Origin of the sequence: Pseudomonas sp. MIL19, assembly GCF_028680365.1 — a bacterium.
In the GTDB taxonomy this organism is placed as follows: domain Bacteria; phylum Pseudomonadota; class Gammaproteobacteria; order Pseudomonadales; family Pseudomonadaceae; genus Aquipseudomonas; species Aquipseudomonas spirodelae.
Genome location: NZ_JAPPVG010000002.1, coordinates 173,014 through 288,034, shown reverse-complemented (window position 1 = coordinate 288,034; position 115,021 = coordinate 173,014). Strand labels below are relative to the sequence as shown.

The window sequence follows — 115,021 nt, the reverse complement described above, 5'->3', positions numbered from 1 at the left end:
TGCTGACACAATACTTGACTTCAATCCAGGCGAAGGGGACAAGCTTGATCTTACCCAACTTTTGGTTGGCGAGTCCTACAACTCCGGTTCATTGGATGATTTTCTTAGCTTCTCGGTCGTTGATAACAGCACAATTATTGCGGTTAGCCCTACAGCTGGCGGCGCTGCAACCACAACCATTGAGTTGACTGGCTTTAATGTGGCTATCGAGTACGGAGTGACTCCTGATGGTGGTGGCATCATTTCTGGAGGTGCTGATACAGCTAGTGTCATCAATGGGTTGTTGGGAGATAACGCCTTGCAGTTAGTGTGACGTTAGATTGTTAGTCAGACTGAAGCCCGCAGGTCTAATCAGATTGCGGGCTTTTTATTGCTTGGTTATTGGGGTATTTGGATGGCAGATATGTCGTGATTACAGCTGTTGCAGATATGCCACCACATCGGGCGCACCCGCCAGGCGTAGACCTTCCCCTAGGGCGGTGGCTTCATTGGAATGCTTGGGTAGCAGCAGAAACTCCGGTGAGCCAGGGGCGCCTAGCAAAGATAGGCGCGCATAAGGCAGACCATTATCCAGCAGCAGCGCCATAAACGTAGGGTCGCTCCAGGATGCACTCGGCATGGCCAGTACATGGTAGTGCTGCTGCAGGTTGGCCAGGCCTTGTTTGCTCAACCGGTATTGGGTCAGTGCAGCAGGCAAGTTAACGTCCAGTTCGCGCCTGCGCGCATAGGCAATGGCGCAAGCAAACGCTTCATTGTGGTGATCACCAAACCAGAATATACGCTCACCGCGCCAGCTGGCTTGACGCAGGATGATGCGTTCGCCGGCAAGAAAGCGCGGCAGCGCCAGGCTGATGGTTTTGACGAAGTCCTTGTAGCTGATGATGCGTACCTGGCGGCACAACTCGCTGGCAGCGAAGGCCTCAAAGCTAACGTGGCTCGCTTGCTGAGAATCGCAGTTGGATACGCCATCGATCATGCGTAGGTCGAATGCTGTCAGCTGTTGTTCTTGTGCCTCAATTACCCCAACCAGCATGGCATGCGCTTGGGCTTTGTCTTCCTGGACCGGGCCAGAGAGTGCGCTGCGCGGCAGGTCTAGCAGACGCTGCAGGGGTGGGCCGTCTTGCCAGCAGATTGTTTCACGCAGCGGCGGCAGTGGGGTAAAGGGCAGTTGTAATCGACTGGCGCGCTCAAGTATTTGGCGTTGCCCACGACCAATAAAACCCAGTCGTTGCGCCAGGGCACCGAGGCGTGAGCTAAGGGTGGAGGGTTGCTCAGGCAGACTCATGACCGGGTAATAACTCCAAAATCGCCATAGCAAGTGTGGCAGAGCCCGCTGGCCGCTGCACAGGCTTTATCGGGCGTATAGACAGGTTTTTCACCTAACATGCGCGCCGTGTATGGCAAGATTACTGCGTTGAGTTGCAAAGGTGCCTCCATGCCCAGTCTGGTGTTTGATATTGCGTTATCGGCCGAACGCTTGCGGGCCGTCTATCAGGGGCGTGCCAATCGGGTATTGGTGAAAAGCCGCGATGGCCGCAGCGTCAGTGTGCCGGCCCACCATTTTCGGCCGTTTCTAGCCCACGAAGGTGTCTATGGTTCCTTCGAGCTTGAGTTCAGCGCGGCTGGTGAGTTAATCAGTTTGCGTCGTTTGGGCTGATGCTGCCGAGGCGCCTCGCCTATCGGGCGTGCGGCCAGCTATAATCGCGGCCTTTGTTACTTTATCGAGCTAAGCCTGCCCATGTATACCCTGGCCCGCGAGCTGCTGTTTAAACTCTCCCCTGAAGCCTCCCACGAACTTTCCATCGACCTGATCGGTGCCGGCGGTCGCTTGGGGCTTAACGGTTTACTGACCAAAAGACCCGCGGTTCTGCCGGTTAAGGTAATGGGGCTGGAATTCCCTAACCCGGTCGGGTTGGCTGCTGGGCTGGACAAAAATGGCGACGCCATCGACGGCTTTGCTCAGCTGGGCTTTGGCTTTGTTGAAATTGGTACGGTGACGCCGCGTCCGCAGCCAGGTAACCCCAAACCGCGTTTGTTCCGTTTGCCTGAAGCCGAAGCGATCATTAACCGCATGGGCTTTAACAATCACGGTGTTGATCACTTGCTGGCTCGCGTGCAAGCGGCCAAATACAAAGGCGTGCTGGGCATCAATATTGGCAAGAACTTCGACACCCCAGTCGAGAACGCAGTGGATGACTACCTGCTGTGCCTGGACAAGGTCTATCAACACGCCAGCTACGTCACCGTTAACGTCAGCTCGCCGAACACCCCAGGGCTGCGCAGCCTGCAGTTTGGTGACTCGCTCAAGCAATTGCTCGAAGCCTTGCGTCAGCGTCAGGAAGACCTGGCGGCGCAACATGGCAAGCGTGTGCCGCTGGCGATCAAGATCGCCCCGGACATGAGTGATGAAGAAACCATCGAAGTGGCCAATGCGCTGGTTGAGGCTGGTATGGATGCTGTGATTGCCACCAATACTACCTTGAGCCGTGAAGGGGTGCATGGGCTGGAGTGTGCCGATGAAGCCGGCGGTCTGTCCGGTGCACCGGTGCGTGATCAGAGCACTCACATTGTTCAAGTGCTGGCCAGCGAGCTGAAAGGGCGTTTGCCGATCATTGCGGTGGGCGGTATTACCGAAGGTAAGCATGCGGCTGAGAAGATCGCCGCCGGTGCTAGTCTGGTGCAAATTTATTCCGGGTTTATCTACAAAGGGCCGGCGTTGATCCGCGAAGCGGTCGATGCAATAGCCGCACTACCGCACAAACCCCTTAGCTAAAGTTGGCAGATGAAAAAAGGGCTCCCTGAGGGAGCCCCTGGGCTCGCGCCCGCCGCTCGGATGGAGCGTGCTTGGTGAGTCGGTAGGTTCCTTTATCAGCCGACAGCGTGAAGTTCGTTGAGTCGATGGATGCCGGCCGTGCCGGTCATGCCGTCCCAGTTGTCACCGCGGCCTTCGCGCCAGCCGTTTATCCAAGCTTGGCGCACAGAGGGGAGGGTGAAGGGGCAGAGTTCGCGGGATTTACCACTGATGCCGTATTGGTAGCCGCGCAAAAAAGCTCTTTCTAACGGATCACGCTTAAGTCTTCTCATAGGGTGAAGCCCTCAATGTTGACTGTTATGTCCCTTAGACCTTGTCGCAAGGTCAAGCAGAAATGATCTGCCGACGGAGTTCGCTGCCGGCGTCGCGAGCCTCCTTGCCAAGTACCGTTGCGGTATTGGCCTGAGGTGATTTCTAACCAATGCGCGGATGCCTGTGAATGACCGTTTCGTCATAAGGCCGTAACCTTTTTGAGGGTCAAGCCATAAGGGCGGTGCCAGGCGTCCTGTTTTAATGCTGTAACGCCTATGCTGTGGGCATAGGCGCTGTATGTACTGGTATTTTGCTATCGCGAATTAAGTGCGATTGAGACTGTTGTTTATTCCGACGAAGGGTCGCGTTGCGACGCTTTGTCACTTATTTTGGCTGTGCTGACTTTTCTGTACACCGTTGATTGCCTTAGGCACTGGAACCCCCCATGTCGGATCGTTACGAACTCTTCCTCACCTGCCCCAAGGGCCTTGAAGGCTTGCTGCTCGAAGAAGCCAGCAGCCTCGGCCTTGAAGAGGCGCGTGAGCACACGTCGGCCATTCGTGGCATGGCTGACATGGAAACGGCCTATCGCCTGTGCCTGTGGTCGCGCCTGGCCAACCGCGTGTTGTTGGTGCTCAAGCGCTACAGCGTGCAGGACGCCCAGAGCCTTTACGAGGGCGTACTGGAGGTCGACTGGTTCGAGCACCTGGAGTCCACCGGCAGCCTGGCCGTGGAATTCAGCGGCAATGGTTCGGGCATCGACAACACGCATTTCGGTGCGTTGAAGGTCAAGGACGCCATCGTCGACAAACTACGCCTGAAAGACGGCACACGGCCATCGGTCGATAAGATCAACCCGGATCTGCGCGTGCATCTGCGTTTGGATCGCGGCGAGGCCATTCTATCCCTCGACCTCTCAGGCCACAGCCTGCACCAGCGCGGTTATCGCCTGCAGCAGGGCGCTGCGCCACTGAAGGAAAACCTCGCGGCCGCTGTGCTGATTCGTGCCGGCTGGCCGCGCATTGCCGCTGAAGGCGGCGCGCTGGCTGACCCGATGTGCGGTGTTGGCACCTTCTTGGTAGAAGCGGCGATGATTGCCGCCGATATCGCGCCGAACATGACCCGCGAGCAATGGGGCTTCAGCAAGTGGCTGGGCCACGTGCCAGCCTTGTGGAAGAAAGTGCATGCCGAAGCCGAAGAGCGCGCCGCAGCTGGCATGGCCAAACCGCCATTGTGGATTCGCGGTTACGAAGCCGACCCACGCCTGATTCAACCGGCACGCAATAACATCGAGCGCGCTGGCATGAGCGACTGGATCAAGGTCTATCAAGGCGAAGTGGCGACTTTTGAGCCACGTCCTGATCAGAACCAAAAAGGTCTGGTGATCTGTAACCCACCCTACGGCGAGCGCCTGGGTGATGAGGCGAGCCTGCTCTACCTCTACCAGAATCTCGGTGAACGCCTGCGTCAGGCCTGCATGGGCTGGGAAGCGGCGGTGTTCACCGGCGCGCCGGACTTGGGCAAGCGCATGGGCATTCGCAGCCACAAGCAATATGCCTTCTGGAACGGCGCATTGCCGTGCAAGTTACTACTCATCAAGGTCCAGCCCGAGCAGTTCGTCACGGGCGAGCGTCGTACCCCTGAGCAGCGTGAGCGCGAGCGGGAACAGGCTGAGGCTGATAAAGCACCGCTTGAGCCGGTGGAGCGCCAGTACAACAAGAACGGCAACCCGATCAAACCGACCCCGGCACCTGCTCCGGTGGTCGAGCAGGCGCGCCTAAGCGAAGGCGGGCAGATGTTTGCCAACCGTTTGCAGAAGAACCTCAAGCAGCTGGGCAAGTGGGCGCGCAAGGAAGGCGTTGAGTGCTACCGCCTGTATGACGCCGATATGCCAGAATATTCCATGGCGGTGGATTTGTATGGTGATTGGGTGCATGTGCAGGAATATGCGGCGCCCAAGTCCATTGATCCGGAGAAAGCCAAGGCGCGCATGTTTGATGCCATCGCCGCAATTCCGCAGGCCTTGGGCGTCGACAAGAGCAAGGTGGTGGTCAAGCGTCGCGAGCGCCAGAGCGGCACCAAGCAGTACCAGCGTCAGGCCACCCAAGGGCAGTTTTTGGAGGTCAACGAAGGCGGCGTAAAACTGCTGGTTAACCTCACCGACTACCTGGATACCGGTCTGTTCCTCGATCACCGTCCGCTGCGTCTGCGCATCCAGAAAGAGGCCGCCGGTAAGCGCTTCCTCAACCTGTTCTGCTACACCGCCACCGCCACCGTGCATGCGGCCAAGGGCGGCGCGCGCACCACCACCAGCGTCGACTTGTCGAAAACCTATCTGGACTGGGCGCGCCGCAACCTCTCGCTCAATGGCTATTCGGATAAGAACAAGCTCGAACAGGGTGACGTGATGGCCTGGTTGGCCGAGGATCGTGGCGAGTACGAACTGATCTTTATTGATCCGCCGACCTTCTCCAACTCCAAGCGCATGGAAGGCATCTTCGACATCCAGCGTGACCATGTGCAGATGCTCGATCTGGCCATGGCGCGCTTGGCCAAAGATGGGGTGCTGTATTTCTCCAATAACTTCCGCAAGTTCGAGCTCGATGCGAGCCTGGCTGCGCGTTATCAGGTGGAAGACATCAGCGAATCGACCCTCGACCCTGACTTTGCCCGCAACCCGAAAATCCACCGCGCCTGGCGCTTTACCCTGCGCGGTTGATGAGCTTTGCGCCTGCTCGCAGGCGCACAAGCGTTATGGCTTGTTGCGGATTAGCGTACGTAAGGCGAAGCGGTTGGGATGGCAGGCCTGCGCCACATCGGCAGGCACTGGCAGTGGCTCGTCATTCAGCCAGGCGGCAATCAGCTCGCCTGACAGCGGTGCGGTGATCAACCCGCGCGAGCCATGCCCGCTGTTGATATACAGGCCGTCGAGCCAGGGGCAGGGTGTATCCGGCATTTGGCGCGCATCTTTGCTCAGCACCGCATAGGCCTCGCTAAAGGCCGCTGTATCGGCGAGCGGGCCGACAATCGGCAGGTAGTCGGGGCTGGTACAGCGAAACGCGGCGCGGCCTTGTAGGTGCTCAGGCGCTAATTCAGCGGCATTAAGCTGCTTGGCCAGTTCTGGCGAAATTTCTTCCAATAACTGCAGGTTGCTCGCGTTATCAGCGCTGTTTAGCTTCAGGTCGTCACTGTTGAAGTCAAAGCTTGCGCCTAGGGTGTGCTCGCCCTGGCGTTCGGGGGCGACATAGCCTTCCGCACACACCACGGTGCTTAGCGCGCGACTGGCTGCTGTGGCGGGTAGGCGGTTGATCTGCCCGCGGATGCGTTTCAGGGGCAAGTGCGCGGCTTGACTGAAGCGCTTGATCTCGGCGGCGCTGGCCAGCACCACCACGCTGGCATTGGCCAGCAGCTGTTCGCCATTCCAGGCTTGCCAACGTTCACCTTCACGGCGCAGCTCCAGTGCTTCCTGATGCAGTTGCAGCTGGATATTTGGCTGCTGGCTGAGCAGCTCACACAGTGCTGGTGGGTGTACCCAGCCCGCCTCGGGGTAGAACAGGCCACCGGCAGGCAGGGCAATACCGGCTTTGGCTTCGGCGGCACTTTTGCCCAGATTAACCAGCAAGTCGGCGGGAAACGCTGTGGCAAGCTGGCTCTGGCGCTGCGCTTCCTTGTCATCGAAAGCCAGTTGCAGCACGCCGCAATTATCCCAGTGCTGCTTTTTTTGCAGGCCCGCCAGCAGCCGGCGGGTGTGGCCATAACCGCTTACAATCAGGCGCGAGAGCGTGGTGTGATGGGCCGAGAGCTTGAGGTAAAGCACGCCTTGCGGGTTACCGGAGGCTTCCTGGGCGATGGCGTTATGGCGTTCTAGTAGGGTGACCTGCCAGCCGCGCTGGGCCAGGCTGGCAGCAGTGGCGCAGCCCGCCAGGCCTGCGCCAATGACTAAAGCGCTGCGTTCCCCGGTTGGTGGTGCGGGACGGGCAAACCAGGGTTTGTGCTGCACGGCTGCGCTACCGACATACGTTCCCTTGAGCACTTCCCATTTCTTCCCCAGGCCTGGTACGCGCTTCATCTTGAAGCCAGCCTCGTTCAGGCGGCGGCGCACATAGCCGGTGCTGGTAAAGGTGCCCAGCGTGGTACTGGCGTGCGACAACCGCGCCAGCTGAGTAAACAGTTCCGGCGTCCACATGTCCGGGTTCTTCGCTGGGGCGAAGCCGTCGAGAAACCAGGCGTCGACCTTGGCGTACAACTGGCCCAGCAGCTCCAGCGCATCACCAATCAGCAGGGTGAGCACGACGCGCCCGCCGGCAAACACCAGGCGCTGAAAGCCTGGGTGCAGCGCCACGTATTGCGCCAGCAACTGTTCGGCGTAGGGCGCTAGTTCAGGCCACAGGGCCAGTGCACGCTGCAGGTCGGTTTTGTTTAGCGGGTATTTTTCCACGCTGACAAAATGCAGGCGGGCCCCTGCTACAGCCTGTTGCTCGAACAGCTGCCAAGCGCAGAGGAAATTCAGCCCGGTGCCAAAGCCGGTTTCGCCAATGACCAGGTGCTCGTGCGCCTGCAGCGCCGCGAAGCGTTCAGGCAGCTGGTTATTGGCAAGGAATACGTAGCGGGTTTCGGCCAGGCCATTCTCATTGGAGAAGTACACGTCAGCGAAATGGCTGGACAGCGGTTGGCCCTGCTCATCCCATTCAAGGCAAGCTTGCTGGGTGGGGGTATCAGCGGTGGAGGGCATGCTTGGCTCGCTCACGGGTAGTCGATGGCGACGATGTACCAGGTCTTTTCGCCGGTCGGGGTGTGTACCCGCACTTCGGCGTCCAGGCTTTTGCCGATCAGGGCGCGGGCCAAGGGCGAGTCGATGCTGATCAGGTTGTTTTTCAGGTCCAGCTCGTCGGGGCCGATGATGCGGTAGCGCGCCTCGCTGTCTTCTTCATCTTCCAGGGTGACCCAGGCGCCGAAGTAGACCTTATCCGGATCGCTGGGCCGGGTGCTGACGACCTTGAGGTTTTCCAGGCGTTTGGTCAAAAAACGTACGCGGCTGTCGATCTCGCGCAGCATTTTCTTGCCGTAGGTGTACTCGGCGTTTTCCGACCTGTCGCCTTGCGCAGCGGCTTCGCTGACCGATTGGGTGACCTGCGGGCGCCGCACATGCCACAGCTCATGCAGCTCGGCACGCATGCGCGCCTCGCCTTCGGGGGTAATCAACGGTGTGCCAGCGGAGCGGGGTGGGCGGTAGCGACTCATAAGAACCTGTTTAACGTCTGCTGTGCGTCGGCCTGCTGCGTTAAAAGCAGGCTCGCAGACGGCAGAGAAAAGTGAGGCGCGAGTCTATCAGCCCTCGCGCAGCACCGTCAGCGGGCTGATATTTAACGCCCGGCGCGTGCCGAGAATACCTGCGCCGCCCACCAGCAAGGCGCCAATCAACGGCAGCAACAGCAACCAGGGGTGGGGTTGCCAGCTGAGGTCAAAGGCAAAGCGGTAGAGCAAGAAACTGATCAGCTCACAGCCAAATGCCGCCAGCAGCCCGCTCGAAGCACCTAACAGGCCGAATTCGGCGCGCCGCGCTTTGATCAGCAGTTTGCGCTCGGCACCCAGGGCCCGAAGCAGAGCGCCTTGGCGAATGCGCTCATCCAGCGTGGACTGCAGGCCGGCGAACAGCACGGCAAGCCCGGCCGCCAGGACGAACAGCAGGACGAACTCGATGGCCAGGGTGACCTGCGCGAGGATGCTGCGCAGCTGCGCCAACAGGGCTTCGACCTGCAGCAAGGTCACAGCCGGGAAGGCGCGTGACAGCGCCACCAGTTGCTGCTCCTGCTGCGGCGGCAGGTAGAAGCTGGTCAGGTAGGTGACGGGCAGATCCTGCAGAGTGCCGGGCTGGAAGATCATGTAGAAGTTGGGCTGGAAATTGTTCCAGTCGACTTCGCGCAGGCTGCTGACCACGGCATCACGGTTGAGGCCGCCGACGCTGAAACTCAGGCGGTCGCCGAGTTTCAGTTGCAGACTTTCGGCCAGTTCGGACTCCACCGATACGCCGGGTAATTCGCCGCTGTCGGCCTCGCGCCACCAGCTCCCTGCGACGAGGGAGTTGTCCGCGGGTAGGTCCGCTGCCCAGGTCAGGCTCAGGTCACGGCGAATTGCACGTTCACCTTGGGATTCCTTACTGACGATCTGCCGTACCGGTTCGCCATTGATCATCACAAGGCGGCCGGGCACCACCGGGAAGAGTGGCGCGGGGTGGGGGGACAGTTCGCTCAGGCGAGCGCTGAAGGCGTCTTTGTCCGCCGGCAGGATATTCAGGGCGAAGTGGTTGGGCGCTTGCTCGGGCAGTTGATCTTGCCAAGTGTCGAGTAGCTCGCCGCGTAGCAGGGCAATCAGTGCCATGGACAGAATGATCAGGCCGAACGCCAGCGACTGGCCCGCGGCCGCGAGTGGGTTACGCAGCAGTTGGCCCAGCCCCAGTCGCCAGGGCAGCGAGGCACCGGCCAGCAGGCGACGCAGGCTTTGTAGGCTGAGCAGGATTAAACCGCCGAGCACCGCCGCGGTCACCAGGCCGCCGCCGAGCAGGGCAAAGGTCAATTGCAGGTCGAGGCTCAAGCGCCACATGATCAGGCCCAGGGCCAGCAAGGCAGCGCCATACACCAGCCAGGAGCTGGCGGGTACGGGCAGCAAGTCACGGCGCAGAACCCGCAGCGGCGGTACGCGGCCCAGTGCAGCGAGGGGCGGCAAGGCAAAGCCGGCGAGGGCGACCAGCCCTGTGGCCATGCCGGCCACGGCGGGCCACAGACCGCCAGGGGGAATCTGCGCTGGGAGTAAGTCTTGCAGCAGGTTGAACAGCGCCAGTTGCGCCAGCCAGCCCAGCAGGGCACCGATCAGGCTGGCCGTTATGCCCAGCAGCGCCAGTTGCAGGCTGAACAGGCCGAGTGCCTGCTTACGTGACAGCCCGAGACAGCGCAGCAGCGCGCTGGCATCGAAACGCCTGGCGGCAAAGCGTGCAGCCGACAAGGCTACGGCAACCCCAGCGAGCAATACGGCCGCGAGGCTGGCGAGGTTCAGATAACGTTCGGCGCGGCCCAAGGCGTTGCCCACCTGGCGATTGCCATCTTTGGCATCTTCCAGGCGCTGGTTGGCGGCAAGGGTGATGTTCTGGCGATACTGCGCCAAGGCCTCGCTGTCGCCACGCCACAGCTCTTGATAGCGCACGCGGCTGCCGGGCTGCACTACGCCGGTGGCGGCCAGGTCATCGAGGTGCATCAGCAGGTGTGGGGTCAGGCTATAGAAGTCGCCGGCTTCATCCGGCAGGAAGGTCAGCACGCGGGTCAGGCGCAGGGTTTTCGCGCCGACTTCCACGCTGTCGCCGGGTTTAAGGTTAAGCGCGACAAACAGCCGGGCTTCGGCCCAGGCTTCGCCCGGCCCAGGGCCAGGGCTGACGTGTTCGGTGTCATAGAGCGCGGCAGCACTCTTCAGCTCGCCGCGTAATGGATAGGCGCTGTCCGCCGCCTTAACGCTGGCCAGCTGAATACCGGCGTCGCTGGCGATCACACTGGAGAACTCGACCAACTGGGCGTGCTCAAGGCCCAGTTGTTTACCGCTGCTGATTTGCTCGGGTGAGCTGGGCGAGCTGCCCGTCAGGCGCAGGTCTGCCGCCAGGAACTCGGTGGCGCGCAGCAGCATGCCGTCATTCAGGCGTGCGCTGAAGTAGCCAATGGCCGTGCTGGCCGCGACCGCAATCAGCAGGGCGAAAAACAGTACGCGCAGCTCGCCCGCGCGGGCATCGCGTAGCAATTGGCGGCTGGCGAGGGAGAGCAGGCGGGTAAACGGCAGGTGGTTCATCAGGGTTCCACGTGGTCGACCAAGTGGCCGCCTTCAAGACGGATCAGGCGATGGCAGCGGTGCGCCAGACGCTCGTCATGAGTGACCAGGACCAGTGTCGCGCCGCGCTCCTTGTTCAGCTCGAACAACAAATCGCTGATGCGTTCGCCGGTATGGCTGTCGAGGTTGCCGGTGGGTTCGTCGGCAAACAGCACCGCCGGTTCTGCGGCGAAGGCGCGGGCGATGGCCACACGCTGTTGTTCACCACCCGAGAGCTGACGTGGGTAGTGAGTCAGACGCTGGCCCAGGCCAACCCGGTCGAGCAAGGTGCGGGCGCGCTGGCGGGCATCGGCACGGCCTTCAAGCTCCAATGGCAGCATGACGTTTTCCAGGGCGTTCAAACTGTCGAGCAGCTGGAATGACTGGAAGACAAAGCCGACGTGCTCGGCACGCACGCGGGCGCGCTGGTCTTCGTCGAGGCTAGCGAGGTCGTTACCGGCCAACACAACGCTGCCGCTGCTGGGCAGGTCGAGGCCGGCAAGCAGGCCGAGTAGGGTGGATTTACCCGAGCCAGAGCTGCCAACAATCGCCAAACTGTCGCCAGAGGCAAGCTCCAGCGACAGGTCATGGAGTATGGTGAGTTCGCCTTCCGTGCTGGGGACCACTTTGCTAAGGTTTCGCGCGGTGAGAATACTTGAGCTCATGGAGAATCCAATGCGTAAGTGGTTGATCGGTACTGCCCTGAGCCTGCTGCTTTGGGGGCCGGCGGCGTTCGCGGATACCGTACTGGTCGTCGGCGATAGTATCAGCGCGGCTTTTGGCCTGGATACCCGCCAGGGCTGGGTCGCTTTGCTGGAAAAACGCCTGGTTGAGCAGGGTTTTGACCATCGAGTGGTCAATGCCTCGATCAGTGGCGATACCAGTGCAGGCGGTGCCGCGCGGCTGCCTGCGCTACTTACAGAGCATCAGCCGGAGCTGGTGATTATCGAGCTGGGGGGGAACGATGGCCTGCGTGGTCAGCCGCCGATGCAATTGCAACAAAACCTTGCGGCCATGGTTGAGCAATCACAAAAGGTAGGAGCCAAAGTGCTGATTTTGGGCATGCGCTTACCACCTAATTACGGTGTGCGCTACACCACGGCGTTCGCTGAGGTGTTTCCCCAAGTCGCCGCTGAGACTGGTGCTGAGTTGGTGCCTTTTGTGCTGGAGGGCATCGGTGGCGTGCCTTCCATGGTGCAGAGTGATGGTATTCACCCGACCGCTGAAGCCCAGCCTCGACTGTTAGATAACGTCTGGCCGCTGCTAAAACCGATGCTTTGACGTACACCCTAGAGAGGATCAGGAAGGCCCGATTGTACTGAGTGGGCATGCCGCGATGCTAAATCATGTCATCCAGTTACCTGGGCTCTACTTCACGCGGCTGAATAAGCCTGGTTAGCCCTAAAACCTTTGTCTGAGAGGCTTTTCTGTAGGCTGCCTTTCGGCTAATGTGGCGCCCCCGCACTGGAGCCCTCAATGCCGCGTCCTGCCTGGTCCTTGCATGCCTATCAACTGATCGAACCTGACGAGCAGCTCGACTTGTTCGCCTGCCGAGAGGCGCGCGTGCACCTGCTCGCGCGTCAGCTTGAATTAGGCGAGTTCGCCGACCGAACGCTGTGTGGTGGTTTACTGCCTGCGCAGCCGTTATGGCGTGATCTGAGCAAAGCCGTGCTGCGTGATAAACGCTTGTGCCCGGCTTGTCGCGCGAGGCTGGATGCGCAGAAGCGTGGTGATCGTCCTGCGTTGCCCGTGAGCTGAGGTATCCCGGCAGTTGATCAACCGGTGTACACTCGCCATTTACCTTCACCCACTATTTTCGTCAGGAATTCTCGGATGTTGTCGCGTGCTTTTGCCGTTACCCGCTGCCTGCCTCTCGCTGCTGTCTTCGCGGTAGCGTCTGCCAATGCGCTTGAGCTTCCTTTGCCGCCGCCTGGCGAGGACATCGTTGGCGAGGTGCAGGTCATCAAGGCCAAATATGAGGACACCTTTGCCGATTTAGGTGTGGTCAATGACCTGGGTTATCTGGAAATGGTGATCGCCAACCCGGGTGTTGACGCCTGGTTGCCGGGTGAAGGGACTGAGATCATTCTGCCGACGCGTTTTATCCTGCCGCCAGGCCCGCGTGAAGGTGTGGTGATCAACTTGGCTGAGTACCGTCTGTACTACTACCCCAAAGGCGGCAATGTGGTGCACACCTATCCGCTGGGTATTGGTCGCGAGGGCTGGAGTTCGCCGGTGGCTGATGCGCGCATTACAGCCAAAACGCCGAACCCGGGCTGGACGCCACCCAAGTCGATTCTGGCAGAGCATGCGGCAGCAGGTGACCCGCTGCCGGCCTATGTGCCGCCTGGACCAGATAACCCGCTGGGCCCCTATAAACTGGGCCTGTCGGTGCCGGGCTATCTGATCCACGGCTCGAACAAAAAGTTCGGTATCGGTATGCGCGTCAGCCACGGTTGTTTCCGCATGCTTAACCATAACGTGCTGAAACTGGCGTCGATGGTGTCGGTCGGTACGCCGGTGCGCATCATCAACGAGCCTTACAAGTTTGGCCGCAGTGGCGGCAAGGTCTATCTGGAGGCGCACGCGCCGCTGGATGAGACTGGAGAGGTTTCGGTCGTCGATAAGCACACCGCGGTGATCAATGCGCTGCTGAAAAACGACGAATTTGCCGATCTGCGTCTGGATTGGGAAGTGCTGCGTGAAGTGGTTGCTGCGGAAGATGGCCTGCCGGTTGAGATCGCCCAGCCTGGTGAGGCTGTCGTGGCTGGCGAGCCGGCAATCTAATCGACTGCATTCAAAAGCCCGCCATGCCGCGCGCTGGCGGGTTAATTAGGCGGATACCCAAACACCCTGCGAGGGCTAGGCCTTCGCAGGGTGTTTAGTTTTTGCTGGGCATCATCGGCGCGCTTCTGTGGCGAACGACTGCTATCGGCAAAGACTCGGCAAGCAAAAGCCTGTCCTGTATTGCGTTCAATCGCAGAAACGCTCCAAGGTTTGCAGCAGCACTTTGACCTTGGTGATGGACTCCTGATATTCGGCGTGGCCGTCAGAGTCAGCGACGATGCCGCCGCCGCCCCAGCAGCTGATCTGACCGTCTTTGGCCAGCAGGCTGCGGATGGCGATGGAACTGTCCATTTCGCCGCGCACATCCAGGTACAGCAGTGAGCCGCAATACAGTGCACGGCGCGTGGGCTCGAGCTCATCGATGATCTGCATTGCGCGAATCTTTGGCGCGCCGGTAATCGAACCGCCGGGGAAGCTGCCGGCGATCAGGTCCAGCGCATCTTTATCCGGTGCCAGTTCGCCGGTGACGGCGCTGACCAAATGGTGCACGTTGGGGTAGCTCTCCAAGGCGAAGAGTTCCGGCACTCGCACCGAGCCGACTTTGCAGCTGCGCCCCAGGTCATTACGCAGCAGGTCGACAATCATCAGGTTCTCTGCGCGGTCTTTGCTGCTGTCGAGCAGGGCGTCGGCCTCGGCTTGGTCCTGCTGCGGATCTGTATGGCGAGGGCGGGTGCCCTTGATGGGGCGGGTTTCGACCTGGCCTTCGCTGAGGCGCAAGAAGCGCTCCGGTGACAGGCTGATGATTGCCCCACCGTTCGGCAGCGTTTGATAGCCCGAGAACGGTGTCGGGCAGGCGGCGCGCAGTGCCTGGTAGGCAGTCCACGTCGAGCCCTGGTAGTTCGCCCGAAAACGCTGGGTAAGGTTCACCTGGTAGCAGTCGCCAGCCTGGATGTAGGCCTGAATTCGCGCCAGGCGCTGCAGGTACTGCTCTTCGGTGATGTCGTGCTGGAAGCGTTGCAGCAGCTTGAACGGTTGCGGCTCGGGTGTCGGCGCTGATGGCTGGGTGAACAACAGGCTCAGGCGCTGGTGTTCGGCTGCCGGCAGGTTTGGGTGAAATACCAATTGGCTGCGCTGCTGTTGGTGATCGGTCACCAGGGCCCAGGCATAAACACCAAAGCGGGCGTCGGCCAGGTCGAGGTCATCGAAAGCTTCGCTCGGGAGGTGCTCCAGTCGGCGGCCGAAGTCATAACTCAAGTAGCCGATTAGCCCACCAACGAATGGCAGGGGCGTGTCGGCGGGTGCTTCGGCTTTACCCAGCGCGTTGAGGCTCTGGCGCAGGCGTTGTAGGAAGGCCTCGGCCGTTTCGTCAGGCGTTGGCAGCAATTCAGCCAGTGGCCAGGCACTCATAAGGTCGTAGCGCCCGCGTTGTGCGGTCGGCCGTCCGGCATCCAGCAGCACGGCGCCCGGGGCATCCAGGATGCTGCTGAAATAGTGAGAAGGGTCTGCTTGATAGGGCAGTGGCAGTACAAGGCAAGTAGGCATATGACAGCTTCGAGTGCGCGGATGGCGATTGTAGAGCGTCGCCGGTATTCGTCCTAGAGCAGTGCATTGCTTTGCTCTGTTACTGAGAGGTTTAGTGGGCGCATCGTCGGGTGGTGCGATGTGTCTCAAACAACATACGGCCAGGCAGGGTTGAAAACAAAACACCCCGCCAGAACAAAGCCCTGGCAGGGTGTTGGGTCGCTATTTGATAAGCCCGGAATGTCCGGACTCATCTGTTGTCGATCAGCCCTTGACCGGTGCTATGTGACCAAACAGCCCTTGCGAGAAGCGCATGCGCTCTTCAGGTGTTTCCACAATGCCTTTCTTTTTCAGCTCGGCGATACGTGCTTCAACCGCATGGGCGCGGTGAGTGAGCCCGCAGTCGTTAGCAATCTGGATATTCAGGCCTGGGCGGGCGTTGAGTTCAAGAATCAACGGGCCTTTGTCCTGGTCCAGCACCATGTCCACGCCGATATAGCCCAGCCCGCACAGCTCATAGCAGCCGGCAGCGAGCTTCATAAAGCCGTCCCAGTTTGGCAGTTGCACGCCGTCCACCGCGTTGGTGGTGTCCGGGTGCTTGCTGATTTTGTTGTTCAGCCAGGTGCCGCGCAAGGTCACCCCGGTGGCCATGTCCACACCAACGCCGATGGCGCCTTGGTGCAGGTTGGCCTTGCCGCCGGATTGACGGGTGGGCAGGCGCAACATGGCCATCACTGGGTAGCCCATCAGTACGATGATGCGAATGTCCGGTACACCTTCATAGCTGATGCTTTTGAAGATCTGGTCCGGGGTCACGCGGTATTCGATCAGCGCACGGTCACGGTGGCCGCCGAGGGAGTAGAGGCCGGTGAGAATGCTGGAGATCTGATGCTCGATCTCTTCGTGGCTGATGATTTTGCCCGAGACGGTTCTGTATTTGTCTTCGAAGCGATCGGCAATCACCAGGATGCCGTCACCGCCAGCGCCTTGCGCTGGCTTGACCACGAAGTCCGGACGGTCACCAATAATCTCGCGCAGCTTGTCGATGCCTTTCTCGGTCTCGATAACGCCGTACATTTCCGGCACATCGATGCCCGCTTCGATCGCGCGCTGCTTGGTGATGATCTTGTCATCGACGATCGGGTACAGGTGCCGTTTGTTGTACTTCAGCACGTAGTCCGCGTTGCGTCGGTTGATGCCCATGATGCCTTTGGCTTCAAGGGCTTTCCACGTCTTGATCAGACCGAACATGGCATTAGTCCTTGAGGAAGGCTTTGAAGCGGAACAGTTCGGTCAAGCGGTAACCGCGGTAGCGACCCATCGCCAACATGAAGCCCACCAGAATCATCAGCACGGCCGGGAAGGTGAAGATGAAGTAGTTCAGCTCCGGTACGCTCATCAGCAGATGCGCCAAGGTTGCGGCGAACAGGGTACCGATGGCCACTTTGAAGGCATGGCCGCCGCCGCGCTCTTCCCAGGTGATCGACAGGCGTTCGATGGTCATGGTCAGAATCACCATCGGGAACAGCGCTACCGACAAGCCGCGCTCCAGGCCAAGTTTATGGCTGAACAGGCTGATCACCGCGATCAGTACCACGACGAAGGTCAGTACTACCGAAAGCCTAGGCAGCATCTGCAGTTTCAAGTGTTCCAGATAAGAGCGCAGCGACAGGCCAAGAGCGGTAATCACGGTAAACAGGATAATGCCGAAGCCCAGTTGGGTTTCGCGGAAGGCCAGGGCGATCAGTACCGGGGTAAAGGTACCGAGTGTCTGCAGGCCGCCGAGGTTACGCAGGATCAGAATCACCAGCACGCCAATCGGGATCATGACCATGATCATAAAGGTCTGCTGGGTTTGCAGCGGCAGGCCATACAGGGTGTATTCGAGGAAGTCGGCGTCAGTGTTTTCGTCGGTCAGCTTGGCCAGGCGAATGGCGTTCATTTCGCTGTTGTTCAGGCTGAAGCTGACTTGCGCCTGTTTGCCGCCTTCGAGGGTGACCAAGCTTTCATCACCGGTCCACCAGACCAGCCGATCAGCCGGCAGGCCTTGCTCGCCACTTTCCGGGTTGAAGTACAGCCATTTTTCGCCGTTGAAGCTGCGCAGCCACAGCTCTGGGCTTTGCTGGATTTCGCTGGCGAGGCGGATGGTGTGAACGCGCTGCATCGGCACGTGGGCGATGGACAGCAGTAGCTCGATCGCCGTGGCTTTGTTGGCAGTGGAGGTGTCGCCGCTCAGCAGCAGTTTGACGTTGTCGTCGTTGCTGTTGTTGACGCGTTTGATGGTTTCACTGATGAAGGTTTCGACGTCTGCCGAGTGTTGGCGAATCGGTGCGAGCAGCGCTTCAGCGGCAATTTTCTCGGCACCTTCTACCGGGATGCTGTCACGGAAAATGGGGCCTTTGGCCTTGGTTTGCTCGCCGCTGTAACGCTTGGTCAGCACCAGGCGGTAGTAGAGGGTTTGCTTGCCGCTGGCGCGACGTGCGGACCAGGTGACTTTGCGGTTGCCGTCAGTGCGGTTGATGCTCACGCCGTAGTTATTGGAGATAAAGCTCTCGTTCAGGCTGACGTAATCCTGAGCCAGTGGCGGTACAAACATCTGCAGTTTAACCGGCTCGCGCGGGTTGGCCAGGAACTCGACTTTGGCGTCGATGTTCCACAGATCGTCAGTCTCGTCTTCGGTCATGGGGATGCCGAGGATGAAAATCTGATAAGCCGTAATCAGAATGCCCAGGCTCACAAGGAGCGTGACTAGGACTTTCAGATGGAGCGTAAGAGAGCGCATGGGAATTACTCGCCAGGGTTTGCGTCAGGGGTGCAAGCAGGTTTGCCTGCTGCGTATTTAAGACTCGGATCGACCAGCGCCGAAAAGCGTTTGAGTGCTTCGGAGCCTATCAATAACGGGTATTGGAATGCACTACGATCGGTCAAGTTCACTTCAATAGTGCGCAGGGCATGGCCCATGCAGACGTCCATTTCGATCACCGGGCGAGCTGTGTAAGTTTTTTCTTCCTCTGGATCATAGTCGCCCGCGCGCCGTTTGATTTTGCTGATGCGTGCCAGGGGGCGTTCGATCGGGCTGTTATGTGCCTCATCGATGGCCAGGTAGAAGCGCACCCACGTTTCGCCATCACGCTTGAAGCGTTCGATGTCGCGGGCGCTCAGCGATGCGGTTTTTGCGCCGGTATCGAGTTTGGCGGCGAGCTTGAGGTCGAGGTCGAATAAACGCACGTACTCATTAAGCCCATAAACCGTCTTCTCCGCGGCGAGACTCAGGCCGGGAGTCAGTAACAGGCATAACAATAGAAGGAAGGGCTTGAGTGTCATAAGTCCGGGCGGTGTGCTGTTGATAGGGGGTAAATAAAAGCGTGTAACGCGTATCGCCGTGAGCGAGCTTGCGCTTGGAGTCTGGTAGGCCGGCAAAATTCCTTTGCGGGTGCTAAGCGGGCGGCATTCTACCATGCGCTTTTTCAGTCAGCACAGGCGCTTATAGACGTTTATGCAAGTAAGGTCGCGGCGGTTATCGACTAAAGGCTGATGAGCAACTGTCAACAATCTGCGGGCGTGTTTGACATTTACGGGGTATATAGTTAGTTTTACGGCAGTTAATTTAAACAGTGTCGACAATATGACTGATGTGATTGAGTCGCCCGAGTCCAGTCAGGAAGATTCTGAAACCCTCTCCGAGCAGGTTTTTCGGCGTATTCAGGCTGCGATCGTCAAAGGTGAGATTGCCCCCGGTAGCAAGATCTCCGAGCCGGAGCTGGCGCGCACCTATGGCATCAGCCGTGGGCCGCTGCGTGAAGCCATTCACCGCCTCGAAGGCCAGCGTTTGTTGGTACGCATTCCGCATGTTGGCGCGCGGGTGGTGTCCCTCAGTCACGCTGAGTTGATTGAGCTTTACGAAATTCGCGAGTCCCTGGAAGGCATGGCCTGTCGACTGGCGGCCGAGCGCATGAGCGCTGCCGAAATCGACGAGCTGCGCCGCGTTCTGGACCTGCATGAGCAGGACGCGGCTTTCAAGGCCGGTGTCGGCTACTACCAGCAGGAAGGCGATTTTGACTTTCACTACCGGATCATCCAGGGCAGTGGCAACAAGACCCTGACCCAGATGCTCTGTGGTGAGCTGTACCAGTTGGTGCGCATGTACCGCCTGCAGTTTTCCGCAACGCCCAATCGGCCACGGCAGGCGTTTGCCGAGCACCACCGTATTCTCGATGCCATTGCCGAGCGTGATGGTGAGCTGGCCGAGTTATTGATGCGCCGCCATATCAGCGCCTCCAAACGTAATATCGAGCGCCACTTTGCTATCAGCAAAGAGCAGGGCGCACCCACCCAAACAGCCAAAACCCGAGGTGAGTCATGAGCATGAAAAGTCCCGGTCAGCGTTTCCGCGATGCGGTTGCCGAAGAGCATCCGCTGCAAGTTATCGGCGCCATCAATGCCAACCATGCATTGCTGGCCAAGCGTGCCGGTTTCAAGGCGATCTACCTGTCTGGCGGTGGCGTGGCGGCGGGTTCACTCGGCTTGCCGGACCTGGGCATCACCGGCCTGGATGACGTGCTCACCGATGTACGGCGCATTACCGATGTGTGCGACTTGCCGCTGTTGGTTGATGTCGACACCGGTTTTGGCAGCTCGGCCTTTAACGTCGCGCGTACGGTCAAATCGATGATCAAGTTCGGCGCCGCGGCGATTCATATCGAAGACCAGGTCGGTGCCAAGCGTTGCGGCCATCGCCCTAATAAGGAAATCGTTTCCCAGCAGGAGATGGTCGACCGTATTAAGGCTGCCGTTGATGCGCGTACCGACGACAGCTTCGTGATCATGGCGCGCACCGATGCGCTGGCGGTTGAAGGCTTGAACTCGGCGCTGGACCGCGCCGCCGCCTGTGTCGAGGCCGGTGCCGACATGATCTTCCCCGAAGCGATCACCGAGCTGGCGATGTACAAAACTTTCGCCGATCGGGTCAAGGCACCGATTCTGGCCAACATCACCGAGTTTGGTGCCACGCCGTTGTACACCACTGAAGAGCTGGCCTCGGTGGATGTCGGCCTGGTGCTGTACCCGCTGTCGGCTTTCCGTGCGATGAACAAGGCGGCTGAAAACGTCTACATGGCCGTGCGCCGCGACGGCACGCAGAAGAATGTGGTCGGCACCATGCAGACGCGTATGGAGCTCTACGATCGCATCAACTACCACGCGTTCGAGCAGAGTCTGGATGCGTTGTTCGCCGCCAAGAAATAACCGGAATGCGGGCCAGCGCGCCTGCCAATAAAAAGAACCACCCGACCGGATCGGATGAGGAGATAGAAGCGATGAGTGCGACCCCAGAAACCACCACCCCGGGCTTCAAGCCGAAGAAGTCAGTGGCACTGAGCGGCACCGCCGCCGGTAATACCGCCCTGTGCACCGTTGGCCGTACCGGTAACGACCTGCATTACCGTGGCTATGATGTGCTCGATTTTGCCAATCGCTGCGACTTCGAAGAGATCGCTCACCTGCTGGTGCACGGCAAACTGCCTAACGTCGCTGAACTGGCAGGCTACAAAGCCAAACTCAAGGCCCTGCGTGGCTTGCCGGCAAGCCTCAAGGTCAGTCTTGAGCAGCTGCCGCCGTCGGCGCACCCGATGGACGTGATGCGCACCGCGGTGTCGGTGCTCGGTTGTGTGTCGCCGGAGAAAGACGACCACAACCACCCGGGTGCCCGTGATATTGCCGACAAGCTGATGGCTTCCTTGGGCAGCGCGCTGCTGTATTGGTATCACTTCAGCCACAACGGCAAGCGCATCGAGGTGGAAACCGACGATGACTCCATCGGCGGCCATTTCCTGCACCTGTTGCACGGTGAAAAGCCGCGCGAGTCCTGGGTGCGTGCCATGCACACCTCGCTCAACCTGTATGCCGAGCATGAGTTCAATGCCTCCACCTTCACCTCGCGGGTAATCGCCGGCACCGGTTCGGACATGTACTCGTGCATCGCGGGCGGTATTGGTGCGTTGCGCGGGCCGAAGCACGGCGGCGCCAACGAAGTGGCATTTGAAATTCAGAAGCGCTACGACAATCCGGATGAGGCCGAGGCCGATATCCGTGCGCGCGTCGAGAAGAAGGAAGTGGTGATCGGCTTCGGTCACCCGGTCTACACCGTCAGCGATCCACGTAACAAGGTGATCAAGGACGTTGCGCGCGAGCTGTCTGCCGAACAGGGCAACATGAAGATGTACGACATTGCCGAGCGCCTGGAATCGACCATGTGGGAAATCAAGAAGATGTTCCCCAACCTCGATTGGTTCAGCGCCGTCAGCTACCACATGATGGGTGTGCCGACCGCGATGTTCACCCCATTGTTCGTCATCGCGCGCACCTCAGGCTGGTCCAGCCACGTGATTGAGCAGCGCATCGACGGCAAGATTATCCGCCCGAGCGCTAACTACGTGGGCCCGGAAGACGTCAAGTTCGTGCCGCTCAAGGAGCGTCCATAACCATGACCATTACCCTCAACAGCCAACACCGTAAGCCGTTGCCCGGCACCGTGTTGGACTACTTCGACACCCGCGAGGCGGTGGATGCTATCGCGCCCGGTGCCTACGCCAAGCTGCCGTATAGCTCGCGCGTGCTGGCCGAGCAGTTGGTGCGGCGCTGTGATCCGGCGATCTTGACTGAGTCGCTGAAGCAGCTGATTGAACGTAAGCGCGACCTGGATTTCCCCTGGTACCCGGCCCGCGTGGTGTGCCACGACATTCTTGGCCAGACCGCGTTGGTCGACCTGGCTGGCCTGCGTGATGCGATTGCCGAGCAGGGCGGTGACCCGGCCAAGGTTAATCCGGTGGTGCCGACTCAGCTGATCGTCGATCACTCGCTGGCTGTCGAAGCGCCGGGCTTCGACCCGGACGCGTTCGATAAGAACCGCGCCATCGAGGACCGTCGCAACGAAGACCGCTTCCACTTTATCGAGTGGACCAAGACTGCATTCAAGAACGTCGACGTGATCCCGGCCGGCAACGGCATCATGCACCAGATCAACCTGGAGAAAATGAGCCCGGTGATTCAGGCGCGTGGCGGCGTGGCCTTCCCGGACACCTGCGTCGGCACGGACAGCCACACTCCGCACGTCGATGCCCTGGGCGTAATCGCCGTGGGTGTTGGTGGCCTGGAAGCTGAGACGGTGATGCTGGGCCGCGCATCGATGATGCGCCTGCCGGATATCGTCGGTGTCGAGCTGACCGGCAAGCGTCAGCCCGGTATTACCGCTACCGACATCGTCCTGGCCATCACCGAGTTCCTGCGTGCTGAGCGCGTGGTCGGTGCCTGGGTTGAGTTCTACGGTGAGGGTGCCAACAGCCTGACCATTGGCGATCGTGCGACCATTTCCAATATGTGCCCGGAATACGGTGCCACTGCTTCGATGTTCTACATCGACCAGCAGACCATCGATTACCTCAAACTCACCGGCCGCGAACCGGAGCAGGTGGCGTTGGTCGAGCATTACGCCAAGACCACCGGTCTCTGGGCTGATGCGCTGGTTACTGCCGAATACGAGCGGGTGCTGAGCTTCGACCTGTCGTCTGTGGTGCGCAATATGGCCGGACCGAGCAACCCGCATCGCCGCCTGCCAACCTCGGCACTGCACGAGCGCGGCATTGCAGACGAAGCCAAGCTGGCATCCGGCAAGGTTGAGGAAGCTGACGGTTTGATGCCCGACGGCGCGGTGATTATCGCGGCCATCACCAGCTGCACCAACACCTCCAACCCGCGCAATGTGGTGGCTGCGGGCTTGCTGGCGAAGAAGGCCAATGCGCTCGGCTTGCTGCGCAAACCTTGGGTCAAGACCTCGTTCGCACCAGGCTCCAAGGTCGCCAAGCTGTATCTGGAGGACGCAGGCCTGCTGTCCGAGTTGGAACAACTCGGTTTCGGCATTGTTGGCTACGCCTGCACCACCTGTAATGGCATGTCCGGTGCGCTGGATCCGCTGATCCAGCAGGAGATCATCGACCGTGATCTGTACGCCACCGCCGTACTGTCGGGCAACCGCAACTTCGACGGGCGTATTCACCCTTACGCCAAGCAGGCGTTCCTCGCTTCACCGCCGTTGGTGGTGGCGTATGCCATTGCCGGCACCATGCGTTTCGACATCGAGCAAGACGTGCTCGGGCATGACCAGCAGGGCAATCCGGTCACCCTGAAAGACCTGTGGCCGAGCGACGAAGAGATCGATGCCATCGTCGCGGCCAGCGTCAAGCCGGAGCAGTTCCGTCAGGTTTACATCCCGATGTTTGACCTGGGTGCTGTGCAGGAGGCTGAAAGCCCGTTGTACGACTGGCGCCCGATGTCGACCTACATTCGTCGTCCGCCGTATTGGGAAGGTGCGCTGGCCGGTGAGCGCACGCTCAAGGGCATGCGGCCGTTGGCGGTGCTGCCGGACAACATCACCACCGACCACCTGTCGCCCTCCAACGCCATTCTGCTGAACTCGGCAGCGGGCGAGTACCTGCACAAAATGGGCTTGCCGGAAGAGGACTTCAACTCTTACGCCACCCACCGCGGCGATCACCTGACCGCGCAGCGCGCCACGTTCGCCAACCCGCAACTGGTCAACGAAATGGCCGTGGTGGATGGGCAGGTGAAGAAGGGTTCGCTGGCGCGGGTTGAGCCGGAAGGCCAGGTCATGCGCATGTGGGAAGCCATCGAAACCTATATGGGGCGCAAGCAGAATCTGATCATCATTGCCGGCGCCGACTATGGCCAGGGCAGCTCGCGTGACTGGGCCGCCAAGGGGCCACGCTTGGCCGGTGTTGAGGTGATTGCCGCCGAAGGTTTCGAGCGTATTCACCGCACTAACTTGATCGGCATGGGCGTGCTACCGCTGGAGTTCAAACCAGGCACTACACGCCTGACCCTGGGTATCGACGGCACTGAAGTGTATGACGTGATCGGTGAGCGCAAGCCGCGCGCAACCATGACGTTGGTGATCACACGTCGCAATGGCGAGCGCGTTGAAGTGCCGATGACCTGTCGCCTGGACAGCAACGAAGAAGTCTTGATCTACGAGGCGGGCGGTGTGCTGCAGCGCTTTGCTCAGGACTTCCTGGAGTCCACCAAGGGCTGATTGACCACCGGGGCGTTAACGCCCCGGTCTTTCGTAGGGTGGATCACGTTTCACCGATCCACCATGACAACGTTGAGCGGTGGATGGAAAAACACTATCCACCCTAGGGTTTATAAGGCCAGGTAATCACCATGTCTCAGTTACCCCAGATCAAAATCCCCGCCACCTATATGCGTGGCGGTACCAGTAAGGGCGTGTTCTTCCGCCTGCAAGACCTGCCGCAGAGCTGCCAAGTGCCAGGAGCGGCGCGCGATAAGCTGTTTATGCGGGTGATTGGCAGCCCCGATCCTTATGCCGCGCAAATTGATGGCATGGGTGGGGCGACATCCTCGACCTCGAAATGCGTGATTCTGTCGAAGAGCAGCCAGCCGGATCACGATGTCGACTACCTCTACGGCCAGGTGTCGATCGACAAGGCCTTCGTCGATTGGAGCGGTAACTGCGGCAATCTGTCCACGGGCGCTGGCGCGTTTGCCCTGCACGCCGGCCTGGTTGACCCGTCGCGCATTCCGCAGAACGGTATGTGCGAGGTGCGTATCTGGCAGGCAAATATCCAGAAAACCATCATTGCCCATGTGCCGGTTAGCAATGGCCAGGTGCAGGAAACCGGCGACTTCGAGCTGGATGGGGTGACCTTTCCCGCTGCCGAGATTGTGCTGGAGTTCCTTGATCCGTCTGACGATGGTGAGGAAGGCGGTTCGATGTTCCCCACCGGTAACCTGATCGATGATCTGGACGTGCCGGGCGTCGGTACTTTCAAAGCGACCATGATCACGGCCGGTATCCCCACCGTGTTCGTCAACGCCGAAGACATTGGCTACAGCGGCAGCGAGCTGCGCGAGCAGATCAACGGTGATCCGGAGCAATTGGCGCGCTTCGAGAAGATTCGTGTGGCAGGTGCCTTGCGCATGGGCCTGATCAAAACTGCAGAAGAAGCGGCTACCCGGCAGCACACGCCGAAGATCGCCTTCGTCGCCAAGCCCAAGGATTACCTCTCGTCCAGCGGCAAAACAGTGCAGGAGGCTGATGTCGATTTACTGGTGCGCGCGCTGTCGATGGGCAAGCTGCACCACGCGATGATGGGCACCTGTGCTGTGGCTATCGGCACGGCGGCGGCGATTCCGGGCACGCTGGTTAATTTGGCTGCGGGTGGCAGTGCACGCGAAGCGGTGCGCTTTGGTCATCCATCCGGGACATTGCGCGTTGGCGCTCAGGCGGCGCTGGTTGACGGCCAGTGGACGGTGACTAAGGCGATTATGTCGCGTAGTGCGCGGATTCTGATGGAAGGTTGGGTGCGGGTTCCTGGCGACTCGATCTAAATCAGCAGCCTGAGAAAAGGCTCGAAGTTGTCGGGCCTTTTTCTTTTATATCAAGTGTTTATAGCGTTTACTTAAAGCGGCGCTCAACACCTTTTTCCACCAGGATCTTGGCCGATATTTCTTCTACCGAGAAATGCGTGGAATTGATGAAATTGATGTTTTCGCGGCGGAACAGGTTTTCCACTTCGCGTACTTCAAATTCGCACTGGGCATAACTGGCGTAGCGGCTGTTGGGTTTGCGCTCGTTGCGAATGGCGGTGAGGCGATCCGGATCGATGGTCAGGCCGAACAGCTTGTCCTTGTACTTTTTCAAGGCCGGCGACAGCTGCAAACGCTCCATGTCGTCTTCGGTCAGCGGGTAGTTGGCGGCGCGGATGCCATATTGCATGGCCATATATAGGCAGGTTGGGGTTTTACCGCAGCGTGATACGCCGACCAGGATCAAATCAGCTTTGTCGTAGTAATGAGTGCGTGCACCGTCGTCGTTATCCAAGGCGAAGTTGACCGCTTCAATACGCTCCATGTAGTTGGAGTTGTGGCCGATGGAGTGTGACTTGCCGACGGAGTAAGAGGAATGTGAGGTCAGTTCCTGTTCCAGAGGGGCCAGAAAACTCGAGAAGATATCGATCATAAAACCTTCGGACTCAGCCAGGATGTCGCGTATGTCCTGATTGACGATGGTGTCGAAAATGATCGGTCTAGAGCCGTCCTTCTCGGCTGCGCTGTTGATTTGTTGTACCATTGCGCGCGCTTTTTCCACGCTATCGATGTAGGGTCGCGTGAGTTTGGTGAAGTCGATAGTTTCAAATTGGGCTAGCAGACTTTGGCCCAGGGTTTCGGCAGTGATGCCGGTGCCATCGGAGATGAAAAAAGCGGTTCGTTTCATTTGTGCCATGGGCCTTAAGCTGAGGACGAATCTTGGCTATCATAGGCCCGCCTTTGCAGGGCCGATCTGGCCGGCATTGTTACTTATTTTCCAGGGCCAGGCCACAATCGTGCGGGCATGTATGCCGGCGAGTTTCCCCAGCCCCTTGAGCTTTTCCAACACCTTAGTGGAGAGATCACCTTGGTAGAGTACGTAGTTTCCCTCGATAAGCTCGGCAATCACGATGTTGAGCACGTAGGGGGCAAGAACGCCTCCCTGGGCGAGATGATCAGCAACCTTGCTGGTGCCGGTGTTTCAGTGCCCGGTGGTTTCGCCACAACAGCCCAGGCTTACCGAGACTTTCTCGAGCAGAGCGGCCTGAACGCGCAGATTCATGCGGCCCTTGATGCCCTTGATGTTGATGACGTCAACACCTTGGCCAAGACTGGCGCGCAGATCCGTCAGTGGGTCATGGATGCACCGTTCCCCGCCGAGTTGGACAAGCAGATTCGTATTGCCTTCGCCGAAATGGCCGGTGGCAACGACAACATGGCCGTAGCCGTGCGCTCCTCGGCCACCGCCGAAGACCTGCCAGACGCTTCGTTTGCCGGTCAGCAAGAAACCTTCCTGAACATCCGTGGCGTGGACAATGTGATCCGTGCTGCTAAAGAGGTATTTGCCTCGCTGTTCAACGACCGCGCCATCGCCTACCGCGTACACCAGGGCTTTGATCATAAATTGGTCGCTCTGTCTGCCGGCGTGCAGCGCATGGTGCGCTCGGAAACCGGTACCGCCGGGGTGATGTTCACCTTGGATACAGAATCCGGCTTCCGTGACGTGGTGTTTATCACCGGCGCCTATGGCCTTGGCGAAACCGTGGTGCAGGGCGCTGTGAACCCCGATGAGTTCTACGTGCACAAGCAGACCCTGGAAGCCGGTCGCCCAGCGATTCTGCGTCGCAACCTGGGCAGCAAAGCCATCAAGATGATCTATGGCGACGAAGCCAAGGCCGGTAAGTCGGTCAAGGTCGTCGACGTTGATCGCGCCGAACGTGCGCGCTTCTGCCTGAGCGATGCTGAGGTCAGCGAGCTGGCCAAACAAGCCATGATCATCGAGAAGCACTACGGTCGTCCGATGGACATCGAATGGGCTAAAGACGGTGACGACGGCAAGCTGTACATCGTTCAAGCGCGCCCTGAAACCGTGAAGAGCCGCTCTAACATCAATGTAATGGAGCGTTACCTGCTCAAGGAAACCGGCACCGTGCTGGTTGAGGGTCGCGCGATCGGGCAGAAGATCGGTGCGGGTCGCGTACGGGTGATCCATGACGTTTCTGAGATGGACAAGGTCCAGCCAGGCGACGTGTTAGTTTCCGACATGACCGACCCAGACTGGGAGCCGGTGATGAAGCGCGCCAGCGCCATTGTCACCAACCGTGGCGGGCGTACCTGTCACGCTGCGATTATTGCCCGCGAACTGGGTATTCCTGCAGTCGTCGGCTGCGGCAACGCCACCCAGGTGCTGAAAGACGGCATGGGCGTCACCGTATCCTGCGCTGAAGGCGACACCGGCTTTATTTTCGAAGGCGAGCTGGGCTTCGATATTCGTAAGAACTCGGTCGATGCCATGCCTGAACTGCCGTTCAAGATCATGATGAACGTCGGTAATCCGGACCGTGCCTTCGACTTCGCCCAGCTACCCAACGAAGGTGTGGGCCTGGCGCGTCTGGAATTCATCATCAACCGCATGATTGGTGTGCACCCCAAAGCGCTGCTGAACTTTGCCGGCCTGCCGCCGGAGATCAAAGAAAGCGTCGAGAAGCGCATTGCAGGTTACGACGATCCGGTCAATTTCTACGTCGAGAAGCTGGTCGAAGGCATCAGTACTCTGGCTGCAGCGTTCTGGCCGAAGAAAGTTATCGTGCGTCTGTCGGACTTCAAGTCCAACGAATACGCCAACCTGATCGGCGGCAAACTCTACGAGCCGGAAGAAGAGAACCCGATGCTGGGCTTCCGCGGTGCTTCGCGTTATATCAGCGAGTCGTTCCGTGATTGCTTCGAACTCGAATGCCGCGCGTTGAAGAAAGTGCGCAATGAAATGGGCCTGACCAACGTCGAGATCATGGTGCCGTTCGTGCGCACCCTCGGTGAGGCCAGCCAAGTGGTTGATCTGCTGGCTGCCAACGGTCTGGCCCGTGGTCAGGATGGCTTGAAGGTCATCATGATGTGCGAACTGCCGTCCAACGCGATTCTGGCTGAAGAGTTCCTTGAGTTCTTCGATGGTTTCTCCATTGGCTCCAACGACCTGACCCAGCTCACGCTGGGCCTGGACCGCGATTCGGGTATCGTCGCGCACCTGTTCGATGAGCGTAACCCGGCCGTGAAGAAACTGCTGAGCAATGCCATCCAGGCCTGTAACAAGGCCGGCAAGTACATCGGCATCTGTGGTCAGGGTCCTTCGGACCACCCAGATCTGGCGCGCTGGCTGATGGAGCAGGGCATCGAAAGCGTATCGTTGAACCCGGATTCGGTGCTCGATACCTGGTTCTTCCTGGCCGAAGGTCAGCAATCGGCCTGATGGCGCGTTAACGTTATATTCAAGGGCGGGTTGATCCCGCCCTTTTTTGTGTTCAGCACATCCATGTGCTTCACCTCTCCGGGGCTTGCGCGCAAAAACGCTGCTGGCGTTTTTGTGGTCGGCCATCGTGGCGACCTTAGGGCCGTCGCCTGCGACGTGAAAAATTGCGCCCGGCAATTGGCTTGTACCAGAGCGTAAACAGATGCAAAGCAGCAGTGAGCTTTTTCCCGTCGCCTTGATCAGCGCGGAACTCCGTGGCGATTTGAGTGAAGACATTTATCGCCTCAAGCCCGGTAACAGTCCGGATAGAAGTGTTGAACTGGCGCTGACGCGTCTGGGTCGTGCAGGCTATGAGCACACTCGTGGCGTGCCGGTGATTCTGATTCCCGGGAGCTTTTCCAACCGGCGCTTCTGGTTTTCGCCCAAGGGTATTGGGTTGGGCGCTTACCTGGCCCGTGCCGGCTTCGATGTGTGGATTGCCGAGATGCGTGGGCATGGCTTGTCGCCGCGTAACCGCGACTATTCACGCAACACGGTCAGTGATTACGTGCGTTACGACCTGCCGGCAATCGCTGACTTTATCCATGAGCTAAACCCGCAGAAGGCCCACTGGCTGGGGCATTCTCTGGGCGGGATTATTCTTGCTGGGGCGTTGGGTGGGCATTATCTGGATGAGGCGAAAATCGCCTCCAGTGCGTTGTTCGGCAGTCAGATCAGTCGCGTTTATTGGCCGTTGAAGCTGCCGCCACTGGAGTGGACCGCACGGCTGCTGCTTAAGCGCTTCTCGGTGCTTTCCGGCGCCCGACTTAAGCGTGGCCCGGAAGATGAACCGATTGGCTTGGTCGTCGAGAGCTTGCGCTGGCATGGCCTGTTTGGCCGTTTTGGTGATGCCAAGCGCAACTGGTGGGCCGGGTTGGCAGAGGTGCGGGTGCCGGTTCTGGCCGTAGCTGCGCTAGGGGACAGGCAGGATCCGGCCTGGGCCTGCGAAAAGTTACTCAAGCAGTTCGGTTCGCCCGTGAGTGAGTTTATCTGCCTGGGTAAAAAGCAGGGTTTCAGCAGCGACTTCGGCCATGTTGAAATGCTCATCAGTAAAGAAGCGCAGCGTGAGGTCTGGCCCTTGCTTGAGCAATGGTTGCAACGAAGTCCGCAAATGTCTGCCGAGCTGGAGCGTAGTGAATTAGAAGGCGCTGCAACTGCTGGCGTCGAGTAGCGGCAGGGGAGCCTAATTGCGGTTGACCTGGACAGTTGTCGCGCGTTGAATGCGCCCTTTGTCAGCCGGCGTATTGGCCTGTGGTTTATGATGCAAAACGGGTCGGGATCGACCTGTCAGCGCCCCTCAAATTCTCCAAGGAGCTTTGCCATGTATTACATCACCCCCGATCTGTGCGATGCCTACCCGGAACTGGTCCAGGTGGTTGAACCGATGTTCAGCAATTTTGGTGGCCGCGACTCTTTTGGTGGCGAAATTGTGACCATCAAGTGCTTTGAGGACAACTCGCTGGTTAAAGAGCAGGTTGAGCAGCCGGGTAAGGGCAAGGTCATGGTGGTCGATGGTGGCGCTTCCATGCGTCGCGCGCTTCTCGGTGACATGCTCGCCGAGAAAGCCGCGAAGAATGGCTGGGAAGGCATTGTGATTTATGGCTGCGTGCGGGATGTCGACGTGCTGGCGCAGACCGATCTGGGTATTCAGGCTCTGGCCAGCCATCCGATGAAAACCGATAAGCGCGGCATCGGCGACCTCAACGTCGCGGTCACCTTTGGCGGCGTGACCTTCCGTCCGGGTGAATTTATCTATGCCGACAACAATGGCGTGATCATCTCGCCGTCTGCCCTACAAATGCCGGAGTAGCCCACTTGCAGGAAACCGTCATGCACGAAGGTGAAAACGCTCAGTGGGGCTTGGTGCATGCCTTTGTCCTCAACGGCCAGGGCGGTGCTCGTAGCATCGCTCGGGATGAGTTGCCTGGGTTGGTGCTGGCTGAGCAAGAAAGCCTCTGGTTGCACTGGGATCGCGGTCATCCGCAGACGCATGCCTGGTTGCGCGCCGAAAGTGGCTTGAGTGAGTTCTGCTGTGACCTGCTGCTTGAGGAGAACACGCGGCCGCGACTGCTGGCGCTGCCTGAGCAGCAGCTGCTGCTGTTTTTGCGTGGTTTGAACCTCAACCCGGGGGCTGAGCCCGAAGACATGGTCTCTGTGCGTATCTTTGCCGACACCCAACGGGCCATTTCTTTGCGTTTACGACCGCTGCGGGCCACTGAGGCGTTGATCGAAGACCTGTTGGCCGGCCGCGGGCCGAAAACCTCGGCCGAGCTGATCCTCAGCATGGCGCATTACCTGACCGATAAAGTTGAGTTGTTGGTGGGCGAACTGTCGGAGCAGATCGATGATCTGGAAGAGTCCGCCGATGCCGAAGCCAGTGAGGCGCCGGATCATTCCACGCTGCTGCAGATACGTCGTCGTGCGGCCAGTTTGCGGCGTTTCCTGGCGCCGCAGCGTGATATCTACGCTCAGCTGACTGCCAGTGCCCAGGCGTGGTTTGTTGAGGGAGACGGTGGCTACTGGAATGAGCTGAACAACCGCTTGACCCGTTACCTGGAAGAGCTTGAACTCAGCCGTGAGCGGGTCAGCCTGCTGCTGGAAGCGGAAAATCGGCGCATGGATGAGCGGATGAACCACACCATGTACCGTTTCGGCATCATCACCGGGATCTTCTTGCCGATGAGTTTCCTTACCGGCTTGCTCGGGATTAATGTCGGCGGTATTCCCGGCTCAGAAAGCCCGCATGGCTTTCTTCTGGCTTGTTCGCTGATGGCGGTGGTAGCGCTGGTGCAGTGGCTGCTGTTTCGTCGCTTGCGCTGGATCTGATGTGACCTGCTCGGTACTGGTCTCGTCTAGCCGTCACATCCTGTGAGGTGCGCCATGCACGATCCCTTTGAAGAATCATTGCGCGATTTACTTAAGTCGCCCGCCTCGAGCCATGACGATGATGCTTGTCTGCATCGCGTGCTGAAAACCGCCAACCGCCAGGTCGGTGTCGGTGATTTGTTTGCCCTGATGGGGCATTGGGCCGGCGCGTTAATGATCGCGCTGAATAACGGATCGCCTCACGTTGCGCCGGTTTCGCGCCGTAAATCCTCCGAATCTTCTCTTGATAAGGCTGACTGAGCATGGAATTTACACAAGTGCTGGTAGACGCGATGGCCAGCGTCTGGACCCCTATTGCTGCTTTTATTCCGCGGCTGTTTGGCGCCATGGTGGTGGTGTTACTGGGTTTTGTGGTGGCTAAGTTTCTCGACACTTTACTGTCCAAGCTGCTCGGTAAGATTGGCCTGGATCGTTTGATGGCCGGTACTGGTCTGACCAAAATCCTCGGTCGTGCCGGTATCCAAGTGCCGGTGTCGACCCTGATCGGTAAAATCGTTTACTGGTTTGTGTTGCTGATCTTCCTGGTCACTGCGGCTGAATCCCTTGGTCTTGAGCGGGTTTCCGCCACCCTCGATGTGCTGGCCCTGTACCTGCCGAAAGTCTTCGGTGCGGCCTTGGTGTTGCTCGCCGGTGTCTTGTTGGCGCAACTGGTCAGTGGCTTGGTGCGCGGCGCTGCAGAAGGCGTAGGCCTGGATTATGCCGGCGGCCTGGGGCGTATTGCTCAGGGCTTGGTGATCATCATCAGTATCTCGGTGGCGATCGGTCAGCTTGAGGTGAAAACCGAACTGCTTAATAACGTGATCGCCATTGTGCTGATCTCGGTAGGGCTGGCTGTCGCTCTGGCGCTGGGGCTGGGCAGTCGCGATATCGCCAGTCAGATCCTGGCTGGTATTTATGTGCGTGAATTGTATGAAGTGGGGCAACAAGTCCAGGTCGGTGCGGTCGAAGGGCAGATCGAAGAGATCGGTACGGTTAAAACCACGCTGCTGACGGAAGCCGGCGAGCTGGTTTCAGTCGCTAACCGTACCTTGCTTGATCAGCAGGTAAGCAGCCGCTAAGGCTAATCCCTGCTATTGTATGCGGCCAATCAGCAGCCTGATTACAGGTTGCGTTGGCTTATGTCCTGACTGTCGGCCCGACTCGTTTTGAATAAAGCCCACTCCGCATCACTGCGCTATGACCCCCGCGAACTCTCGGACGAAGAGTTAGTGGCGCGTGCCCGTGACGAGTTATTTCATATAACCCGTGCCTATGAAGAGTTAATGCGCCGTTATCAACGTACTTTATTTAACGTGTGCGCGCGTTATTTGGGTAACGACCGTGATGCGGATGATGTCTGCCAAGAAGTTATGCTCAAGGTTTTATATGGCCTTAAAAACTTTGAGGGTAAGTCAAAGTTTAAAACATGGCTGTACAGCATCACGTACAACGAATGCATTACTCAATATCGCAAAGAACGTCGCAAGCGCCGTCTTATTGACGCCCTAAGCTTGGATCCGCTCGAAGAAGCGTCTGAAGAGAAAGAGCCAAAGCCTGAAGATAAAGGTGGACTTGATCGTTGGCTGGTGCACGTTAATCCCATCGATCGGGAAATTTTGGTGCTACGTTTTGTCGCAGAGCTGGAGTTCCAAGAGATTGCCGACATTATGCACATGGGCCTAAGTGCTACGAAAATGCGCTATAAGCGTGCACTTGATCGGCTACGCGATAAATTTTCGGATAGTGCTGAAACTTACTTAGAATAAAGCCGTCATAGCTAACGGTTAATTCTGGTAGAATTATCGGCTGAGTTGTCTTGTGTTTGTCAGACAACTTACTGACCATCATGAGATAGGGAATATTGGTAATGAAACTGAAAAACACTTTAGGCGTTGTCATTGGCTCGTTGTTGGCTACTTCTTCTCTCAGTGCTCTGGCCCAAGGCCAAGGCGCTGTAGAAATTGAGGGTTTTGCCAAGAAAGAAATTTTTGACAGCGCCCGTGACTTCAAAAACAACGGCAACCTGTTTGGTGGCAGCATCGGCTACTACCTGACTGACGACGTTGAACTGCGTCTGGCCTATGACGAAGTACACAACGCCCGCGGCGAAGATGGTCGCAACATCAAGGGTTCGAACACCGCTCTGGACGCGCTGTACCACTTCAACAACGCTGGCGACGCACTGCGTCCTTACGTTTCTGCTGGTTTCTCGGATCAGAGCATCGGTCAGTCCGGTCGCAATGGTCGTAACGGTTCTACCTTCGCCAACATCGGCGGCGGCGCTAAGTATTACTTCACTGACAACTTCTATGCCCGTGCTGGCGTTGAAGCTCAGTACAACATCGACCAGGGCGATACCGAGTGGGCGCCAAGCGTCGGTATAGGCATGAACTTCGGTGGTGGCAGCAAGCCGGCGCCAGTTGTTGTCGCTGCTGTTGAGCCGACCCCAGAGCCGGTAGCTGTTGAAGAGCCGATGGAATTGGTTCGTGTTGAGCTGGACGTTAAGTTCGATTTCGACAAGGCCAATGTTAAAGAAGAAAGCTACGGCGACATCAAGAACCTGGCTGACTTCATGAAGCAGTACCCGCAGACCACCACCGTGGTTGAAGGTCACACTGACTCCAAAGGCAGCGACGCTTACAACCAGAACCTGTCCGAGCGCCGCGCTAGCGCTGTTCGTGACGTGCTGGTCAATCAGTACGGCGTTGATGCTGCCCGCGTTAATGCGGCAGGCTACGGCGAAACTCGTCCGGTTGCTGATAACGCTACCGACGCAGGCCGCGCTGTTAACCGTCGCGTGGAAGCTGAAGTAGAAGCTCAGATCCAGCAGTAATCGATCTGGCTGTATAGAAAAGCCCGGCTTAGACCGGGCTTTTCTTTGTCTGGAAATAGGCTGAGGCGTTATAAAAAACATATCTATGTCAGGTTCATCTGGCATGCGCGCGGCAATGGTGTTCCGTGGGTTTGACGTCAGCGGCGGGGTTAAGCGCATGCGTAGGCATGGGAAGGGTCAGGAGCGCCAAGGCGAGTAGGTTGCTCAGTAGTCCGGCGTTGCGGACATGGCGGCGCGTAGCTGTCACAGTAATGGCCCCTGCTTTTGATTTTATGCATAAGGCGTAGCAGAGGATGCGCCGGCTGTCACGGCGGCAGCCGAATAAACGAGCAAAAACTCTCTGACCAGGCGGGGTCGTAGCGCTCAGGCGAGGTCATGCTGGCGCTCGCCGGAGTTCCTCGGCAGCGTCGGTTATTGGCTGAGCCAGTTAACCTTGCTGAATTTATTGCTGAAGGCGGCTGGCATCTTCACCACCTTGCCTAGCTTATAGTTAAAAAACACGAAGCCGGACTTAGCCATAGCCACTAGCACACCGTCGGCCGGACGCGTGATGCGGAAGGTGATATCGCCGCCGTAGTTGTTGAAATCCATCACGCCGACCTCGAACAGCAATTGATCGCGGGCGTGGGCCTCGGCGCGGTAGGTGGTGGCTAGGTCGGTAACGATGATGCCTGTGCCGTCTTCCTGGGTTTCCTCGATGCCGAACTCGAATAGAAAGCGCGCCCGCGCCTCGGAAATCATCGAGATCATCGAGTCATTGCCCAGGTGGTTGGCAGCGTTGATGTCAGTTACCCGCACAGTCAGGTGAGTGCTAAAGCAGAACTGGTCTTCGGGAAACATTAGGGTCAAGCGGGCCATTGCTGCATCCAGTCGTTGAAAAGATGGCGAATATTAGCCCTGTTGCGCTCTGTGTGGCAGGTGCTGCGTGGTGTTCGGTATTAACAGTCCTAACGTGAGCGTGATTGGCTCTGTCCTTCCTCGACAAAGGCCTTGAGCCAGCGCAGTACCTCCACAGCCTCCCAGCGTGAAGGATCGAACATGGTATAGGCCAGGCCTTGGTAACCGACTACGTCCAGTTGGCGGTGATAGCCGGCACGCTGCAATAACGCTTCTATCTCGGCAAAACAGGTATTGAAGTGCGCCCGTGAGAACGGCGTCTTGCCCTCGGTGACGATGCCGTCGAGCTGTAATTCTTCGACGATGGCGCGGACTTTTTCCACAGCCATGCGGTTTACGCTGTCTTTCATCTGCAATACGTCTTGCATGTGTGAGCTCCTGTTCGCGACTTGTAGGGTCCGTTTACGGGTTGTGCGGCTGGCTAAGTAGGCGGGGGCAAGGGTAATCGAAAATACTGTACAAATAAACAGTATTCGATAATAGTAAGCCCAAGTCCTAAATCGTCACCTACCCGATCTCTCCCGCCATGTGCTCGCAAAGCCAATGGCGACAGGCACTGCAAAGGAGTCGCTAACAATGCAACAGATGCTGATGACACTTGTGCTACTGGGTCTTTTAGCCGGCTGTGCGCAGCCGCAGCTTGATCAACCCCGAGCCAATGGCACTTACCTAGTCATAGAGAACAGCCAGGCCTGGGCCGTGCTGGTATTCGACGGGATGCGCGTTGAAGAGCGCGGTACGGTGGTGGATGTGATTAAGCAGCCTAGCGAGGGCGCGGTAGTGGCGGCCAGCTATGTCATCGAGACGGCCAATTGCGGCCGTGTGCAGTGGCTGAGCGAACGTTCGGATGCGGCCGATGGCGTGACGAATCGGATGTCGCTGCACAGCAGCAACCAGCTGGGGCAAAGTGGCTGCGTGATTGCTGATGGCCTGAGCCGGGTGTGGACGGTGCTGGATTATTCGAGCTGAAACGTTAGAGGGCACCCTAAGGTGCCCTCTGTGTGATTACTGGTCGTGAGGTTTGGCTTTTTGGCCGGTTAATAGGCCGTCCGCGCGAAACATCGTCTTAATCCCGCGAAGCGCCTGACGGGTGCGGTCTTGGTTTTCGATCAGGGCAAAGCGCACATGGTCGTCACCGTAATCACCGAAACCAATACCCGGAGAAACGCAGACCTTGGCTTCCAGTAGTAGCTTCTTGGCAAACTCCAGTGAGCCGAGATGGGCGTACTGCTCGGGAATCTTGGCCCAGACATACATCGAGGCTTTGGGGTTCTCAACCATCCAGCCCAGCTCATGCAGGCCTTTGACCAATAAGTTGCGACGCTGGCGATACTGTTCGGCGATATCGCGCACACACTGTTGGTCGCCTTCCAGTGCTGCAATGGCTGCAACTTGCAGCGGGGTGAAGGTGCCGTAGTCGTGGTAGCTCTTGATTCGTGCGAGGGCGTTGACCAGTTCTTTATTACCGACCATAAAGCCGATGCGCCAGCCGGCCATGTTGTAGCTCTTGGACAGGGTGAAGAACTCCACGGCAATGTCTTTGGCACCCGGCACCTGCATGATTGACGGTGCTTTCCAGCCGTCATAGACGATATCGGCGTACGCCAAGTCGTGAATAACCAGCACGTCGTATTGCTTGGCCAGGGCCACCACGCGTTCGAAGAAGTCCAGCTCTACGCATTGCGCAGTGGGGTTTGAGGGGAAGCCGAGGATCATCATCTTCGGCTTAGGTATGGATTCGCGAATTGCGCGCTCCAGCTCAGCGAAGAAGTCCACGCCCGGAATCAACGGCACCGAGCGCACCTGTGCGCCGGCGATCACCGCACCGTAGATGTGAATCGGATAACTGGGGTTGGGTACCAGCACGGTATCGCCATGGTCCAGAGTGGCCAGCATCAAATGTGCCAGGCCTTCCTTTGAGCCGATGGTTACGATGGCTTCACTTTCCGGGTCGATATCGACCGTATAACGGTCCTTGTACCAGCGCGAAATGGCGCGACGCAGGCGCGGAATACCGCGAGAAGTCGAATAGCCGTGAGTGTCTTCGCGCTGGGCGACCTGCGCCAGCTTTTCGACGATATGCGGTGGGGTGGGGCCATCGGGGTTGCCCATGCTGAAGTCGATGATGTCTTCGCCACGGCGGCGCGCGGCCATCTTCAGCTCGGCGGTGATATTGAACACATAAGGGGGGAGTCGATCGATGCGCGCAAAGCGGCGCGGAGCTTGATCAGTCATGCTTTCCTCGGATACGTAAGCGCCCGGAACCGTCCGAGCGACGTTGGCCAGTGCGCTGGCCAGGTGGCGAAGATAAGTGGCGGTGCGTCGCCTGTCCAGCACAGTTACGCCGCCGTGCTGCATAACAGTGCGCTAGGTGTAGCCATTGAGTTGCTCGGTCATGGATCAGAAAAGAAAAAGCCCCGCACTAGGCGGGGCTCTTCTTCAGCGTACAGCGTGATGCGTTGTTTCGTTAGGCTTGAACGACCGGGATATTGGCGTTCGCAGCAGCTTCACGGAACTCGGCGATCTGGTCGAAGCTCAGGTAGCGGTAAACGTCCGCTGCCATGGTGTCGATTTCCTTCGCGTAGACCATGTACTCCTCAACAGTCGGCAGCTTGCCGGTGATGGCTGCAACAGCCGCCAGCTCAGCCGAAGCCAGGTAGACGTTGGCACCATCGCCCAGACGGTTGGGGAAGTTACGGGTCGAGGTCGATACCACGGTGGAGTTGGCTTCCACGCGTGCCTGGTTACCCATGCACAGCGAGCAGCCCGGCATTTCCATGCGCGCGCCGGCTTTGCCGTAGATGCCGTAGTAGCCTTCCTCGGTCAGCTGGTGCTGGTCCATTTTGGTCGGCGGCGACAGCCACAGGCGAGTTGGCAGGGTGCCTTCAACTTTTTCCAGCAACTTACCAGCCGCGCGGAAGTGACCAATGTTGGTCATGCACGAACCGATAAACACTTCGTCGATCTTCTCACCGGCAACGGTCGACAGCAGACGAGCATCGTCTGGGTCGTTCGGGGCGCAGAGAACTGGCTCATTGATGTCTGCCAGATCGATTTCGATGATCTCGGCGTACTCAGCGTCTTTGTCAGCCGACATCAGCTTAGGATCAGCCAACCAAGCTTCCATTGCTTGGGCGCGACGCTCCAGGGTGCGTGCATCGCCGTAGCCTTCGCTGATCATCCAACGCAGCAGGGTGATGTTTGAGCGCAGGTACTCAGCGATAGCTTTTTCCGGCAGCTTGATGGTGCAACCTGCAGCGGAACGCTCGGCAGAGGCGTCGGACAGTTCGAACGCTTGCTCAACAGTCAGTTCGTCCAGGCCTTCGATTTCGAGGATGCGACCGGAGAAGGCGTTAACCTTGCCTTTCTTTTCAACGGTCAGCAGGCCTTTCTGGATGGCCGCGTAAGGAATCGCATGCACCAGGTCACGCAGGGTGATGCCTGGTTGCAGCTTGCCCTTGAAGCGCACCAGAATCGACTCTGGCATGTCCAGCGGCATTACGCCGGTGGCGGCGGCGAACGCGACCAGGCCGGAACCGGCCGGGAAGGAGATGCCGATCGGGAAGCGGGTGTGCGAGTCGCCACCGGTACCGACGGTGTCCGGCAGCAGCATGCGGTTCAACCAGCTGTGGATGATGCCGTCACCAGGACGCAGGGAAACACCGCCACGGGTGCGGATGAAATCCGGCAGGGTGTGGTGGGTGGTGACGTCGATCGGCTTTGGGTAAGCCGCGGTGTGGCAGAACGACTGCATCACCAGATCAGCGGAGAAGCCCAGGCAGGCCAGGTCTTTCAGCTCGTCGCGGGTCATTGGGCCAGTGGTGTCCTGGGAGCCAACGGTGGTCATCTTCGGTTCGCAGTAGGTGCCAGGGCGAACGCCTTGGCCTTCAGGCAGACCGCACGCCTTGCCGACCATTTTCTGCGCCAGGGTGAAACCCTTGGTGCTGGCAGCTGGTGGCTCAGGCAGTTTGAACAGGTCGGTTGGACCCAGGCCCAGTTCGGCGCGCGCTTTCTCGGTCAAACCGCGACCGATGATCAGCGGGATACGGCCGCCAGCGCGGACTTCGTCGAGCAGTACTGGAGTCTTCATTTCGAAGGTGGTCAGTACTTCGTCGGTGCCATGCTTGCAGACTTTGCCAGCATGCGGGTACAGGTCGATCACGTCGCCCATGTGCATGTTGGAAACGTCGAATTCGATTGGCAGGGCGCCGGCATCTTCCATGGTGTTATAGAAGATCGGAGCAATCTTGCTGCCGAAGCAGAAGCCGCCAGCGCGCTTGTTCGGCACGTTCGGGATGTCGTCGCCGAAGAACCACAGCACCGAGTTGGTGGCGGATTTACGCGAGGAACCAGTACCGACTACGTCACCGACGTAGGCAATCGGGAAGCCTTGGCCGCGCATGGCTTCGATCTGCTTCATCGGGCCGGTTACGCCTTGCTCGTCCGGCACGATGCCGTCGCGGGCCATTTTCAGCATGGCCAGGGCGTGCAGCGGGATATCCGGACGCGACCAGGCGTCTGGAGCCGGGGACAGGTCGTCGGTGTTGGTTTCGCCGGTGACCTTGAACACGCGCAGGCTGATCTTGTCGGCCAGAGTCGGGCGGTTCTTGAACCACTCGCCGTCAGCCCAGGATTGCAGTACGCCTTTGGCGTGAACGTTGCCGTTCTTGGCTTTTTCAGCGACGTCGTGGAAGGCGTCGAACATCAGCAGGGTGTGCTTCAGTTGCTCGGCAGTCACGGCAGCCAGTTCGCTGTCGTCGAGCAGCTCAACCAGGGTGGCGATGTTGTAACCGCCTTGCATGGTGCCGAGCAGTTCAACAGCGTGTTGCTTGCTGATCAGTGGGGAAGTGACTTCGCCTTTGGCAAGGGCAGAGAGGAAACCGGCCTTTACGTAGGCGGCTTCGTCGACGCCTGGCGGCACGCGGTTGGTGATCAGATCGAGAAGAACAGCTTCTTCGCCGGCTGGCGGGTTTTTCAGCAGCTCGATCAGGCCTGCGGTTTGTTCGGCGTTCAGCGGCTGGGGCACGATACCCTGAGCGGCACGCTCTGCTACATGTTTGCGATAGGCTTCAAGCACAGTTATTACCCTCATCAGTGGTCCCAAAGGGTTGTCCGGGACGCGATCCAGAAAACAACAAACCAGGCGCTTCGTGGCTTTATGGGCCGCTCAGCCGAGGTTGCGCTGCTTTCTTGCAGAAGCTGTTTTCAAAGTTTTACGCCGGCAGGACGGGCTGGATGAGGGCTGGTACCGACACTTGAAGGGGTGGCTCAAGGGGCGGTACCAACATCGAACCTGCAGGATTGACTGTGCTCGTGACGCTTTGAAAACAGCTTCCAACGGATGTTGCTGCCTCTAAAAGGCCGGCTGATTCTACTGGAAAGCTTTCATAAAGTTAAGCCGAAGGCCCCGCTTATATAGGGGTGATCTGCCTTAGACAAAGGGCTAAGATGCCAGCCTATCCGCCAGTATCCATGCCTTTCGTTATGTCTAATCAGCGCATCAAAACCCCTTGTGTTGGCCTGTGCTCCACTGTTTACGGCGATTTAGTCTGCCGTGGCTGTAAGCGCTTTCACCATGAGGTGATCAACTGGAACGGTTATAACGACGAGGAAAAACACGCCGTCTGGCTGCGTCTGGAAGTGTTGTTGGTGCAAGTGATGACGGCGAAACTCGAGGTTTTTGATGAAAACCGCCTGCGCATGCAGCTGGAGCAGCGCAAGATCCGCTTTGTCCCGCAGCAGTCACCTTATTGCTGGGCCTACCAGCTTATAGCCCGTGGGGCCCGAGTGATCAGCCAGGTAGAGGCGTATGGCATAGTGCTATTGCCGGAGTTTCGCGAGTGGAACCTGCCGGAGTTACGCGACGCGATTGATCGTGAATTCTTTCTATTGTCCGAAGCGCATTATCAGCGCTATATCGCCCCGCAATTTTTGCGTGATGGTTTGAATGTGCAGATTTAGCCCCGGGTTAAACCACAAAGCCGCCCTTTAAGGCGGCTTTGTGGTTTTTGCCGTTCAGTCTCAGCGCTGAGCGACCAGTTCTTCGAGGTGGGCGATGATGTCGTCTGGCTTGAGCACCAGAATGTCGCTTTCGAGGGCGTCGAGAATCACTTCGGCGGTATTGCCGATCAATGCGCCAGACAACCCGGTGCGTGCAACGGTGCCAATCACGGTAACGCCTGCATTGAGCTGACGAGCGATCTGCGGAATCAATGAATCGGCTGGCCCTTCGGCGATATGCAGGTGTTCATCGTTGATGTCGTACTCGGCCTGGAAGGCTTTGCACTGCTCCCGGTAACGCGCTTCGATGGTCTCTTTTAGCTGGAAGGTCGGGTCGGCCGCTGAAAGCATCGGTGTTGGGTGGGCGCTGATGACATGCAGTTCAGCCTTAGCCAACGCCGCGATATCGTAACCATGGCTGACAATACTGGTGTGCAGCGTGCGGTGTTCACCATCGGCATTGCCTACGTCTACGGCCGCCAAGATTACGCTGCCGGCCCAAGGCTTGTCGGTTTTGACCATCAATACGGGCGCCGGGCAGTAACGCAGCAGCTTCCAGTCACCCGGCGTGAGCAGGGCTTTTTTAAGTGGGTTGTCGGGGAAATGTTGCTTGATCACCAGGCCGCAGCCTTCGGCTTGCTGCACGTTGATGATGGTTTGATGCTGGCTATCATCCCAGGCCTGCTGACTGGAGGTGCTGAACCCTTCGCTGTTGAGCAAACTGGTGAGGTCGCTCAGGTAACCGGTATGGTCACTTTTCTTGTCGCATACCAGTAGGTGCAGATGCGATTGCGTGACGCCGGCAATCAGTTTGGCGCGCTTGAGAGCCAGGTCGTCTGTGTGCGTCGGTTCCACCACCACCAGAATGCTGCGAATAGCTTGCATGATCGTCTCCATGTGCAGTCCATTTTTCTAATTATCACTATAGATCGCTGCCGCTCGATCAATGCTGATTGATGTCAATCGAGTGGCTGTTTGCGCGCTCAATCGTATAATGCGCGCCCTCTAGCGTTATCACTCTTGCCGGCTTAGCTGTGTGAATTTATGTATCTGTTAGCTGAAATTGAACCCCTGCAGCACTGTCGTTTTTCTCGGGTCTCGCCTTGCTGCGCAGCAGGCCTGTGGTCATGAACCTGCCTGAAATCCACGAATTTCTCGGTTGCCGGACACCGGATGCCTGGATCACTGCGGCTTTGGCTGATCAGCAGACCCTGCTGATTGACCATAAGAACTGTGAGTTCAAGGCCGCCAGTACGGCGCTGAGCCTGATGGCCAAGTACAGCACTTATGTGGACCTGCTTAACGCCATGTCGCGCCTGGCCCGTGAGGAGTTGGTGCATCACGAGCAGGTACTGCGCATCATGAAGCGGCGCAAAATCGGCCTGCGGCCGGTATCCGCGGCGCGCTATGCCTCGGGCTTGCGCAAAGTGGTGCGTACCCATGAGCCGCACAAACTGGTGGATACCCTGGTGGTCGGTGCGTTTATCGAGGCGCGCAGTTGTGAGCGCTTCGAGGCGCTGGTGCCGCATCTGGATGACGAGCTGGGTAAGTTTTATTTCGGCTTGCTGAAAAGCGAGGCGCGGCATTTTCAGAATTATCTGAAGTTGGCCTACCAATACGGCGATGCTCGAGATGTTGATCAGGCCATCGAGCGGGTGAGGGCGGCGGAGCGTGAACTGATCGAGTCGCCAGACACTGAGTTTCGTTTCCACAGCGGGATTCCGCCACGCTGAAACTTTGGCGCGCCGAGCAGGCGCGCTGCTGTGTAGTTAATCTGGCGGTTTTGCCGGACGCGTCAGGCGGTCAGTCTGCTGCCAGCTCGAACGCGCTTTGCTGCAAGCCTTGCCTGTCGACCAGCAAGGCCCAGCCTTGCTGGTCCCAGTCGCCGAGGACGATGCGCTGCGCCGCCTCGCCGTTGACCTGCAGTTGATGGGTGGCCGGGCGGTGGGTGTGGCCGTGAATCAGCGTGCGTACGCGGTGGGCGGCCATGATGCGCGGCACTTCGTCCGGGGTAACGTCGACAATTTCACTGGCTTTCATGCGGGTTTGCGTGCGGCTTTCATTGCGCAGCTTGCGCGCCAGTTTGTGCCGGGTGCTGAGCGGCAGGTTGCGCAGGATAAACAGGGCGATGGGGTTGCGCAGCCAGCGGCGCAGCTTCATGTAACCAATATCCTGAGTGCACAGGCTGTCGCCATGCATTAGCAGCGTGCGCTCACCGTTAAGCTCAATCACGCACGGGTCTGGAATTAGGCTGCAGCCTGCTTCTTGGCAGAAGGCCTTGCCGATCAGGAAATCACGATTGCCGTGCATCAGATAGATGCGCGTGCCGCGCTCGCTAAGGTTGCGCAGCGCTTGGGCAATCGAGCGTTGAAAAGGGGTAATGGCGTCGTCGCCGATCCATACTTCGAAGAAGTCGCCCAGGATATACAGCGCCTGAGCGTGAGCCGCGCGGGTTTCGAGAAAATGCAGGAAGGCCCGGCTGATAGCCGGGCGCTCCTGTTCAAGATGCAGATCGGAGATCAGTAGAATCACTCAACGATCTCGGCGCGCTCGATGATCACGTCTTCAACGGGCACATCCTGGTGGCCGGATTTGCTAGTGGTGTCCACGGCCTTGATCGCGTTAACCACGTCCATGCCTTCAACCACTTCACCAAACACCGCGTAGCCCCAGCCCTGAACGGTTGGCGCGCTGTGATTGAGGAAGCTGTTGTCACCAACGTTAATAAAGAACTGCGCGGAAGCCGAATGCGGCTCCATGGTACGGGCCATGGCCACGGTGCCGATTTTGTTGGCAACGCCGTTGTTGGCTTCGTTTTTGATCGGTGCGCGAGTGGTTTTCTGCTTCATGCCCGGCTCAAAGCCACCGCCCTGGATCATGAAGTTGCTGATCACACGGTGAAATACCGTGTTGTCGTAATGGCCATCTTTAACGTACTGCTTGAAGTTGGCCACGGTCTCTGGGGCTTTGTCTTCGAACAGCTTGAGGGTGATAACGCCGTGGTTGGTGTGCAGCTTGATCATGGAGGTAATCGCTCTGTCGATAAATCCGTGAGCCGTTTCGTGACCGTGCGTGTGCTGTGTGGCTACATGCAATGGGCATTGAGGCGACTCTTGGGCCTGTCAGGGGATTGACAGCTTCGGCTATGATAAGCGCTTTGTTTTAGCCGGCCTACCCTGCGCCGCGCACCTGCATGATCAAGGACCCCATGAGCAAGCCAGAAGCTGTCGCCGCCGCTAACATTTTTCGCCCCATCGTCCAGGCCGACCTGGATGCCGGCAAACACGCGAAAATCATCACCCGTTTTCCGCCGGAGCCCAATGGCTACCTGCATATCGGCCATGCCAAGTCGATCTGCCTGAACTTTGGCTTGGCCAAGGAGTTTGGTGGCGAGTGCAACCTGCGCTTCGACGACACCAACCCGGCCAAGGAAGATCAGGAATACATCGACGCGATCAAGAGTGATGTGCAGTGGCTAGGTTTTCAGTGGGCCGGCAAGGAACACTATGCCTCCGACTACTTCGACCAACTGCACGATTGGGCGGTTGAGCTGATCAAGGCTGGCAACGCCTACGTCTGTGATTTGTCGCCGGAGCAGGCCCGTGAATACCGCGGCAACCTGACCGAGCCGGGCAAGAACAGCCCGTTTCGTGAGCGCAGCGTTGAGGAAAACCTCGACCTGTTTGCGCGCATGAAAGCCGGTGAGTTCGCCGATGGTGTTCGTGCGCTAAGGGCTAAGATCGACATGGCCTCGCCGAACATGAACCTGCGCGACCCGATTCTTTACCGTATTCGCCACGCTCATCATCACCAGACGGGCGACAAGTGGTGCATCTACCCGAGCTATGACTTCACCCATGGCCAGTCGGACGCCATCGAAGGCGTGACCCATTCGATCTGCACCCTGGAGTTTGAAGATCACCGCCCGCTGTATGAGTGGTTCCTGGCGCAGCTGCCGGTACCGTCGCAGCCGCGTCAGTATGAATTCGCCCGGCTCAACCTGAACTACACCATCACCAGTAAGCGTAAGCTCAAGCAACTGGTTGATGAGAACCACGTCAATGGTTGGGACGACCCGCGCATGTCGACCCTGTCGGGCTTTCGCCGTCGTGGCTACACCCCAGCCTCGATCCGTAATTTCTGCGACATGATCGGCGTCAACCGCGCAGGCGGTGTGGTGGATGTGGGCATGCTCGAATTCGCCATCCGTGACGACCTGGATGCCAATGCGGGCCGCGCCATGTGCGTGCTCAAGCCACTCAAGGTGGTGATCACCAACTACCCGGAAGGCCAGGTCGAGAATCTAGAGCTGGCGCGTCATCCCAAGCAGGACTTGGGCGTGCGTGTACTGCCGTTCAGCCGCGAAATCTATATCGATGCGGGCGACTTTGAAGAAGTCCCGCCGGCGGGTTTTAAGCGTCTGATCCCTGGTGGCGAAGCACGTTTGCGCGGCAGCTACGTGATTCGCGCTGATGAAGCGATCAAGGATGCCGAGGGCAACATCGTCGAACTGCGTTGCAGCTATGACGAAAACACCCTGGGCAAGAACCCCGAGGGCCGCAAGGTCAAGGGCGTGATCCATTGGGTGCCGGCCGCCGAAAGCGTTGAGTGCGAAGTGCGCTTGTATGACCGCCTGTTCCGCTCCGCTAATCCTGAGAAGGACGAAGAGGGCGGCAGCTTCCTCGACAACATCAACCCCGACTCGCTGGTGGTACTCAAGGGCTGTCGCGCTGAGCCGTCGTTGGCCAATGCCGTGCCGGAAGAACGCTTCCAGTTCGAGCGTGAAGGCTACTTCTGCGCTGATATCAAGGACAGCAAGCCAGGCGCGCCGGTATTTAACCGCACCGTAACGCTGCGTGACTCCTGGGCTTGATCAAGGCGAACGCGTTATAGGTCGGGCCAGCGCGCTGGCCCGTTGTTTTTCAAGGAATCCCGATGCTCTCGATCTACAACACGCTGACCAAAAGCAAAGATGTCTTTAAACCGCTGGTGGGTAACCAGGTGCGCATGTACGTGTGCGGCATGACGGTTTACGACTTCTGTCATATCGGTCATGCGCGGGTGATGGTGGCGTTCGATGTGGTGACCCGCTGGCTGCGCCATCGCGGTTATGAAGTCACCTACGTGCGCAATATCACCGACATCGACGACAAAATCATCAAGCGCGCCAATGAAAACGGCGAGCCCTTCGAGGCGCTGGTCGAGCGCATGATCGCTGCCATGCATGAGGATGAAGCGCGCCTGAATGTATTGCGTCCGGATCAGGAGCCGCGTGCCACTGACCATATCGCCGGCATGCACCAGATGATTCAAACACTGATCGACAAAGACTTTGCCTACGCTCCCGGCAATGGCGACGTGTATTACCGCGTCGGCAAGTTTGTTGGCTACGGCAAGCTGTCGCGCAAGAAGATTGAAGACCTGAAAATCGGCGCGCGCATCGAGGTGGATGAAGCCAAGCAGGATCCGCTGGATTTCGTCCTGTGGAAGGGCGTCAAGCCGGGCGAGCCGAGCTGGCAGTCGCCGTGGGGCGCAGGTCGTCCAGGCTGGCACATCGAATGCTCGGTGATGTCGACCTGCTGCCTGGGCGATACCTTCGATATCCATGGCGGTGGCCCGGACCTAGTCTTCCCGCACCACGAAAACGAGATCGCGCAGAGCGAAGCGGCCACTGGCAAGCTTTACGCCAATGCGTGGATGCACGCCGGTGCGGTGCGCGTGGATGGCGAGAAGATGTCCAAGAGCCTGGGTAACTTCTTCACCATTCGCGAAGTGCTGGAGAAGTATCAGCCGGAGGTGGTGCGTTACCTGCTGGTGTCCAGCCACTACCGCAGCCCGATCAACTATTCCGAAGACAGCCTGAAGGAAGCCAAGGGCGCCCTTGAACGCTTTTATAACGCGCTCAAAGGCTTGCCTAAAGTGGCCGCAGCAGGTGGTGAGGCGTTTGTTGAACGGTTTGCGGCGGCAATGGATGATGACTTCAACTCGCCAGAAGCCTGCGCCGTGCTATTTGAGTTGGCGCGCGAGATCAACCGTCTGCGTGAAAGCAATGTGCAAGCAGCGGCTGGTTTAGCCGCGCGTTTGCAGGAGCTGGCTGGGGTGCTCGGTGTGCTGCAGCTTGAGCCAGAGGCGTTTCTGCAAGCAGGTGCTGCTGGCAAGGTTGATGCGGCCGAGGTTGAAGCGTTGATTGCGGCGCGTCTGCAAGCTCGCGCCGAGAAGAACTGGGCGGAATCCGACCGCATCCGTGATCAGATCACCGCCATGGGTGTGGTGCTGGAAGACGGCAAGGGCGGTACGACTTGGCGTTTGGCTGATTAAACGCAGTAATGAATAAAAAACCGCTTTCGAGCGGTTTTTTATTGCCTGTGGAGTATGCGCGCCGCTGTTATTGCAGGCACTCAGGTATTGCCTGAGCGGGCGGTACGCAACCCCAGCGTTGTTAACGCTCGGTTAATCCACTTTCACGCAGCCGCTTGTACAGCGTGTTACGGCTGATCCCCAGGCTGCGCGCCAGGCTGGAAATGTTGCCGCCGCACGCTTGATATTGGCTGGCCAGGTCATCGTCGCCGGTGGCTGCATTGGGCTGTTGTGACGTGTCAGTGGCTGCTTTGGGAGCCGCTTGCAAGTCGGCAAAGAAATCATCTGGCAAATGTTCTGGGCGGATCTGCTGATCCTCTGCCATGGCTAAGGCGATCTGCAGGACGCTGCTCAATTGGCGCAGGTTACCGGGCCAGGGGTGGCGCTCGAATAGGATCAGCACTTCCTGGCTTAGCCCAGCCCATTGCTGCGGCTCGCGGTGATAGTCCCAGATGCGCTTAACCATGGCGGCCTTGTCGGTGCGTTCGCGCAGCGGCGGCAGTTCCAGATTGAGGCCGCTGATGCGGTAGTAGAGGTCCTGGCGAAATAGCCCGCCTTCCACATCCTGGCGCAGTGGGCGGTTGGTGGCGGAGATCAGGCGGATATCCACCGGGTACAGTTCACTGCTGCCCAGCGGCTGTACGCAGCGTTCCTGCAATACCCGCAGCAGGCGGGCCTGCACCCGCAGCGGCATATCGCCGACTTCGTCGAGAAACAGCGTGCCTTTATCGGCCTTGCGGATCAGGCCGATGCTGCCTTTCTGATTGGCCCCGGTAAACGCGCCTTTTTCGTAGCCGAACAGCTCAGATTCGACCAGTTCAGTCGGAATGGCCGCGCAGTTAACCGCGATAAACGCCTGGCTGGCACGCGAGCTGGCGTGGTGCAGGGCTTTGACGAAGACTTCTTTGCCGACGCCGGTTTCACCATGCACCAGAATCGGGATGTTTTTTTCCAGTAGGCGCTCGGCCTGGCGTACGGCTTTATCAACACGCGGATCACCCAAATTGAGCGAGGCCAGGGTGAACGGGTTGCTGTTGGCGCTGGCGGACGGCGGCTGGGTTTGGCGAAAGTCGCGAGCTTGAATGGGTGAAGGTTGCTGCGGGCGTTTGATCTGGGCGTGGAAGCGAAAGCGCCCGCCGGCACGCAGGTTGAACGGCAGCGACTCGGGTTGGTTAAGCAGTTGCTGCAGCGGCACGTCGAACAGGCTTTCGATATTCACCTGGGCGAGGCCCACACCTAACAAGCTGTCGGCCCGGCGATTGGCGGAAACCACCTGGCCTTGGTCATCGAAAATCAGCAGCCCGGCCCAGGGGCTGCCCAGGTTATCCAGGCTGGTGTTAAAGCTCAGTTGGAAGTAACGCTGCTGAAACAGGTTGAGAATCAAGCGGTTTTCCACCGACTGACTCATCATCTTGACCATGCCTAGGGTGTGCGAGGGCGGCAGGTAGCTGTCACTGGAAACATCCAACACCGCGATCATCTGCCTTTGCTCATCAAAAATCGGCGAGGCCGAGCCGGTCATAAAGCGGTTGGCTTTGAGAAAGTGCTCATCGTGCTGAATATGAACCGCCTGGGCGCAGCTAAGGGCGGTGCCAATGGCATTAGTACCGGTATAGCGCTCCAGCCAGGTGGCCCCGGCGACAAAGCCGGCGGCGCGGCTGGGCTCGATAAAGCGCTGGTCGCCCCAGGATTGCAGCACCTGGCCTTGGTGGTCGGCCAGCATGATCAGGCAATTGGAGTTGGCCAGGATGGTGCCGTAGTAGGGCAGCACTTCCTTGTGGGTGGTGTGCACCAAGGCGTGCTGGCTTTCCAGTAATGCGCTGACTTCGCCGCGTTCGGGCTGGCTGAAGATCGGGGTGCTCTGGTGGGTCAGGCCGTAGTCACGGCAGCGGGTCCAGGAGTCCTGGATGATGGTCTCGTGGGGCAGGGCAGTGACAGCGTCAGCCATGACAGGTATCTCGCGCGGTTTTTTGTTGTTATGGGCCACGGTCTGCGCCGGGTCCCTGCAGTGTCGCCGAAGGCTGTTCAATGTCAACGCTATGACTGTTCAGTTGTTCACTGTGCACTGTTCAAAAGTGTTCAGTGTTGTCACCTGTGATTGCCAGCGTTCAAGCGTAGATGTTTTAAATCAATAACTTAAATTCGTTTAAAGGGCTTGGCACGGAACTCGCCTTGTAGCTGGGCAGATAACAAGAAAAAGGACGGCCCATGTCACTTACCCTGGAGCATGTCACGCGTATCGTTGATCACCAGTTGTATATCGACGATGCCTGCCTGAGCTTCGAACCCGGCTCCTTCAATGTGCTGCTGGGGCGCACGCTATCCGGAAAGACCAGTTTGATGCGCCTGATGGCGGGTCTGGATAAGCCCACTAGCGGACGCATCCTGATGAATGGCGCCGATATGACCCAAGTGCCGGTGCGTCAGCGCAACGTGTCGATGGTCTATCAGCAGTTCATCAATTACCCGACCCTGACGGTGTTCGAGAACATCGCTTCGCCGCTGCGCCAGGCCGGTGTGAGCAAGGCGCTGATTGAAGAAAAAGTGCATGCCACGGCGCAGATGCTGCGTATTGATGGTTTGCTCAAGCGCTACCCACTGGAGTTGTCCGGTGGCCAGCAGCAGCGCACGGCTATGGCGCGGGCGCTGGTCAAGGACGCCTCCTTGATTCTGTTCGATGAGCCGCTGGTCAACCTTGACTACAAATTGCGCGAAGAGCTGCGCCAAGAGATGCGCGAGCTGTTCCAGGCCCGCCACACCATCGCTATCTATGCCACCACCGAGCCCAACGAAGCGCTGGCCTTGGGCGGTACCACTACCATCCTGCATGAAGGTCGAGTGGTGCAGAGCGGCAAGACCGCTGAGGTCTATCACCGACCACAGCAGGTGTTAGCGGCAGAGTTGTTTTCGGAGCCGGCGATCAACCTGATGCCGGGGCGCGTCAGCGGTACTGAAGTGAGCTTTGCCGATACTGTGCATTTCCCGCTTAACCCGGACCTGCAAGGTATTGCCGAAGGTGAATACCGTTTCGGCGTACGCCCCAGCCATATCGGTCTAGTGCCGTCCAACGACGATGATCTGGAGTTGGCGGTGACGGTTGAGCTGGCCGAGATCAGTGGTTCGGAAACCTTCCTGCATGTGCGCAACGAGCAATTCGTGCTGGTGCTGCATCTGCCTGGAGTGCATGAATACGACGTGGATAGCTCGATTCTTATTTATATCCCGACCCATAAATTGTTTGTCTTTTCCGCGGATGGGCAGCTGATTCAGGCGCCCAGCCGCCGTCTGGGGAGGGTTGCCTGATGGCCGAGATCCGTTTGCATAACCTGGCCCACAGTTACAGTCGCGCCCCTGCTGGTGCGGCTGATTACGCCATTCGCGAGATGAATCATGTGTGGGCGCAGGGCGGTGCCTATGCGTTGCTGGGGCCATCCGGCTGCGGCAAGTCGACCCTGCTGAACATCATTTCCGGGCTGCTCAGCCCTTCGCACGGCGAAGTGCAGTTTGATGGCAAGGTGGTCAACGCGCTGCCGCCCGAGCAGCGCAATATCGCCCAGGTTTTCCAGTTTCCGGTGGTCTACGACACCATGACGGTGTTCGACAACCTGGCCTTCCCCTTGCGTAATCAGGGCATGAATGAGGCGAAGATCCTCACCAAGGTCAATGAAATTGCCGAGGTGCTAGAGCTGCACCCATTGCTGCACAAGCGCGCCCGTAATCTGACTGCTGACGAGAAGCAGAAGGTCTCCATGGGGCGCGGCCTGGTGCGTGATGATGTGTCGGCGATCCTCTTCGATGAGCCGCTGACGGTGATCGACCCGCACCTGAAATGGAAGCTGCGGCGCAAGCTCAAGCAGATTCACGAACAGTTCAATATCACCATGGTTTACGTCACCCACGACCAGCTCGAAGCCTCGACCTTCGCCGACAAGATTGCGGTGATGTACGGCGGACAGATCGTCCAGTTCGGCACCCCGCGCGAGTTGTTCGAGCGGCCCAGCCATACCTTTGTCGGCTACTTCATCGGCAGCCCGGGGATGAACCTGATCGAGGTCGGCCGTTGCGAGGGCGGGGTGCGTTTTGCCGATACCGTTCTGCCGCTGTCACCAGCGCTGAATCAGCGCCTCGACGAGTTGAACTGGAGCAGCCTGAAAGTCGGTATCCGTCCCGAGTTCGTGCATATCTGGGATGGCCCCAACGAAGACGCGTTGTGTGGCGAGGTGGTGCATGTCGAAGACCTCGGCACCTATAAAATTCTTACCCTCAAGCTCGATGGCCAGCCACTCAAGGTGCGCCTGCAGGAAGATCAGCCCGTGCCGCAGCAGCAGGTATACCTGAGCTTCCCTGCGCAGTGGCTGATGCTCTATGCCGATGACTTTCTGGTTGAGGCGCAAGTGCAGGAGGTGCAGCCATGAAGGTGCAGAACAACAAGGCTTGGTGGCTGGTGCTGCCGGTGTTTCTGTTGGTGGCGTTCAGCGCCATCGTGCCGATGATGACGGTGGTCAACTACTCGGTGCAGGACATCTTCGACCACTCCACGCGCTATTTCGTCGGGGTCGATTGGTACAAGCAGGTACTGCAAGACACCCGCCTGCATGATTCGCTGCTGCGCCAGTTCATCTTCTCCGCCTGCGTGCTGCTGATCGAGATTCCCTTGGGTATCGCCATCGCTTTGTGCATGCCGACCAAGGGTCGCATGGCTTCGCTGGTGCTGATCGTGCTAGCGATTCCGCTGCTGATTCCGTGGAACGTGGTCGGCACCATCTGGCAGATCTTCGGTCGCGCTGACATCGGTTTGCTCGGCTGGAGCCTGAACAGTCTGGGTATCAGCTATAACTATGCCTCCAATACCAGCGACGCCTGGGTCACTGTGCTGATCATGGACGTCTGGCACTGGACCTCATTGGTGGCATTGCTGTGCTATTCGGGGCTGCGCGCCATTCCCGATGTGTATTACCAGGCCGCGCGTATAGACCGTGCCTCCGACTGGGCGGTGTTCCGCCATATTCAGCTGCCCAAGTTGAAGAGCGTGCTGCTGATCGCGGTGATGCTGCGTTTTATGGATAGCTTCATGATCTACACCGAGCCCTTTGTGCTCACCGGCGGCGGGCCGGGCAACGCCACTACTTTCCTCAGTCAGACCCTGACGCAAATGGCCATCGGCCAGTTCGACCTGGGCCCAGCGGCGGCGTTTTCGCTGGTGTACTTCCTGATCATCCTGTTGGTGTCCTGGCTGTTCTACACCGCCATGACCCACAACGATAAGACTCGCTGAGGCCGACCATGACCCTACGTAAAAAAGTAGTGCTGGGGCTGTATATCCTGTTCCTGCTGGTGCCGATCTACTGGCTGCTGAACATGTCGTTCAAGAGCAATACCGAGATCCTCGGTGGTCTGACGCTTTGGCCGCATGCGTTCACCCTGGAAAACTACAAGGTGATCTTCACCGACCCGAGCTGGTACGAGGGCTATCTCAATTCGCTGTACTACGTGTGCCTGAATACGGTGATTTCATTGACGGTGGCACTGCCAGCGGCCTACGCGTTTTCACGCTACCGTTTTCTCGGTGACAAGCACCTGTTCTTCTGGCTGCTGACCAACCGCATGGCGCCACCGGCGGTGTTTTTGCTGCCGTTTTTCCAGCTGTATTCGTCCATCGGCCTGTTCGATACGCATATCGCCGTGGCGCTGGCGCACTGCCTGTTCAACGTGCCCCTGGCGGTGTGGATTCTCGAAGGCTTTATGTCCGGGGTGCCGAAGGAAATCGATGAAACCGCCTATATCGATGGCTACAGCTTCCCGAAATTCTTCGTGAAGATTTTTATCCCGCTGATTGGCTCGGGCATCGGCGTCACCGCGTTCTTCTGCTTCATGTTCTCCTGGGTCGAGCTGCTGCTGGCGCGCACCTTGACCTCGGTAGATGCCAAGCCGATTGCCGCAGTGATGACACGTACCGTCTCGGCCTCGGGGATCGATTGGGGCGTGCTGGCGGCGGCTGGGGTGTTGACCATTCTGCCGGGCATGCTGGTGATCTGGTTTGTCCGTAACCATGTGGCCAAGGGCTTTGCCCTGGGCCGGGTATAGGAGTCGCGATTATGGATTGGATGGCCTGGACGCTGCCGACGGCGTTGTTTTTCGGCTTTATCGGCATGCTGCTGGTTGGCATGACGATCTGGGAACTGCGTTCGCCCTGCATCGAACGCAAAGGCTTGTTGCCGATTAGCACCACCCGTGGTGATCGGCTGTTTATCGGTCTGCTTGGAAGTGCCTACCTGCACCTGCTGGTGGTGGGCGCGACCGATTGGAGTGTCTGGATAGCCTCGGTGCTGTCCCTGTTCTGGTTGTTTGCAGTGATGCGTTGGGGCTGAACCGGGCTGCCCTGGGCGCGCCAGTTAATTGGGTGCGGCCATGACCCGCTTGCCTCATTCCAAACCCTGAGATGGAGGTCTCTATGTTCGACAATAACAACAAAACTCGACATAGCATGGCGCTGGCTGCCCTGCTGACGTTGTCCGGCTTGAGCGGTGCAGCCTGGGCTGATGCCTACGAAGAAGCGGCAAAGAAGTGGATTGGCGAGGAGTTCAGCCCCTCGACCCTGACGCCTGAGCAGCAACTCGAAGAGTTGAAGTGGTTTATCAAGGCCGCCGAGCCATTTCGTGGCATGAGCATCAGTGTGGCCTCTGAAACCATCGCCACTCACGAGTATGAGTCCAAGGTGCTGGCCAAGGCCTTTAGCGAAATTACCGGGATCAAACTCAAGCACGACCTGATGCAGGAAGGCGATGTCGTCGAGAAGCTGCAGACTCAGATGCAGTCGGACAAGAACATCTACGACGGCTATATCAACGACTCGGACCTGATCGGCACGCACTTCCGTTATGGCAAGGCCGTGGCCATCAGCGACATGATGGAAGGCGAAGGCAAGGCGGTGACCTCGCCAACCCTCGATTTGCAGGACTTTATCGGCATTTCCTTCACCACCGGGCCCGACGGCAAGCTCTACCAGCTGCCGGATCAGCAGTTCGCCAACCTCTACTGGTTCCGCGCCGACTGGTTCGAGCGCCCGGAACTGAAGGCCAAGTTCAAAGAAATTTACGGCTATGAGTTGGGCGTGCCGGTTAACTGGTCGGCCTATGAAGACATTGCCGAGTTCTTCTCCGAGAAGGTCAAGGAAATCGATGGCCAGCGTATCTATGGCCATATGGATTACGGCAAGAAAGACCCATCCCTGGGCTGGCGCTTCACCGATGCCTGGTTCTCCATGGCCGGTGGTGGCGACAAGGGCCTGCCCAATGGTTTACCGGTGGATGAGTGGGGTATCCGGGTCGACGGCTGTCGCCCTGTAGGTTCCAGTGTCTCCCGTGGCGGCGATACCAACGGCCCAGCGGCCGTATATGCCACCACTAAATATGTCGATTGGATGCGCAAATACGCGCCACCAGAAGCGCAGGGTATGACCTTCTCTGAGTCTGGTCCGGTGCCAGCACAGGGCAGCATCGCCCAGCAGATATTCTGGTACACCGCCTTTACCGCGGACATGACCAAGCCAGGTTTGCCGGTGGTTAATGAAGACGGCACGCCGAAGTGGCGCATGGCCCCTTCACCGAAAGGTCCGTACTGGGAAGAGGGCATGAAGCTGGGCTATCAGGACACCGGTTCCTGGACCTTCCTCAAGTCGACCCCGGAGAAACAGCGCCTGGCCGCCTGGCTGTATGCTCAGTTTGTTACCTCAAAAACCGTTTCGCTGAAGAAGACTTTGGTTGGCCTGACGCCAATTCGTGAGTCTGATATCAACTCGCAAGCCATGACCGACGTTGCGCCGAAACTGGGCGGCCTGGTGGAGTTCTATCGCAGCCCTGCTCGCGTACAGTGGACGCCAACCGGTACCAATGTGCCGGACTACCCGCGTCTGGCGCAGCTGTGGTGGCAGTTTATTGCCGAGGCAGCCAGTGGCGATAAAACCCCCCAAGAGGCGCTGGATGGCCTGGCGGCTGCACAGGACACCATGATGGCCCGTCTGGAGCGTGCAGGTGTGCTCGGTGAGTGTGGTCCGAAACTCAATGAGCCACGTGATCCGCAGTACTGGCTGGATCAGCCGGGTGCACCGAAGCCCAAGCTGGCTAACGAAAAGCCTCAGGGTGAAACCATCAACTACAACGAGCTGTTGAAATCCTGGGAGCAAGCTCGCGACTAAGCGTAGCGGGTTGAATTAGGCATAAAAAAACGGCACCTACAGGTGCCGTTTTTTATTTCTGCCAGCGCTGCACTCAGTCGTGCAGATGCTCGGCGGCATGCAGGGTGTTTTCCAGCAGGCAGGCGCGGGTCATCGGGCCAACGCCGCCTGGCACTGGGGTAATCCAGCCAGCGCGGGGCAGGGCGGTTTCATACACCACGTCGCCAATCAGTTTGCCGTCTTCCTGGCGGTTAATACCGACGTCGATCACGATCGCCCCTGGCTTGATCCATTCACCATGCACCAAGCCAGGCTTGCCGGCCGCGACGACAACGATATCGGCCAGGCCAACGTGCATGGGCAGGTCTTTAGTAAAGCGGTGGGTCACGGTGACCGTGCAGCCGCCCAGCAGTAATTCCATCGCCATCGGCCGGCCGACGATATTTGACGCGCCAACTACCACTGCGTGCATGCCATACAGGTCAGCGCCGGTGCTTTGCAGCAGGGTCATGATGCCTTTGGGGGTGCAGGGGCGCAGCAAGGGCATGCGCTGTGCCAGGCGGCCAATGTTGTAGGGGTGGAAGCCGTCAACGTCTTTGTCCGGGCGGATGCGCTCCAGCAATAAAGAGGCGTCCAGATGTTCCGGCAAAGGAAGCTGCACCAAGATACCGTCGATAGTCGGTTCATCATTGAGGCGGTCGATCAATGCCATCAGCTCTGCCTGGCCTGTGGTGGCTGGCAGGTCATAGGCCTGTGAAACGAAGCCAACTTCTTCGCAATCTTTACGCTTGTGCGAGACATAGACCTGGGACGCAGGGTCGCTGCCGACGAGAATCACGGCTAGCCCAGGGGCGCGCAGGCCTTGCTGGCGTCGTTCGGCGACACGTTTGGCGATCTGCTGACGCAGGCCGGCGGCAATTGCTTTGCCATCGATCAGTTGTGCGGTCATTGCGCTTGGTTAACCATAAAGAAAGGATGGGAAAAGGACGCGCATTCTCGCATGACCGTGCAGTGGGGCAAAGGCGCACGCCGCGGTTTTCGCGTAACCCCTTTAAATATCTGATTTTTTTTAGCTTTTAGTGTTGACGAGCTTAAGTCGCCTCTATAACATTCGCCCCGCTTGTCGAGCACAGCCAGACGCTGGGTAAGACGGCAAAGGTCGAAGCTGCAAAGTTTTTTCCGAAGCCGAAAGCTTTAAGTCTGCGTTTGCAGATGGATAAGTGCCCGTAGCTCAGCTGGATAGAGCATCCGCCTTCTAAGCGGATGGTCGCAGGTTCGAGTCCTGCCGGGTGCGCCATTTGGCGGTCTTGGCTCGAGCAAAATGCAATATGGTGGGCGTAGCTCAGTTGGTAGAGCGCAGGATTGTGACTCCTGTTGTCGTGGGTTCGATCCCCATCGTCCACCCCATATTCAGAAAGAACGCCAGGTTAGCGCCTGGCGTTTTTTATAAAGCTTTGCCCGCGGACGTGGTGGAATTGGTAGACACACTGGATTTAGGTTCCAGCGCCGCAAGGTGTGAGAGTTCGAGTCTCTCCGTCCGCACCATCTTTTAGAGCTCCCTCCCGTTTGCCGCCTGCTTCTTAGGGTGACTTCTGCATATTGACCCTCTAGAATGCATGCCCTTGATTTGGGGCCGGTAAACGGCCGGCTTATGTCTGTGCAACGAGGAATATCAATGCAAGTTTCTGTTGAAAGTACTTCTGCTCTCGAGCGCCGCATGACTGTAGGCGTTTCCGTTGAGCGCATCGAGACTGAAGTCAACAAGCGTCTGCAGCAGACTGCCCGTCGCGCCAAAGTCCCTGGCTTCCGTCCTGGCAAAGTGCCGATGAGCGTGATTCGCCAGCGTTATGAAGACGCTGCGCGCCAAGAAGCGCTGGGTGACTTGATCCAATCGACTTTCTATGAGGCCGTTGTTGAGCAAAAGCTCAATCCAGCTGGCGCTCCGGCCGTTGAGCCGAAGTCGTTCGAGAAAGGCAAGGATCTGGAGTACGTGGCGACCTTCGAGGTGTTCCCGGAGTTCACCGTTGCTGGTTTCGAGTCTATCGCCATCGAACGCCTACAGGCTGACGTGACTGACGCTGACGTCGACAACATGCTGGAAATCCTGCGCAAGCAAAACACTCGCTTTGAAACTGTCGAGCGTGCTGCCGAGAATGGCGATCAGCTCAATATCGACTTCGTTGGCAAAATCGACGGCGAAGCCTTTGCCGGTGGTTCGGCGAAAGGTACGCAGTTGGTTCTTGGTTCTGGCCGCATGATCCCTGGCTTTGAAGATGCGCTGGTGGGCGCCAAAGCGGGCGAAGAGCGCGTAATCAACCCGACTTTCCCGGCTGATTACCAGAATCTGGATCTGGCGGGCAAAACCGCTGAGTTCACTGTGACCGTCAACAGCATTGCAGCGCCTCAGTTGCCTGAGCTGAATGATGAGTTCTTCGCCTTGTTCGGCGTGAAAGAAGGCGGTCTGGAAGGCTTCCGCGCTGAAGTTCGCAAGAACATGGAGCGCGAGCTGCGCCAGGCCATCAAGTCCAAGGTCAAAAATCAAGTCATGGACGGCCTGCTGGCTGCCAATGCAATCGAAGTGCCGAAGGCGTTGATTAGCAATGAAGTTGATCGTCTGCGCGTTCAGGCCGTACAGCAGTTTGGCGGCAACCTGAAGCCGGACCAGCTGCCAGCTGAGCTGTTCGAAGAACAAGCCAAACGCCGCGTTGCATTGGGCCTGGTTGTGGCTGAAGTGGTTAAGCAGTGTGAGCTGAAACCCGATGACGCTCGCGTTCGCGAAATGATTCAGGAAATGGCTTCGGCTTATCAAGAGCCTGAGCAGGTTGTGGCTTGGTACTACAAAAACGACCAGCAGATGAACGAAGTACGTTCGGTTGTACTGGAAGAGCAAGTTGTAGATACTGTTTTGCAGAAGGCCAACGTGACCGATAAAGCGGTCTCGTACGAAGAAGCTGTCAAGCCGGTAGAAGCACCACAAGCCGCCTGATTTCTTTACCTCGTTCGAATGCGTCATAAGCCAGCCATCGTGCTGGCTTATGCGTATTTGTGACATGACTATTTAGGGAGCGAGTGCACACATGTCCCGCAATCCTTTTATGCAGCAAATGCCTGATGTCCAAGCCGCTGGCGGCCTGGTTCCCATGGTTGTCGAGCAGTCGGCTCGCGGTGAGCGCGCCTACGACATTTATTCGCGCCTGCTCAAGGAGCGAGTGATCTTTCTAGTCGGCCCTGTAGAGGACTACATGGCTAACCTGATCTGTGCGCAACTGCTGTTCCTTGAAGCGGAAAATCCGGACAAGGACATCCATCTTTACATCAACTCCCCAGGCGGTTCGGTGACGGCGGGTATGTCGATCTACGACACCATGCAGTTCATCAAGCCCAATGTGTCGACCACATGTATTGGTCAGGCATGCAGCATGGGCGCATTCCTGCTGACGGCTGGCGCCGAGGGTAAGCGCTACTGCCTGCCGAACTCGCGCGTGATGATTCACCAGCCACTGGGCGGCTTCCAGGGTCAGGCGTCGGATATCGAAATTCACGCCAAGGAAATCCTCTTTATCCGTGAGCGCCTCAACACGCTGATGGCCAAACACAGCGGGCACACCTTGGAAGAGATTGAGCGCGATACCAATCGTGACAATTTCATGAGCGCTGAAGCTGCGCGTGAATACGGGTTGATCGACGCCGTGATCGAAAAGCGCCCCGCTTAATTAAGCAGCTCAAAAATAGGGCAGGTCGGCGTCTCCGGCCACCAGCGGGCTTGAAAAAGCCCGCATAAGCCTTCATCTTGTGTTGCAAGCCTATCGAATTTGGATCGAACGAATGACTGACACCCGCAACGGCGAGGACAACGGCAAGTTGCTTTATTGCTCCTTCTGCGGCAAAAGCCAGCATGAAGTGCGCAAATTAATTGCCGGCCCCTCGGTCTTCATCTGCGACGAGTGCGTCGACCTGTGCAATGACATCATCCGCGAGGAGGTGCAGGAAGCCCAGGCCGAGAGCAGCGCGCATAAATTGCCTGCACCCAAGGAAATCAGCGGCATTCTTGACCAGTATGTGATTGGTCAGGAGCGCGCGAAGAAAATCTTGGCTGTAGCGGTTTATAACCACTATAAGCGCCTCAACCAGCGCGACAAGAAAGACGACATTGAGCTAGGTAAGAGCAATATCCTGCTTATCGGTCCGACGGGCTCGGGTAAAACCCTGCTCGCTGAAACCCTGGCGCGCTTGCTCAATGTACCGTTTACCATCGCTGACGCCACCACCCTGACCGAAGCCGGTTATGTGGGTGAGGATGTCGAGAACATCATTCAGAAGCTGTTGCAGAAGTGCGACTACGATGTAGAAAAAGCCCAGATGGGTATCGTCTACATCGACGAAATCGACAAGATTTCGCGTAAGTCTGACAACCCATCGATCACCCGTGATGTATCGGGTGAGGGTGTGCAGCAAGCTCTGCTGAAACTGATTGAAGGGACTGTGGCATCTGTTCCGCCTCAAGGTGGCCGCAAGCATCCACAGCAAGAGTTCCTGCAGGTTGATACGCGCAACATCCTGTTTATATGTGGTGGTGCGTTCTCGGGCCTGGAAAAAGTTATTCAGGGTCGTTCGACCAAAGGCGGTATTGGTTTCAGTGCTGAGGTTCGCAGCAAGGAAGAAGGCAAGAAAGTGGGCGAGTCATTGCGCGCTGTTGAGCCCGATGACTTGGTCAAGTTTGGCCTGATTCCTGAGTTCGTTGGCCGCTTGCCGGTTATCGCAACCTTGGATGAGCTTGATGAAGCCGCTTTGGTGCAAATTCTGACCGAGCCGAAAAACGCTTTGACCAAGCAATATGGCAAGCTGTTTGAGATGGAAGGCGTTGAGCTGGAGTTCCGTCCCGATGCACTGAAGTCGGTTGCCCACAAGGCGCTTGAGCGTAAAACCGGTGCCCGTGGTCTGCGTTCGATTCTCGAAGGTATCCTGCTCGATACCATGTACGAGATTCCATCGCAGTCTGACGTCAGCAAGGTGGTGATCGATGAGAGTGTCATCGAAGGCACCTCCAAGCCGTTGCTCATCTATGAGAACAGCGAACTGCCAGCAAAGGCTGCGCCTGACGCGTAACAGCTTTGTAACATGTTGAAAGCAAGGGGCCTGCGGGCCCCTTTGCTTTTGCTGCTGCAATGCTTGTTTTTTGTTTGGGCTGCCCCCATCTTAGCTCCAAGGGTCATCCCATCTGTTTACGGCCGTATGGCCGCCGTAGAGCTGAAATCATGAAGACAACCATCGAATTGCCTCTCCTGCCGTTGCGCGATGTTGTGGTCTATCCGCACATGGTCATTCCGTTATTCGTCGGGCGTGAGAAATCCATTGAGGCCCTTGAGGCTGCAATGACGGGCGAGAAGCAAATTCTGCTCCTCGCACAAAAGAATCCTGCGGACGACGACCCTGATGAGGCCGGTCTTTATCGGGTCGGCACCGTAGCCACAGTCCTGCAGTTGCTGAAACTACCGGACGGCACGGTCAAGGTGCTGGTCGAGGGCGAGCAGCGCGGTGAAATTGAGCGCTTTATCGAGGTTGACGGCCATTGCCGTGTTGAAGTGCAACTAATTGACGAGGTGGATGCTGCCGAGCGTGAGTCTGAAGTTTTCACTCGCAGCCTGCTTAGCCGGTTCGAACAATACGTTCAGCTGGGCAAAAAGGTGCCAGCTGAGGTGCTAGCTTCGCTTAACGGTATTGATGACCCCGCTCGCTTGGTCGACACCATGGCTGCGCATATGGTCTTGAAGATCGAGCAGAAGCAGGAAATTCTGGAAATTACCGATCTAACTGCGCGCGTTGAGCATGTGCTTGCGTTGCTTGATGCCGAGATCGACCTGTTGCAGGTCGAGAAGCGCATCCGCGGCCGGGTCAAGAAGCAGATGGAGCGCAGTCAGCGTGAGTACTACCTGAATGAGCAGATGAAGGCCATTCAGAAGGAGCTTGGCGACAGCGAGGACGGCCATAATGAGCTCGATGAGCTGAGAAAGCGCATCGATAACGCTGGCCTGACGGCTGAAGCACTCACCAAAGCCAATGCCGAGTTGAATAAGCTCAAGCAGATGTCGCCTATGTCGGCTGAGGCCACAGTGGTGCGCTCCTACATTGATTGGCTGGTCAATGTGCCATGGAAAGCGCAGAGCAAGGTGCGCCTCGACCTGGCGCGTGCCGAGAGCATCCTTGACGCCGACCACTACGGTTTAGATGAGGTCAAGGAACGTATCCTTGAATACCTCGCCGTACAAAAGCGTGTGAAAAAAATCAAAGGCCCAGTGCTCTGTCTGGTTGGTCCGCCTGGCGTGGGCAAAACCTCGCTGGCCGAGTCGATTGCCACGGCCACTAACCGCAAGTTCGTGCGCATGGCTCTTGGTGGCGTGCGTGATGAAGCTGAAATTCGTGGTCATCGACGCACTTATATTGGCTCCATGCCGGGTCGCCTGATCCAGAAGATGACCAAGGTGGGGGTGCGCAATCCGCTGTTCCTGCTCGATGAAATCGACAAGATGGGCCAGGACATGCGCGGCGATCCGGCCTCTGCACTGCTTGAAGTGCTCGACCCTGAGCAGAACCACAATTTCAACGATCACTATCTGGAGGTCGATTACGACCTGTCCGATGTGATGTTCCTGTGTACCGCTAACTCGATGAACATCCCGGGTCCGTTGCTTGATCGTATGGAGGTGATTCGTCTACCGGGTTATACCGAAGCCGAGAAGATCAACATCGCGGTCAAGTACCTGGCGCCTAAGCAGGTGCAGGCCAATGGCCTGAAGAAGACTGAGCTGGTGTTTGAAGAAGCGGCGATCCGCGACATCATTCGCTATTACACCCGCGAAGCCGGTGTGCGTGGGTTGGAACGGCAGCTTGCCAAGGTGTGCCGCAAGGTGGTGAAGGAGCATTCCACCGAGAAGCGCTTCCAGGTTACCGCTACGGCTGATTCGTTAGAGCATTACCTTGGTGTGCGTAAGCATCGCTACGGTCTGGCTGAGCAACAGGATCAAATTGGTCAGGTGACGGGCCTTGCCTGGACTCAGGTCGGCGGTGAGTTATTGACCATTGAAGCGGTCGTGGTGCCTGGCAAAGGTCAGTTGATCAAAACCGGTTCGCTGGGTGATGTAATGCTTGAGTCGATCACCGCCGCACAAACCGTTGTGCGCAGCCGGGCCAAGAGCCTGGGCGTGCCTGAGGACTTCTACGAGAAGCAGGACATCCATATCCATATGCCTGAGGGGGCAACGCCCAAAGACGGCCCTAGCGCCGGCGTTGGCATGTGTACGGCGCTGGTCTCGGCGCTGACGCAGATCCCCGTACGGGCGGATGTGGCAATGACCGGTGAAATTACCTTGCGTGGCCAGGTATTGGCGATTGGTGGTTTGAAAGAAAAACTCCTGGCCGCTCATCGTGGTGGAATCAAAACCGTGATCATTCCGGAAGAGAATGTGCGCGATTTGAAAGAGATTCCGGAGAACATTAAGCAAGATCTGCAGATTAAACCGGTTAAATGGATTGACGAGGTCCTGCAAATTGCGCTGCAATACGCCCCGGAGCCCTTGCCTGATGCGGCTCCCATGGTTGCAAAGGATGAAAAACGCGAGACTGATTCCAAGGAGCGAATTAGCACGCATTAGCCGGAGGGGTTTCTTGACACATTTTTAGAGCCCTTGTTATAAAGCGGCTCTTATCGTGTCAGCAGGCGCTTCTGCACCAGCTTCGCTTACATTTAAAAGCAAGAAATAAACTCAACAGAAATTAAGGGGACTTAAGAGTGAACAAGTCGGAACTGATCGATGCCATTGCTGCATCTGCTGATATCCCAAAAGCTGTTGCTGGCCGCGCGCTGGACGCAGTAATTGAATCCGTTACTGGCGCTCTGAAGGCTGGTGATTCTGTAGTACTGGTTGGTTTCGGTACTTTTGCTGTTAAAGAGCGTGCTGCTCGCACTGGCCGCAACCCACAAACTGGTAACCCGATCAGCATCGCTGCTGCCAAGATTCCAGGCTTCAAAGCCGGTAAAGCACTGAAAGACGCTGTCAACTAAGTCTCTTTCGGGTTTTGCCCAGCAGACCAGTTGAATGGCTGGTCTGGCGCGGGGCGGGATGTTCATTCAGTCTTATCGGTCTGAGCACAACGAATCTGTTACTTGAGTTCGATCCGCTTCGCCAGTTACGAGAAGGCGCATCCACTGATGCGCCTTTCTTCTATCCGGATTTTACCCACACTGCACGGCTGCTTTTCTTACAGTCGTTCTGGGGGACGCATGCTGCAAAATATCAGGGACAATTCACAGGGTTGGATTGCCAAGACCATCATCGGCATCATTGTCGCGCTGCTTGCGCTGACGGGTGTTGACGCTATTTTTACCAGCACCAGTAATAGCCAGAATGCTGCTGAGGTGAATGGTGAGAAAATCACTTCAGCTGAGTTAAGCCAGGCTGTGGAGATGCAGCGGCGGCAATTGCTGCAGCAGTTGGGGCGCGATTTCGATGCCTCCCTGCTGGATGAAAAGCTGCTGCGTGAGGCTGCCCTGAATGGCCTGATCGAGCGAACTTTGCTGCTCGACAGCGCCAAAGACGCCAAATTTGCCTTTTCGCAACAAGCGCTGGATCAGTTAATCCTGAAAACCCCTGAGTTTCTGGTCGACGGCCAATTCAATGCTGAGCGTTTTGATCAGGTTATCCGTCAGCTCGGTTACAGCCGTTTGCAGTTCCGCCAGATGCTGGAGCAGGAAATGCTCATTGGCCAGTTGCGTGCCGGCGTGGCCAATAGTGGTTTTGTGACGGATGCTCAAGTGCAAGCGTTTGCCGCACTGGAAAAGCAGACCCGTGACTTCGCTACCCTGACCCTTCACGCTGACCTGGATGCGGTCATTCTTAGCGATGATGACATCAAGGCCTACTACAACGCTCAAGCCAGCCAGTTCATGACCCCTGAGCAGGTGGTGCTGGAGTATGTGGAGCTGAAGAAGGATGCCTTCTTTGACCAGGTCGAGGTCAGCGATGAAGCGCTGCAAAGCGCTTATCAGAGTGAAATTGCCAACCTCGCCGAACAGCGCCGCGCCGCGCACATTCTGGTTGAGGTAAACGACACGCTGAATGACGAGCAAGCCCAGGCCAAGCTCTCTGAGGTGCAGAAGCGCCTCGAGCAAGGTGAGGATTTCGCCGTATTGGCTAAAGAGTTCTCCGATGATTCGGGTTCGGCAAGCGAAGGCGGTGACCTGGGCTTTGCTGGCCCAGGCGTGTATGACCCAGCCTTTGAAGAGGCACTGTATGCGCTGAGCGAGAATGGCGTGTCGGCTCCCGTGCGCAGTGAATTCGGCTGGCACTTGATTAAGCTCTTGGGCGTTCAGTCACCTGAACTACCGAGCTTTGCCAGCCTGGAAGAAAAACTGCAGCGTGACCTTAAGGCGCGTCAGGTTGAACAGCGTTTTGTTGAGGTTTCCAAAGACCTTGAAGATGCCGCGTTTGAAGCCTCTGATCTGGCTCAGCCGGCTCAGGAGCTGGGCCTTGAGGTCAAGACCTCTGAAGCATTCGGTCGCCAGGGTGGCGTTGAGGGGCTAACGGCTAACCCTAAAGTGATTCAGGCTGCCTTTAGCGCTGAGGTGCTGGAAGACGGCAGCAACAGCAGCGTGATCGAACTCGACCCGAACACAGTGGTGGTGGTGCGCGTTAAACAGCACAACACGCCTGAACAGTTGCCGCTTGAGCAGGTGGCCGAGAGCATTCGTGCTCAGTTGACCAAGGTTCGTGCAAGCGAAGCGGTCAAGGCTAAAGCCGAAGAGCAGCTGGCCGCTTTGCGTACAGGTCAGACGCCGGTTGCCCAGGCAGATGCCAAGCAAGGCTGGAATGTTGTTGAGGCGGCCACACGCAGCCAGGAAGGCGTTGAGCCGGTCGTGCTGCAGGCGTTGTTCCGCATGCCCAAACCTGAAGCGGCGGATAAGCCGACTTTTGCCGGTGTCAGCTTGAGCAATGGTGATTTTGTGATCATCCGCCTCAATGGCGTGAGCCAGCCGGAGCAAGCACTGTCTGATGAGGATAAGGCCATGTACAGCCGCTTCCTCGCCTCGCGCGTCGGTCAGCAGGACTTCGCCGCGTTCCGTAAGCAGTTGGAAGATAAAGCGGATATCGAGCGCTTCTGATCGATACAGCTGAGTGCAAATGGCTGGGAGCCATTTGCACGTCCAGCGACGGCCCTCAGGGTAACTGCCATGGATGGCAACGCATAAAAAAGGCCGCTTAATTAAGCGGCCTTTTTTATTGCTGCGGTTTTAACCGCTTACTCTTCCATGGCGCCCATGGCGGTGGTGTTGAAGCCGCCATCGACGTACATGATCTCGCCACTGACGCCAGAGGCCAGGTCCGAGCAGAGGAAGGCGCCAGCGTTGCCGACTTCATCGATGGTCACGTTGCGGCGCAGCGGGGTCTGCTTCTCGTTGGCAGCGAGCATCTTGCGGAAGCTCTTGATGCCGGAAGCCGCCAGGGTGCGGATCGGGCCAGCGGAGATAGCGTTAACGCGCGTGCCTTCTGGACCGAGGCTGCCAGCCAGGTAACGTACACCGGCTTCCAGGCTGGCCTTGGCCATGCCCATGACGTTGTAGTTAGGCATGGTGCGCTCAGCACCCAGGTAGGAGAGGGTGAGCAGGCTGCCGTTGCGGCCTTTCATCATCTCGCGGCCGGCTTTGGCCAAAGCGACGAAGCTGTAGGCGCTGATGTCGTGAGCGATACGGAAGCCTTCGCGGGTGGTTACGTCGGTGAAGTCGCCGTCCAGTTGGTCGCCCGGGGCGAAACCAACAGAGTGAACGATGCAATCCAGGCCATCCCACTTTTTGCTCAGGGCTTCGAATACCGAGGCGATTTCTTCATCGTTGGCCACATCGCACGGGAAGCACAGGTCAGCGTTTGAGCCCCAATCAGCAGCAAAGCCTTCAACGCGGCCTTTGAGCTTTTCGTTCTGGTAGGTGAAGGCCAGTTCGGCGCCTTCACGGTGCATGGCTGCCGCGATGCCAGAGGCGATGGACAGTTTGCTGGCGACGCCAACGATCAGTACGCGCTTGCCGCTTAGAAAACCCATGGGTGTTGTTCCTCTTCCTGTCTACAAGGATTGGCAGGTAGTTGAACACTACCTGCTTGCCATCACTGCGTTAAAAACAGACGAAAAGTGCACACGTACAGCGCGCAAACTTAACTTCTCACCTGTTTTTGCCTTGCGCTGACTGCCTCGCCAACGCGTTTAATAGTCGGTTAATCAGCTGGGGCCATAAAGGCCGCTTCCAGCAACTGCTGTGTATAGATGTTCTGTGGCGCGGCAAAGACACGTGCCGCTGGGCCTTGTTCCACCACTTTTCCCTGTTTGACCACCATCACTTGGTGACTCAGAGCCCTGACCACCGCGAGATCGTGACTAATAAACAGATAAGTCAGGTTGTATTTGGCCTGCAGTGAACGCAGTAGTTCGACTACTTGGCGCTGTACGGTGCGGTCGAGGGCCGAGGTCGGTTCATCGAGCAGAATCAGCGCAGGTTTCAGCACCAAGGCGCGGGCAATGGCAATGCGCTGGCGTTGCCCGCCGGAAAACTCATGCGGGTAGCGATGGCGGGTTTCCGGGTCGAGGCCGACCTCAAGCAACGCATCAATGATTGCCTGTTCCTGCTCGGCTGCGTTGCCCATGCCATGGATCTGTAACCCCTCGCCGACAATCTGGCTGACCGACATGCGCGGACTGAGGCTGCCGAAAGGGTCTTGGAACACCACCTGCATCTGTCGGCGTAATGGCCGTACTTCTTCTTGTGACAGGTTATCGATCGCCTGGCCCTGGAAGTGGATAGCCCCCTCACTACCAAGCAGGCGCAGAATCGCCAGGCCCAGGGTGGACTTGCCCGAGCCGCTTTCACCGACGATGCCCAGGGTGTGCCCCTGCGGCACACTGAAATTGATGCCATCCACCGCTTTGACGTGGTCAACGGTACGGCGTAGCAGGCCCTTTTTGATTGGAAACCAGACGCGCAGGTTGTCGACTTCCAGCATGGGCTTGCCGGGCGGTTGATCGACCGGCCCACCGCTGGGTTCGGCGCCCAGCAGTTCACGGGTGTAGGGGTGCTGCGGGGCGTTAAACAAGGTTTCGCAGGCGGCCTGCTCGACAATATGCCCGTGCTGCATCACGCAGACGCGGTGTGCAATGCGCCGCACCAGGTTGAGGTCGTGGCTGATCAATAGAATTGCCATACCCAGGCGGGCCTGCAGGTCCTTGAGCAATTCAAGGATCTTCAGCTGCACGGTGACGTCCAGAGCGGTGGTCGGTTCGTCGGCGATCAGCAGTTCCGGCTCGTTGGCCAGGGCCATGGCGATCACTACGCGCTGGCGTTGGCCGCCTGACAGCTCGTGCGGATAAGCTTTCAGGCGTTTATGCGGTTCCGGGATGCCGACCAGGTCGAGCAGCTCCAGGGTGCGCGCAGTGGCGGCTTTGCCGGTTAGGCCCTTATGCAGGGCAAGTACTTCGTTGATCTGCTTTTCGATACTGTGCAGCGGGTTGAGCGAGGTCATGGGCTCCTGGAAGACCATGGCGATGCGGTTGCCACGAATGCCGCGCAGTTTGTTCTCGTTCAGTTTGAGCAGGTCTTGCCCGGCGTAGTGAATGCTGCCGCTGGGGTGCTGAGCCAGCGGGTAGGGCAGTAGGCGCAGAATCGAATGCGCGGTGACCGATTTACCCGAGCCGCTTTCGCCAACCAAGGCTAGGGTTTCACCACGTTTTATGTCGAAGCTAAGGCCTTCCAGCACGCGTTGTTTACGGCTGCCAGTGACGAATTCGACGGCCAGGTCACGGACTTCGATGAGGCTAGTTGAGTCGGTCATGTTATTTCCTCGGATCGAAGGCATCGCGTGCGGCTTCACCGATAAACACCAGCAAACTGAGCATCAGGGCGAGTACTGCAAAGGCGCTGATACCTAGCCACGGCGCTTGCAGGTTGGACTTGCCTTGCGCGACCAGTTCGCCCAGCGACGGCGCGCCAGGCGGCAGGCCGAAGCCGAGGAAATCCAGCGCAGTCAGGGTGCCGATCGCACCGGTGAGGATGAACGGCATAAAGGTCATGGTGGAAATCATCGCGTTGGGCAGGATATGGCGGAACATGATCGAGCCGTTCTGCATACCCAGGGCACGGGCCGCGCGCACATATTCCAGGTTGCGCCCACGCAGGAACTCGGCGCGCACCACATCGACCAGGCTCATCCAGGAGAACAGCAGCATGATGCCCAGCAGCCACCAGAAGTTCGGCTGCACGAAACTGGCCAGGATGATCAGCAAGTAGAGCACCGGCAGACCCGACCAGATTTCCAGAAAGCGCTGCCCGACCAAGTCGACCCAGCCGCCGTAGAAGCCTTGCAATGCGCCGGCAAATACGCCGATCACCGAGCTGGCCAGGGTCAGGATCAGGGCGAACAGCACCGAAATACGGAAGCCGTAGATCACCCGCGCCAATACATCGCGGCCCTGGTCATCGGTGCCGAGCAGGTTCTCCGTTGAGGGCGGCGCGGGGGCGGGCACCTGCAGGTCGTAGTTGATGCTGGAGTAGCTGTAACGAATCGGCGGCCAGATCATCCAGCCATCCTTTGCCTTGATCAGCTCTTGGATGTATGGGCTCTTGTAGTTGGCCTGCAGCGGAAACTCGCCGCCGAAGGTGGTTTCCGGGTAGCGCTTGAATACCGGGAAATACAATTCGCTGTCGTAGCTCACCACCAAGGGTTTGTCGTTGGCGATCAGCTCGGCGCCCAGGGTGACGAAGAACAGCACGAGGAATATCCACAGTGACCACCAGCCGCGTTTGTGCGCCTTGAACAGCTGGAAGCGGCGTTGATTGATTGGCGACAGTTTCATCTCAACCCTCCCTGCTTTCAAAGTCGATGCGTGGGTCGACGAGGGTGTAGGTAATGTCGCCGATCAATTTCACCACCAAACCGAGCAATGTGAAGATAAACAGGGTGCCGAATACCACCGGGTAATCGCGATTGATCGCGGCCTCGAAGCTCATCAAGCCGAGGCCGTCGAGGGAGAAAATCACCTCGATCAGCAAGGAGCCGGTAAAGAAAATGCCGATAAAGGCCGCTGGGAAGCCCGCGATGATGATCAGCATGGCGTTGCGGAATACATGGCCGTAGAGCACGCGGTTATTGCTCAGGCCCTTGGCGCGAGCAGTGACCACATATTGTTTGTTGATCTCATCGAGGAAGCTGTTTTTGGTCAGCAGCGTCAGGGTGGCGAAGTTACCGATTACCAGCGCGGTGACAGGCAGCGCCAGGTGCCAGAAGTAGTCGAGCAGTTTGCCGGTAAAGCTCAGCTCGTCGAAGTTGTTCGAGGTCAGCCCGCGTAGCGGGAACCAGTCCCAGTAGCTACCGCCGGCAAACAATACGATTAGCAGGATGGCGAAGAGGAAGGCGGGGATGGCGTAGCCGACGATGATTGCCGAGCTTGTCCAGACGTCGAAGGCGCTTCCGTGGCGGGTGGCTTTGGCGATACCCAGGGGGATCGACACCAGGTACATGATCAGCGTGCTCCACAGCCCCAGCGAGATCGATACCGGCATTTTCTCGATGATCAGGTCGATGACCTCGGCATCGCGAAAGAAGCTAGAGCCGAAGTCCAGTTGCGCGTAACTCTTGAGCATCAGCCAGAAGCGCTCAGGGGCGGATTTGTCGAAGCCATACATACGCTCAATTTCCGCCACCAAGTCGGGGTCAAGGCCCTGGGCACCGCGGTAGTTGGAGCCGGCTACCGCGACTTCAGCACCGCCGCCGGCAATTCGGCTGGTGGCGCCGTCAAAGCCTTCCAGCTTGGCGATCATCTGCTCGACGGGGCCACCGGGCGCGGCCTGAATGATGATGAAGTTGATCAGCAAAATGCCGAACAGCGTGGGAATGATCAGCAGCAGCCGACGAAAGATATACGCCAGCATCTTATTGCTCCACGTCTGCAGTGGCCTTGGCCTCCGCCGCTTCGGGTGATTGCGCGCGGGCCCACCAGGTATGTAAGCCAATGTCGTATTGCGGAGTGACTTTGGGGTGCTCGAAACGGTTCCAGTAAGCCACGCGCCAGGTCTTGATGTGCCAATTGGGCACCACGTAATGGCCCCACAACAGCACGCGGTCGAGGGCGCGCGTGTAGCTGATCAGGCTCTGCCGTGAGTCAGCATTGATCAGGCCTTCAACCAGGCTGTCCACGGCCGGGTCTTTGAGGCCGATAAAATTACGGCTGCCGGGGTTGTCGGCGCTGCTGGAGTGCCAGTATTCACGTTGCTCATTGCCGGGCGAGTTGGACTGGCCAAAGCCGCCCACGATCAAGTCGTAATCACGCGAGCGCAGGCGATTGATGTACTGGGATACATCAACGCGACGGATCACTAGCTCGATGCCGAGGTCGGCCAGGTTGCGTTTGAATGGCAGCAATACGCGTTCGAACTCGGTTTGCGCCAGCAGGAATTCGATGCTCACCGGTTTGCCCGTGCTGTCGAGCATCTGGTCGCCATCGACACGCCAGCCGGCTTCTTGCAAGAGCTGGTAGGCACGGCGCTGCTGCTCGCGAATGATGCCGCTGCCATCGGTAACCGAAGGCTGGTATTCGTCGGTAAACACCTGTGGCGGTACCTGTTCGCGCAAAGGTTCAAGCAGCTTCAGCTCGTCGGCCGAAGGCAGGCCGATTGACGCCAGTTCGGAGTTGTCGAAGTAGCTGCGGGTGCGGGTATAGGCGCCGTTAAACAGCTGGCGGTTGGTCCACTCATAATCAAACAGCAGGCCGAGTGCTTCGCGTACCCGACGGTCGCTGAAAAGCGGGCGGCGCGTGTTGAAGATAAACCCCTGCATGCCGGTGGGGTTGTGGTTGGCGATCTCTTCCTTGATCAGCTGGCCGTTGGCCACGGCTTCGGTGTTATAGGCGGTGGCCCAGTTTTTTGCGCTCATTTCCAGCCAGTAGTCGAATTGACCGGCTTTGAGCGCTTCCAGGGCGACGGTGTTATCGCGGTAGTAGTCGATTTGCAGGGTGTCGAAGTTGTAGAAACCGCGGTTGACCGGCAAGTCTTTCCCCCACCAGTCCTCGACCCGCTCATAGCGGATTGAGCGTCCGGCTTGTACATCCGCCACTTTGTAGGGGCCGCTGCCAAGTGGAATGTCCAGATTGCCTTTGCTGAAATCGCGCTCTGCCCACCAGTGTTTCGGTAATACCGGTAGCTGGCCGACGATCAGCGGCAGCTCACGATTGCCGGCATGCTTGAACACGAAGCGAACCCGCAGAGGGCTTTCGACCACGACCTTGTCGACATCCGCGTAATAGCCGCGGTACATCGGTGCGCCCTGGCTCATCAGGGTGTCGAAGGTGAATTTAACGTCTTCGGCGGTGACCGGCTGGCCGTCATGGAAGCGTGCTTCGGGGCGTAGGTAAAAGCGCACCCAGGCGTTGTCTGGGGCTTTCTCGATTTTTTCTGCGATCAGGCCATATTCGGTAAAAGGCTCATCCAGACTATGGCGGGTCAGGGTGTCGTAAATCAGGCCGATGTCATCGGCGGCCACGCCCTTGTTGATAAACGGATTGAGGCTGTCGAAGCCGCCAAACCCGGCCTGGCGCAAGGTGCCGCCTTTGGGCGCATCGGGGTTGACGTAGTCGAAGTGCTTGAAGTTGGCCGGGTATTTGGGCGGCTCGTCATACAGGGTTTGCGCGTGTTTGGGGCTGGCCAACGCCAGACCAGCAACGCCAAGCAGGGCAATGCCGCTGAAACGGATCAATAGGGTGCGCAATGCATGGGTCATTTAGCGTTCTCCATGGATTTCAGCCACCAAGTGCGCAGGCCCAAGGTGTAGGGCGGCGTGGTGACGAAGGCAAATCGGTTGCGGTAAGCCAGGCGGTGGTAGTCGATATACCAATTCGGAATGGTGTAGTGCTGCCATAACAGCACGCGGTCGAGGGCGCGAGTGGCCGCCACTTGCTCGGTTCGCGTTTGCGCCGTCAGCAACTTTTCAATCATGGCGTCGACCACTGGGTGATTAACCCCCGCGTAGTTGCGACCGCCTTTCGTGTTGGCCTGGGATGAATGGAAGTATTGGGATTGCTCAAGACCGGGGCTGAGGGTTTGCGGCAGGGTGAGCAGAATCATGTCGAAGTCGTATTGATCAAGGCGTTGCTTGTACTGGGCGCGGTCGACAGTACGCAGGTTGGCTTGGATGCCAATACTGGCGAGGTTCTCGGTAAAAGACTGGAGAATCCGCTCAAGGTTCGGGTTAACCAGCAGTATCTCAAGGCTCAGTGGCTGGCCTTGGCTATTGAGTAGGCGCTGGCCTGAAAGCTTCCAGCCGGCATCGGCCAGTAGACCGAGGGCGCGGCGCAAGGTTTCCCGTGGGATGCCCCGGCCATCGGTCTGCGGCATGCTAAATGGCTCGGTAAACAGGCGGGCCGGCAGCTGCTTGCGATAAGGCGACAGCAGCAGCCATTCGGCGCCTTCCGGTTTGCCGGTGGCTGAGAACTCACTGTTCGGGTAATAGCTTTTGGCGCGGGTGTAGGAGCTGTTGAATAGCGCGCGGTTGGCCCATTCAAAGTCAAACATCAGGCCCAGGGCTTCACGGACTTTGCGGTCGCTGAACATCGCGCGGCGGGTGTTCATAAACAGCGCCTGGGTCTGCGTCGGAATCTGGTGGGCAATTTCGGCACGAATGACTTCACCACGGCTTAGCGCCGGGAAGCGGTAGCCATTGGCCCAGTTCTTCGCTTGCTGCTCGATATAAATATCGAATTCGCCGGCCTTGAACGCTTCGAATGCGACATGGCTGTCGCGGTAGAACTCCACGTCGACCCGGTCGAAGTTGTACTTGCCGCGGTTAACTGGCAGATTCGCGCCCCACCAATCCTTGACCCGTTCAAAACGCAGGCTGCGCCCAGGGCTGACCTGGGTGATGCGATAAGGCCCGCTGCCCAGGGGCGGCTCATAGGTGGTGGCCTTGAAGTCGCGGCCTTTCCAGTAATGTTGCGGCAACACCGGCAACTCGCCCAGGCGCAGAATCAACAACGAACTGCCGGCGCGCTTAAGGACAAAACGGATGCTGTGGCGGTTGAGAATGTCGACCCGTTTCACTGTCTGCAGGTTGCTGCGGTACTGCGGGTGGCCTTCCTTGAGCAGCAAACGGTAGGAGAACGCTACGTCATAGGCGGTAATCGGCTTACCGTCATGAAAACGCGCTTCGGGGCGCAGGTTGAACACCACCCAGCTGCGGTCATCGCTGTATTCGACTGATTCGGCAATCAGGCCATAGCTGGATGCGGGTTCGTCACCCGAAGGGTCATAGGCACCGGTGCCGACCATCAGCGGCGCATTGAGCTCATTGACGCCGTATTGCAGAAAGTTGGCCGTGCTGATCGGGCTGCTGCCCTTGAGCGTGTAAGGGTTGAGCGTGTCGAAGGTGCCGTTGGCCATCATCCGCAGCGTGCCGCCCTTGGGCGCTTCCGGGTTGACCCAGGCAAAGTGGGTAAAGCTGGCGGGATACTTCAGCTCGCCAAACTGAGCGTAGCCATGGCTTGTATACAGGGTGGCCCAGGCAGGCGAATGAATGGCCAGGCAGAGGAACAGCGAGAGGAGGGGACGTATCAAGTGAAATATCCGATCCGTGGCGTCTTGGGGGCTGCTGGTCAGGCACATTAACAGCTTGTATCCGCTGGAAAAAGGGTAGGCTCGCAGGTAAGCAATAGTGGCAATTTAACTACACTGAAACGACTCATTACGAGGACACTGATTTGGCTACAAAATGCCATGGTTTGCAGTCATGGATTGATCGCTTTAATCAAGCCGAATTACCCGCCCTGGCCTCGGTGGTGCATGACCTGCATCGCCTGACGCTGGGCGATAAATCATCGGTTCAGCAATTAGCCGATGTGCTGTTGCGTGATGCCGCGCTGACCGCCAAGGTCCTGCGTATCGGCAACAGCGTCTATTACAACCCGTCCCAGGAAACCATTCGCACCATCTCTCGGGCCATTGTGCTGATCGGCTTCGATAACGTGCGGCAGATCGGCCTGTCCGTCAGCCTGATTGATGGGCTGTTGGCCCGCAGTTCGCGGGATCAGCTGGCCGAATTGCTGGCGCGTTCGTTCCATGCCGCCGTGCAGGCGCGCAATATTGCCGGCTACGTGCTAGCTAAAAACGATGAAGAGGTGTTTATCGCCGCGTTGCTGCATAACGTCGGTGAATTAGCATTCTGGGGCTGCGCGGCTGATGTTGCCGATGAGTTGGCCAGTGCCCTGGCGCAACCAGGGGCGGAAGAAGATGAGGTGGTGATGCAGGTGCTGGGCACCAGCTTTCGTCAGTTGAGCCAGGCCTTGGTGAAAAGCTGGAACCTGGGCGACACCGTCAGCCTGGCGCATCAGTCGACCAGCCAGCACGACCCTGCAGTCAAAGCGGTGACCTTGGGGGTGAAGATCAGCCAGGCGGCGCTGGACGGCTGGGATACGCCGGCGATGGACGCCTTGGTCGTGCAATTGGCTGGCTTTATTGGCGTGACCTCGGAGGAAGCCATGCAGCAAGTGCTGGCCAGTGCCGAGGAAACGGTGAAGATGGCTGCCACCTTCGGCGCTAGCCAACTGTGCAAGCTGATTCCTAATACCGACCCGGAACAAATTCTGCTGCAGCGCGAACAGCGCAAAGCACGGTTGCTACAGCCCAATTTGCTGGTTTTGCAGCAAGCGCTGCAGGACCTTGGGTTGATGGTGACGCGGCGTTCTGATCTGGGGCTGGTGCTCGATACCCTGTTTAAGGGGCTGCATCAGGGCGCGGGGCTGGAGCGCATCATGCTGGTGGTGCTGGCCGACGGGCAGAGCTGTTTTCGCGCCAAACGGGTGATCGGTGAGGGTACCGAGAGTTGGGCGCATGATTTCATCTTGCCCGTTTCCCAGCAGGAGCAGCCGCATATATTCAGTTATGCCCTGCGCAATAAAGAGGCGCTATGGATGGGGGTGCCGGCCAGCTACAACCTCAATGAGTTAGTCACCCAGCCGATTCGTCAGCGCCTGGGGCAGGGCATGTTCTTTGTTGCGCCGCTGTTGGCCGGTGCGCGGGAGATTGGCCTGCTGTACGCCGACGGCCGGGTGTCCGGGCGGGCGTTGAAGCATGAGCAATTTGTCGCCTTCCAACGCTTTACCCAGTTAACCGGGCGTTGCCTGGAGGCGATGAGCAAGAAGGCTTGATCAGTCGGCGCTATACAGCGTCAGGGTCTGGCCGGGCTTGATGGCTTTACCCGCCTTGGGGTTCCAGTTCTGCAGTGTCTTCATCGGCACCTTGAGGCGCTTGGCGATCAGGTAAAGCGAATCGCCCTGGCGGACCTTGTAATAGGTTGCGCTTTGCCTAGGGCTATTGGTTTTGCCCGCTTGTAGGGTCAGTACCTGGCCAACCTGCAGGCTATTGCCTGATAGCTTATTCCAGCGCCGCACATCTTTAACTGCGACCTGATGATGCTTGGCGATCTGCCAGAGGCTATCGCCACGTTTCACCCGGTAGGTGCGGTGTTGTGTGCGCTGTACTGTGGTCAGTGGGTGCAGCGTTTCGCGGGCGACTACCCTAGGCTGGCCAGGAATGCTGAGCATCTGGCCGATGCGTAAGTGACTGCCGGAGAGCTTATTGATGTCCTTCAGGGTGCTCACGGTGACTTGGTGGCGATTAGCAATGCTGTGCAGGCTGTCGCCCGAGCGCACGCGGTACTGCTGCCATTGCACCATCTCCTGGGGCTTCATTTGCGACAGGTTGGCAGTCAGTTGTTCGGCCTTATCGGTCGGCACCAGTAGATGCTGTGGGCCATCCAGGGTAATACCTTTTTTAAAGGCGGGGTTGAGCAGGTACAGCTCGTCTTCATCCAGGCCGGCTATGGCGGCTACACGGGCCAAGTCCATGTGCTGCTTGAACTCAACCTGTTCGAAGTAAGGTTCGTTTGCCACTGGGGCGAGGCTCACGCCATAGGCCTGCGGCGTCATCACGACCTGCGACAGGGCTAACAGCTTGGGCACGTAATTCTGCGTTTCAGTTGGCAGCGAAAGGTTCCAGTAATCGGTCGGCAGGCCGAGTTTCTGGTTGCGCTCAATCGCCCGGCTGACCCTGCCTTCACCAGCGTTATAGGCCGCCAGTGCGAGTAGCCAGTCACCGTTGAACATTTCTTTAAGGCGCGACAGGTAACTGATGGCGGCATCAGTCGAGGCCATCACATCGCGGCGGCCGTCGTACCAGTTGGTTTGGCGAAGGTTGAAGTAGCGCCCGGTGGACGGAATGAACTGCCAGAGCCCGGCGGCATGAGCATGGGAGTAGGCCTGGGGGTTGTAGGCACTTTCGATCATCGGCAGCAGTGCCAACTCCATCGGCATATTGCGCTCTTCCAGGCGCTCAACGATGAAGTGGATGTAGGGGTTGCTGCGTTCGCCGGCTTTTTCGATAAACGATGGATTGCTGACGAACCACAGCCGCTGTTGTTCGATGCGCGGGTTGAGGGTGATGGTCTCTTGCAACTGATAGCCGTTGCGTACCCGCTCCCAAATGTCTGTAGGCGCTTCGGGAACATCCTTGGCGCTGTCTTTCAGCCACTCCGGTTCCTGCTCAAGGCCGACTGTGCGGTCGGGGGCGAGGTGCTGCTGGTTGGTGCTCTGACAGCCCGCCACAGTTATGCATATGATCACCAGAAGCGCCTCGGCGCCGCGTGCTAATGCCTTTAAATTCAAGGTCTTGCGTGGTGATAAAGGCATTGGCGGCGATGTACTTCCCGGCGAAAAGGTCGGGCGATTCTAGAAACGAGCATCCCATTGGTCAAGTTTTAACCAGATTTTTTGTGGGGTTGTCGAGGTTTAGAAGTGATCTTTCCAGGCGCGCAGCGCGGCAAAAACCTCGACTGGCGAGCGGCTTGCGGGCCCTTCGCGCCCAGCGATGCAGGCGATGACTGAAGGTTCTGCGCTGCGTAGAAACGGATTGGTCGCACGCTCCAAACCTATGGATGACGGCAGACTGATCTGCCCGATTTCGCGCCACTGACTGACTTGTTCCACGCGCTGGCTGATTTCGGGGTTTTCAGGCTCAACAGCGGCGGCGAAGCGTAAGTTGCTCAGGGTGTACTCGTGGGTACAGAACACTTGCGTCTGCTCGGGCAGGGCGGCTAGGCGGCTGAGTGAGGCGTGCATTTGCTCGGGCGTGCCTTCGAATAACCGGCCACAACCACCGGCAAAGAGGGTGTCACCGCAAAACAGCCAATGCTGTTCAGGCTGGATATAAGCGATGTGCCCGAGGGTATGCCCTGGCACTTCGACGACGTCAAAACTGTACCCGAGGATCTCTACCAGGTCGCCGTCGCGCAGTGGTAGATCACGTGCGGGTATCTTCTCGTTGGCCGGGCCGAGCACCCGTGCGCCCGTCACGGCCTTGAGCCGTTCCACCCCACCTACATGGTCAAAGTGATGGTGAGTGATCAGGATATCGCTTAACTGCCAGCCAGGATTAGCCGCCAGCCAGGCCTCTACAGGTGCTGCGTCACCCGGGTCGACAACCGCGCAGCGGCGCTGTTCGGCGTCTTGTAGCAGCCAGATATAGTTGTCGGTGAATGCAGGCAGGGCGTCGATTTTTATCATCAGTAGGTCGCTAAGCAGGGCATAAAGGTTCATCTTAGGGCGCAACAGCGGTGCTGGCTACGTAGGTATTTGTTATGACCGATCATCCGTTTGTTCAGGCCGATAGCGAGTGGCTCGATCTCATAGGCGCGGCGCGCGGTTGGCTGGCCGGTCCGCTCGGGCAGTTATTGCTCGAGCAGGAACGGCCGTTATTAGAAGAAGAGCTGGCGCGTTTTTTTGGCGGTTATATGGTGCATTACGGCCCGGCTGCCGATACCCCGCCGGATGCCCAGCAGATTCAGCGCAGTGTGCGCGTGGGCGCGCCGTTCAAAGGCGTCGAGATTGTCTGCGAGGAACACGCCTGGCCGTTGACCGAACATGCCGCCGATGTGGTGGTATTGCAGCACGGTCTGGATTTCAGCCTGTCGCCTCACGGCCTGCTGCGTGAAGCCGCGCGCAGCGTGCGGCCCGGCGGTCATTTGCTGATTGTCGGTATTAACCCGATGAGCAGCTGGGGGATGCGCCATGTATTCACCCGCGATGCGCTGCGTCAGGCACGCTGCATTGCGCCCGGCCGGGTCAGTGACTGGTTGCACCTGCTGGGTTTCGCGCTGGAGAAACGCCGCTTCGGGTGCTATCGTCCGCCGCTTTCTTCGCTGGCCTGGCAGGCACGACTGGCACCGCTGGAGCGCGTGGGCGCCGCCTGGCAGTTGCCGGGTGGTGGTGTTTACGTGCTGGTCGCGCGCAAACTAGTGATTGGCCTGCGCCCACTGCGCCAGCCCAATCGTCAGCAGGTAGGGACGTTGCTGCCGATGCCTGTAGCCAAAGTCAGCCGTCGAGAAACACCGCAGAAATAGAGCCGGCCGATAAATTGAGCGAGAGATTGCAGATACATGAGTGAACAGGTCGAGATCTACACCGACGGCGCCTGCAAGGGTAATCCTGGCGTGGGTGGCTGGGGCGCATTGATGATTTTCAAAGGTGTGGAAAAAGAGTTGTGGGGCGGCGAGGCGGATACCACTAATAACCGCATGGAATTAACCGCCGCCATCCGCGCCCTGGCCGAGTTGAAGCGCTCGTGCGACGTACGCCTGGTGACCGATTCGCAGTATGTGATGCAGGGCATTCAAGACTGGATGCCGAACTGGAAGAAGCGTGGCTGGAAAACCGCCGCCAAGCAGCCGGTGAAAAATGCTGACCTTTGGCAGCAACTCGATGAGCAGGTCAACCGCCATACCGTGACCTGGCAGTGGGTGCGCGGCCATACAGGGCATCCCGGTAACGAGCGCGCCGACCAGTTGGCCAATCGTGGTGTTGATGACGTACGAGGTTTGAAGCATGCGTAGCGTGATTTTGGATACTGAAACCACCGGTATGCCGGTGGCTGACGGCCACCGGATCATCGAAATTGGTTGTGTTGAACTGATTGGCCGCCGGCTGACGGGGCGGCACTTCCACGTTTACCTGCAACCGGATCGTGAGAGCGATGAGGGTGCAATCGCGGTTCACGGTATTACCGATGAGTTCCTCAAGGACAAGCCGCGCTTTAAGGATGTCGCCGATGAGTTCTTTGAATTCATCAAGGGCGCGCAGCTGATCATTCATAACGCCGCGTTCGATATCGGCTTTATTGCCAACGAATTCAACCTGCTGGGGCAGACAGATCGCGCCGAGATCGGCGATTACTGCTCGGTCCTCGACACCCTGCTGATGGCCCGTGAGCGGCATCCGGGGCAACGTAACAACCTCGATGCGCTGTGTAAGCGTTACGGTGTCGATAACTCCGGCCGCGATCTGCACGGCGCCTTGCTTGACGCCGAGATTCTGGCCGACGTCTACCTGACCATGACTGGCGGGCAGACCAATCTGTCCCTGGCCGGTGATGGTTCTGAAGGTGACGGCAATGGCCGTCAGCAACCCACCGCGATTCGTCGTTTGCCTGCCGAGCGTGCCCGCACGCGGGTGATTCAGGCCACTGAAGCTGAGCTTGCTGAGCACAGGGCGCGCCTGGCGATTATCGAGAAGTCTGCCGGCGCCTTGCCGCTGTGGCTGCAAATGGAGCAGCCGCAAGCCGAGGCCTGAGCGGCGAGGGTGGTTGTCGCTTGAGTGAGTTGCAACGGCAGCCACTTCTCGCGAGTTATTCACTCGCGACCTTTTCGTACAGTGTCACGTAGAGGGGGGTTACGCCAGTCAGTGCGAGCCTCTAACCTGAAGCGATCGGCAGGCCCCGCACCTGCCATTCTTCAGGGACGCCACAATGTATAAAGACCTAAAGTTCCCCGTCCTGATTGTGCACCGTGACATCAAGGCCGATACCGTGGCCGGTGACCGGGTACGCGCCATCGCCCAAGAGCTGGAGCAGGACGGCTTCAGTATTCTTTCTACCGCCAGTTCCGCCGAAGGGCGGATTGTTGCTTCCACCCACCACGGCCTGGCCTGCATTCTGGTGGCTGCCGAGGGGGCGGGGGAGAACAACAACCTTTTGCAGGACATGCTTGAGCTGATCCGCATTGCCCGCCGCCGTGCGCCGCAACTGCCGATCTTTGCCATTGGCGAGCAAGTCACCATCGAAAACGCCCCGGCCGAGGCGATGATTGACCTCAATCAGTTGCGCGGCATTCTTTATTTGTTTGAAGACACCGTGCCATTCCTTGCGCGGCAGGTGGCACGCGCGGCGCGTAATTATCTGGATGGTCTGCTGCCGCCGTTCTTCAAGGCGCTGGTACAGCACACCGCGCAATCCAACTACTCCTGGCACACGCCCGGCCATGGTGGCGGAGTGGCGTATCGCAAGAGCCCGGTCGGGCAGGCCTTCCACCAGTTTTTTGGCGAGAATACCTTGCGTTCCGATTTATCTGTCTCGGTGCCGGAGTTGGGTTCGCTGCTTGACCACACCGGCCCGCTGGCCGAGGCGGAAGCCCGCGCGGCGCGTAACTTCGGCGCTGACCACACGTATTTCGTGATTAACGGCACCTCGACTGCGAACAAGATCGTCTGGCACAGCATGGTCGGCCGCGATGATTTGGTACTGGTGGATCGCAATTGCCATAAGTCGATCTTGCATTCGATCATCATGACCGGCGCGATCCCGCTGTACCTGTGCCCGGAGCGCAATGAGCTGGGCATTATCGGGCCGATCCCGCTGTCCGAATTCAGCCGCGAGTCGATTCAGGCGAAGATCGATGCCAGCCCGCTGGCGCGCGGTCGTGTGCCGAGCAGCAGTGGGGCGATGGTCAAGCTGGTGGTGGTGACCAACTCCACTTATGACGGCCTCTGTTACAACGCCGAACTGATCAAACAAACCCTGGGTAACAGCGTCGAGGTGCTGCACTTCGATGAGGCTTGGTACGCCTATGCGGCGTTTCACGAGTTCTATGCCGGGCGCTACGGCATGGGTACGGCGCGCACCGAAGCCGCGCCACTGGTGTTTACCACCCACTCGACGCACAAGCTGCTGGCGGCATTCAGCCAGGCCTCGATGATTCATGTGCAGGATGGCGGTGCGCGCCAACTGGATCGGGATCGCTTCAACGAAGCCTTTATGATGCACATCTCCACCTCGCCGCAGTACGGCATCATCGCCTCACTCGATGTAGCCTCGGCGATGATGGAAGGGCCGGCTGGGCGCTCGCTGATTCAGGAAACCTTCGATGAAGCCCTGAGTTTCCGCCGCGCGCTGGCCAATTTGCGGCAGAACCTCAGCGCTGATGACTGGTGGTTCAGCATCTGGCAGCCGGCCAAGGCCGAAGGCACAGATGATGTGGTGACTGCGGACTGGCTGTTGCAGCCGCAAGCCGATTGGCATGGCTTTGGTGATGTCGCCGAAGATTACGTGCTGCTCGATCCAATCAAAGTCACCTTAGTCACACCCGGGCTGACGGCCGATGGCACGTTGGATGGGCGAGGTATTCCTGCTGCGGTGGTCAGTAAATTCCTCTGGGAGCGTGGCCTGGTGGTGGAGAAAACCGGCCTGTATTCCTTCCTGGTGCTGTTCTCCATGGGCATTACCAAGGGTAAATGGAGCACGCTGCTGACCGAGCTGCTGGAGTTCAAACGCAGCTACGACGCCAACCTGCCGTTAAGCGATGTGCTGCCGTCGATTGCCCAGGCCGGTAAAACCTTCTATCAGGGCATGGGCTTGCGCGATCTGTGCGATGCCTTGCATGCCTGCTATCGAGAAAACGCCACGGCCAAGGCGCTCAAGCGTATGTACACGGTGCTGCCGGAAGTGGCGATCAAACCTGCCGATGCCTACAACCAGCTGGTGCGCGGCGAGGTTGAGGCTGTGCCGATCGAGCAACTGCAAGGGCGGATTGCTGCGGTGATGCTGGTGCCTTATCCGCCGGGTATTCCGCTGATCATGCCGGGCGAGCGCTTTACCGAGCAAACGCGCTCGATCATTGATTACCTGGCCTTTGCCCGCACCTTCGATCGCAGTTTCCCCGGCTTTGATGCCGATGTGCATGGCCTACAGCGTGAGGAGGGGATCTATACGGTCGATTGCATCAAGGCCTGAGGCGCGTCGGGTCGGGGCTTACCGCCCGGCCCGTCACAAGCAACCCCGCTCCGTTCAGGTTGCCTCGGTAGATCAAGCGCTTATCGCCGATAGGTGAATATTGAGCTTAAGGTTGATGGCGTGTTCTGCGTCACACTGGCCGGCATCGACATTTGTCGGTTGGTTGTTATAGTTGCTCGATTTTTAGCATAAGAAAAATCCATATCGTGCGCTTGCGCCCCAGCTGAGGATGACTGCCGTGTCCGACTACAAAGCCTTTAATGTCGTGTTGGCAGATAAGGTCGCCCACGTGGTGATCAATCGCCCAGAGAAAGTGAATGCGATGAACGCGGACTTCTGGCGCGAAATCATCGATATTTTCCGCTGGGTCGACGACACCGATGAGGTGCGCGCCGTGGTGATCTCGGGCGCGGGCAAGCATTTCTCCTCAGGCATCGACCTGATGATGCTGGCCTCTGTCGGCAGCCAGTTGGGCCCTGATGTCGGGCGCAACGCAGAAAAACTGCGGCGCAAAATTCTCGAACTGCAAGCCTCATTTAATGCCGTGGACAATTGCCGTAAGCCCGTACTGGCGGCCATTCAGGGCTATTGCCTGGGTGGCGCGATTGACCTGGTCTCGGCCTGCGACATGCGTTATTCGACGGTCGATGCGCAGTTCTCGATCAAGGAAATCGATATCGGCATGGCCGCGGACGTCGGCACCCTGCAGCGTCTGCCACGCATTATTGGCGACGGCATGATGCGCGAGCTGGCCTTTACCGGGCGCACCATCGACGGTGAAGAGGCCCGCAGCATTGGCTTGGTCAACCGTACTTATGCCGATGCCGATGCGTTGCTGGATAGCGTGATGGGCATTGCCCGCGAGATCGCCAGTAAGTCCCCAGTGGCGATTCGTGGCACTAAAGAGATGATTCGCTACATGCGCGATCACCGCGTTGATGACGGCCTGGAGTACATCGCCACCTGGAACGCCGCCATGCTGCAGTCGGTGGACCTGCGCGTGGCGATGACGGCGCACATGAGTAAGCAGAAGCCTGAGTTTGCTGACTGATGCAGTCCTTGCACTTGTACTTATCACTGACGCGGGAGGCGCAATAGCACATGGTTTCTGGAGCCACGTCGCTTAATCTGGTGCGCGATGAATTGTTCGCCACCATGGAAGAGGCCGAGTCGAGCCTTGAGCACTTTATTGCCGACCGCCACAACGGCAGCCTGCTGCAACAAGCCGTGGAAAACCTGCATCAGGTGCGCGGCACGCTGAACCTGATCGAGCTGACCGGCGCCGAATTGCTGGCGCAGGAAGTGCTGGATCAAGCGACCGATATCCCCGCAGGTGCCGGTGAAGAGCGCGATGTGCAGCTTTCAGCCTTGAGTAACGCCTTGCACGTACTGCGTCGTTACCTAGAGAACGTCGAAGCCAATCGCCAGGAAATGCCTGAACTATTGTTGCCAGCGATCAATGACCTGCGTCAGGCCGGCGGTCAGCCTGCCTTACCGGAAAGCTTCTTTTTTAGCGTGCGTCTTGACCACGCTCGCCCGCATACCGCGCCGCCTGCCATTGATGGCGCGGCGCGCGAAAGTGAAGGCCGACGCTTGCGGCACATGTACCAAGTGGGCTTGCTGGGCTTTATTCGTGAGCAGAACCCACAGGCCAGTCTCAAATTGATGGGGCGTGCACTGAGCCGTGTCGACGGCCTATTTGCCAATGAACCACGCGGGCGGCTGTGCTGGGTCGGTGCTGCGGCTGTCGAGGCGCAGGTTGACGGCCAGTTGCTGGCGCGTAAATCGCGCAAGCAGTTGTTCTCGCGCATTGATCGTGAACTTAAACAGACACTCGCTAATCCTCAGTACGAAGCGCCCCGTGGCCTGCTTAAAGAGCTGCTCTATCTGGTGGCTCTGGCCGGAACGCGCGGGCCACAAGTGACGGCCCTGAGTGAAGTGTTCGGTTTGGCGCCACTGCCGTTTACCGATCACTTGCTTGAAGAGGAATACCAGCGCCTGGCCGGTCCTGGTCAGGCGGTAATGCGTTCGCTGAGCTCGGCGATCCGTGAAGAACTCAATAGCCTGAAAGACATGCTCGATCTGATCGAGCGCGGCACATTGCAGAGCGACAGCCTCAATACCCTGCATGCCTTACTTGGCAAGTTGAGCAAGACCCTCGGCATGGTCGGGCTCAGCTCTGCCGGCAACTCGTTGAGTGCCCAGTTGCCCATTGTTGCCAGTTGGGGGGAGGCGAGTGCGCCGCAACTGCAGGCGCTGAACAAGCTGGCGGATGCAGTGCTCTACGTCGAAGGCATGGTCGCCAGCCTGGAGAGTGGTGAGCGCCGTGAAGTACGGTCTGCCCCGGCGCAATCTGGCAATGAGGCCGAATCGTTTGCCATGCATCAGCTCAATGAAGCACGCATTGTTGTGGTCGATGAAGCGCAGGCGGGTTTGGCGTTGGCCAAGCGCGCGATTACGGCGTACCTCGAGTCGGGCGGTGAGCGTATGCACCTGTCCAACGTACCGCTCAGCCTGCAGGCCGTGCGCGGTGGTTTGTGGTTTCTCGAGCAAAAGCGCGCCGCCGCGTTGGTCGGTGCCTGCGCCGATTACATCCAAAAGCAGATGTTTGATGCGCCGCAGATGCCTTCCGAACAGATGCTGGAAACGCTCGCTGATGCACTCAGTAGCCTTGAGTATTACCTGGAAGCCGGCGCAGTGATGCGTCCGGAAACTCAGCCAAGTGTGCTCGACCTCGCCGCTGAAAGCGTGCGGGCGTTGGGTATGCCGTTGGAGGCCTGAGTATGCAGCGCTGGCAAGCCACCTTTATCGACAGTCAGCAGCCTGGCGGCTGGGTTGTCGTGCATTTTAAGCAGCACTTTCTGGCCGATAGCAACGGCGTACTGTTCCCCCGTGAATGGTTAAAGAAGCAAGATTTACCGGTGCTCGCCGAGCATGGCTTGGGCCATTTTGATGGCGATGCGGTTTACCTGCTGGAGCTGGACCAGCCCTTCGAGATGCCAGGGTTTGTTTGGCAGAGCCTGCGCCAATTCATGCTGCAAGGCGATGCGGACACCTTCAAGTTGCTCAGCTACGCCACGCAGATCGGCACATGGGCCAGCCAGCATCGCTTCTGTGGCAGCTGTGGCGGGGCAATGCAGCATGTCCCTGGGCAGCGGGCCATGCATTGCCCGCGTTGTGAGTTGCAGCATTATCCGCGGCTTTCACCCAGCATGATTGTGCTGGTTACGCGCGGCGATGAGATCCTCCTGGCGCGTTCTCCACGCTTCGTTTCCGGTATTTACAGCACCCTGGCCGGCTTTGTCGAAGCCGGTGAGTCGGTGGAGCAGTGCGTAGCCCGTGAAGTGCGCGAAGAAGTGGGGGTCGAAATCAATAATGTGCAGTACCTGGGCAGCCAGGGCTGGCCTTTCCCGCACTCCCTGATGCTGGGCTTTCATGCCGAATACGCCTCGGGCGAGATCGTCATGCAGGTCGATGAGATTGAGGATGCGCAATGGTTCAGCGTGCACGATCTGCCGCCGTTACCGGCGGCACGCTCGATTGCGCGTTACCTGATTGATGCCTATGTCGCGCGCCGTTTAGGCCAGCCCGAACCAGTGCTGCCAGGCTAGACGCACGGTCAAGCCCAGCACCACGAGGATGAACACTGGGCGGATAAACTTTGAGCCGCCCTTGATCGCGGTGCGTGCGCCGAGAAACGCACCGACCATCAGCGCCAGACCCATGCACAGGCCGAGCAGCCAGGCCACTTGCCCGCTGAAGATAAACACGCTGAGTGCACAAATATTGCTGACAAAATTCATGCTGCGGGCTACGCCGCTGGCCTTAACCAGGTCAAGCGGGTAGAGCAGCAGGCTGCTGACCGTCCAGAACGCTCCCGTTCCCGGCCCGGCCACGCCGTCATAAAAACCCAGGCTCAGGCTCTGTGGCCACTGCCGGCCCTGGGCGATCGGTGCGTCGGCGAGCAGCGGCGCTGCTGGGGTTTTACCAAACAGCAGATACAAGCCGCAGGCAAATACCACCACAGGCAGCATCTGGTTCAACCACGCCGACGGTAACCATTGCGCCATCGCCGCGCCAAGCAGTGCACCCGCCGCTGTGCCGATCAACGCATTGCGCCATTGGCTGGGGTCAAACAATTTGCGCCGGTAGAAGGTGTAACTGGCAGCCGCCGCGCCAAAGGTCGAACTAAGCTTGTTGGTCCCCAGCGCCAGATGCGGCGGGAGGCCGGCAGTCAAAAGCGCGGGAATGGTCAGCAGGCCACCGCCGCCAGCAATGGCATCGATAAAGCCGGCAATAAACGCGACCAGAGCAAGGATGGCCAGCGTCGACAGGTCAACGCTGAGTTCAAATGGGAAGACCATGGAGATTTACCGGGAGTTTTTTAAAGGTCATGTAGCGATGGGCAGACGATAGCCACGAAAAACAACAGGCTATAAAACACGCCCTGTGTCTAATTGTGTTGCTCGCTTGCTGTTCGCCAGCCTGGCAGCTGCGCATAATGCCCGCAACTTCAACCATAAGGAATGCACAGCGATGCAATACGATGGACTCGCATGGGCAACGGCGCTGCTGGCGTTGCTGGCTGCTTTTGTAGCGGTTCGCATTCTGCTTAATCGGCAGTGGTTTCTCGGCTGGTTACGTGGCACTTGCGGCCTGGCATTTCTCGCGTTGGCAGTACTGATCGGCATATTGGCTGTCGATTTGCGCAGCTATGCACCGATTGCCGAAGACAAGCCGCTGGCGACCCTGAGCTTCAAAGCGGATGGCCCGTTGTATCGGGTCACGCTGCTGGAGGGTGGGCGTGAACGTACGCTGACGATGGAAGGTGATCTGTGGCAGTTGGATGCCCGCTTTCTACAGTGGAAGGGCCTGGCGGCATTGATCGGCTTGCAGCCGGGTTATCGTCTGGAAAAGCTCTCGGGGCGTTTTCTTTCGATCGAACAACAAAGCCAGGCCCTGCATACCCGCGTCGAACTGGCACACAGCCCATACGGCATCGACCTGTGGCGCTGGTTGCGGTTGGGTCAGCATGATTTGTTGGTCTTTGATCCTCAGGCGCGCCGAGTGACGTACCTGCCGCTTGCCGATGAAGCGGTTTACAGCATCAATCTGACGCCTGCCGGCTTGCTGGCCGAGCCGATGAACCCCGCAGCTAAACAGGCGCTCAAGGACTGGCAGTAAGGTTCAGCCAGTCAATAGGTTTAAGCACGCCAGCCATCACCTAGCGCCTCGCTAGGTCGATCAAGTGTGGTCGATCGAAAAGCAGCATACAGCCAGGTAACTCTCAGTCCCGTCTCTTTGCGTGCATGCATGTCAGGCTATTTGTCCCAGCTGCAGCGCAGTATTTGGCACAAAAGCCGCTAGCGTTTAAGCAAATTAGCTGAGCTTTCCCGCTCATGGCTGAATTGCATAAAGCGCCTCTGACTTTAGGGTCAAATATTTGTTGACCATAAAGTCAGAAAACTCTAGATTTGCCTCATGCCAAGCCGTGTGGAAACGCTGTGCTGCCCTGTGCAGTCGTTTCAGCAGTGCCTGATAAGAGAACAATAAAAGTGCCTGGAGGTCGTCCTTGATCCAGTTTTTACTCAACCGGGAGCTGCGTACTGAGCATGCCCTCGACCCAAACGTCACCGTGCTCAATTACCTGCGTGAGCATGTCGGCAAATCCGGAACCAAAGAAGGCTGCGCTTCTGGCGACTGTGGTGCCTGCACCGTTGTAGTCGGTGAGCTGGAGGGCGAGCGCGTGCGTTATCGCACCCTCAACTCCTGCCTGACCTTCGTTTCCTCGTTGCACGGCAAGCAACTGATCACGGTTGAAGACCTCAAGTACCAAGGCCAACTGCACAGCGTGCAGCAGGCCATGGTCGACTGCCACGGCTCGCAGTGCGGCTTCTGCACCCCAGGTTTTGTCATGTCGCTGTTCGCCCTGCAGAAAAATAGCAGCGGCTTCGACAAGGCCGACACCCTGGAAGCTCTGGCTGGCAACCTCTGCCGCTGCACCGGCTACCGCCCGATTATTGACGCCGCCGAACAAGCCTGCTGCCAGAAGCAGCCGGACCAGTTCGACGCTTTTGAGCCTCAGACCGTCGCCCAGCTGAAATCTATCGCGCCGCGTGAAACGGCCGAGCTCAACAGCGGCGATAAACGCTGCCTGTTGCCGCTGACCGTGGCCGACCTGGCTGACATCTACGCGGCCAACCCGGAAGCGCGTCTGCTCGCCGGTGGTACCGACCTGGCCCTGGAAGTCACCCAGTTCCACCGCGAACTGCCGGTGATGATTTACGTCGGCCATATCGAAGCGATGAAGCGCGTCGAAGTGACCGCTGACAGCATCGAAATAGGCGCCGCCACCGCGTTGTCCGATTGTTACGCCGCGCTGGCCCAGGACTACCCGGACTTTGGCGAATTGCTGCACCGCTTCGCTTCTTTGCAAATTCGCAACCAGGGCACCCTGGGCGGCAATATCGGTAACGCCTCGCCGATTGGCGACGCGCCGCCGCTGCTGATCGCGCTTGGTGCACAAATCGTCCTGCGTAGAGGCAGCGAAAGCCGCACCTTGCCGATCGAAGATTATTTCCTCGATTACAAAGTGACGGCGCGCCAGGAAGCCGAGTTTATCGAGAAGATCATCGTGCCGCGCTATCAGGGCAAACAGGCATTCCGTGCCTTCAAGGTGTCCAAGCGCCTGGACGATGACATCTCTGCCGTCTGTGCGGCCTTTAATCTGGTGGTCGAAGAGGGCGTGGTGCAAAGCGTGCGTATCGCCTTTGGCGGTATGGCGGCTATCCCGAAGCGTGCCGCTGCCTGTGAAGCGGCTTTGCTTGGCTCTGCCTGGGCCCAAGAAACTATCGAGCGGGCGTGTAATGCGCTGGCCGAGGATTTCACCCCGCTCAGCGACTTCCGCGCCAGCAAGGAATACCGCCTGCTTATTGCGCAGAACCTGCTGCGTAAATGCTTCCTTGAGCTACAAACTCCCGAAGTCGAAACACGGGTGACCGATTATGTCTAACCATCACGTAGCCAAAAGCCAGGCCGAATTGGCTGAACTGTTCCGCGCTGACATCACCACCGGCGTTGGCCGCAGCGTTAAACACGAAAGTGCTGATAAGCATGTATCCGGCGAAGCCATCTACGTCGATGACCGCCTGGAGTTCCCTAACCAGCTGCACGTCTATGCCCGTATGAGCGATCGCGCCCACGCGCGCATCATCAGCATCGACACCGCGCCCTGCTACGCGATTCCCGGTGTCGCCATTGCGATTACCAGCAAGGACGTACCCGGCCAGCTGGATATCGGCCCGGTGGTTGCGGGTGACCCGCTGCTAGCAGACGGAAAAGTTGAATACGTCGGCCAGGTGGTGATCGCCGTCGGCGCCGACAGTCTGGAAACCGCACGCAAGGCGGCTATGGCCGCAATTATCGAATACGAAGACCTTGAGCCGGTACTGGACGTGGTCGATGCGCTGCGCAAGAAACACTTCGTCCTCGATAGCCATCAGCACAAGATCGGCAACTCCGCCGCCGAATTGGCCACTGCACCGCGCCGCCTACAAGGCAGCCTGCATATCGGCGGCCAGGAACACTTCTACCTGGAAACCCAGATTTCCTCAGTAATGCCATCCGAAGACGGCGGCATGATCGTCTACACCTCGACGCAGAACGCCACCGAAGTGCAGAAGTTGGTAGCCGAAGTGCTCGGCGTACCGATGCACAAGATCGTCATTGACATGCGTCGCATGGGCGGCGGTTTCGGCGGCAAGGAAACCCAGGCCGCCGGCCCGGCGTGCCTGTGCGCAGTCATTGCGCACCTCACCGGTCGCCCGACCAAAATGCGCCTGCCGCGCGTCGAAGACATGCAGATCACCGGCAAGCGTCACCCGTTCTACGTCGAATACGACGTCGGCTTTGACGACAACGGCCTGCTGCACGGCATCGAAATCGAACTGGCCGGCAACTGCGGCTACTCGCCGGACCTGTCCGGCTCGATCGTCGACCGCGCGATGTTCCACTCGGACAACGCCTACTTCCTCGGCAACGCCACCATCAATGGTCACCGCTGCAAGACCAACACCGCCTCGAACACCGCCTACCGCGGCTTCGGCGGCCCGCAAGGCATGGTCGCCATCGAGGAGATCATGGATGCGGTCGCCCGCAGCCTGGGCAAAGACCCGCTGGAAGTGCGCAAGCTCAACTACTACGGCAAGACCGAGCGCAACGTCACCCACTATCACCAGACCGTCGAACACAACGTTATCCATGAGATGACCGCCGAACTGGAAGACAGCAGTGACTACGCCAAGCGCCGCGAAGAAATCCGCGCGTTCAACGCCAAAAGTCCGGTACTCAAGAAAGGCCTGGCGCTGACCCCGGTTAAGTTCGGCATCAGTTTTACCGCCACCTTCCTCAACCAGGCTGGCGCGCTAATCCACATCTACACAGACGGTTCAATTCACCTGAACCACGGTGGCACCGAGATGGGCCAGGGCCTCAACACCAAGGTCGCGCAGATCGTCGCTGAAGTGTTGCAGGTGGATATTTCGCGTATCCAGATCACCGCGACCAACACCGACAAGGTGCCAAATACCTCGCCGACTGCCGCCTCCAGCGGTGCTGACCTCAACGGCAAGGCTGCACAGAACGCCGCTGAAACCCTCAAGCAGCGTTTGGTTGATTTTCTGGTGCGCGAATACAAGGTCACTCCGGAAGACGTCGAGTTCCGCAACAGCCAGGTGCGCGTACGTGACCTGTTCCTGAGCTTCGAGGAAGTGATCCAGAAGGCTTATTTCGGCCAGGTATCGCTCTCCAGTACCGGTTTCTACCGCACGCCGAAGATCTTCTATGACCGTGACAAGGCCGCTGGCCGTCCTTTCTACTACTTCGCCTACGGCGCAGCCTGTTCGGAAGTGATCGTCGACACCCTGACCGGTGAGTACAAGATGCTGCGCACCGACATCCTGCATGACGTCGGCGCCTCGCTAAACCCGGCCATCGACATCGGTCAGGTCGAAGGCGCATTCGTGCAGGGCATGGGTTGGCTGACCATGGAAGAGCTGGTGTGGAACGGCAAAGGCAAGCTGATGACCAACGGCCCGGCCAGCTACAAGATCCCGGCCATCGCCGATATGCCGCTGGACCTGCGCGTCAACCTGGTGGAAAACCGCAAGAACCCGGAAGACACCGTATTCCACTCCAAGGCCGTCGGCGAGCCGCCGTTTATGCTCGGCATCGCCGTGTGGTGTGCAATCAAGGACGCCGTGGCAAGTCTGGCGGACTACCGCGTGCAGCCGAACATTGACGCCCCAGCCACGCCGGAACGCGTGCTCTGGGGGGTGGAGCAAATGAAGAAACTGCAGCAGAACGCCAAGGCAATAACCGCCGCAGCGGTTGAGCCGGCCTGAACCTTACGCCAGCATAAGACTGCTGTGGGAGGGGCTTTAGCCGCGACAATCGCCGCTGAAGCGCCTCCTACAGACAGAAGAATCACTACCGACGCCACAGGTGTCCAACAATGACAAAACACACCGAAGCGAAACCGCAAACACCGCCGCCGACGCAGGTACCGATACTGGACCCGTCGCCAAGCAACTGGCGCCTACCGCGCCCAGGACAATTGCCACCTACCTGGAGGCTGAGCAAATGAGCTGGATCAGCGCCCTCGCCGAACTGCAGCAGCAAGGTCAGCCTTGCGTGCTGGTGACCATCATCGAAGAACGCGGCTCAACCCCGCGCAATGCCGGCTCGAAAATGGTGGTCACCGCTGACCGCATCTTCGAGACCGTCGGTGGCGGTCATCTGGAATTCAAGGCGATGGAGCTGGCCCGCGAGATGCTGCAAAGCCGCAGCCAGGACACTCGCCTGGAGCGTTTCAGCCTGGGGGCCAGCCTCGGCCAATGCTGCGGCGGAGCCACTGTGCTGCTGTTCGAGCCGATGGGCCAGCCGCAGGCGCAGATCGCCGTATTCGGTGCCGGCCATGTCGGTCGCGCCCTGGTACCGCTGCTCGCCAGCCTGCCATGCAAGGTGCGCTGGATCGACTCGCGGGAAAACGAGTTTCCCGAGCAGATCCCGACCGGAGTCGACAAGGTGGTCAATGAGGAAGTGATCGACGAAATCGAACGCATGCCTGCCGGTAGCTACTTTATCGTCATGACCCACAACCACCAGCTCGACCTCGAGCTAACTGCAGAAATCCTCAAACGTAACGATTTTGCCTACTACGGCCTGATCGGCTCGCAGACCAAACGCGCCAAATTTGAACACCGCCTGCGTGATCGCGGCTTCAGTTCAGATGTGATGCAACGCATGCGCTGCCCCATGGGCCTGTCCGAAGTCAAAGGCAAGCTGCCGGTTGAGATCGCCGTGTCCATCGCCGGCGAAGTGATTGCCACCTACAACGCGACCTTTGGCCAGGACGTAAAAAAAGGTGAAACCAGCGTCGCCAAATTACTGCCGACCTCGCGCCGAAATCAGGCCTGAATATCCGCCCAGGCGCCCGCGCGTCTGAGTGATCAAATCCATAGATTGAGATAAGCGTTACATGACTAGCCCAGTGAAAGCCTACCGCGCCGCCATCCTGCACAGCATTGACGACCCGGCCGTGGTGGGCGTTGAGCAATCCTATGAGTACTTTGAAGACGGCCTGCTGGTCATCAACAACGGCCTGGTGGCCAAAGTCGGCCATGCCGCTGATCTGTTACCCACGCTCAAGGGCGTTGAGATCACCGAATACCGCGATGCGCTAATTACTCCTGGCTTTATCGACACCCACATCCACTACCCGCAAACCGGGATGATCGCCTCCTACGGCGAGCAACTGTTGGATTGGCTGAACACCTACACCTTCCCCACTGAACAGCAGTTCGCCGATAAGGCCCATGCGGCGGAGGTGGCGGGCATCTTCCTCAAGGAACTGCTGCGCAACGGCACCACCACCGCCCTGGTATTCGGGAGCGTGCACAAGCAATCGGTAGACGCCTTCTTCGAAGCTGCCGAAGCGCTGAACCTGCGCATGATCGCCGGCAAGGTGCTGATGGATCGCAACGCCCCGGACTACCTGACCGACACCCCGGAATCCGGCTACGCCGACAGCAAGGAGCTGATCGAGCGCTGGCACGGCAAGGGCCGCCTACATTACGCGGTAACCCCACGCTTCGCCCCAACCAGCACTCCAGAGCAACTGACCCTGGCCGGCAAACTGCTGGGCGAATACCCACACCTGTATATGCACACCCACCTGTCCGAGAACCGCAAGGAAATCGAATGGGTAAAAGCGCTGTTCCCCGAGCGCAAGAGCTACCTGGATGTGTACGACCATTACAAGCTGATCGGCGCCCGCTCGGTATTCGCCCACGGCGTGCACCTGTGCGACGGCGAGTGTAAGCGCCTGGCCGAAACCGGCTCGGCCGTGGCCTTTTGCCCAACCTCGAATCTGTTTCTCGGCAGCGGCTTGTTCGATCTGAATAAACTCGAAGAACACGGCGTACGCGTCGGCCTGGGCACCGACGTCGGCGCGGGCACCAGCTTCAGCCAACTACAATCGCTGAACGAGGCGTACAAGGTCATGCAACTGCAAGGCAAAAAGCTTGACCCGTTCAAGTCGCTGTACCTGGCGACTCTGGGCGGCGCTAACGCGCTGTACCTAGACGATAAACTGGGCAACTTCCTGCCTGGAAAAGACGCCGACTTCGTGGTGCTCGATTACAACGCCACGCCGCTGATCAGCTACCGTATGCAGCAAGCCAAGACGCTCGAAGAGCGGTTATTCGCCCTGACCATGCTCGGTGATGACCGCGCTATCAAGCAAACTTTCGCCGCCGGTCAGTCGGTGCATTGCCGCGATTGAGCCGTAGGCGGGGCCGCGGTTTCTATAAACACGAGCAATAAAAAACCGGAGCCAAGGCTCCGGTTTTTTATTGCTGAGTTGCTGCTTAAACCGGGAACAGCTCGCCCAGTTTCATGGCCAGCATCATGTCGCCTTCGGCGCGCAGTTTGCCGGACATAAAGGCTTGCATGCCGTCGGTTTCGCCGCTAGTGATGCCTTTCAGGGTTTCGGTGTCCATGATCAGGGTCACGCTGGCGTTAGGGTTGTCGCCTTGCTCAACGGCACAGGTGCCGTCTTTGACGATCAGGGCGTAGTTTTCGCCATCTTCGATGTTGAATTGGAACACCAGGTCCAGGCCTGCAGCGGCACCGGCGTTGAATTTGGACTGCATGGTATTGACGATGTCTGCAACGCTCATGGTTTATTCCTTTTTCTCAGGTTTTTCTAGCGCCCTTAATGGGTGCAGTGGGCCGCAGCTCAACGATAAGTGATGAGCTCCGGCGCCTTCAACAGCTGTAAATGCACATGACTGTTGAAGGAAGCCAGGGTCACTTGGCTGCCGCGAAATTTCAGGCAGCTGAGTGAGGTATTAACAATTTGCCAGTTCAGCTCAAATGCTTGAGCAGGCGGTATACCGGTGATCAAGTGCAGCAGGGCGGTGATGGTGCCGCCAGAGGTGAACACGGCGATATTCTGTTTGCTGTCTGCTTGTTCCAACAGGCGGCTAAGACCACCTTGCACCTGCTCGACGAACGCTTGCCAGCTTTGCAGCTCTGGCTTGTCGTGCTCGCCCGAAATCCAGCGTCCAATCAGCTCAGCGAACAGGCGCTGAAACTCAGCGCGGTTATTCGCGCCATTGCGCAGGATATGCAGGGCTTCTGGTTCTTCGCCGAGTATGTCCGGGAGCAGGGTGCGGATTACCGCGTCGGCATCGAACTCATTAAATGCCGGATCGGTTTCCAGCGGCGGTACATCAATCCCAACCGCCCGCAACTGCTGCAGCGCGCTGTCGGCCGTATGCTGCTGGCGACGCAGGCTGCCACTGACGCTGCGATCAAGGTGCGTGCCGAGTTGCGCGAGGTGAGCACCCAGCACTTCGGCCTGACGAATACCAATGGGCGATAGCACATCGTAATCGTCTGCACCGAAGGAGGCTTGGCCATGTCGTATCAGGTAGATGCTGCCCACGTCCGTTGGTTTCCGGTACGGTGAAAGTTTCGCGAGGGTATGGGGAAGCTCAAGGACTGTCAACGTAAAAACATACGCTTGTTTGAATTGCATCGGCGCGCTGAATGTCCCAGGCCTTGCTTGCTGGTCGCCAACCGATGGCCTCGGTATGCTTGCGGACAATCAGCGTTAACGATTTACGGGCGCTGCCATCGGGGTAAGGGGGAATTCGTGGAGTTTTTTGCAGAGTACATTGGCTTTCTGGCTAAGACAGTGACCTTGGTTGTGGCCATTCTCGTCGTGCTGGTGACGATTGCTGCACTACGCAGCAAGGGCCGTCAGCGCACGGGCGAACTGCAGGTGAACAAGCTCAATGACTTCTTCAAGCAGTTGCAGCAGCGCATGGAGCACGCGGTGCTCGATAAAGATCAGCTAAAGGCCGTCAGCAAAGCTGAAGCCAAAGCTGCAAAGCAGGAAAAAAAGGCCGCTGTGCACAAACCGCGCGTCTATGTGCTGGATTTTGATGGCGATATCAAAGCCTCGGCCACCGACAGCCTGCGTCACGAGATTACCGCCTTGCTGAGTATGGCCACGCCGCAGGATGAAGTGGTACTGCGCCTGGAAAGCGGCGGTGGCATGGTGCACAGCTATGGTTTGGCCTCTTCGCAGCTGGCGCGCATTCGCCAGGCGGGCGTGCCGCTGACCATCTGCATTGACAAGGTCGCGGCCAGTGGCGGCTACATGATGGCCTGTATCGGTGAGAAGATTATTTCTGCACCATTTGCCATCCTCGGCTCGATTGGTGTGGTGGCGCAGTTGCCTAACGTGCACCGCCTGCTGAAAAAACATGACATCGATTTTGAGGTACTGACCGCCGGCGAATATAAGCGCACCCTGACGGTATTTGGTGAGAACACAGAGAAGGGGCGGGAGAAATTTCAGGAAGACCTGGAGGCCACCCATGAGTTGTTCAAAGGCTTCGTTGCGCGCTACCGGCCGCAGCTGGATATCGATCAAATTGCCACCGGTGAAGTCTGGCTTGGCTTAACAGCGCTGGAAAAGCAGCTGGTCGATGAACTGAAGACCAGTGACGAATACCTGGCAGAGCGGGCGAAGAGCGCCGAACTGTTCCATTTGCACTATGCCGAGAAGAAATCCCTGCAGGAGCGCGTTGGGCTGGCGGGAAGCATTGCGCTAGACCGTTTCGTCCTGAGCTGGCTGAGCCGGTTGAATCAACAGCGTTTCTGGTAATCGATCCGTCATACAGAGGAAGAGTATGAGCAAGTTCAGTGCATTGCAGGCCCGTGAAAGTGCAGCGGGTGGTTTCGAACAGGTGATTGTGCAGGGTGAGATCGACGACTTGCCGGCTGGTGAGCTGCTGATTCGGGTCAAGTATTCGTCGCTCAATTACAAGGATGCCTTGTCTGCCACTGGCAACCGCGGCGTCACCAAAAGCTTCCCGCATACCCCGGGCATTGATGCTGCTGGTGTGGTGGAGGTTTCTAACGTGGCTGAGTTCAGTGCTGGCGATGAGGTGATCGTCACCGGTTATGACTTGGGCATGAACACCTCGGGTGGTTTTGCCCAATACATCCGTATTCCCGCTAGCTGGGCGCTGAAACGGCCAAAGGGCTTGTCGCTGCGTGAGGCCATGGTGCTCGGCACGGCTGGGCTGACCGCAGCGCTGTGTGTAGACAAGCTAGAACAAAGCGGGCTGACGCCTGATGCGGGCACCGTACTGGTGACCGGTGCCACCGGTGGCGTTGGCAGTGTCGCGGTAGCGTTGCTGACCACTCTGGGTTATCGGGTGGCGGCATCGACCGGTAAAACGGAGCAGGGCGATTACCTCAAGGCGCTGGGCGCGCAGCAGATTGTCCTGCGTTCCGAACTGCTGGAGGGCGCCGATAAGCCAATGCTCAAGGAACAGTGGGCCGGTGCGGTGGATTGCGTAGGCGGAGATCTTCTGTTTAACGTGGTCAAATCGCTGCGCTATGGTGCCAGCGCTGCCTGTTGCGGGCTGACGGCTGGCGTGGGCTTCAAGGGCAGTGTGCTGCCGTTTATCTTGCGTGGGGTGAATCTGCTGGGGGTCGACTCGGTCGAGCTGCCACTGGTGGTCAAGGCGTCGATGTGGGACAAGCTGTCGCTGCAGTGGAAGGTCAATCTGGATGCGCTGGTCAGCGAAGTGACGCTTGAGCAGTTACCGGCAGCTATTGCGCAGGTGCTGGCGGGTAAACAAGTGGGGCGTGTGCTGGTCAATTTGGGCTAACTAACGCAGATATGAAAAGGCCCGGATTACCGGGCCTTTTGCGTTACAGCGCTGACTTAGGCGCGGCGGCGGAACAGCGGCAGCGGCTGATCCGCGGAGGCCTGGTAGACCTCGCTGAACTCCTCGAAGGCTTTCAGCGCGTCCAGCGGGTCTTTGTCTTCACGCAGGGCGAAGGCATCGAAGCCCACGCGCAGGTAGGAGAACAGCTGATCGCGCAGCACGTCGCCGATGGCACGCACTTCACCGGTGTAACCGTAGCGATTGCGCAACAGGTAGGCGGTGGAGCAATGACGGCCATCGGTAAAGGCCGGGAAATTCAGCGCGATAACTTGGAAGTTATCCAGCTGGTCGGCGATTTCTTCGATTTCCTCACCCGCATCCAGCCATACGCCCAGGCCGCCGTCGCGGGCCTTGAGCGCCGTACTGTGCTCAACCCAAAGAGCCAGTGGCACGATCAGATCGTCGCAGTTGGAAATACCGTCCAACGTGGCGTCTTTGGGCAGCAGGTGCCAGCTTTCATCGACCAGCTGGCCGTTCTTAATGATTCGCTGCATATACGCGCTCCTTGAACGGTGCAACACCAATACGGCGGAAGGTGTCGAGGAAGCTCTCTTCGGCAGTACGACGCTCGACATAGACCTTGACGATTTTGTCGATCACGTCCGCCATGTCCGCTTCGGCGAAGGATGGACCGAGGATCTGCGCCAGGCTGGCATCACGGCCAGCGCTGCCGCCGAGCGACACCTGATAGAACTCCTGGCCTTTCTTGTCCACCCCGAGAATGCCGATATGGCCGACGTGGTGGTGACCACAGGCGTTCATGCAGCCGGAGATGTTCAGGTCGATTTCGCCGATGTCGAACAGGTAATCCAGGTCATCAAAGCGGCGCTGAATGGCTTCGGCAATCGGGATCGACTTGGCGTTGGCCAGCGAGCAGAAGTCGCCACCTGGGCAGCAGATGATGTCGGTCAGCAGGCCCACGTTTGGCGTTGCGAAACCATGTTCGCGCAGCTCGCCCCAGAGGGTAAACAGCTGGGCTTGTTCGACGTCGGCCAGAATGATGTTCTGGTTATGGCTGTTGCGCACTTCACTGAAGCTGTAGCGATCGGCCAAGTCGGCAATCGCATCAAACTGCTTGTCGGTGACATCGCCCGGTGCGACGCCAGTCGGCTTGAGCGACAGGGTGACGGCGACATAGCCGGGTTTCTTGTGGGCAAAGGTGTTGCGCTGACGCCAGCGGGCAAAGCCTGGGTGTTCGGCATCCAGGGCTACCAGCGCGGCATCCTGATCGTCGAGAGCTTTATAGCTGGGGTCGATAAAGTGCGCGGCAACGCGCGCCACTTCAGCTTCGGTCAGGGTGGTCGGGCCATCTTTCAGGTGGGCCCATTCAGCATTCACACGCTCGGCGAACACTTCAGGGGTCAACGCCTTCACCAGAATCTTGATCCGCGCCTTGTACTTGTTATCACGACGGCCATAGCGGTTGTACACACGCAGGATGGCGTCGAGGTAACTGATCAGGTGCTGCCACGGCAGGAATTCGTTGATAAAGCTGCCGACAATCGGCGTACGGCCCAGGCCGCCACCGACGGAAACCCGGAAGCCCAGCTCGCCGGCAGCGTTCTGTACCGCTTCCAGGCCGATGTCGTGCACTTCTACTGCGGCGCGATCGCTGACTGCACCGTTCACAGCAATCTTGAACTTGCGCGGCAGGTGGGTGAACTCAGGGTGGAAGGTCGACCACTGACGGATGATCTCGCACCATGGACGCGGGTCGATGAGTTCATCCTTGGCCACACCGGCAAACTGGTCGGTGGTGGTGTTGCGGATGCAGTTGCCGCTGGTCTGAATCGCGTGCATCTGCACGGTGGCCAGTTCAGCAAGAATATCGGGCACATCTTCCAGGTCCGGCCAGTTGAACTGCACGTTCTGGCGGGTACTGATGTGCGCATAGCCCTTGTCGTAGTCGCGGGCAATCTTGGCCAGCATGCGCACTTGTGCAGACGACATCAGGCCGTATGGCACGGCAACCCGCAACATGGGCGCAAAGCGTTGAATGTACAGGCCATTCTGCAGGCGCAGCGGGCGGAATTCTTCGCCGCTCAGTTCGCCAGCCAGGTAACGGCGGGTTTGATCGCGGTACTGCTTAACGCGGTCTTCGACGATTTTTTGGTCGTACTGGTCGTATACGTACATGGAGTGTCCTGTTATCAGGCTTTTTACAGCTAATCAGCGCGCACGGCCGCGCAGTCCTGGCGGAGGCCGAGGAAGATACCAGCTCGGAGTTATGCGCAAAAGTGATGTTTGAGTATATGGAAAGAACTTAATGAGATAAGCACGTCGCTGAACATCGCTGCCCGGCTTGAGCAAGCGACTGCGCTGGTCTTAACTGCAGTAGGCGATTGACCTAAAAACATAACAAGAGGGGTAGTCCATGACCGAACATAGCGAGCCGGACAGTGCTGACAGCGCAGTCGATGCCAAGGCTATTTTTGCCTTGATTGTAATCTTCGTCGTCAGCGCAGTATTTTGGGTCAGCCAGCAGTAGCGGTTGCTGCTCCGAATTTTTGCGATAAATAACAAAACGGGCCCTCGGTAACGAGGGCCCGTTTTTGTATGGGCTAGACCCGCGGGTTGTATTAGCAGCTGAGGCTGTCGGCCTGGCGATAGAGCATAAGAAGCTTGCGGGTAATAGTCTGCTGAATATCCTCACGCTCAAAGGTCGACAGCCGAGTCAGGCGACTGACTTGTAAGCGGTGCAGGTGGATGTAGGGCATTTGCTGATTAAACTCACGCAAATCGCCTTTGATCATGATCGGCAGGAAGATATCACCGGCTTTTTTCTGGTTGCTGATGATTTGCGCCAAGGCCGGTTTGAATTGCATCGTCTTTGGTGCCGGGCCGCCTTCCTTGATCATGGTCGTCAGCAGCAGCCCTGGCTTTTTCAATACCACGCCGGGCAGCACGCACAGCCCCGTCTTGCGTATCGCCTGGGCTTCAATGCCGTGCAGGGTGTCGTGGAACGCGTACGGGTTGGGCAGTACCACCATCTTGCGGCCTAGGTCGCTGGGGAAGTGCAGGTCGTAGTTGGTATACAGCTGGCGCGTCGACTCCGAGTAAACGCACAGGCGGTTCTCGAACAGCTTGATAAAACGTTCGGCCAGCTCTCGCCGGGCGATGTTGTCCAAGTCCCAGATCAAATCTGGGTTCTGTGGTTTGCTCAGGTCAACTTCCTGGTGCTCCATGCTGCTCATGTCTTCCTTATACCCGGAACTGACTCAGCAGCCGGTTTAGCTGCTCGGCCAACTGGCCCAGGTGTTGCCCTGCATCGCTGGATTGCTGCGCGGCCAATGCATTGTTATGCGCCAGGCTGGCGGCTTGGGTGACGTTCTGGTTGATGTCTTCGACCACATGCGATTGTTGCAGCGTGGCGCTGGCGATGGAAGCGTTCAAGCCGCTGAGGTTACGCAGCCCGCTGGCGATCTGTGTGAGGCTGGCACCTGCCAGGCTGGCCTGCTCGATGGTCAATTGGGAGGCTTTGCTGCTGTCATGGATGACCTTGACCGCCGCTTCCGAGTTGCCTTGCAGGCGTTCGATCATCACCTGGATTTCCGCCGTGGATTTTTGCGTGCGTTGTGCCAGTAGGCGCACCTCGTCGGCCACTACGGCAAAGCCGCGACCTTGCTCGCCGGCACGGGCCGCTTCAATTGCGGCGTTGAGTGCCAGCAGGTTGGTCTGTTCGGCAATCGAGCGAATCACCTCCAATACGCTGCCAATCTGCGTGCTTTCTTGGGCTAACGCCTGAATCACGGCTACGGCTTGGTCAATCGTGCCGGACAGCTCGTTAATTTGCCGCAGGCTGGCTTCAATATTTTGCTGGCCCTGAGTGGCCTGGTCTTCGGCGGCGTGCACTTCGCTGGAGGCGTGCTCGGCATTTTTCGCCACATCCTGCACACCATAGGTCACCTCGTTAATCGCTGTGGCAACCAGTTCCATCTGTTGCGATTGCTGTTCGCTGTGCTGTTGTGACTGGCCAGATATCTGTCCCAGTTCTTTGGCCGCGACATCAAGCTGGCTGGCGGATTCAAGAGACTGTTTGATCACCAGGCGCAGTTTGTCGGTAAAAGCATTGAAGTGACGGGACAGGGCGGTCAGTTCATCGTTACCGTGGGTGTCGAGGTTGCGCGTCAGATCGCCATCGCCACTGGCGATATTGGCCATCGCGCTGACGGCTTGCTGCAGCGGTTGGGTGATACTGCGCACAATCAGCACCACCAGTAAGATCAGCAACACAGCAATCGCCAGCCCAATCGCGATGGTATTGAGCGCCTGGGTTTTAAACTCAGTCTGCACATCATCTACATAGACGCCGGACCCGATGATCCAGCCCCAGGGCTGAAACAGCTGTACGTAGGAGATCTTGGGTACTGGCTCGCTCGCCCCGGGCTTGGGCCAGCGGTAATCAACCTGTCCCGCGCCCTGGCTCTTGCTGATAGCCACCATCTCATTGAATAGCGCTTTGCCATCTGGGTCTTTGAATCCAGAGAGGTTCTGGCCTTCCAGTTTGGGGTTGGTCGGGTGCATGACCATTACCGGTGTCTGGTCATTGATCCAGAAGTATTCCTGGCCGGCATAGCGCAGGCCGCGGATCGTTTCCATTGCCTGTTTCTGCGCGTCATCGCGGGGCAGGCTGCCTGCCGCTTCCAAACTTTGATAATGCTGTAAAATGCCTGCCGCGCTCTGCACCACGTGCTGGGTCTTTTCTGCTTTGGCGGCGTAAAGATCGGTGCGAATCTGCTTGAGCAATAAGGCGCCTTGAATAACCAGCATGGCGATAGCCACCACCAGAATTAGCCATAAACGGCGGTTTATCGGCAGGCTGCGCAGGCTATTCATAGCGTTTTTCTTCCTTTTTGAGATTCGGCATTTGCTCGCTTCTTATAGGTTAAGAGCATTGTTTTTCTACCTTAGACCTTAGGCTAATAGTCGGGTAGTTAAGGTGCAGTATTTGCTAATGCCTAAAGCTTTACGTGGCCGTAAAGCATCCGAGTGCGGTGCGTGTGTGGGTTCTCTGTTAGGATTTTCGCCGCTACTGGTTAAGTATGTGATTTGCCTGTTTTTTCTGTTCGCCCGGAACCCTATTTAAGGCGGGCAGTCCGACAGCCCTTGCGTATACATCGTCATAATTTGTTGTTCGTGCTGAATAAGGCACGCTTTTAGGAGTGGGGATGGATCTTTGGGTTGCTGTTCAGGCACTGATTCTGGGCATCGTGGAAGGCATTACCGAGTTTTTGCCAATTTCCAGTACTGGGCACCAGATCATCGTGGCCGACCTGATCGGCTTTGGCGGTGAGCGGGCGATGGCCTTCAATATCATTATTCAGCTTGGGGCGATTCTCGCGGTGGTGTGGGAGTACCGCCGCAAAATTATTGGCATTGTTGTTGGGTTGCCGAAAGAGCCTCAAGCACAACGCTTTACTGCCAACCTGCTGATCGCCTTTCTGCCGGCCGTGGCGCTGGGTGTGCTGTTTGCTGATCTTATCCATCATTACTTATTCAACCCCATCACTGTGGCCCTAGCACTGGCGGTGGGCGGGGTGATCATGCTGTGGGCTGAGCGGCGTACCCATTTGGTGCACGCCGAAAGCGTAGATGAGATGACCTGGAAAGATGCGTTGAAAATTGGCTTTGCCCAATGCCTGGCGATGATTCCAGGGACTTCACGCTCTGGCGCGACCATTATTGGCGGCCTGTTGTTCGGTCTTTCGCGCAAAGCGGCCACCGAATTCTCGTTCTTTCTGGCTATGCCGACGATGGTGGGCGCCGCTGTTTACTCCGGCTACAAGTACCGCGACATGTTTCAGGCCAGCGACTTTCCGGTATTTGCCATTGGCTTTGTCACCTCGTTTATCTTCGCCATGATTGCGGTGCGGGCGCTGCTCAAGTTTATCGGTAACCACAGCTACGCAGCCTTCGCCTGGTATCGCATTGGCTTTGGTTTGTTGATTTTGGCGACCTGGCAGTTGCAGTGGATTGACTGGAGTACTGCGCAAGGCTGATTGCTGCAGGCGTATTCGGCGGGTGAATAAGGGCGCATCTTCGGATGCGCCTTTGTCATAGTGGCCGCAGATAACGGAGACGCATATGGATCAGCTTGAGCACCACATACTTCAGGTCAACGGGATCGACCTGAGCCTTTACAGTGCCGGCCCTAAAATAGGTCGATGGGTCTGGCTGCTGCACGGTTTTCCTGAGTGCTGGCATTCTTGGCGACAGCAGATTGCGCCTTTGGCAGCGGCGGGTTATCGCGTCCTCATCCCGGAAATGCGCGGCTATGGCCAGAGCAGTGCGCCGCGCGATCCTGCCGCCTATGACGTGATGACCATTTGCGCTGACATCCAGGCCACCATGGACCAGCTCGGTCAGCAGCAGGTGTGTGTGGTGGGGCACGACTGGGGCGCGCCTATTGCCTGGCACTTGGCTTTGCTTGAGCCCGATCGGGTTAAGGCGGTGGTTGGGATGGCAGTGCCGTTTGGCGGTCGGCCGAAGCAGCCGGCCATCGACATTATGCGCCAGCTGTATGCCGAGCGCTTTCATTACATCCTGCACTTCCAAGAGCCTGGCATCGCCGAGGCGGAAATGGATGCCGACATACCGCGCACCCTGCGCATGATGATGTACAACACCTCTGCCGCCGCGCCTAAGGATCACTTCCTGCAGGAAAAGCCCGCAGGGGCAGGGCTGTTTGATGGCATGCATGATCCCGCCACCTTGCCTGCTTGGTGCGACAACGCGGCATTCGAGCACTACCTGAGTGCTTTTGAGGGGCGCGGCTTTTACGGCGCGCTCAATTGGTACCGCAACTTCGAGCGTAACTGGCAGCGTACCGAGGCCCTGGCTGATCGGCAGATCGAACAACCGGCGCTGTTTTTGCTCGGGGATAAGGATCCAGTCGGCACACTCGAAGCCTACACGCTGAAGCAGATGCCCAAGCGCATCACTCAGCTTGAACAGCATGTGCTGAAAGATTGCGGCCACTGGATCCAGAACGAGCAGGCTGAGCAGGTGAATAAGCTGCTCGTGGACTTTCTTCGTCGCCACTACGCTTAAGTCAGGCGTACGCAAAAAAGCCCCGCTCACAGGTTCTGCGAACGGGGCTTTTTCTTCGCCGTTTAGCCGGCGTCTGGCAAGGTGTTCGCCAACTCTTAGACGATCACGCCCTGGCTGCGCAGGTAGTCGTCGTAAGTGCCGCTGAAGTCCGTGATGCCATTGGCCGACAGCTCGATGATGCGCGTGGCCAGGGAACCGACGAACTCACGGTCGTGGCTGACGAAGATCAGCGTGCCGGGGTAATTTTCCAGCGCCAGGTTGAGTGCTTCGATGGATTCCATGTCCAGGTGGTTGGTTGGTTCGTCCATCACCAGCACGTTAGGCTTTTGCAGGATCAGCTTACCGAACAACATGCGACCTTGCTCACCGCCTGAGATGACTTTTACCGACTTGAGGATGTCATCGTTGCTGAACAGCATGCGCCCAAGGGTGCCGCGGATCATCTGCTCGCCGGTGGTCCACTGGCCCATCCAATCGAACAGGGTGTCGTCGCGTTCGAAGTCGTGGGCGTGATCCTGGGCGTAGTAGCCCAGCTCCGCGCTATCGGTCCATTTCACGCTACCGGCATCCGGGGTCAGTTCGCCGACTAGGGTGCGCAGCAGGGTGGTTTTACCGATACCGTTCGGGCCGATAATCGCCACGCGCTCGCCGGCTTCAACCTGGAAGCTGAAGTTCTTGAACAGCGCTTTGCCGTCAAAGCCCTTGGCCATTTTGTCGATGATCACTGCCTGGCGATGCAGCTTCTTGTTCTGCTCGAAACGAATGAACGGGCTGACGCGGCTGGACGGCTTGACCTCGGCCAGCTGGATCTTGTCGATCTGCTTGGCGCGCGACGATGCCTGCTTGGATTTCGAGGCGTTGGCCGAGAAGCGGCTAACAAAGCTTTGCAGCTCGTTGATTTGCGCCTTCTTCTTGGCGTTGTCCGACAGCAACTGCTCGCGAGACAGGGTTGCAGCGGTCATGTACTCATCGTAGTTGCCCGGGAACAGGCGCAGCTCGCCGTAATCCAGGTCAGCCATGTGGGTGCACACGCTGTTGAGGAAGTGACGGTCGTGAGAAATGATGATCATGGTGCTGTTGCGCTGGGTGAGGATGTTTTCCAGCCAGCGGATGGTGTTGATGTCCAGGTGGTTGGTTGGCTCATCGAGCAGCAACACTTCCGGATCGGAGAACAGTGCCTGCGCCAGCAATACGCGCAGTTTCCAGCCCGGCGCGACTTCGCTCATCGGGCCGAAATGCTGCTCCAGCGGAATACCCAGGCCGAGCAGCAACTCGCCAGCGCGGGACTCGGCGGTGTAGCCGTCCATTTCGGCGAACTCACCTTCGAGCTCGCCGACCTTCATGCCGTCTTCTTCGCTCATTTCCGCCAGCGAATAGATGCGATCGCGCTCGGCTTTGACCGCCCACAGCTCTTCGTGACCCATGATCACGGTATCGATCACCGTAAATTCTTCGTAGGCAAACTGGTCCTGGCGCAGCTTACCCAGGCGAACATTCGGCTCCAGCATCACCTGGCCACTGGATGGCTCCAGATCATCACCGAGAATTTTCATAAAGGTCGACTTGCCACAGCCGTTGGCCCCGATCAGGCCATAGCGATTGCCACCGCCAAATTTGACGGACACGTTCTCGAAAAGTGGCTTGGCGCCGAATTGCATGGTGATGTTAGCGGTGGAGATCAAAAGTCTTACCTATTAATGACTTGCGGCTTGCTGAATGGTGTTGATAGCGATTGGATACCAATATTCAGCTGTTCCAGTTTGCTCCAGATGGAGCTTGAGTTGATCCAGCGGGCGCACATCGACACCAACATCAGGGCGTTACGGCCCAATGGCTGAGTGATCAATGCGGGGTTCATACCGGATATTCCGCGTATTGTCGCATAGGTATGACGGCAGTTATATGGCAGCGCTTTGCGCGGGCTCGCCGAAATACCACGCGCTTACAGCGCGAGCCTAGGTCTTAGCCCCTGCCGCTCAGACGGACAAACCAACTTTCCGACAAGCTGACTTTGTTTAGGTGAGGCCCTTTGTCCTGCAGCCGAACCGTGTAGAATCCGCGCCCCCAAAAATGCAGGAGACAACACGTTGGCAATTCATTACTCCACGCTTCAGGACAATGTTGCATGCGGGCGAACAGGATTGAGCCTAAAAAGTACTCAGGATGTTACTCAGGTTTCATGCAAGCTTTGCCTGCGCACCGTTGAAAAGGGCGCTGCAGAGCCAGTACGTAAAACACCCACCCTTGCCGAACTGCGTGCGGCGGCCAAAGCCGCGAAAGCTGCCCAGTTAGCGGCTGAAACAGCGAAGCCGAAATCCACCTTGAGCCCTCGCGCTGCCTGGTTGCAACGGCTGCAACAACTGCCAGGTACAAACCGCATGCCGCGCGGCGTCGCTAAACAGGCATTTATCTAAGCGCGGCGACTCTCCATAGACGCGCTAGAACTGCCGCAGCGGGCGATTCAGGGGTAGGCGCTGACTACATCTAAAGAACAATTGTGCTGCGCTGTCAGGCAGTCGATCCTCGTTCTTTCATGTTTGCTGCGGCTTTGTCCGTTATGCCTAATCTGCCTGCTTGCACCTCTGACCAGCGCATACAACCGGTGAGCCGCCATCTGGAAAACGGCTTGCCGGTCATGCTGCTCAGTCAGCCTTGGTTAAGCCATGCAGCGTTGTGTTTGCGGGTCAATGCCGGCAGTCATGACGAGCCGCTGGCTTATCCCGGATTGGCCCACTTTCTCGAGCATTTGCTGTTTCTTGGCGGTGAAGGATTCACTGCTGAGCAGCGCTTGATGCCGTTTGTGCAAGCCTGTGGCGGGCACGTGAATGCGAGCACGCAGGCGCGTTACACCGAATATTTCTGTGAAGTACCGGCGGCGTCTCTGGACGGCGCGCTGGCACGGCTGCTGGATATGGTTGCCCAGCCGATTTTGGCGGAGGTTGACCAGGTCCGCGAGCGTGAAGTGGTGCATGCGGAATTTATGGCCCGTGGTCAGGATGCCGATACCTTGCTCAGTGCCGCGTTGGGGCAGGTGTTGGCGGATGGGCATCGAAGTGCGGTGTTTCAAGCGGGTAATCGCGACAGCCTGCCGGTGGCCGAGGTGGCCTTCCAGCAGGCGTTGCGGGCTTTTCATCGGGCGTTCTATCACGCCGGTAATTGCCAACTGAGTATCGTTGCGCCGCAGCCGATTGAGCAGCTTTACGCCTTGGCGCAACGTCATGGGCGGGTTGTGGCCGATGCGATGGCGACGCCACGTGTGTTGCCGCTGCCGATGTTGCCATGGCGTACTGAGCATTTGCGCCTGAACCTGCCTGGTGCAATGGACAGCCTGTATCTTGGCTTTGCCTTGGATTTACCTGAGGCCTCAGCAGTTGAAACCTTGGCTTGGCTGCAAAGCTGGTTATTGGATGAAAGCTCTGGGGGGCTGGTTGCGGGCTTGCGCGAGCGTGGTTTGGCTCAGGGCCTGCAAGTACAGGTGCCTTACTGCCATGGCGGTCAGGCTTTACTGCTGGTGAGTGTGTGTGGCGCGGCATCAGCGCCTGACTGCCTTGCCTTGCTGTTGGACTGGCTGGCTTTTGTTAATACACATGCTGACCCTGCGCGTTGCCTCGAAAGTTATCTGCAGATTCAGCCTCATCGCCTGCATGGCATGACGCCACTGGCCTTGGCGCGTTACTGGCAAGAGTCGTCGCACGCTGACACTGAAACGCTGAGCATACTCTTGCAGCAATTGCAGGAGCCGCTGCGCCGCTGCACAGTGACGGCGGATAACGACGTATTGCCTGGCTGGCCCGGTGCGGGTTTTCCCTTGCGTATGGCGTGTGCTCCCGCATTGTCATTACCAGCCCTGCGTGGTTACTGGCAGTTGCCTGGGCTCAACCCCTTATTGCTACCGGCGCAGCAGCTGGGTGCGGTGCTTAAGGTTTCAGCTGGTTTCGCCTGGCTCCCCGCGCCCAAGGCTGTTACTGACCAGCCTGTTCCTATGGCCGTCTGGCACGCTCGCTGCTGCTTTACCGAGCCACTTGAGACTGAGCTGTTGCTTGGGCTGGCGCAGGTTAGCTTGCGTGAGGTTCGCCAACACCTGGCTCAGCTTGGCATTAACCTGACTCTGGATGCCGAGGCCGCTAGTTTGAGTGTGTGTTTGCAGGGCAGTGCCAGCCTGTTGCCACGTGCGATAGCACTGCTCATGCCGGCACTGCTGCACGCCGATGCTGCACACTGGCGCTCAGCGGTTGAAAGTGCCGCGCTTGAGCGCCAGGCCATGCCAATCCGTCAGCTCTTGGCGAATTGCAGCGAATTATTCCGTCGGCAGCCTATTGATAACGTCCGGCTTGATCTGGCAACGCTGCAGCAGCGCTATCGTCAGGTACACGTCGAAGCGCTTGGTGTGGGGCTGGATGCGTGCGAGCAACAGCAGGTTGAAGCGCTGTTTAGCGCAGCGCACCCATTGCCGGTGTCAGCCGGTTTGCCCTTAGTTGCCTCTGGGCAGCATTGGCGGACCTTGGCGGCAGAGGGCGAGTCGGCGCTGTTGCTGTTTTGCCCGCAGCCCGATGACTCGGCGTTGACCGAGGCTTGCTGGCGCGTGCTTGGGCATCTGCATCAGGGCGCGTTCTATCAGCGCCTGCGCAGTGAGCTGCAGCTTGGTTATGCGGTGTTTTGCAGCTACCGGCAGATCCAGGGCCGGCGTGGGTTGCTGTTTGGCGTGCAGTCACCGAGCTGCAATGGAGCGGCGATTGTTGAGCATATTCAGGCATTTTTGCAGGCGCGTAACACTTGCCTGCTTGAGCTGAATCACCCTGCATTGGCCTGCGCCACTGATGCCCTGAGTCGTCAGTGGCAAGTGCAATCGCGCAGCTGCGAAGGGCTGGCTGAGCACGCCTGGCAGGCGCATCTGGCGGGCTTGTCCGCAGAGCATGGCGACACTGTGCAATTGGCGCTGCAGCAGCTAGATCCGGACGCCGTACTGCAAGCGCAGCAGGCGCTGAGTCAGGCCGTTGGTGGCTGGTATGTGCTGAGCAACCAAGCACCATCCCGCTAAATCTGCCGCAAACCCACACCCAGTAATGCCCATGCGCCGTTGCGCGCCACTTCCTGAACCTATGGTTTTTTATGCGCTATTTACGGCGGGCGTTGTGCTGCCGGTGAATTAGTTCCTCTACTACCTTGGGTGGTCATCCTTGTGGCTTGGCTCGACTGGCCAGTTAGTCCTACATCGTTTCGCTGCACACCCTAGGCCGCTCCAAAGCAGCAAGCAAACAGCGCTATTGCAGCGTATGGCGGCTGTCTGGGCTTTTCGATAATCGCCTCCGACCTGACTGACCATTGCCGGTCGTCCCTTCCAGCGGAGAGTGTTATGAACAACAAGAAGATCGCCAGCACCCGATTCCTGCCCCTGACCTTGGCTGCCGCCGTTGCCTTGGTCACCGCTCAACAGGCTGCCGCCGAAATTGTTCTGTATGACCAGGACGACACCACCTTTTCCACTGATGGCTACATCAATGCCTTTTATGTGACCAGCGATGTTGACCGCGAGGGCGAGCAATTCGACCGCCGTCAATCGCGGGTGAAAATGGGCTTTTTGCCAAACTGGATCGGTTTTAACTTCGGCAAGCAGATCGATGGCCTGCAGCTCGGCGGACGTTCGTCGTTCTGGGTCACCATTAACGACAGTGAAACCAACGGCACCGATACCGCCATCGATGTGCGTCAGTTCTACGGCACTGTGGCCTCGCCAGAGTGGGGTGAAGTGCTGGTCGGTAAGGACTTCGGGCTGTTCTCGCGCTCGAACATCTTCCTCGATGAGTTGCTGGCCGGCTACGGCAACGTCAGCGATACCCTGGGCCTGGTCGATGGCACGGGCGTCTCGTTCGGCAATATCGGCACCGGCTACCCGTACCCGTTCCCGACCTCACAGATCACTTACCGCAACAACAACCTGGCTGAAGGCCTGCGCGTCGCTGTGGGCATCATGGACCCGGTGGACACCAACGATGACAGCGCCGTGGGCAAGTCCTACCAAGAAGAGCCGCGCTTCGAGTCGGAGGTCAGCTACCAGTTTGATCTGGGCGGGGCGACCATCTACTCCTGGCTCAACGGCGCCTACCAAACCTCGGAAAACACCGATAGCACGGTTGATACCGTGACATCCCAAGGCCTGGGCTACGGCGTACAGGCGAAGATGGCCGGCTTCTCGGTCACTGCGTCGGGCTTCCAGGCTGAAGGGATCAACCCGTTCTACACCAACAACCCCGGTGAAGCCACGCTGCGCGAGATCGACAGCGAAGGCTACCTGCTGCAGGGCTCCTACACCTTCGGCAAAAACCGCGTGGCGCTGTCCTATGGCAAAACCGAGGATGACGGCAACGGTTTGGGCACTGCCGCTGATTACGAGACCCGCGGTGTCGCCTACTTCCGCACTATTAACGACAACCTCAAGCTGGTTGCTGAATACAACCAGTACGAGATTGATGCGGCGCAGGGCAGTGGCCTGGGCGAAGACACCAACACCTTCGCGGTGGGTGCCGTACTCAGCTGGTAAGCAGGCCGTTCAGGCCGGGCAGAAGTTGCCCGGCTTTAGCTGGAGGTTGCCATGCACCTGGATGTACTGCTGATTCTGCTGCCCTGCAGTGGCGTATTACTGGCGCTGCCCATTGTGTTAATGCGCTGTCTGTAACTCCCAAAAGTTACATTCAAGGACGACCCGATGCTTGGTTTATGGAGTGCTTACGCCTCGCAGTACCTGTTGATTCTGGTGCTGGCGACCACCCTGGTGTTTGCCTTGCCGATTTTCTGTATCCCGCTGATTTGGGCCCGCTTGATGGGCTGGAAGATTCCGACCCATACCGATCTGGCCGTTTACTTCGGCCGCTGTCTGGGTGCCTTTATTCTGATTCTCGAAGCCATGATGCTGCGCGCCGCGCTGACCGGCGAGGCCATTGATATGGTCTTCGAGATGCTCGCGGCAGTCGCCGTGATGATGGTCATCGTCCATGTCTATGGCGCCCTGCGGCGTATTCAGCCGCTCAGCGAAACCCTGGAGATCGGCTTCTATAGCGCCATGCTGGTGCTGACGCTGCTGTTCTGGCCCGCTACTTAGGGATTAGTCCTGCGCTACTCAAGTGGCATGGGGCGGCGCTGGCTAGCTTCGTAGAATGTCCCCATGAATTAAAGTGTTTTGCATTAGGGGCCGCTATGCCGCATACGCTTACTGAAGGTGTGGTGACCGCCACCTCTAACGCCACGGATGTCGAGCTGGTGGCCCAGGAATTAGCCCGCCAGCTGATTCATCCGCATCTGGGCTTCGTGTTGTTTTTCTGCTCGGCTGAATATGACCTGCAAGGGCTCGGTGAGTCACTGGATCAGTACTTCGGCGGGATCAAGCTGGTGGGTTGTACCAGCGCCGGTGAGATCACCGCCGAGGGGTATGACCGTGGTTGCGTCAGTGCCATTGGTTTTGATCACCGCAGTTTCTCGATTGCCAGCGCGCTGATCGACGAAATGGAGCGCTTCAGCCTGATTGATGCGCAGCAACTGGTCGAGCGCCTGGTCAGTGATTGCCGCAACAACGAGCTGGCCAGCATCAAGGGCCACAGCTTCGCCCTGACGCTACTCGACGGTTTGTCCAGCCGTGAGGAAGTGGTGCTGGGTGCACTCAGCGCGGCGTTAGGCAGCATTCCGCACTTTGGCGGCTCAGCCGGTGACGACAACCACCTGACCCACACCCACGTTTATTACAACGGTGAGTTCCACACTGGAGCCGCCGTGGTGGTGCTGTTCAATACCTGGCTGGACTTCGAGGTGTTCAGTACCCACCACATTTTGCCGCGCACCGAGAAACTGGTGGTGACCCGCGCCGACAGCACCAGTCGCACTGTCTATGAACTCAATGCCGCCCCGGCAGCGCAGGAGTATGCGCAGTTGATTGGCGTGCCGCTGAGTGAGCTGAATCACCGCCTGTTTGCCGCTCACCCACTGGCCGTGCGCATTGGCGGGCAGTACTACGTGCGCTCGATTCAGCGGGTCAATGATGACCTCAGTTTGACCTTCTACTGCGCGGTGGAGAACGGCATCGTGCTGACTGCCATGCAGCCAGGGCCGCTGCTGCCAGACCTGCAGAGCGTGTTTGACGGGTTGCGCGAGCGCCTCGGGCCGTTACTGCTGACCATTGGCTGTGACTGTTTTTTACGTCGTATGGAAATCGAAGGGCGCGATGGTGTTGACGCTATTTCGGATTTTTTGCGCAGCCAGAAGGTGATTGGGTTCAACACCTACGGAGAGCAGTTCAATGGCATGCATATCAACCAGACCTTCACCGGAGTTGCCATTGGTCGCCCCACTTACGGCTGATGCAGCTGAGCTGCAGGCACGCTGCAGTGAGCTGGAGCGGCAGAACGATAAGCTGCGGCAGATCAACAGCGCGCTGATTGAGCGGGTCGAGTCGGCCCATTCTCGCGGTGACGACGCCTATGCGGCGTTCCAGCATTCGGTGGTACTGGCCGAGCAGGTGCGTGAGCGCACCGATGCGCTGAACCAGGCTATGGCCGAACTGAAATCCAGTAACCAGTTGCTCAGCGATGCACGCCTGCGGGCGGAAACGGCCCACCATCACCTGATTGATGCGATCGAGAGCATTTCCGATGCCTTTGTCTTGTTCGACCGTGAGCAGCGCATTGTGCTGTTCAACAGCCGCTTCAAATCATTCTGGGCCGGCAGCCGGGCACGTATCTCCGCCGGCACGCGTCTGGCGGAGATCAAACGCTTAAGCAAAAGCACGGGTCTGGTGGTCGAGGAGCAGCGCAGCAACCGCGATGACAACATGCTCTACCGGCTGCAGGACGGACGCTGGGTGCAGGTCAGCGAGCGGCCGACCCGCGAAGGCGGGCTGGTGATCCTTTACACCGATATCACTGAGGTCAAACTCAACGAAACCATGCGCCGCGAACAGGCTCTGGCGCAAAAGTCGCGGCTGTTGCAGCGGGCCATGGACAACCTGTCTCAGGGCATGGCGATGGTTAATGCCGAGGGCCAGTTGGAGTTGTGGAACCACCGCTTTCTCGACCTCTGCGGCCTGGCGCCGATCAATGCCCATCGGCCGTTTGCCGAGGTCATGGCCGACAGTGAGCTGGCGCTGCTTACGCCCGCCAGCCGCGACGCCAACGGCAAGCAGATCGAGGAAATGGAGCTGTGCCTGTTTGATGGGCGCATGCTCGAAGTGCGTACCCATCCGCTGCCCACCGGCGGCTTCGTCAATACCTTCACCGACATCACCGAGCGCCACCGCCA

The 115,021-nt window shown here is 58.3% G+C and carries 96 protein-coding genes, 3 tRNA genes and 2 pseudogenes (2 of these 101 running past the window's edge); 63 read left to right on the top strand and 38 right to left on the bottom strand.

Going from position 1 to position 115,021, the window contains the following annotated elements:
• Positions 1-313, top strand: partial view of a beta strand repeat-containing protein gene (locus tag N1078_RS03060; RefSeq protein WP_274086724.1) — the 3' end only. 2,402 nt of this gene lie to the left of the window's left edge; only the last 313 of its 2,715 coding nucleotides appear in the window; the start codon falls outside the window, past its left edge; its stop codon occupies positions 311-313.
• 99 nt (positions 314-412) lie between these two features.
• Here N1078_RS03060 and N1078_RS03055 read toward each other — a convergent pair whose 3' ends face one another.
• Complete coding sequence (locus tag N1078_RS03055; RefSeq protein ID WP_274086723.1) at positions 413-1,285, bottom strand: DUF6685 family protein; 873 nt, start codon at positions 1,283-1,285, stop codon at positions 413-415.
• A gap of 150 nt (positions 1,286-1,435) precedes the next feature.
• Here N1078_RS03055 and N1078_RS03050 point away from each other — a divergent pair, with 150 nt between their 5' ends.
• Together N1078_RS03050 and N1078_RS03045 are read left to right on the top strand one after the other, a co-directional pair.
• Positions 1,436-1,657, top strand: a complete 222-nt coding sequence (locus tag N1078_RS03050) for a DUF2835 domain-containing protein (protein ID WP_274086722.1) — start codon at positions 1,436-1,438, stop codon at positions 1,655-1,657.
• Between the two features lie 81 nt (positions 1,658-1,738).
• Positions 1,739-2,773 carry a quinone-dependent dihydroorotate dehydrogenase gene (locus tag N1078_RS03045; protein ID WP_274086721.1) on the top strand — a complete coding sequence of 345 codons (1,035 nt, stop codon included), beginning with the start codon at positions 1,739-1,741 and terminating at the stop codon, positions 2,771-2,773.
• A gap of 95 nt (positions 2,774-2,868) precedes the next feature.
• On the opposite strand, the gene rmf is transcribed toward N1078_RS03045, so the two are convergent.
• Positions 2,869-3,084 carry a ribosome modulation factor gene (rmf, locus tag N1078_RS03040; protein ID WP_274086720.1) on the bottom strand — a complete coding sequence of 72 codons (216 nt, stop codon included), beginning with the start codon at positions 3,082-3,084 and terminating at the stop codon, positions 2,869-2,871.
• A gap of 425 nt (positions 3,085-3,509) precedes the next feature.
• Here rmf and rlmKL point away from each other — a divergent pair, with 425 nt between their 5' ends.
• Positions 3,510-5,783 carry a bifunctional 23S rRNA (guanine(2069)-N(7))-methyltransferase RlmK/23S rRNA (guanine(2445)-N(2))-methyltransferase RlmL gene (gene rlmKL / locus N1078_RS03035; RefSeq protein ID WP_274086719.1) on the top strand — a complete coding sequence of 758 codons (2,274 nt, stop codon included), beginning with the start codon at positions 3,510-3,512 and terminating at the stop codon, positions 5,781-5,783.
• A gap of 33 nt (positions 5,784-5,816) precedes the next feature.
• Here rlmKL and mnmC read toward each other — a convergent pair whose 3' ends face one another.
• The 4 genes from mnmC to N1078_RS03015 form a co-directional block, all read right to left on the bottom strand.
• On the bottom strand, positions 5,817-7,796 hold the full coding sequence (gene mnmC / locus N1078_RS03030) for a bifunctional tRNA (5-methylaminomethyl-2-thiouridine)(34)-methyltransferase MnmD/FAD-dependent 5-carboxymethylaminomethyl-2-thiouridine(34) oxidoreductase MnmC (RefSeq protein ID WP_274086718.1): 1,980 nt from the start codon (positions 7,794-7,796) through the stop codon (positions 5,817-5,819).
• An 11-nt stretch (positions 7,797-7,807) separates the two neighbouring features.
• A complete protein-coding gene (greB, locus tag N1078_RS03025; RefSeq protein WP_274086717.1) occupies positions 7,808-8,305 on the bottom strand; it encodes a transcription elongation factor GreB in 498 nt (165 codons plus the stop codon).
• Positions 8,306-8,392: 87 nt separating this feature from the next.
• The gene (locus tag N1078_RS03020; RefSeq protein ID WP_274086716.1) at positions 8,393-10,891 is read right to left on the bottom strand and encodes an ABC transporter permease; all 2,499 of its coding nucleotides are present in this window, start codon (positions 10,889-10,891) and stop codon (positions 8,393-8,395) included.
• Positions 10,891-11,574 (bottom strand): ABC transporter ATP-binding protein, encoded by a 684-nt coding sequence (locus tag N1078_RS03015; RefSeq protein WP_274086715.1) that lies wholly within the window; start codon positions 11,572-11,574, stop codon positions 10,891-10,893. Before N1078_RS03015 ends, N1078_RS03020 begins: the two co-directional genes overlap by 1 nt.
• Before the next feature lie 10 nt (positions 11,575-11,584).
• Here N1078_RS03015 and N1078_RS03010 point away from each other — a divergent pair, with 10 nt between their 5' ends.
• From N1078_RS03010 to N1078_RS03000, 3 genes are all read left to right on the top strand, one after another.
• A complete protein-coding gene (locus N1078_RS03010; RefSeq protein WP_274086714.1) occupies positions 11,585-12,190 on the top strand; it encodes an arylesterase in 606 nt (201 codons plus the stop codon).
• 195 nt (positions 12,191-12,385) lie between these two features.
• Complete coding sequence (locus N1078_RS03005; protein WP_274086713.1) at positions 12,386-12,667, top strand: hypothetical protein; 282 nt, start codon at positions 12,386-12,388, stop codon at positions 12,665-12,667.
• A 75-nt stretch (positions 12,668-12,742) separates the two neighbouring features.
• The gene (locus N1078_RS03000; protein ID WP_274086712.1) at positions 12,743-13,696 is read left to right on the top strand and encodes a L,D-transpeptidase family protein; all 954 of its coding nucleotides are present in this window, start codon (positions 12,743-12,745) and stop codon (positions 13,694-13,696) included.
• Between the two features lie 186 nt (positions 13,697-13,882).
• Here N1078_RS03000 and pabB read toward each other — a convergent pair whose 3' ends face one another.
• The 4 genes from pabB to rloA all read right to left on the bottom strand — a co-directional run bounded on the left by pabB (position 13,883) and on the right by rloA (position 18,541).
• Complete coding sequence (gene pabB, locus N1078_RS02995; protein ID WP_274086711.1) at positions 13,883-15,238, bottom strand: aminodeoxychorismate synthase component I; 1,356 nt, start codon at positions 15,236-15,238, stop codon at positions 13,883-13,885.
• Between the two features lie 243 nt (positions 15,239-15,481).
• Entirely contained in the window at positions 15,482-16,468 is a 987-nt protein-coding gene (locus N1078_RS02990) for an alpha-L-glutamate ligase-like protein (protein WP_274086710.1), read from the bottom strand.
• 4 nt (positions 16,469-16,472) lie between these two features.
• Positions 16,473-17,999, bottom strand: a complete 1,527-nt coding sequence (gene rloB, locus N1078_RS02985) for an osmotic stress tolerance membrane protein RloB (RefSeq protein ID WP_274086709.1) — start codon at positions 17,997-17,999, stop codon at positions 16,473-16,475.
• A 5-nt stretch (positions 18,000-18,004) separates the two neighbouring features.
• Positions 18,005-18,541, bottom strand: a complete 537-nt coding sequence (gene rloA / locus N1078_RS02980; protein ID WP_274086708.1) for a retropepsin-like aspartic peptidase RloA — start codon at positions 18,539-18,541, stop codon at positions 18,005-18,007.
• Positions 18,542-18,842: 301 nt separating this feature from the next.
• On the opposite strand from rloA, the gene N1078_RS02975 reads away from it, so the two are divergent.
• From N1078_RS02975 to prpF, 5 genes are all read left to right on the top strand, one after another.
• Complete coding sequence (locus N1078_RS02975) at positions 18,843-19,580, top strand: GntR family transcriptional regulator (RefSeq protein ID WP_274086707.1); 738 nt, start codon at positions 18,843-18,845, stop codon at positions 19,578-19,580.
• Positions 19,577-20,461: a methylisocitrate lyase gene (prpB, locus tag N1078_RS02970; protein WP_274086706.1), complete on the top strand. Its 885-nt coding sequence runs from the start codon at positions 19,577-19,579 to the stop codon at positions 20,459-20,461. The genes N1078_RS02975 and prpB overlap by 4 nt, the downstream gene beginning before the upstream one ends.
• A gap of 71 nt (positions 20,462-20,532) precedes the next feature.
• Complete coding sequence (gene prpC / locus N1078_RS02965) at positions 20,533-21,696, top strand: bifunctional 2-methylcitrate synthase/citrate synthase (protein ID WP_274086705.1); 1,164 nt, start codon at positions 20,533-20,535, stop codon at positions 21,694-21,696.
• Positions 21,697-21,698: 2 nt separating this feature from the next.
• Positions 21,699-24,320 carry a Fe/S-dependent 2-methylisocitrate dehydratase AcnD gene (acnD, locus tag N1078_RS02960; protein ID WP_274086704.1) on the top strand — a complete coding sequence of 874 codons (2,622 nt, stop codon included), beginning with the start codon at positions 21,699-21,701 and terminating at the stop codon, positions 24,318-24,320.
• A 131-nt stretch (positions 24,321-24,451) separates the two neighbouring features.
• The gene (gene prpF, locus N1078_RS02955) at positions 24,452-25,639 is read left to right on the top strand and encodes a 2-methylaconitate cis-trans isomerase PrpF (RefSeq protein WP_274086703.1); all 1,188 of its coding nucleotides are present in this window, start codon (positions 24,452-24,454) and stop codon (positions 25,637-25,639) included.
• Between the two features lie 67 nt (positions 25,640-25,706).
• Here prpF and ppsR read toward each other — a convergent pair whose 3' ends face one another.
• A complete protein-coding gene (ppsR, locus tag N1078_RS02950; RefSeq protein WP_274086702.1) occupies positions 25,707-26,525 on the bottom strand; it encodes a posphoenolpyruvate synthetase regulatory kinase/phosphorylase PpsR in 819 nt (272 codons plus the stop codon).
• A gap of 180 nt (positions 26,526-26,705) precedes the next feature.
• On the opposite strand from ppsR, the gene ppsA reads away from it, so the two are divergent.
• The 8 genes from ppsA to N1078_RS02910 all read left to right on the top strand — a co-directional run bounded on the left by ppsA (position 26,706) and on the right by N1078_RS02910 (position 34,818).
• Positions 26,706-29,081, top strand: coding sequence for a phosphoenolpyruvate synthase (ppsA, locus tag N1078_RS02945; protein WP_274086701.1), 2,376 nt, complete (start codon positions 26,706-26,708; stop codon positions 29,079-29,081).
• Positions 29,082-29,283: 202 nt separating this feature from the next.
• Positions 29,284-30,291: an alpha/beta fold hydrolase gene (locus tag N1078_RS02940; RefSeq protein WP_274086700.1), complete on the top strand. Its 1,008-nt coding sequence runs from the start codon at positions 29,284-29,286 to the stop codon at positions 30,289-30,291.
• Positions 30,292-30,441: 150 nt separating this feature from the next.
• On the top strand, positions 30,442-30,930 hold the full coding sequence (rraA, locus tag N1078_RS02935) for a ribonuclease E activity regulator RraA (protein WP_274086699.1): 489 nt from the start codon (positions 30,442-30,444) through the stop codon (positions 30,928-30,930).
• 20 nt (positions 30,931-30,950) lie between these two features.
• Positions 30,951-31,946, top strand: coding sequence for a zinc transporter ZntB (locus N1078_RS02930; RefSeq protein WP_274086698.1), 996 nt, complete (start codon positions 30,951-30,953; stop codon positions 31,944-31,946).
• A 54-nt stretch (positions 31,947-32,000) separates the two neighbouring features.
• Entirely contained in the window at positions 32,001-32,246 is a 246-nt protein-coding gene (locus N1078_RS02925) for a CrfX protein (RefSeq protein WP_274086697.1), read from the top strand.
• Between the two features lie 2 nt (positions 32,247-32,248).
• On the top strand, positions 32,249-33,064 hold the full coding sequence (locus tag N1078_RS02920) for a mechanosensitive ion channel family protein (RefSeq protein ID WP_274086696.1): 816 nt from the start codon (positions 32,249-32,251) through the stop codon (positions 33,062-33,064).
• Positions 33,065-33,151: 87 nt separating this feature from the next.
• Positions 33,152-33,751 (top strand): RNA polymerase sigma factor SigX, encoded by a 600-nt coding sequence (gene sigX, locus N1078_RS02915; protein ID WP_274086695.1) that lies wholly within the window; start codon positions 33,152-33,154, stop codon positions 33,749-33,751.
• A 101-nt stretch (positions 33,752-33,852) separates the two neighbouring features.
• Positions 33,853-34,818: an OmpA family protein gene (locus N1078_RS02910; protein ID WP_274086694.1), complete on the top strand. Its 966-nt coding sequence runs from the start codon at positions 33,853-33,855 to the stop codon at positions 34,816-34,818.
• Between the two features lie 411 nt (positions 34,819-35,229).
• On the opposite strand, the gene N1078_RS02905 is transcribed toward N1078_RS02910, so the two are convergent.
• Both N1078_RS02905 and N1078_RS02900 read right to left on the bottom strand, forming a co-directional pair.
• Positions 35,230-35,676 carry a thioesterase family protein gene (locus tag N1078_RS02905; protein ID WP_274086693.1) on the bottom strand — a complete coding sequence of 149 codons (447 nt, stop codon included), beginning with the start codon at positions 35,674-35,676 and terminating at the stop codon, positions 35,230-35,232.
• Positions 35,677-35,765: 89 nt separating this feature from the next.
• Positions 35,766-36,083, bottom strand: coding sequence for a transcriptional regulator (locus N1078_RS02900; protein WP_274086692.1), 318 nt, complete (start codon positions 36,081-36,083; stop codon positions 35,766-35,768).
• A 208-nt stretch (positions 36,084-36,291) separates the two neighbouring features.
• On the opposite strand from N1078_RS02900, the gene N1078_RS02895 reads away from it, so the two are divergent.
• Positions 36,292-36,684 (top strand): hypothetical protein, encoded by a 393-nt coding sequence (locus N1078_RS02895; protein ID WP_274086691.1) that lies wholly within the window; start codon positions 36,292-36,294, stop codon positions 36,682-36,684.
• 36 nt (positions 36,685-36,720) lie between these two features.
• Here N1078_RS02895 and alaC read toward each other — a convergent pair whose 3' ends face one another.
• Together alaC and acnB are read right to left on the bottom strand one after the other, a co-directional pair.
• Positions 36,721-37,950 carry an alanine transaminase gene (gene alaC / locus N1078_RS02890; RefSeq protein ID WP_274086690.1) on the bottom strand — a complete coding sequence of 410 codons (1,230 nt, stop codon included), beginning with the start codon at positions 37,948-37,950 and terminating at the stop codon, positions 36,721-36,723.
• Positions 37,951-38,182: 232 nt separating this feature from the next.
• Positions 38,183-40,792 carry a bifunctional aconitate hydratase 2/2-methylisocitrate dehydratase gene (gene acnB / locus N1078_RS02885; protein WP_274086737.1) on the bottom strand — a complete coding sequence of 870 codons (2,610 nt, stop codon included), beginning with the start codon at positions 40,790-40,792 and terminating at the stop codon, positions 38,183-38,185.
• A gap of 407 nt (positions 40,793-41,199) precedes the next feature.
• Between acnB and N1078_RS02880 the strand changes: the two genes are divergently transcribed.
• Entirely contained in the window at positions 41,200-41,676 is a 477-nt protein-coding gene (locus N1078_RS02880; RefSeq protein WP_274086689.1) for a DUF1289 domain-containing protein, read from the top strand.
• 60 nt (positions 41,677-41,736) lie between these two features.
• Here N1078_RS02880 and N1078_RS02875 read toward each other — a convergent pair whose 3' ends face one another.
• On the bottom strand, positions 41,737-42,600 hold the full coding sequence (locus tag N1078_RS02875; RefSeq protein ID WP_274086688.1) for a universal stress protein: 864 nt from the start codon (positions 42,598-42,600) through the stop codon (positions 41,737-41,739).
• Between the two features lie 242 nt (positions 42,601-42,842).
• Here N1078_RS02875 and N1078_RS02870 point away from each other — a divergent pair, with 242 nt between their 5' ends.
• The gene (locus N1078_RS02870) at positions 42,843-43,448 is read left to right on the top strand and encodes a tRNA-(ms[2]io[6]A)-hydroxylase (RefSeq protein WP_274086687.1); all 606 of its coding nucleotides are present in this window, start codon (positions 42,843-42,845) and stop codon (positions 43,446-43,448) included.
• 70 nt (positions 43,449-43,518) lie between these two features.
• Here the strand turns inward: N1078_RS02870 and N1078_RS02865 are convergent, their stop codons facing one another.
• Together N1078_RS02865 and N1078_RS02860 are read right to left on the bottom strand one after the other, a co-directional pair.
• Positions 43,519-44,247, bottom strand: a complete 729-nt coding sequence (locus N1078_RS02865) for a UDP-2,3-diacylglucosamine diphosphatase (protein ID WP_274086686.1) — start codon at positions 44,245-44,247, stop codon at positions 43,519-43,521.
• Positions 44,244-44,738 carry a peptidylprolyl isomerase gene (locus tag N1078_RS02860; protein ID WP_274086685.1) on the bottom strand — a complete coding sequence of 165 codons (495 nt, stop codon included), beginning with the start codon at positions 44,736-44,738 and terminating at the stop codon, positions 44,244-44,246. The genes N1078_RS02865 and N1078_RS02860 overlap by 4 nt, the downstream gene beginning before the upstream one ends.
• A gap of 185 nt (positions 44,739-44,923) precedes the next feature.
• Here N1078_RS02860 and N1078_RS02855 point away from each other — a divergent pair, with 185 nt between their 5' ends.
• Together N1078_RS02855 and cysS are read left to right on the top strand one after the other, a co-directional pair.
• Positions 44,924-46,588 carry a glutamine--tRNA ligase/YqeY domain fusion protein gene (locus tag N1078_RS02855; RefSeq protein WP_274086684.1) on the top strand — a complete coding sequence of 555 codons (1,665 nt, stop codon included), beginning with the start codon at positions 44,924-44,926 and terminating at the stop codon, positions 46,586-46,588.
• Between the two features lie 62 nt (positions 46,589-46,650).
• Complete coding sequence (gene cysS, locus N1078_RS02850) at positions 46,651-48,033, top strand: cysteine--tRNA ligase (protein WP_274086683.1); 1,383 nt, start codon at positions 46,651-46,653, stop codon at positions 48,031-48,033.
• Positions 48,034-48,154: 121 nt separating this feature from the next.
• Here the strand turns inward: cysS and N1078_RS02845 are convergent, their stop codons facing one another.
• Positions 48,155-50,020 carry a sigma-54-dependent Fis family transcriptional regulator gene (locus N1078_RS02845; RefSeq protein ID WP_274086682.1) on the bottom strand — a complete coding sequence of 622 codons (1,866 nt, stop codon included), beginning with the start codon at positions 50,018-50,020 and terminating at the stop codon, positions 48,155-48,157.
• A gap of 260 nt (positions 50,021-50,280) precedes the next feature.
• Here N1078_RS02845 and N1078_RS02840 point away from each other — a divergent pair, with 260 nt between their 5' ends.
• The 6 genes from N1078_RS02840 (at position 50,281) to N1078_RS02815 (ending at position 56,266) form a co-directional block, all read left to right on the top strand.
• Positions 50,281-51,375: an ABC transporter ATP-binding protein gene (locus tag N1078_RS02840; protein WP_274086681.1), complete on the top strand. Its 1,095-nt coding sequence runs from the start codon at positions 50,281-50,283 to the stop codon at positions 51,373-51,375.
• On the top strand, positions 51,375-52,487 hold the full coding sequence (locus N1078_RS02835) for an ABC transporter ATP-binding protein (RefSeq protein WP_274086680.1): 1,113 nt from the start codon (positions 51,375-51,377) through the stop codon (positions 52,485-52,487). Before N1078_RS02840 ends, N1078_RS02835 begins: the two co-directional genes overlap by 1 nt.
• Complete coding sequence (locus N1078_RS02830; RefSeq protein WP_160014187.1) at positions 52,484-53,347, top strand: carbohydrate ABC transporter permease; 864 nt, start codon at positions 52,484-52,486, stop codon at positions 53,345-53,347. Before N1078_RS02835 ends, N1078_RS02830 begins: the two co-directional genes overlap by 4 nt.
• A gap of 8 nt (positions 53,348-53,355) precedes the next feature.
• The gene (locus N1078_RS02825) at positions 53,356-54,156 is read left to right on the top strand and encodes a carbohydrate ABC transporter permease (protein WP_274086679.1); all 801 of its coding nucleotides are present in this window, start codon (positions 53,356-53,358) and stop codon (positions 54,154-54,156) included.
• A gap of 11 nt (positions 54,157-54,167) precedes the next feature.
• Complete coding sequence (locus tag N1078_RS02820) at positions 54,168-54,440, top strand: DUF2160 domain-containing protein (RefSeq protein ID WP_090386722.1); 273 nt, start codon at positions 54,168-54,170, stop codon at positions 54,438-54,440.
• Between the two features lie 83 nt (positions 54,441-54,523).
• Positions 54,524-56,266: an ABC transporter substrate-binding protein gene (locus tag N1078_RS02815; protein ID WP_274086678.1), complete on the top strand. Its 1,743-nt coding sequence runs from the start codon at positions 54,524-54,526 to the stop codon at positions 56,264-56,266.
• 73 nt (positions 56,267-56,339) lie between these two features.
• On the opposite strand, the gene folD is transcribed toward N1078_RS02815, so the two are convergent.
• Positions 56,340-57,194 carry a bifunctional methylenetetrahydrofolate dehydrogenase/methenyltetrahydrofolate cyclohydrolase FolD gene (folD, locus tag N1078_RS02810; protein WP_274086677.1) on the bottom strand — a complete coding sequence of 285 codons (855 nt, stop codon included), beginning with the start codon at positions 57,192-57,194 and terminating at the stop codon, positions 56,340-56,342.
• A 271-nt stretch (positions 57,195-57,465) separates the two neighbouring features.
• Here folD and N1078_RS02805 point away from each other — a divergent pair.
• From N1078_RS02805 to N1078_RS02765, 9 genes are all read left to right on the top strand, one after another.
• A tRNA-Arg gene (locus N1078_RS02805) sits at positions 57,466-57,542 on the top strand.
• A gap of 34 nt (positions 57,543-57,576) precedes the next feature.
• Positions 57,577-57,652: transfer RNA gene (locus N1078_RS02800), tRNA-His, on the top strand.
• 53 nt (positions 57,653-57,705) lie between these two features.
• A tRNA-Leu gene (locus tag N1078_RS02795) sits at positions 57,706-57,790 on the top strand.
• Between the two features lie 130 nt (positions 57,791-57,920).
• A complete protein-coding gene (gene tig / locus N1078_RS02790; RefSeq protein WP_274086676.1) occupies positions 57,921-59,231 on the top strand; it encodes a trigger factor in 1,311 nt (436 codons plus the stop codon).
• 91 nt (positions 59,232-59,322) lie between these two features.
• Positions 59,323-59,958, top strand: a complete 636-nt coding sequence (gene clpP, locus N1078_RS02785) for an ATP-dependent Clp endopeptidase proteolytic subunit ClpP (protein WP_274086675.1) — start codon at positions 59,323-59,325, stop codon at positions 59,956-59,958.
• 112 nt (positions 59,959-60,070) lie between these two features.
• A complete protein-coding gene (gene clpX, locus N1078_RS02780; protein ID WP_274086674.1) occupies positions 60,071-61,351 on the top strand; it encodes an ATP-dependent Clp protease ATP-binding subunit ClpX in 1,281 nt (426 codons plus the stop codon).
• Between the two features lie 149 nt (positions 61,352-61,500).
• Positions 61,501-63,894: an endopeptidase La gene (gene lon / locus N1078_RS02775; RefSeq protein ID WP_274086673.1), complete on the top strand. Its 2,394-nt coding sequence runs from the start codon at positions 61,501-61,503 to the stop codon at positions 63,892-63,894.
• 137 nt (positions 63,895-64,031) lie between these two features.
• Positions 64,032-64,304: a nucleoid-associated protein HU-beta gene (gene hupB, locus N1078_RS02770; protein WP_010490206.1), complete on the top strand. Its 273-nt coding sequence runs from the start codon at positions 64,032-64,034 to the stop codon at positions 64,302-64,304.
• A 219-nt stretch (positions 64,305-64,523) separates the two neighbouring features.
• Entirely contained in the window at positions 64,524-66,401 is a 1,878-nt protein-coding gene (locus N1078_RS02765; RefSeq protein WP_274086672.1) for a SurA N-terminal domain-containing protein, read from the top strand.
• A 137-nt stretch (positions 66,402-66,538) separates the two neighbouring features.
• Here N1078_RS02765 and fabI read toward each other — a convergent pair whose 3' ends face one another.
• The 6 genes from fabI to N1078_RS02735 form a co-directional block, all read right to left on the bottom strand.
• Positions 66,539-67,333: an enoyl-ACP reductase FabI gene (gene fabI, locus N1078_RS02760; RefSeq protein WP_274086671.1), complete on the bottom strand. Its 795-nt coding sequence runs from the start codon at positions 67,331-67,333 to the stop codon at positions 66,539-66,541.
• 170 nt (positions 67,334-67,503) lie between these two features.
• Positions 67,504-69,111: an ABC transporter ATP-binding protein gene (locus N1078_RS02755; RefSeq protein WP_274086670.1), complete on the bottom strand. Its 1,608-nt coding sequence runs from the start codon at positions 69,109-69,111 to the stop codon at positions 67,504-67,506.
• Between the two features lies 1 nt (position 69,112).
• The gene (locus N1078_RS02750; protein WP_274086669.1) at positions 69,113-70,132 is read right to left on the bottom strand and encodes an ABC transporter permease; all 1,020 of its coding nucleotides are present in this window, start codon (positions 70,130-70,132) and stop codon (positions 69,113-69,115) included.
• A 1-nt stretch (position 70,133) separates the two neighbouring features.
• Positions 70,134-71,207, bottom strand: a complete 1,074-nt coding sequence (locus N1078_RS02745; RefSeq protein WP_274086668.1) for a microcin C ABC transporter permease YejB — start codon at positions 71,205-71,207, stop codon at positions 70,134-70,136.
• 1 nt (position 71,208) lies between these two features.
• The gene (locus tag N1078_RS02740; protein ID WP_274086667.1) at positions 71,209-73,050 is read right to left on the bottom strand and encodes an extracellular solute-binding protein; all 1,842 of its coding nucleotides are present in this window, start codon (positions 73,048-73,050) and stop codon (positions 71,209-71,211) included.
• Positions 73,047-74,876, bottom strand: a complete 1,830-nt coding sequence (locus N1078_RS02735; RefSeq protein ID WP_274086736.1) for an extracellular solute-binding protein — start codon at positions 74,874-74,876, stop codon at positions 73,047-73,049. The genes N1078_RS02740 and N1078_RS02735 overlap by 4 nt, the downstream gene beginning before the upstream one ends.
• A gap of 146 nt (positions 74,877-75,022) precedes the next feature.
• Here N1078_RS02735 and N1078_RS02730 point away from each other — a divergent pair, with 146 nt between their 5' ends.
• A complete protein-coding gene (locus N1078_RS02730; RefSeq protein ID WP_274086666.1) occupies positions 75,023-76,468 on the top strand; it encodes an HDOD domain-containing protein in 1,446 nt (481 codons plus the stop codon).
• On the opposite strand, the gene N1078_RS02725 is transcribed toward N1078_RS02730, so the two are convergent.
• A complete protein-coding gene (locus N1078_RS02725) occupies positions 76,469-78,007 on the bottom strand; it encodes a LysM peptidoglycan-binding domain-containing protein (protein WP_274086665.1) in 1,539 nt (512 codons plus the stop codon).
• Between the two features lie 99 nt (positions 78,008-78,106).
• Positions 78,107-78,880, bottom strand: coding sequence for a hydroxyacylglutathione hydrolase (gloB, locus tag N1078_RS02720; protein ID WP_274086735.1), 774 nt, complete (start codon positions 78,878-78,880; stop codon positions 78,107-78,109).
• Between the two features lie 74 nt (positions 78,881-78,954).
• Between gloB and N1078_RS02715 the strand changes: the two genes are divergently transcribed.
• From N1078_RS02715 to nudC, 7 genes are all read left to right on the top strand, one after another.
• Positions 78,955-79,716, top strand: coding sequence for a class I SAM-dependent methyltransferase (locus N1078_RS02715; protein ID WP_274086664.1), 762 nt, complete (start codon positions 78,955-78,957; stop codon positions 79,714-79,716).
• Between the two features lie 36 nt (positions 79,717-79,752).
• Positions 79,753-80,205 carry a ribonuclease HI gene (rnhA, locus tag N1078_RS02710; protein ID WP_274086663.1) on the top strand — a complete coding sequence of 151 codons (453 nt, stop codon included), beginning with the start codon at positions 79,753-79,755 and terminating at the stop codon, positions 80,203-80,205.
• Positions 80,198-80,941: a DNA polymerase III subunit epsilon gene (dnaQ, locus tag N1078_RS02705; protein ID WP_274086662.1), complete on the top strand. Its 744-nt coding sequence runs from the start codon at positions 80,198-80,200 to the stop codon at positions 80,939-80,941. The genes rnhA and dnaQ overlap by 8 nt, the downstream gene beginning before the upstream one ends.
• A 175-nt stretch (positions 80,942-81,116) precedes the next feature.
• Positions 81,117-83,375: an Orn/Lys/Arg decarboxylase N-terminal domain-containing protein gene (locus N1078_RS02700; RefSeq protein WP_274086661.1), complete on the top strand. Its 2,259-nt coding sequence runs from the start codon at positions 81,117-81,119 to the stop codon at positions 83,373-83,375.
• Positions 83,376-83,613: 238 nt separating this feature from the next.
• A complete protein-coding gene (locus tag N1078_RS02695) occupies positions 83,614-84,426 on the top strand; it encodes a crotonase/enoyl-CoA hydratase family protein (protein WP_274086660.1) in 813 nt (270 codons plus the stop codon).
• A gap of 50 nt (positions 84,427-84,476) precedes the next feature.
• The gene (locus N1078_RS02690; protein ID WP_274086659.1) at positions 84,477-86,156 is read left to right on the top strand and encodes a ferrous iron transporter B; all 1,680 of its coding nucleotides are present in this window, start codon (positions 84,477-84,479) and stop codon (positions 86,154-86,156) included.
• A gap of 2 nt (positions 86,157-86,158) precedes the next feature.
• Positions 86,159-86,986, top strand: a complete 828-nt coding sequence (nudC, locus tag N1078_RS02685) for an NAD(+) diphosphatase (protein ID WP_411912075.1) — start codon at positions 86,159-86,161, stop codon at positions 86,984-86,986.
• On the opposite strand, the gene N1078_RS02680 is transcribed toward nudC, so the two are convergent.
• A complete protein-coding gene (locus tag N1078_RS02680) occupies positions 86,954-87,739 on the bottom strand; it encodes a TSUP family transporter (RefSeq protein ID WP_274086658.1) in 786 nt (261 codons plus the stop codon). The genes nudC and N1078_RS02680 overlap by 33 nt on opposite strands.
• A 172-nt stretch (positions 87,740-87,911) precedes the next feature.
• Between N1078_RS02680 and N1078_RS02675 the strand changes: the two genes are divergently transcribed.
• The 5 genes from N1078_RS02675 (at position 87,912) to guaD (ending at position 95,217) form a co-directional block, all read left to right on the top strand.
• Positions 87,912-88,559, top strand: a complete 648-nt coding sequence (locus N1078_RS02675) for a hypothetical protein (protein ID WP_274086657.1) — start codon at positions 87,912-87,914, stop codon at positions 88,557-88,559.
• A gap of 388 nt (positions 88,560-88,947) precedes the next feature.
• Positions 88,948-90,387, top strand: a complete 1,440-nt coding sequence (gene xdhA / locus N1078_RS02670; protein ID WP_274086656.1) for a xanthine dehydrogenase small subunit — start codon at positions 88,948-88,950, stop codon at positions 90,385-90,387.
• Entirely contained in the window at positions 90,380-92,776 is a 2,397-nt protein-coding gene (xdhB, locus tag N1078_RS02665) for a xanthine dehydrogenase molybdopterin binding subunit (protein WP_274086655.1), read from the top strand. The genes xdhA and xdhB overlap by 8 nt, the downstream gene beginning before the upstream one ends.
• Before the next feature lie 238 nt (positions 92,777-93,014).
• A complete protein-coding gene (xdhC, locus tag N1078_RS02660; protein WP_274086654.1) occupies positions 93,015-93,851 on the top strand; it encodes a xanthine dehydrogenase accessory protein XdhC in 837 nt (278 codons plus the stop codon).
• 61 nt (positions 93,852-93,912) lie between these two features.
• Entirely contained in the window at positions 93,913-95,217 is a 1,305-nt protein-coding gene (gene guaD / locus N1078_RS02655) for a guanine deaminase (RefSeq protein ID WP_274086653.1), read from the top strand.
• An 85-nt stretch (positions 95,218-95,302) separates the two neighbouring features.
• Here guaD and N1078_RS02650 read toward each other — a convergent pair whose 3' ends face one another.
• Together N1078_RS02650 and N1078_RS02645 are read right to left on the bottom strand one after the other, a co-directional pair.
• Positions 95,303-95,614 (bottom strand): SCP2 sterol-binding domain-containing protein, encoded by a 312-nt coding sequence (locus N1078_RS02650; RefSeq protein ID WP_274086652.1) that lies wholly within the window; start codon positions 95,612-95,614, stop codon positions 95,303-95,305.
• 59 nt (positions 95,615-95,673) lie between these two features.
• Entirely contained in the window at positions 95,674-96,384 is a 711-nt protein-coding gene (locus N1078_RS02645) for a histidine phosphatase family protein (protein ID WP_274086651.1), read from the bottom strand.
• 210 nt (positions 96,385-96,594) lie between these two features.
• Here N1078_RS02645 and sohB point away from each other — a divergent pair, with 210 nt between their 5' ends.
• Together sohB and N1078_RS02635 are read left to right on the top strand one after the other, a co-directional pair.
• Positions 96,595-97,614: a protease SohB gene (gene sohB / locus N1078_RS02640; RefSeq protein WP_274086650.1), complete on the top strand. Its 1,020-nt coding sequence runs from the start codon at positions 96,595-96,597 to the stop codon at positions 97,612-97,614.
• A 25-nt stretch (positions 97,615-97,639) separates the two neighbouring features.
• Entirely contained in the window at positions 97,640-98,629 is a 990-nt protein-coding gene (locus N1078_RS02635) for a YhdH/YhfP family quinone oxidoreductase (RefSeq protein WP_274086649.1), read from the top strand.
• Positions 98,630-98,685: 56 nt separating this feature from the next.
• On the opposite strand, the gene N1078_RS02630 is transcribed toward N1078_RS02635, so the two are convergent.
• The 5 genes and pseudogenes from N1078_RS02630 to N1078_RS19560 form a co-directional block, all read right to left on the bottom strand.
• On the bottom strand, positions 98,686-99,183 hold the full coding sequence (locus N1078_RS02630; protein ID WP_274086648.1) for a DUF934 domain-containing protein: 498 nt from the start codon (positions 99,181-99,183) through the stop codon (positions 98,686-98,688).
• Entirely contained in the window at positions 99,167-100,825 is a 1,659-nt protein-coding gene (locus N1078_RS02625; RefSeq protein ID WP_274086647.1) for a nitrite/sulfite reductase, read from the bottom strand. Before N1078_RS02625 ends, N1078_RS02630 begins: the two co-directional genes overlap by 17 nt.
• A gap of 443 nt (positions 100,826-101,268) precedes the next feature.
• Positions 101,269-101,883 (bottom strand): hypothetical protein, encoded by a 615-nt coding sequence (locus tag N1078_RS02620; protein ID WP_274086646.1) that lies wholly within the window; start codon positions 101,881-101,883, stop codon positions 101,269-101,271.
• A 7-nt stretch (positions 101,884-101,890) separates the two neighbouring features.
• Positions 101,891-102,430, bottom strand: a pseudogene (locus tag N1078_RS19565) (methyl-accepting chemotaxis protein); the annotation flags it as partial.
• A 366-nt stretch (positions 102,431-102,796) separates the two neighbouring features.
• Positions 102,797-103,459: pseudogene (locus N1078_RS19560) on the bottom strand (cache domain-containing protein); the annotation flags it as partial.
• Between the two features lie 398 nt (positions 103,460-103,857).
• On the opposite strand from N1078_RS19560, the gene N1078_RS02610 reads away from it, so the two are divergent.
• Together N1078_RS02610 and N1078_RS02605 are read left to right on the top strand one after the other, a co-directional pair.
• Complete coding sequence (locus N1078_RS02610) at positions 103,858-104,688, top strand: undecaprenyl-diphosphate phosphatase (protein ID WP_274086644.1); 831 nt, start codon at positions 103,858-103,860, stop codon at positions 104,686-104,688.
• A gap of 85 nt (positions 104,689-104,773) precedes the next feature.
• A complete protein-coding gene (locus tag N1078_RS02605; protein ID WP_274086643.1) occupies positions 104,774-105,739 on the top strand; it encodes an alpha/beta fold hydrolase in 966 nt (321 codons plus the stop codon).
• A 95-nt stretch (positions 105,740-105,834) separates the two neighbouring features.
• Here N1078_RS02605 and N1078_RS02600 read toward each other — a convergent pair whose 3' ends face one another.
• Together N1078_RS02600 and N1078_RS02595 are read right to left on the bottom strand one after the other, a co-directional pair.
• Positions 105,835-107,421: an ABC-F family ATPase gene (locus N1078_RS02600; protein ID WP_274086642.1), complete on the bottom strand. Its 1,587-nt coding sequence runs from the start codon at positions 107,419-107,421 to the stop codon at positions 105,835-105,837.
• Positions 107,422-107,426: 5 nt separating this feature from the next.
• A complete protein-coding gene (locus N1078_RS02595) occupies positions 107,427-107,597 on the bottom strand; it encodes an integrase (RefSeq protein WP_337993293.1) in 171 nt (56 codons plus the stop codon).
• A 229-nt stretch (positions 107,598-107,826) separates the two neighbouring features.
• On the opposite strand from N1078_RS02595, the gene N1078_RS02590 reads away from it, so the two are divergent.
• From N1078_RS02590 to nahK, 6 genes are all read left to right on the top strand, one after another.
• On the top strand, positions 107,827-108,153 hold the full coding sequence (locus N1078_RS02590; RefSeq protein ID WP_274086641.1) for a hypothetical protein: 327 nt from the start codon (positions 107,827-107,829) through the stop codon (positions 108,151-108,153).
• 188 nt (positions 108,154-108,341) lie between these two features.
• Positions 108,342-110,777, top strand: coding sequence for a pyrroloquinoline quinone biosynthesis protein PqqF (pqqF, locus tag N1078_RS02585; protein WP_274086640.1), 2,436 nt, complete (start codon positions 108,342-108,344; stop codon positions 110,775-110,777).
• A 315-nt stretch (positions 110,778-111,092) separates the two neighbouring features.
• Positions 111,093-112,277: a porin gene (locus tag N1078_RS02580; protein WP_274086639.1), complete on the top strand. Its 1,185-nt coding sequence runs from the start codon at positions 111,093-111,095 to the stop codon at positions 112,275-112,277.
• Positions 112,278-112,442: 165 nt separating this feature from the next.
• Complete coding sequence (locus N1078_RS02575; RefSeq protein WP_274086638.1) at positions 112,443-112,835, top strand: hypothetical protein; 393 nt, start codon at positions 112,443-112,445, stop codon at positions 112,833-112,835.
• A gap of 95 nt (positions 112,836-112,930) precedes the next feature.
• Positions 112,931-114,085, top strand: coding sequence for a nitric oxide-sensing protein NosP (gene nosP / locus N1078_RS02570; RefSeq protein ID WP_274086637.1), 1,155 nt, complete (start codon positions 112,931-112,933; stop codon positions 114,083-114,085).
• Positions 114,024-115,021 carry the beginning of a hybrid sensor histidine kinase/response regulator NahK/ErcS' gene (nahK, locus tag N1078_RS02565; protein ID WP_274086636.1) on the top strand. The gene runs 1,645 nt beyond the window's last position, so only the first 998 of its 2,643 coding nucleotides appear in the window; its start codon is at positions 114,024-114,026; its stop codon lies off the right edge, out of view. The genes nosP and nahK overlap by 62 nt, the downstream gene beginning before the upstream one ends.

What these genes read in the sequence shown, in the direction of transcription:
- rnhA (WP_274086663.1), top strand. Translation starts at nt 79,753, where the DNA reads ATGAGTGAACAGGTCGAGATCTACACCGACGGCGCCTGCAAGGGTAAT.
- N1078_RS03050 (WP_274086722.1), top strand. Translation starts at nt 1,436, where the DNA reads ATGCCCAGTCTGGTGTTTGATATTGCGTTATCGGCCGAACGCTTGCGG.
- prpF (WP_274086703.1), top strand. Translation starts at nt 24,452, where the DNA reads ATGTCTCAGTTACCCCAGATCAAAATCCCCGCCACCTATATGCGTGGC.
- N1078_RS02880 (WP_274086689.1), top strand. Translation starts at nt 41,200, where the DNA reads ATGTCTAATCAGCGCATCAAAACCCCTTGTGTTGGCCTGTGCTCCACT.
- N1078_RS02635 (WP_274086649.1), top strand. Translation starts at nt 97,640, where the DNA reads ATGAGCAAGTTCAGTGCATTGCAGGCCCGTGAAAGTGCAGCGGGTGGT.
- N1078_RS02815 (WP_274086678.1), top strand. Translation starts at nt 54,524, where the DNA reads ATGTTCGACAATAACAACAAAACTCGACATAGCATGGCGCTGGCTGCC.
- N1078_RS02905 (WP_274086693.1), bottom strand. Translation starts at nt 35,676, where the DNA reads ATGGCCCGCTTGACCCTAATGTTTCCCGAAGACCAGTTCTGCTTTAGC.
- N1078_RS03015 (WP_274086715.1), bottom strand. Translation starts at nt 11,574, where the DNA reads ATGAGCTCAAGTATTCTCACCGCGCGAAACCTTAGCAAAGTGGTCCCC.
- gloB (WP_274086735.1), bottom strand. Translation starts at nt 78,880, where the DNA reads ATGATAAAAATCGACGCCCTGCCTGCATTCACCGACAACTATATCTGG.
- N1078_RS03055 (WP_274086723.1), bottom strand. Translation starts at nt 1,285, where the DNA reads ATGAGTCTGCCTGAGCAACCCTCCACCCTTAGCTCACGCCTCGGTGCC.
- N1078_RS03005 (WP_274086713.1), top strand. Translation starts at nt 12,386, where the DNA reads ATGCCGCGTCCTGCCTGGTCCTTGCATGCCTATCAACTGATCGAACCT.
- N1078_RS02620 (WP_274086646.1), bottom strand. Translation starts at nt 101,883, where the DNA reads ATGAGCAGCATGGAGCACCAGGAAGTTGACCTGAGCAAACCACAGAAC.
- N1078_RS02680 (WP_274086658.1), bottom strand. Translation starts at nt 87,739, where the DNA reads ATGGTCTTCCCATTTGAACTCAGCGTTGACCTGTCGACGCTGGCCATC.
- N1078_RS02875 (WP_274086688.1), bottom strand. Translation starts at nt 42,600, where the DNA reads ATGCAAGCTATTCGCAGCATTCTGGTGGTGGTGGAACCGACGCACACA.
- N1078_RS02700 (WP_274086661.1), top strand. Translation starts at nt 81,117, where the DNA reads ATGTATAAAGACCTAAAGTTCCCCGTCCTGATTGTGCACCGTGACATC.
- clpP (WP_274086675.1), top strand. Translation starts at nt 59,323, where the DNA reads ATGTCCCGCAATCCTTTTATGCAGCAAATGCCTGATGTCCAAGCCGCT.
- alaC (WP_274086690.1), bottom strand. Translation starts at nt 37,950, where the DNA reads ATGACTGATCAAGCTCCGCGCCGCTTTGCGCGCATCGATCGACTCCCC.
- xdhB (WP_274086655.1), top strand. Translation starts at nt 90,380, where the DNA reads ATGTCTAACCATCACGTAGCCAAAAGCCAGGCCGAATTGGCTGAACTG.
- N1078_RS02650 (WP_274086652.1), bottom strand. Translation starts at nt 95,614, where the DNA reads ATGAGCGTTGCAGACATCGTCAATACCATGCAGTCCAAATTCAACGCC.
- guaD (WP_274086653.1), top strand. Translation starts at nt 93,913, where the DNA reads ATGACTAGCCCAGTGAAAGCCTACCGCGCCGCCATCCTGCACAGCATT.
- rlmKL (WP_274086719.1), top strand. Translation starts at nt 3,510, where the DNA reads ATGTCGGATCGTTACGAACTCTTCCTCACCTGCCCCAAGGGCCTTGAA.
- N1078_RS02745 (WP_274086668.1), bottom strand. Translation starts at nt 71,207, where the DNA reads ATGCTGGCGTATATCTTTCGTCGGCTGCTGCTGATCATTCCCACGCTG.
- N1078_RS02625 (WP_274086647.1), bottom strand. Translation starts at nt 100,825, where the DNA reads ATGTACGTATACGACCAGTACGACCAAAAAATCGTCGAAGACCGCGTT.
- N1078_RS02765 (WP_274086672.1), top strand. Translation starts at nt 64,524, where the DNA reads ATGCTGCAAAATATCAGGGACAATTCACAGGGTTGGATTGCCAAGACC.
- N1078_RS02715 (WP_274086664.1), top strand. Translation starts at nt 78,955, where the DNA reads ATGACCGATCATCCGTTTGTTCAGGCCGATAGCGAGTGGCTCGATCTC.
- prpB (WP_274086706.1), top strand. Translation starts at nt 19,577, where the DNA reads ATGAGCATGAAAAGTCCCGGTCAGCGTTTCCGCGATGCGGTTGCCGAA.
- N1078_RS02830 (WP_160014187.1), top strand. Translation starts at nt 52,484, where the DNA reads ATGAAGGTGCAGAACAACAAGGCTTGGTGGCTGGTGCTGCCGGTGTTT.
- nosP (WP_274086637.1), top strand. Translation starts at nt 112,931, where the DNA reads ATGCCGCATACGCTTACTGAAGGTGTGGTGACCGCCACCTCTAACGCC.
- nudC (WP_411912075.1), top strand. Translation starts at nt 86,159, where the DNA reads ATGCAGCGCTGGCAAGCCACCTTTATCGACAGTCAGCAGCCTGGCGGC.
- N1078_RS02855 (WP_274086684.1), top strand. Translation starts at nt 44,924, where the DNA reads ATGAGCAAGCCAGAAGCTGTCGCCGCCGCTAACATTTTTCGCCCCATC.
- acnD (WP_274086704.1), top strand. Translation starts at nt 21,699, where the DNA reads ATGACCATTACCCTCAACAGCCAACACCGTAAGCCGTTGCCCGGCACC.
- N1078_RS02975 (WP_274086707.1), top strand. Translation starts at nt 18,843, where the DNA reads ATGACTGATGTGATTGAGTCGCCCGAGTCCAGTCAGGAAGATTCTGAA.
- N1078_RS02910 (WP_274086694.1), top strand. Translation starts at nt 33,853, where the DNA reads ATGAAACTGAAAAACACTTTAGGCGTTGTCATTGGCTCGTTGTTGGCT.
- lon (WP_274086673.1), top strand. Translation starts at nt 61,501, where the DNA reads ATGAAGACAACCATCGAATTGCCTCTCCTGCCGTTGCGCGATGTTGTG.
- clpX (WP_274086674.1), top strand. Translation starts at nt 60,071, where the DNA reads ATGACTGACACCCGCAACGGCGAGGACAACGGCAAGTTGCTTTATTGC.
- N1078_RS02895 (WP_274086691.1), top strand. Translation starts at nt 36,292, where the DNA reads ATGCAACAGATGCTGATGACACTTGTGCTACTGGGTCTTTTAGCCGGC.
- N1078_RS02920 (WP_274086696.1), top strand. Translation starts at nt 32,249, where the DNA reads ATGGAATTTACACAAGTGCTGGTAGACGCGATGGCCAGCGTCTGGACC.
- N1078_RS02580 (WP_274086639.1), top strand. Translation starts at nt 111,093, where the DNA reads ATGAACAACAAGAAGATCGCCAGCACCCGATTCCTGCCCCTGACCTTG.
- greB (WP_274086717.1), bottom strand. Translation starts at nt 8,305, where the DNA reads ATGAGTCGCTACCGCCCACCCCGCTCCGCTGGCACACCGTTGATTACC.
- N1078_RS02930 (WP_274086698.1), top strand. Translation starts at nt 30,951, where the DNA reads ATGCACGAAGGTGAAAACGCTCAGTGGGGCTTGGTGCATGCCTTTGTC.
- N1078_RS02675 (WP_274086657.1), top strand. Translation starts at nt 87,912, where the DNA reads ATGCAATACGATGGACTCGCATGGGCAACGGCGCTGCTGGCGTTGCTG.
- ppsR (WP_274086702.1), bottom strand. Translation starts at nt 26,525, where the DNA reads ATGAAACGAACCGCTTTTTTCATCTCCGATGGCACCGGCATCACTGCC.
- N1078_RS02835 (WP_274086680.1), top strand. Translation starts at nt 51,375, where the DNA reads ATGGCCGAGATCCGTTTGCATAACCTGGCCCACAGTTACAGTCGCGCC.
- fabI (WP_274086671.1), bottom strand. Translation starts at nt 67,333, where the DNA reads ATGGGTTTTCTAAGCGGCAAGCGCGTACTGATCGTTGGCGTCGCCAGC.
- prpC (WP_274086705.1), top strand. Translation starts at nt 20,533, where the DNA reads ATGAGTGCGACCCCAGAAACCACCACCCCGGGCTTCAAGCCGAAGAAG.
- N1078_RS02750 (WP_274086669.1), bottom strand. Translation starts at nt 70,132, where the DNA reads ATGAAACTGTCGCCAATCAATCAACGCCGCTTCCAGCTGTTCAAGGCG.
- rraA (WP_274086699.1), top strand. Translation starts at nt 30,442, where the DNA reads ATGTATTACATCACCCCCGATCTGTGCGATGCCTACCCGGAACTGGTC.
- rloB (WP_274086709.1), bottom strand. Translation starts at nt 17,999, where the DNA reads ATGCGCTCTCTTACGCTCCATCTGAAAGTCCTAGTCACGCTCCTTGTG.
- N1078_RS02925 (WP_274086697.1), top strand. Translation starts at nt 32,001, where the DNA reads ATGCACGATCCCTTTGAAGAATCATTGCGCGATTTACTTAAGTCGCCC.
- rmf (WP_274086720.1), bottom strand. Translation starts at nt 3,084, where the DNA reads ATGAGAAGACTTAAGCGTGATCCGTTAGAAAGAGCTTTTTTGCGCGGC.
- mnmC (WP_274086718.1), bottom strand. Translation starts at nt 7,796, where the DNA reads ATGCCCTCCACCGCTGATACCCCCACCCAGCAAGCTTGCCTTGAATGG.
- pabB (WP_274086711.1), bottom strand. Translation starts at nt 15,238, where the DNA reads ATGCCTACTTGCCTTGTACTGCCACTGCCCTATCAAGCAGACCCTTCT.
- dnaQ (WP_274086662.1), top strand. Translation starts at nt 80,198, where the DNA reads ATGCGTAGCGTGATTTTGGATACTGAAACCACCGGTATGCCGGTGGCT.
- N1078_RS02940 (WP_274086700.1), top strand. Translation starts at nt 29,284, where the DNA reads ATGCAAAGCAGCAGTGAGCTTTTTCCCGTCGCCTTGATCAGCGCGGAA.
- N1078_RS02690 (WP_274086659.1), top strand. Translation starts at nt 84,477, where the DNA reads ATGGTTTCTGGAGCCACGTCGCTTAATCTGGTGCGCGATGAATTGTTC.
- cysS (WP_274086683.1), top strand. Translation starts at nt 46,651, where the DNA reads ATGCTCTCGATCTACAACACGCTGACCAAAAGCAAAGATGTCTTTAAA.
- N1078_RS02845 (WP_274086682.1), bottom strand. Translation starts at nt 50,020, where the DNA reads ATGGCTGACGCTGTCACTGCCCTGCCCCACGAGACCATCATCCAGGAC.
- N1078_RS02740 (WP_274086667.1), bottom strand. Translation starts at nt 73,050, where the DNA reads ATGACCCATGCATTGCGCACCCTATTGATCCGTTTCAGCGGCATTGCC.
- rloA (WP_274086708.1), bottom strand. Translation starts at nt 18,541, where the DNA reads ATGACACTCAAGCCCTTCCTTCTATTGTTATGCCTGTTACTGACTCCC.
- N1078_RS02825 (WP_274086679.1), top strand. Translation starts at nt 53,356, where the DNA reads ATGACCCTACGTAAAAAAGTAGTGCTGGGGCTGTATATCCTGTTCCTG.
- tig (WP_274086676.1), top strand. Translation starts at nt 57,921, where the DNA reads ATGCAAGTTTCTGTTGAAAGTACTTCTGCTCTCGAGCGCCGCATGACT.
- N1078_RS02630 (WP_274086648.1), bottom strand. Translation starts at nt 99,183, where the DNA reads ATGCAGCGAATCATTAAGAACGGCCAGCTGGTCGATGAAAGCTGGCAC.
- N1078_RS02575 (WP_274086638.1), top strand. Translation starts at nt 112,443, where the DNA reads ATGCTTGGTTTATGGAGTGCTTACGCCTCGCAGTACCTGTTGATTCTG.
- N1078_RS02820 (WP_090386722.1), top strand. Translation starts at nt 54,168, where the DNA reads ATGGATTGGATGGCCTGGACGCTGCCGACGGCGTTGTTTTTCGGCTTT.
- N1078_RS02605 (WP_274086643.1), top strand. Translation starts at nt 104,774, where the DNA reads ATGGATCAGCTTGAGCACCACATACTTCAGGTCAACGGGATCGACCTG.
- N1078_RS02755 (WP_274086670.1), bottom strand. Translation starts at nt 69,111, where the DNA reads ATGACCGACTCAACTAGCCTCATCGAAGTCCGTGACCTGGCCGTCGAA.
- N1078_RS03000 (WP_274086712.1), top strand. Translation starts at nt 12,743, where the DNA reads ATGTTGTCGCGTGCTTTTGCCGTTACCCGCTGCCTGCCTCTCGCTGCT.
- N1078_RS02840 (WP_274086681.1), top strand. Translation starts at nt 50,281, where the DNA reads ATGTCACTTACCCTGGAGCATGTCACGCGTATCGTTGATCACCAGTTG.
- N1078_RS02725 (WP_274086665.1), bottom strand. Translation starts at nt 78,007, where the DNA reads ATGCCTTTATCACCACGCAAGACCTTGAATTTAAAGGCATTAGCACGC.
- N1078_RS02595 (WP_337993293.1), bottom strand. Translation starts at nt 107,597, where the DNA reads ATGAACCCCGCATTGATCACTCAGCCATTGGGCCGTAACGCCCTGATG.
- N1078_RS02870 (WP_274086687.1), top strand. Translation starts at nt 42,843, where the DNA reads ATGAACCTGCCTGAAATCCACGAATTTCTCGGTTGCCGGACACCGGAT.
- N1078_RS03045 (WP_274086721.1), top strand. Translation starts at nt 1,739, where the DNA reads ATGTATACCCTGGCCCGCGAGCTGCTGTTTAAACTCTCCCCTGAAGCC.
- folD (WP_274086677.1), bottom strand. Translation starts at nt 57,194, where the DNA reads ATGACCGCACAACTGATCGATGGCAAAGCAATTGCCGCCGGCCTGCGT.
- N1078_RS03010 (WP_274086714.1), top strand. Translation starts at nt 11,585, where the DNA reads ATGCGTAAGTGGTTGATCGGTACTGCCCTGAGCCTGCTGCTTTGGGGG.
- N1078_RS02860 (WP_274086685.1), bottom strand. Translation starts at nt 44,738, where the DNA reads ATGATCAAGCTGCACACCAACCACGGCGTTATCACCCTCAAGCTGTTC.
- xdhC (WP_274086654.1), top strand. Translation starts at nt 93,015, where the DNA reads ATGAGCTGGATCAGCGCCCTCGCCGAACTGCAGCAGCAAGGTCAGCCT.
- N1078_RS02900 (WP_274086692.1), bottom strand. Translation starts at nt 36,083, where the DNA reads ATGCAAGACGTATTGCAGATGAAAGACAGCGTAAACCGCATGGCTGTG.
- N1078_RS03020 (WP_274086716.1), bottom strand. Translation starts at nt 10,891, where the DNA reads ATGAACCACCTGCCGTTTACCCGCCTGCTCTCCCTCGCCAGCCGCCAA.
- N1078_RS02610 (WP_274086644.1), top strand. Translation starts at nt 103,858, where the DNA reads ATGGATCTTTGGGTTGCTGTTCAGGCACTGATTCTGGGCATCGTGGAA.
- N1078_RS02990 (WP_274086710.1), bottom strand. Translation starts at nt 16,468, where the DNA reads ATGTTCGGTCTGATCAAGACGTGGAAAGCCCTTGAAGCCAAAGGCATC.